General features: G+C 71.3%; 99 protein-coding genes, 1 tRNA gene and 2 pseudogenes (1 of these 102 running past the window's edge). 49 read left to right on the top strand and 53 right to left on the bottom strand.

Features of this window, described 5'->3' with window-relative positions:
• Positions 1-58, bottom strand: the 5' portion of a protein-coding gene (locus tag KV557_RS21015; protein WP_218202460.1) for a GNAT family N-acetyltransferase. It extends 419 nt beyond the left edge of the window; the window shows 58 of its 477 coding nt (coding positions 1-58); the start codon lies at positions 56-58; the stop codon falls past the left edge of the window.
• An 86-nt stretch (positions 59-144) separates the two neighbouring features.
• Between KV557_RS21015 and KV557_RS21010 the strand changes: the two genes are divergently transcribed.
• A complete protein-coding gene (locus KV557_RS21010) occupies positions 145-849 on the top strand; it encodes a hypothetical protein (RefSeq protein WP_218202459.1) in 705 nt (234 codons plus the stop codon).
• A gap of 145 nt (positions 850-994) precedes the next feature.
• On the opposite strand, the gene KV557_RS21000 is transcribed toward KV557_RS21010, so the two are convergent.
• From KV557_RS21000 to KV557_RS20980, 5 genes are all read right to left on the bottom strand, one after another.
• Positions 995-1,696: an exonuclease domain-containing protein gene (locus tag KV557_RS21000; RefSeq protein ID WP_218202457.1), complete on the bottom strand. Its 702-nt coding sequence runs from the start codon at positions 1,694-1,696 to the stop codon at positions 995-997.
• A 337-nt stretch (positions 1,697-2,033) separates the two neighbouring features.
• On the bottom strand, positions 2,034-3,986 hold the full coding sequence (locus tag KV557_RS20995; RefSeq protein WP_218202455.1) for an FtsX-like permease family protein: 1,953 nt from the start codon (positions 3,984-3,986) through the stop codon (positions 2,034-2,036).
• Positions 3,983-4,729 (bottom strand): ABC transporter ATP-binding protein, encoded by a 747-nt coding sequence (locus KV557_RS20990; protein WP_218202453.1) that lies wholly within the window; start codon positions 4,727-4,729, stop codon positions 3,983-3,985. Before KV557_RS20990 ends, KV557_RS20995 begins: the two co-directional genes overlap by 4 nt.
• 43 nt (positions 4,730-4,772) lie before the next feature.
• A complete protein-coding gene (locus KV557_RS20985; RefSeq protein ID WP_308129994.1) occupies positions 4,773-5,273 on the bottom strand; it encodes a GNAT family N-acetyltransferase in 501 nt (166 codons plus the stop codon).
• Positions 5,274-5,319: 46 nt separating this feature from the next.
• The gene (locus KV557_RS20980) at positions 5,320-6,597 is read right to left on the bottom strand and encodes an SAV2148 family HEPN domain-containing protein (protein WP_256177721.1); all 1,278 of its coding nucleotides are present in this window, start codon (positions 6,595-6,597) and stop codon (positions 5,320-5,322) included.
• 398 nt (positions 6,598-6,995) lie between these two features.
• On the opposite strand from KV557_RS20980, the gene glgX reads away from it, so the two are divergent.
• From glgX to treZ, 3 genes are all read left to right on the top strand, one after another.
• Positions 6,996-9,143 carry a glycogen debranching protein GlgX gene (gene glgX, locus KV557_RS20975; protein WP_218202451.1) on the top strand — a complete coding sequence of 716 codons (2,148 nt, stop codon included), beginning with the start codon at positions 6,996-6,998 and terminating at the stop codon, positions 9,141-9,143.
• A gap of 96 nt (positions 9,144-9,239) precedes the next feature.
• Complete coding sequence (gene treY / locus KV557_RS20970; RefSeq protein ID WP_218202449.1) at positions 9,240-11,708, top strand: malto-oligosyltrehalose synthase; 2,469 nt, start codon at positions 9,240-9,242, stop codon at positions 11,706-11,708.
• On the top strand, positions 11,705-13,435 hold the full coding sequence (treZ, locus tag KV557_RS20965) for a malto-oligosyltrehalose trehalohydrolase (protein WP_308129993.1): 1,731 nt from the start codon (positions 11,705-11,707) through the stop codon (positions 13,433-13,435). The genes treY and treZ overlap by 4 nt, the downstream gene beginning before the upstream one ends.
• Before the next feature lies 1 nt (position 13,436).
• Here treZ and KV557_RS20960 read toward each other — a convergent pair whose 3' ends face one another.
• Positions 13,437-14,330, bottom strand: coding sequence for a transketolase family protein (locus KV557_RS20960; RefSeq protein WP_218202447.1), 894 nt, complete (start codon positions 14,328-14,330; stop codon positions 13,437-13,439).
• An 87-nt stretch (positions 14,331-14,417) separates the two neighbouring features.
• Complete coding sequence (locus KV557_RS20955) at positions 14,418-15,131, bottom strand: transketolase (protein ID WP_218202445.1); 714 nt, start codon at positions 15,129-15,131, stop codon at positions 14,418-14,420.
• A gap of 57 nt (positions 15,132-15,188) precedes the next feature.
• Between KV557_RS20955 and soxR the strand changes: the two genes are divergently transcribed.
• Complete coding sequence (gene soxR, locus KV557_RS20950) at positions 15,189-15,716, top strand: redox-sensitive transcriptional activator SoxR (RefSeq protein ID WP_218202444.1); 528 nt, start codon at positions 15,189-15,191, stop codon at positions 15,714-15,716.
• Between the two features lie 27 nt (positions 15,717-15,743).
• Here the strand turns inward: soxR and KV557_RS20945 are convergent, their stop codons facing one another.
• Positions 15,744-16,277 (bottom strand): GNAT family N-acetyltransferase, encoded by a 534-nt coding sequence (locus tag KV557_RS20945; protein WP_218202442.1) that lies wholly within the window; start codon positions 16,275-16,277, stop codon positions 15,744-15,746.
• Here KV557_RS20945 and KV557_RS20940 point away from each other — a divergent pair.
• On the top strand, positions 16,269-16,517 hold the full coding sequence (locus KV557_RS20940) for a hypothetical protein (protein WP_218202440.1): 249 nt from the start codon (positions 16,269-16,271) through the stop codon (positions 16,515-16,517). The genes KV557_RS20945 and KV557_RS20940 overlap by 9 nt on opposite strands.
• Here the strand turns inward: KV557_RS20940 and KV557_RS20935 are convergent.
• Entirely contained in the window at positions 16,514-16,948 is a 435-nt protein-coding gene (locus tag KV557_RS20935) for a hypothetical protein (RefSeq protein WP_218202439.1), read from the bottom strand. The genes KV557_RS20940 and KV557_RS20935 overlap by 4 nt on opposite strands.
• Positions 16,949-17,271: 323 nt before the next feature.
• On the opposite strand from KV557_RS20935, the gene KV557_RS20930 reads away from it, so the two are divergent.
• Both KV557_RS20930 and KV557_RS20925 read left to right on the top strand, forming a co-directional pair.
• A complete protein-coding gene (locus tag KV557_RS20930; protein ID WP_218202438.1) occupies positions 17,272-18,117 on the top strand; it encodes a helix-turn-helix domain-containing protein in 846 nt (281 codons plus the stop codon).
• Positions 18,114-18,335 (top strand): DUF397 domain-containing protein, encoded by a 222-nt coding sequence (locus KV557_RS20925; RefSeq protein WP_218202435.1) that lies wholly within the window; start codon positions 18,114-18,116, stop codon positions 18,333-18,335. The genes KV557_RS20930 and KV557_RS20925 overlap by 4 nt, the downstream gene beginning before the upstream one ends.
• Positions 18,336-18,480: 145 nt before the next feature.
• Here KV557_RS20925 and KV557_RS20920 read toward each other — a convergent pair whose 3' ends face one another.
• Both KV557_RS20920 and KV557_RS20915 read right to left on the bottom strand, forming a co-directional pair.
• The gene (locus KV557_RS20920; RefSeq protein ID WP_218202433.1) at positions 18,481-18,921 is read right to left on the bottom strand and encodes a hypothetical protein; all 441 of its coding nucleotides are present in this window, start codon (positions 18,919-18,921) and stop codon (positions 18,481-18,483) included.
• Positions 18,922-19,118: 197 nt separating this feature from the next.
• A complete protein-coding gene (locus KV557_RS20915) occupies positions 19,119-21,827 on the bottom strand; it encodes a WD40/YVTN/BNR-like repeat-containing protein (protein ID WP_218202431.1) in 2,709 nt (902 codons plus the stop codon).
• A 415-nt stretch (positions 21,828-22,242) separates the two neighbouring features.
• Here KV557_RS20915 and KV557_RS20910 point away from each other — a divergent pair, with 415 nt between their 5' ends.
• The 3 genes from KV557_RS20910 (at position 22,243) to KV557_RS20900 (ending at position 25,654) form a co-directional block, all read left to right on the top strand.
• Positions 22,243-22,977: a class I SAM-dependent methyltransferase gene (locus KV557_RS20910; protein WP_218202430.1), complete on the top strand. Its 735-nt coding sequence runs from the start codon at positions 22,243-22,245 to the stop codon at positions 22,975-22,977.
• Positions 22,978-23,059: 82 nt separating this feature from the next.
• Positions 23,060-24,319 (top strand): alpha/beta hydrolase, encoded by a 1,260-nt coding sequence (locus KV557_RS20905; protein WP_218202428.1) that lies wholly within the window; start codon positions 23,060-23,062, stop codon positions 24,317-24,319.
• Between the two features lie 507 nt (positions 24,320-24,826).
• Entirely contained in the window at positions 24,827-25,654 is an 828-nt protein-coding gene (locus tag KV557_RS20900; RefSeq protein ID WP_218202426.1) for a hypothetical protein, read from the top strand.
• 146 nt (positions 25,655-25,800) lie between these two features.
• Here the strand turns inward: KV557_RS20900 and KV557_RS20895 are convergent, their stop codons facing one another.
• Together KV557_RS20895 and KV557_RS20890 are read right to left on the bottom strand one after the other, a co-directional pair.
• The gene (locus KV557_RS20895) at positions 25,801-26,400 is read right to left on the bottom strand and encodes a hypothetical protein (protein ID WP_256177720.1); all 600 of its coding nucleotides are present in this window, start codon (positions 26,398-26,400) and stop codon (positions 25,801-25,803) included.
• 84 nt (positions 26,401-26,484) lie between these two features.
• Positions 26,485-27,363: a LysR family transcriptional regulator gene (locus tag KV557_RS20890; RefSeq protein ID WP_308129992.1), complete on the bottom strand. Its 879-nt coding sequence runs from the start codon at positions 27,361-27,363 to the stop codon at positions 26,485-26,487.
• A 78-nt stretch (positions 27,364-27,441) separates the two neighbouring features.
• On the opposite strand from KV557_RS20890, the gene KV557_RS20885 reads away from it, so the two are divergent.
• A complete protein-coding gene (locus tag KV557_RS20885; RefSeq protein ID WP_218202422.1) occupies positions 27,442-28,158 on the top strand; it encodes a CTP synthase C-terminal region-related (seleno)protein in 717 nt (238 codons plus the stop codon).
• A gap of 30 nt (positions 28,159-28,188) precedes the next feature.
• Here the strand turns inward: KV557_RS20885 and KV557_RS20880 are convergent, their stop codons facing one another.
• Positions 28,189-28,752 (bottom strand): GNAT family N-acetyltransferase, encoded by a 564-nt coding sequence (locus KV557_RS20880; RefSeq protein WP_218202420.1) that lies wholly within the window; start codon positions 28,750-28,752, stop codon positions 28,189-28,191.
• Positions 28,753-28,837: 85 nt separating this feature from the next.
• Here KV557_RS20880 and KV557_RS44120 point away from each other — a divergent pair, with 85 nt between their 5' ends.
• Entirely contained in the window at positions 28,838-30,049 is a 1,212-nt protein-coding gene (locus tag KV557_RS44120; protein ID WP_218202418.1) for a sensor histidine kinase, read from the top strand.
• Here the strand turns inward: KV557_RS44120 and coaE are convergent.
• Together coaE and KV557_RS20865 are read right to left on the bottom strand one after the other, a co-directional pair.
• Entirely contained in the window at positions 30,046-30,639 is a 594-nt protein-coding gene (gene coaE, locus KV557_RS20870; RefSeq protein WP_218202417.1) for a dephospho-CoA kinase, read from the bottom strand. The genes KV557_RS44120 and coaE overlap by 4 nt on opposite strands.
• A gap of 32 nt (positions 30,640-30,671) precedes the next feature.
• Positions 30,672-31,313, bottom strand: coding sequence for an MBL fold metallo-hydrolase (locus tag KV557_RS20865; RefSeq protein ID WP_218202415.1), 642 nt, complete (start codon positions 31,311-31,313; stop codon positions 30,672-30,674).
• A 62-nt stretch (positions 31,314-31,375) separates the two neighbouring features.
• On the opposite strand from KV557_RS20865, the gene KV557_RS20860 reads away from it, so the two are divergent.
• Positions 31,376-31,807, top strand: coding sequence for a MarR family winged helix-turn-helix transcriptional regulator (locus tag KV557_RS20860; RefSeq protein ID WP_218202413.1), 432 nt, complete (start codon positions 31,376-31,378; stop codon positions 31,805-31,807).
• A gap of 6 nt (positions 31,808-31,813) precedes the next feature.
• On the opposite strand, the gene KV557_RS20855 is transcribed toward KV557_RS20860, so the two are convergent.
• Together KV557_RS20855 and rpsA are read right to left on the bottom strand one after the other, a co-directional pair.
• Complete coding sequence (locus KV557_RS20855) at positions 31,814-34,018, bottom strand: MMPL family transporter (protein WP_218202412.1); 2,205 nt, start codon at positions 34,016-34,018, stop codon at positions 31,814-31,816.
• A 229-nt stretch (positions 34,019-34,247) separates the two neighbouring features.
• Positions 34,248-35,738: a 30S ribosomal protein S1 gene (gene rpsA / locus KV557_RS20850; protein ID WP_218202410.1), complete on the bottom strand. Its 1,491-nt coding sequence runs from the start codon at positions 35,736-35,738 to the stop codon at positions 34,248-34,250.
• A gap of 414 nt (positions 35,739-36,152) precedes the next feature.
• Between rpsA and KV557_RS20845 the strand changes: the two genes are divergently transcribed.
• Both KV557_RS20845 and hrpB read left to right on the top strand, forming a co-directional pair.
• The gene (locus tag KV557_RS20845) at positions 36,153-37,007 is read left to right on the top strand and encodes a class I SAM-dependent methyltransferase (protein ID WP_218202408.1); all 855 of its coding nucleotides are present in this window, start codon (positions 36,153-36,155) and stop codon (positions 37,005-37,007) included.
• An 8-nt stretch (positions 37,008-37,015) separates the two neighbouring features.
• Positions 37,016-39,562: an ATP-dependent helicase HrpB gene (gene hrpB, locus KV557_RS20840; RefSeq protein ID WP_218202406.1), complete on the top strand. Its 2,547-nt coding sequence runs from the start codon at positions 37,016-37,018 to the stop codon at positions 39,560-39,562.
• Positions 39,563-39,570: 8 nt separating this feature from the next.
• Here hrpB and KV557_RS42815 read toward each other — a convergent pair whose 3' ends face one another.
• Positions 39,571-39,711 carry a DUF397 domain-containing protein gene (locus tag KV557_RS42815; RefSeq protein ID WP_308129996.1) on the bottom strand — a complete coding sequence of 47 codons (141 nt, stop codon included), beginning with the start codon at positions 39,709-39,711 and terminating at the stop codon, positions 39,571-39,573.
• Positions 39,668-40,615 carry a helix-turn-helix domain-containing protein gene (locus tag KV557_RS20835; protein WP_308129991.1) on the bottom strand — a complete coding sequence of 316 codons (948 nt, stop codon included), beginning with the start codon at positions 40,613-40,615 and terminating at the stop codon, positions 39,668-39,670. The genes KV557_RS42815 and KV557_RS20835 overlap by 44 nt, the downstream gene beginning before the upstream one ends.
• 161 nt (positions 40,616-40,776) lie before the next feature.
• Between KV557_RS20835 and KV557_RS20830 the strand changes: the two genes are divergently transcribed.
• The 3 genes from KV557_RS20830 (at position 40,777) to KV557_RS20820 (ending at position 42,551) form a co-directional block, all read left to right on the top strand.
• Entirely contained in the window at positions 40,777-41,205 is a 429-nt protein-coding gene (locus KV557_RS20830; protein WP_218202405.1) for an ATP-binding protein, read from the top strand.
• Positions 41,206-41,219: 14 nt separating this feature from the next.
• A complete protein-coding gene (locus tag KV557_RS20825; RefSeq protein WP_218202404.1) occupies positions 41,220-41,780 on the top strand; it encodes a hypothetical protein in 561 nt (186 codons plus the stop codon).
• A 267-nt stretch (positions 41,781-42,047) separates the two neighbouring features.
• On the top strand, positions 42,048-42,551 hold the full coding sequence (locus tag KV557_RS20820) for a DUF4328 domain-containing protein (RefSeq protein WP_218202402.1): 504 nt from the start codon (positions 42,048-42,050) through the stop codon (positions 42,549-42,551).
• Between the two features lie 382 nt (positions 42,552-42,933).
• Here KV557_RS20820 and KV557_RS20815 read toward each other — a convergent pair whose 3' ends face one another.
• Positions 42,934-46,575, bottom strand: coding sequence for a ricin-type beta-trefoil lectin domain protein (locus tag KV557_RS20815; protein ID WP_218202401.1), 3,642 nt, complete (start codon positions 46,573-46,575; stop codon positions 42,934-42,936).
• Positions 46,576-46,987: 412 nt separating this feature from the next.
• Here KV557_RS20815 and KV557_RS20810 point away from each other — a divergent pair, with 412 nt between their 5' ends.
• The gene (locus KV557_RS20810; protein ID WP_218202400.1) at positions 46,988-54,199 is read left to right on the top strand and encodes a polymorphic toxin-type HINT domain-containing protein; all 7,212 of its coding nucleotides are present in this window, start codon (positions 46,988-46,990) and stop codon (positions 54,197-54,199) included.
• On the top strand, positions 54,200-54,754 hold the full coding sequence (locus KV557_RS20805; protein ID WP_218202398.1) for a hypothetical protein: 555 nt from the start codon (positions 54,200-54,202) through the stop codon (positions 54,752-54,754).
• Positions 54,755-54,867: 113 nt separating this feature from the next.
• On the opposite strand, the pseudogene KV557_RS20800 reads toward KV557_RS20805, so the two are convergent.
• A pseudogene (locus KV557_RS20800) lies at positions 54,868-55,167 on the bottom strand (tyrosine-type recombinase/integrase); the annotation flags it as partial.
• 40 nt (positions 55,168-55,207) lie between these two features.
• Positions 55,208-56,403 (bottom strand): IS3 family transposase gene (locus KV557_RS20795; RefSeq protein WP_256177718.1). Its coding sequence is split into 2 segments (ribosomal slippage): positions 55,208-56,122 and positions 56,125-56,403, totalling 1,194 coding nucleotides; the frame shifts between segments, so codons are not numbered across the junction.
• Positions 56,404-56,558: 155 nt separating this feature from the next.
• Between KV557_RS20795 and KV557_RS20790 the strand changes: the two genes are divergently transcribed.
• Together KV557_RS20790 and KV557_RS20785 are read left to right on the top strand one after the other, a co-directional pair.
• A complete protein-coding gene (locus KV557_RS20790; protein ID WP_218202396.1) occupies positions 56,559-57,785 on the top strand; it encodes a helix-turn-helix domain-containing protein in 1,227 nt (408 codons plus the stop codon).
• 179 nt (positions 57,786-57,964) lie between these two features.
• Positions 57,965-58,303 carry a hypothetical protein gene (locus tag KV557_RS20785; RefSeq protein WP_218202394.1) on the top strand — a complete coding sequence of 113 codons (339 nt, stop codon included), beginning with the start codon at positions 57,965-57,967 and terminating at the stop codon, positions 58,301-58,303.
• Positions 58,304-59,250: 947 nt separating this feature from the next.
• Here KV557_RS20785 and KV557_RS44890 read toward each other — a convergent pair.
• Both KV557_RS44890 and KV557_RS20775 read right to left on the bottom strand, forming a co-directional pair.
• Positions 59,251-59,379 carry a hypothetical protein gene (locus tag KV557_RS44890; protein ID WP_374106656.1) on the bottom strand — a complete coding sequence of 43 codons (129 nt, stop codon included), beginning with the start codon at positions 59,377-59,379 and terminating at the stop codon, positions 59,251-59,253.
• Positions 59,380-59,469: 90 nt separating this feature from the next.
• The gene (locus tag KV557_RS20775) at positions 59,470-59,802 is read right to left on the bottom strand and encodes a hypothetical protein (protein ID WP_218202392.1); all 333 of its coding nucleotides are present in this window, start codon (positions 59,800-59,802) and stop codon (positions 59,470-59,472) included.
• Positions 59,803-60,006: 204 nt separating this feature from the next.
• On the opposite strand from KV557_RS20775, the gene KV557_RS20770 reads away from it, so the two are divergent.
• Positions 60,007-61,437, top strand: a complete 1,431-nt coding sequence (locus KV557_RS20770; RefSeq protein WP_218202390.1) for an RICIN domain-containing protein — start codon at positions 60,007-60,009, stop codon at positions 61,435-61,437.
• 406 nt (positions 61,438-61,843) lie between these two features.
• Here KV557_RS20770 and KV557_RS20765 read toward each other — a convergent pair whose 3' ends face one another.
• The gene (locus KV557_RS20765) at positions 61,844-61,984 is read right to left on the bottom strand and encodes a hypothetical protein (protein WP_218202388.1); all 141 of its coding nucleotides are present in this window, start codon (positions 61,982-61,984) and stop codon (positions 61,844-61,846) included.
• A 153-nt stretch (positions 61,985-62,137) separates the two neighbouring features.
• Between KV557_RS20765 and KV557_RS20760 the strand changes: the two genes are divergently transcribed.
• The 3 genes from KV557_RS20760 (at position 62,138) to KV557_RS20750 (ending at position 64,495) form a co-directional block, all read left to right on the top strand.
• The gene (locus KV557_RS20760) at positions 62,138-63,289 is read left to right on the top strand and encodes an ISAs1 family transposase (RefSeq protein ID WP_256177717.1); all 1,152 of its coding nucleotides are present in this window, start codon (positions 62,138-62,140) and stop codon (positions 63,287-63,289) included.
• A gap of 122 nt (positions 63,290-63,411) precedes the next feature.
• Complete coding sequence (locus tag KV557_RS20755; RefSeq protein ID WP_218202386.1) at positions 63,412-63,672, top strand: hypothetical protein; 261 nt, start codon at positions 63,412-63,414, stop codon at positions 63,670-63,672.
• 91 nt (positions 63,673-63,763) lie between these two features.
• On the top strand, positions 63,764-64,495 hold the full coding sequence (locus KV557_RS20750) for a hypothetical protein (protein WP_218202385.1): 732 nt from the start codon (positions 63,764-63,766) through the stop codon (positions 64,493-64,495).
• A 111-nt stretch (positions 64,496-64,606) separates the two neighbouring features.
• On the opposite strand, the gene KV557_RS20745 is transcribed toward KV557_RS20750, so the two are convergent.
• Positions 64,607-64,750 carry a hypothetical protein gene (locus KV557_RS20745; protein ID WP_218202383.1) on the bottom strand — a complete coding sequence of 48 codons (144 nt, stop codon included), beginning with the start codon at positions 64,748-64,750 and terminating at the stop codon, positions 64,607-64,609.
• Between the two features lie 464 nt (positions 64,751-65,214).
• Between KV557_RS20745 and KV557_RS20740 the strand changes: the two genes are divergently transcribed.
• Complete coding sequence (locus tag KV557_RS20740) at positions 65,215-65,580, top strand: hypothetical protein (protein WP_218202381.1); 366 nt, start codon at positions 65,215-65,217, stop codon at positions 65,578-65,580.
• Between the two features lie 116 nt (positions 65,581-65,696).
• A complete protein-coding gene (locus tag KV557_RS20735; RefSeq protein WP_218202379.1) occupies positions 65,697-66,098 on the top strand; it encodes a head decoration protein in 402 nt (133 codons plus the stop codon).
• A gap of 334 nt (positions 66,099-66,432) precedes the next feature.
• Here KV557_RS20735 and KV557_RS20730 read toward each other — a convergent pair whose 3' ends face one another.
• Entirely contained in the window at positions 66,433-67,014 is a 582-nt protein-coding gene (locus tag KV557_RS20730; protein ID WP_218202377.1) for a hypothetical protein, read from the bottom strand.
• A 155-nt stretch (positions 67,015-67,169) separates the two neighbouring features.
• Here KV557_RS20730 and KV557_RS42805 point away from each other — a divergent pair.
• Both KV557_RS42805 and KV557_RS20725 read left to right on the top strand, forming a co-directional pair.
• Positions 67,170-67,652 (top strand): annotated as a pseudogene (locus tag KV557_RS42805) (SDR family NAD(P)-dependent oxidoreductase); the annotation flags it as partial.
• Positions 67,653-67,752: 100 nt separating this feature from the next.
• A complete protein-coding gene (locus tag KV557_RS20725; protein WP_218202375.1) occupies positions 67,753-68,274 on the top strand; it encodes a GNAT family N-acetyltransferase in 522 nt (173 codons plus the stop codon).
• Positions 68,275-68,356: 82 nt separating this feature from the next.
• On the opposite strand, the gene polA is transcribed toward KV557_RS20725, so the two are convergent.
• A complete protein-coding gene (polA, locus tag KV557_RS20720) occupies positions 68,357-71,044 on the bottom strand; it encodes a DNA polymerase I (protein ID WP_218202497.1) in 2,688 nt (895 codons plus the stop codon).
• A gap of 299 nt (positions 71,045-71,343) precedes the next feature.
• Between polA and KV557_RS20715 the strand changes: the two genes are divergently transcribed.
• The 6 genes from KV557_RS20715 (at position 71,344) to KV557_RS20690 (ending at position 78,189) form a co-directional block, all read left to right on the top strand.
• Positions 71,344-71,808, top strand: coding sequence for a PaaI family thioesterase (locus tag KV557_RS20715; protein WP_218202373.1), 465 nt, complete (start codon positions 71,344-71,346; stop codon positions 71,806-71,808).
• A gap of 585 nt (positions 71,809-72,393) precedes the next feature.
• Positions 72,394-73,626 (top strand): branched-chain amino acid ABC transporter substrate-binding protein, encoded by a 1,233-nt coding sequence (locus KV557_RS20710; protein WP_218202372.1) that lies wholly within the window; start codon positions 72,394-72,396, stop codon positions 73,624-73,626.
• A gap of 153 nt (positions 73,627-73,779) precedes the next feature.
• Positions 73,780-74,709, top strand: a complete 930-nt coding sequence (locus tag KV557_RS20705; protein ID WP_218202369.1) for a branched-chain amino acid ABC transporter permease — start codon at positions 73,780-73,782, stop codon at positions 74,707-74,709.
• Positions 74,710-74,714: 5 nt separating this feature from the next.
• Positions 74,715-76,646: a branched-chain amino acid ABC transporter permease gene (locus KV557_RS20700; RefSeq protein ID WP_218202368.1), complete on the top strand. Its 1,932-nt coding sequence runs from the start codon at positions 74,715-74,717 to the stop codon at positions 76,644-76,646.
• 8 nt (positions 76,647-76,654) lie between these two features.
• Complete coding sequence (locus KV557_RS20695) at positions 76,655-77,476, top strand: ABC transporter ATP-binding protein (protein WP_218202365.1); 822 nt, start codon at positions 76,655-76,657, stop codon at positions 77,474-77,476.
• Positions 77,473-78,189 carry an ABC transporter ATP-binding protein gene (locus tag KV557_RS20690; RefSeq protein ID WP_218202363.1) on the top strand — a complete coding sequence of 239 codons (717 nt, stop codon included), beginning with the start codon at positions 77,473-77,475 and terminating at the stop codon, positions 78,187-78,189. Before KV557_RS20695 ends, KV557_RS20690 begins: the two co-directional genes overlap by 4 nt.
• A gap of 57 nt (positions 78,190-78,246) precedes the next feature.
• Here KV557_RS20690 and KV557_RS20685 read toward each other — a convergent pair whose 3' ends face one another.
• Positions 78,247-78,933 (bottom strand): ANTAR domain-containing response regulator, encoded by a 687-nt coding sequence (locus KV557_RS20685; protein WP_374106655.1) that lies wholly within the window; start codon positions 78,931-78,933, stop codon positions 78,247-78,249.
• Positions 78,934-78,999: 66 nt separating this feature from the next.
• Here KV557_RS20685 and KV557_RS20680 point away from each other — a divergent pair.
• Together KV557_RS20680 and KV557_RS20675 are read left to right on the top strand one after the other, a co-directional pair.
• Positions 79,000-79,074, top strand: a tRNA-Leu gene (locus tag KV557_RS20680).
• Positions 79,075-79,193: 119 nt separating this feature from the next.
• Positions 79,194-79,979 (top strand): helix-turn-helix domain-containing protein, encoded by a 786-nt coding sequence (locus KV557_RS20675; protein WP_218202362.1) that lies wholly within the window; start codon positions 79,194-79,196, stop codon positions 79,977-79,979.
• Positions 79,980-80,031: 52 nt separating this feature from the next.
• Here the strand turns inward: KV557_RS20675 and pyk are convergent, their stop codons facing one another.
• Positions 80,032-81,462, bottom strand: coding sequence for a pyruvate kinase (gene pyk / locus KV557_RS20670; protein ID WP_218202360.1), 1,431 nt, complete (start codon positions 81,460-81,462; stop codon positions 80,032-80,034).
• Between the two features lie 278 nt (positions 81,463-81,740).
• On the opposite strand from pyk, the gene KV557_RS20665 reads away from it, so the two are divergent.
• The 7 genes from KV557_RS20665 (at position 81,741) to KV557_RS20635 (ending at position 89,828) form a co-directional block, all read left to right on the top strand.
• Complete coding sequence (locus tag KV557_RS20665; RefSeq protein WP_218202358.1) at positions 81,741-82,838, top strand: substrate-binding domain-containing protein; 1,098 nt, start codon at positions 81,741-81,743, stop codon at positions 82,836-82,838.
• Between the two features lie 8 nt (positions 82,839-82,846).
• The gene (locus tag KV557_RS20660) at positions 82,847-84,505 is read left to right on the top strand and encodes an extracellular solute-binding protein (protein WP_218202355.1); all 1,659 of its coding nucleotides are present in this window, start codon (positions 82,847-82,849) and stop codon (positions 84,503-84,505) included.
• Positions 84,492-85,025: a hypothetical protein gene (locus tag KV557_RS20655; RefSeq protein ID WP_218202353.1), complete on the top strand. Its 534-nt coding sequence runs from the start codon at positions 84,492-84,494 to the stop codon at positions 85,023-85,025. Before KV557_RS20660 ends, KV557_RS20655 begins: the two co-directional genes overlap by 14 nt.
• A 284-nt stretch (positions 85,026-85,309) precedes the next feature.
• Positions 85,310-87,151, top strand: a complete 1,842-nt coding sequence (locus KV557_RS20650) for a bifunctional metallophosphatase/5'-nucleotidase (protein ID WP_218202351.1) — start codon at positions 85,310-85,312, stop codon at positions 87,149-87,151.
• Between the two features lie 76 nt (positions 87,152-87,227).
• Positions 87,228-87,782 carry a Uma2 family endonuclease gene (locus tag KV557_RS20645; RefSeq protein WP_256177716.1) on the top strand — a complete coding sequence of 185 codons (555 nt, stop codon included), beginning with the start codon at positions 87,228-87,230 and terminating at the stop codon, positions 87,780-87,782.
• A 149-nt stretch (positions 87,783-87,931) separates the two neighbouring features.
• Positions 87,932-88,858 carry an NADP-dependent oxidoreductase gene (locus KV557_RS20640; protein ID WP_218202347.1) on the top strand — a complete coding sequence of 309 codons (927 nt, stop codon included), beginning with the start codon at positions 87,932-87,934 and terminating at the stop codon, positions 88,856-88,858.
• A gap of 37 nt (positions 88,859-88,895) precedes the next feature.
• On the top strand, positions 88,896-89,828 hold the full coding sequence (locus KV557_RS20635; protein ID WP_218202345.1) for an AraC family transcriptional regulator: 933 nt from the start codon (positions 88,896-88,898) through the stop codon (positions 89,826-89,828).
• 13 nt (positions 89,829-89,841) lie between these two features.
• On the opposite strand, the gene KV557_RS20630 is transcribed toward KV557_RS20635, so the two are convergent.
• From KV557_RS20630 to KV557_RS20620, 3 genes are all read right to left on the bottom strand, one after another.
• A complete protein-coding gene (locus KV557_RS20630; RefSeq protein ID WP_218202344.1) occupies positions 89,842-91,299 on the bottom strand; it encodes an aldehyde dehydrogenase family protein in 1,458 nt (485 codons plus the stop codon).
• A 79-nt stretch (positions 91,300-91,378) separates the two neighbouring features.
• On the bottom strand, positions 91,379-92,245 hold the full coding sequence (locus tag KV557_RS20625) for a helix-turn-helix domain-containing protein (RefSeq protein ID WP_218202342.1): 867 nt from the start codon (positions 92,243-92,245) through the stop codon (positions 91,379-91,381).
• 78 nt (positions 92,246-92,323) lie between these two features.
• Positions 92,324-93,571: an MFS transporter gene (locus tag KV557_RS20620; protein ID WP_218202341.1), complete on the bottom strand. Its 1,248-nt coding sequence runs from the start codon at positions 93,569-93,571 to the stop codon at positions 92,324-92,326.
• A 67-nt stretch (positions 93,572-93,638) separates the two neighbouring features.
• Between KV557_RS20620 and KV557_RS20615 the strand changes: the two genes are divergently transcribed.
• Positions 93,639-94,616, top strand: a complete 978-nt coding sequence (locus KV557_RS20615) for a DUF5937 family protein (RefSeq protein WP_308129990.1) — start codon at positions 93,639-93,641, stop codon at positions 94,614-94,616.
• A gap of 221 nt (positions 94,617-94,837) precedes the next feature.
• Here the strand turns inward: KV557_RS20615 and KV557_RS20610 are convergent, their stop codons facing one another.
• From KV557_RS20610 to KV557_RS20525, 18 genes are all read right to left on the bottom strand, one after another.
• Positions 94,838-96,298 (bottom strand): glutamate synthase subunit beta, encoded by a 1,461-nt coding sequence (locus tag KV557_RS20610; RefSeq protein ID WP_218202339.1) that lies wholly within the window; start codon positions 96,296-96,298, stop codon positions 94,838-94,840.
• Entirely contained in the window at positions 96,291-100,919 is a 4,629-nt protein-coding gene (gltB, locus tag KV557_RS20605; protein WP_218202492.1) for a glutamate synthase large subunit, read from the bottom strand. The genes KV557_RS20610 and gltB overlap by 8 nt, the downstream gene beginning before the upstream one ends.
• A 445-nt stretch (positions 100,920-101,364) precedes the next feature.
• Entirely contained in the window at positions 101,365-102,102 is a 738-nt protein-coding gene (locus KV557_RS20600; protein ID WP_374106654.1) for a VIT1/CCC1 transporter family protein, read from the bottom strand.
• 147 nt (positions 102,103-102,249) lie between these two features.
• The gene (gene lgt, locus KV557_RS20595; RefSeq protein WP_218202336.1) at positions 102,250-103,269 is read right to left on the bottom strand and encodes a prolipoprotein diacylglyceryl transferase; all 1,020 of its coding nucleotides are present in this window, start codon (positions 103,267-103,269) and stop codon (positions 102,250-102,252) included.
• Between the two features lie 152 nt (positions 103,270-103,421).
• Complete coding sequence (locus tag KV557_RS20590) at positions 103,422-104,285, bottom strand: DsbA family protein (protein WP_218202333.1); 864 nt, start codon at positions 104,283-104,285, stop codon at positions 103,422-103,424.
• Positions 104,286-104,344: 59 nt separating this feature from the next.
• Entirely contained in the window at positions 104,345-104,905 is a 561-nt protein-coding gene (locus KV557_RS20585) for a MauE/DoxX family redox-associated membrane protein (RefSeq protein WP_218202331.1), read from the bottom strand.
• A gap of 314 nt (positions 104,906-105,219) precedes the next feature.
• On the bottom strand, positions 105,220-105,465 hold the full coding sequence (locus tag KV557_RS20580; protein ID WP_218202329.1) for a hypothetical protein: 246 nt from the start codon (positions 105,463-105,465) through the stop codon (positions 105,220-105,222).
• A 211-nt stretch (positions 105,466-105,676) separates the two neighbouring features.
• Positions 105,677-106,486, bottom strand: a complete 810-nt coding sequence (gene trpA / locus KV557_RS20575; RefSeq protein ID WP_218202327.1) for a tryptophan synthase subunit alpha — start codon at positions 106,484-106,486, stop codon at positions 105,677-105,679.
• Positions 106,487-106,488: 2 nt separating this feature from the next.
• Positions 106,489-107,745, bottom strand: a complete 1,257-nt coding sequence (gene trpB / locus KV557_RS20570) for a tryptophan synthase subunit beta (protein WP_218202326.1) — start codon at positions 107,743-107,745, stop codon at positions 106,489-106,491.
• A 49-nt stretch (positions 107,746-107,794) separates the two neighbouring features.
• Positions 107,795-108,052: a tryptophan biosynthesis modulator TrpM gene (trpM, locus tag KV557_RS20565; RefSeq protein WP_218202511.1), complete on the bottom strand. Its 258-nt coding sequence runs from the start codon at positions 108,050-108,052 to the stop codon at positions 107,795-107,797.
• A 10-nt stretch (positions 108,053-108,062) separates the two neighbouring features.
• Positions 108,063-108,869, bottom strand: coding sequence for an indole-3-glycerol phosphate synthase TrpC (gene trpC, locus KV557_RS20560; RefSeq protein WP_218202324.1), 807 nt, complete (start codon positions 108,867-108,869; stop codon positions 108,063-108,065).
• Positions 108,870-109,185: 316 nt separating this feature from the next.
• Complete coding sequence (locus KV557_RS20555; protein ID WP_218202322.1) at positions 109,186-109,626, bottom strand: DUF2752 domain-containing protein; 441 nt, start codon at positions 109,624-109,626, stop codon at positions 109,186-109,188.
• A gap of 105 nt (positions 109,627-109,731) precedes the next feature.
• Positions 109,732-109,995, bottom strand: a complete 264-nt coding sequence (locus KV557_RS20550) for an HGxxPAAW family protein (protein WP_218202319.1) — start codon at positions 109,993-109,995, stop codon at positions 109,732-109,734.
• 137 nt (positions 109,996-110,132) lie between these two features.
• Positions 110,133-110,738 carry a TIGR02234 family membrane protein gene (locus KV557_RS20545; RefSeq protein WP_308129989.1) on the bottom strand — a complete coding sequence of 202 codons (606 nt, stop codon included), beginning with the start codon at positions 110,736-110,738 and terminating at the stop codon, positions 110,133-110,135.
• 26 nt (positions 110,739-110,764) lie between these two features.
• Positions 110,765-111,241 carry a Uma2 family endonuclease gene (locus KV557_RS20540; protein WP_218202318.1) on the bottom strand — a complete coding sequence of 159 codons (477 nt, stop codon included), beginning with the start codon at positions 111,239-111,241 and terminating at the stop codon, positions 110,765-110,767.
• Between the two features lie 64 nt (positions 111,242-111,305).
• Positions 111,306-112,829 (bottom strand): anthranilate synthase component I, encoded by a 1,524-nt coding sequence (locus KV557_RS20535; protein WP_218202315.1) that lies wholly within the window; start codon positions 112,827-112,829, stop codon positions 111,306-111,308.
• A gap of 31 nt (positions 112,830-112,860) precedes the next feature.
• On the bottom strand, positions 112,861-113,232 hold the full coding sequence (hisI, locus tag KV557_RS20530; protein WP_153460342.1) for a phosphoribosyl-AMP cyclohydrolase: 372 nt from the start codon (positions 113,230-113,232) through the stop codon (positions 112,861-112,863).
• A 66-nt stretch (positions 113,233-113,298) separates the two neighbouring features.
• Positions 113,299-113,772, bottom strand: a complete 474-nt coding sequence (locus KV557_RS20525) for a hypothetical protein (RefSeq protein ID WP_218202313.1) — start codon at positions 113,770-113,772, stop codon at positions 113,299-113,301.
• A gap of 106 nt (positions 113,773-113,878) precedes the next feature.
• Here KV557_RS20525 and KV557_RS20520 point away from each other — a divergent pair, with 106 nt between their 5' ends.
• Together KV557_RS20520 and KV557_RS20515 are read left to right on the top strand one after the other, a co-directional pair.
• The gene (locus KV557_RS20520) at positions 113,879-114,454 is read left to right on the top strand and encodes a hypothetical protein (RefSeq protein WP_218202312.1); all 576 of its coding nucleotides are present in this window, start codon (positions 113,879-113,881) and stop codon (positions 114,452-114,454) included.
• 92 nt (positions 114,455-114,546) lie between these two features.
• Positions 114,547-115,185 carry a TIGR03085 family metal-binding protein gene (locus KV557_RS20515; protein ID WP_218202311.1) on the top strand — a complete coding sequence of 213 codons (639 nt, stop codon included), beginning with the start codon at positions 114,547-114,549 and terminating at the stop codon, positions 115,183-115,185.
• The last annotated feature ends 158 nt before the right edge of the window (positions 115,186-115,343 follow it).

Genomic DNA, 115,343 nt, shown 5'->3' with positions numbered 1-115,343 from the left:
GAGCGAGGAAGCCGGGCAGGTCGGCCGGTCGGGCGGGTCGGGCGGGTCGGGCGGTCATCCGGAAATCCTGGCAGAGCGGCGGCGGTGCCTGGTAGTGTCGCGATCTTCGCCGGTTCCCCCGGACGGAGTATCCGGCAGGTGGCCGTGACCGACCCTCAGGACCCTCAGGACCCTCAGCAGCAGCTCCGCGACGCGCTCGACGCCCTGGACTCCGCCGTCGCCCCGTACGCCGAGCAGCCGTTCACCAGCGGCGGCTGCACCTACTGCTACAGCGAGGCCGACCTCGTCGCCCTCGCCGGGCCCGCCCGGCTGGTGCCCGACGAACTGCTCGGCCTCGTCGCCACGGAAACCCCCGACCACTGGGACGACTTCCCCGGGCTGTACCGCCGGCTGACCCCTCGGATCGTCCGCGGTATGGTCGCCGACACCCTGCCCGTGAGCCACGCGTGGATCGCCTCCTGGCTGCTGCGCGCCCGCTGGCGGGAGTGGCCGGCCGCCGAGCGGGACGCCCTGGACGCCGTCTGGTCCGCCTGGTGGACGGCCGTCCTGGACGCCCACCCCGGGACGGTCGGCTCGGCTTCCTACGTCCTGGAGACCATCGCCGTCGTCACCGGCGGCCTGGCGCCCTGGCTCGACGAGTGGGCGCGGACCCGGACCGCGGCCGCCGACCGGCACCTCGACGACGCCGTCGACGACTGGCTCTTCGAGGGCCAGCTGACGGACCTGTGGTACGGCTTCCTCAACGACGTGCACGCCACGCCGGAACTGCTGCCCTGGCTGCTGTCGCTGGAGGACGGGCGGATCGGGGCCGCGTCGTTGGAGCTGATCGAGATCATCGCCTACGGCTGAGCCGGCTCCTGTTCGGTCATGATCACGCCCGTGCCCGGCGACGTAGGGCTCATGACCATCGCCGTCCTCCTCGCCCGGACGGTCGACGCGGCGGCCCGTCAGCTCGGTCCGGGCCGATCCATGGCGGAGGGCCGGGAGTCCGGCGCTACCGCAACGGCCAGCGCGGGTCGATCACGGCCTGCGGGTCCTTGCCCCGGCGCAGCCACTCCTGCAGGCCCTCCGCCCACTCCCGGTACCACCCGACCTGCCGCTCGTGCAGCACGGCCGGCGGGACGTCGCCCACCTCGGCCCGGTAGCGCTCGGCGAGGGCGACGGCGACGCGGACGGCGGCCAGGGCGTCGCTGCCGGCCTCGTGCGCGTCGGTCAGCTCGACCCCGTACACCTCGCAGACCCGCTGCAGCGTGCGGGAGCCCTTGCGGTACTTGTCCACGGCCCGGTCGATCACCAGCGCGTCCAGCACCGGCCCGACCGGGCCGCCCAGGCGCTCCGCGAGCGGCGCCAGCCCGTACCGGCGCAGCTCGGCGTCGAGCAGCGACAGGTCGAACGGCGCATTGAACGCGACCACCGGACGCCCGCCGGCGAGGCGCTCGCAGAGCGCCGCGGCTATCTCGTCCACCGCCTCCTCGGCCGGCCGCCCCTTGCGCCGGGCGACGTCGTCCCCGATGCCGTGGATCGCCTCCGCCTCGGCCGGGATCGGCACCCCGGGATCGAGCAGCCACCCGGTGGCACCCAGCCGGCGGGCCCCGACGGTGTCCACGAGCGCGGCCGTGACAATGCGGTCCACGGCCGGGTCGGTGCCCGTGGTCTCCAGGTCGAAGCCGACCAGTGGCTGCTGCCACCAGCTCATAAGGGTGTGTCCTTCCGTCCCGCCGATCGAAGCAGCCCCTATCATCACCCGCCCCACCGACAACCCGGCCAACGGGGCAGCCGAGGCCGTCCGGAGCCTGGAGTCCGGCCCCTCCGCTTCCCCCCTTCCCCGCGCCCCTGTTGGGGCGCGGGGAAGGGGGGAAGCGGTACGGTCGACTGGGTTCGGACGGCCGCGCCCGGTGTTCCCGAGAACGCTCCAACGGTGAACGCCAGTAGGCTGGTTGGGGCGCGGTCCGGGCGTCAGGGAGCCGTCGGGAAGGTGTGGGCGAGCCAGTCCGTTTCGTCGTGGACGCCTGGGAGGTCACCGTCCGTCCCGCCTACCGCCCTCCGCCCGCGCGCCCGAGGGCGAGGCGGCTGGGTAGCACGCTGGATGCCACGGCGAGCAGCAGGCAGACGGCGGCTGCGGTGCCGAGTGGCGCCCAGGGCAGGCGGAGGGCGACGGTGGTCTGGCCGGCGAGGATGCGGTGGTTCAGCAGCGCGGTGGTGCCGTACTGGGTGAGCGCCGTGACGGCGAGTGCGAGCACGGCCGCGGTGGCGACGACCAGGACAGCCTCCAGCGCGACCATCAGCAGCACCTGGCGGCGGACGGTGCCGGCCAGCCGGAGGGTGGCGAAGTCGCGCTTCCGGTCGGCGGCGGACATCACCATGGTGTTGACGATGGCGATGAGCGTGTAGAGCAGGGCGGGGCCGAGGATGGTGCTGGTGGCGATCCACGCGTAGTGGGCGCCGGGGTCGGGGCCGGGCTCGCGGGCGTCGGTGAGCGCGCCGCCGAGGGTGTCGGCGGGGGCGGCGGAGAGGTGGACGGCGCCGGGGCGGGCGCCGGCCAGGTGCGGGGCGACGGCGTCGCCGCTGAGCAGGACCTGGTCGAGGCCGAGCTGGGTGCGGTAGACGAGGGCGAGCCGCAGCGCGGTGACGGTGCCGTCGGCGAGCCGGAGGTTGACCTGGTCGCCGAGTTTCCAGCCGTGGCCGCGGGCCTGGTCGGTGGAGGCGGCGAGGGTGGCGCCGTGCAGGTCGGCGGCGCTGCCCTGGACGGCGGGCAGGGTCCAGGCGTTCGCGAGGTCGCCGTCGACGACGGTGGCGGCGGACGGTACGGAGGCGGCCGAGTCCTCGGTGTGGTCGGCGAAGGCGGCGGTGTCGGCGCCGAGGCCGGTGACCACGGTGGGGGTGGTGGCGGTGGCCCGCAGGTCGGGCCGGCCGGCGGTGAGCCGCCGGAGGGCGTCGGCGGGCAGCGGCTGCGCGCCGGGGCGCAGCACGTACCGGGCGGCGGTGGTGGCCCGGCCCTGGGCGGTCATGGCGTCGGCGAAGGCGGCGGTGGAGCCGATGGCCGTGCCGGTGAGGGCGATGGTGAGGAAGGCCGGGGTGGCGGTGGAGACGGTCCGGCGGACGGCGGTGAGCGCGTTCTGCCGGGCGAGCAGCGGGGCGGCGGCGACGGCCCGGCGCAGCGGCGCGCTGAAGGCCCGGACCAGGAGCGGGACGAGCACCGGCGCGAACAGGGCGACGGTGGTGATGGTCATCAGGTCGGCGGCCATCACCCACTGGGAGGCGAGCTGCGGGTCGCCGGGCTGGTCGGCGGCGGCGCCGGGGGTGGCGGGCAGGCTCGGCGCGGCCAGGTAGTAGCCGACGGCGGCGGCCAGCGCGGCGAGTTGGGCGAGCGCGCAGGCCCAGCGCAGCGGCGTCATGACCTTGCGGTCGACGGCGGCGTCGCCGAGCGCCTCGACGGCGCGGACCCGGCCGGCCCGCAGGGCGGCGGTGACGGCTCCGAGCAGCGCGACGAGCAGGCCGACGGCGGCCGCGACGAGCATCGGGGTGAGGGCGGGCCGCGCGGTGAAGCCGTCCGGCGCGGCGCCGCGGGCGACCAGCCAGGCGGCCAGCGCGGGCGCGGCCGGCAGGGCGAGCAGGCAGCCGGAGACGGCGGCGGCCAGGGCGACGGCGGCGGCCTCGCCGGTGATCAGCAGCACCACCTGGCGGGGCGTCGCGCCGACGGCGCGCAGCATCGCGATCTCCTGGCGGCGCTGGGCGACGGCGAAGGCGAAGGTGCCGGCGACGACGAAGACCGCGACGAAGGCGGCCATCCCGGCGGTGAAGGTGAGCACCTTGTGCAGGGAGGGCGCGCCGAGCGGGGAGTCGTCGCCCGCGGTGTTGTCGAGCAGGACGCCGGTGGTGGCGACGAGGGTGACGCCGAGGGTGAGGGCGACGTAGGAGCCGGCGAACGCGGCCTTGCGGCGGCGCAGGCCGGCGGTCGCCACCGGCAGCAGGGTGGCGATACTCATGCCACGGTCTCCAGGGCGGTCATCCGCTCGGCCACCTGCTGGGCGGTGGGCCGGGGCAGGTCGTCGGCGAGGCTGCCGTCGGCGAGGAAGAGCACGCGGTCGGCGTAGGAGGCGGCGACCGGGTCGTGGGTGACCATGACGGTGCTCTGGCCCTCGCGGTCGACGAGGTCGCGCAGCAGGGCGAGCACGTCGCGGCTGCTGGAGCTGTCCAGGGCGCCGGTCGGCTCGTCGGCGAAGAGCACCTGCGGCCGGGCGATCAGGGCGCGGGCGATCGCGACGCGCTGCTGCTGGCCGCCGGAGAGCTGGGACGGCAGGTGCCCGGTGCGCTGGCCGAGGCCGACCTGGGCGAGGGCGCGGTGCACCTCGTCGCGGTCGGGGCGGTGCCCGGCCAGGCGCAGCGGCAGGCCGACGTTCTGTTCGGCGGTGAGCGAGCCGACCAGGTTGAACGCCTGGAAGACGAAGCCGAGCTTCTCGCGCCGAAGGACCGTCAGCTGGGTCTCCGTCAGCCCGGCCAGGTCGACCCCGTCGAGGGTGACCCGGCCGCTGTCCGGGCGGTCGAGCCCGGCGCTGCACTGGAGCAGGGTGCTCTTGCCGGAGCCGGACGGGCCCATGACGGCGGTGAAGGTGCCGCGCGCGAACTCGACGTCCACTCCCCTGAGCGCGTGGACGGCCTCCGGGCCGGTTCCGTAGGTGCGGTGCAGTTGTTCGAGGCGCAGAACGGCCCCGTCATCCCCCGTGATCATCACGGGGGCTATGCCTACCACGCACGAGGGCGAACAGGCCAGCTCAAGGGGCGGAACGTTCCTGCTGGTCGACGGCCGGGACGGTGTCCGCGCCCGCCGCCGGACGGACGAGGTAGACGTCGATCGGGTCCTCGTGTTCCAGCACGAACCCGTGCCGCTCGTAGAGCCGCCGGGCGGCGCTGCCCTGGAGGACGTCGAGCCGGACCGGCACGCCCTCCGCGTCCGCCTCGGCGAGGATGTGCCGCAGCACGGCGGTGCCGAGGCCGCGGCCCTGGAGGCGGCGGTCGAGGTAGAAGTGCTCCAGCCAGCGCCCGCCCTGCTCGGCGGGGCGGACCGTCACGGAGCCGGCGAAGACGCCGTCGACCAGCACGATCGAGGTGTACCGGGTGGAGAAGCCGTCCCGCAGACGGCGGCGGACCCGCTCGTCGTCGTAGCGGCCGAGCCGCTCCAGATCGGCGCGCATCACGTCGGCCTTGAGATCGGCGATGATCTCGACGTCGGCGGCGGTGGCGGGGCGCAGGGTCCAGTCGGAAAGGCTGTTCACGGCCCGCAGTGTTCCAGCCGCGCCACCGCCCTGACCAGCGGATATCTCAGGATACGGGCCGGGAGTCCCCCCACACCCCCTCGAACTCCTCGCGGTAGACCTCCAGCAGCCCGGCGTCCGTCCCGCCCGGCTGCTGGCCGGCGCCGCCGCGCAGCACCAGGGCGGGGGACTCCATGCCCCGGGAGCGGCGCAGGTAGGGCTGGATGACGCCGAGGTCGCGGGTCTGGCGCCGGCCGCCGCCGGGCTGGCCGGCCGGGCGCGGGCCCTCGACCAGGTAGGCGGTGAAGCGCGGGGTCTCGTCGAAGACCCGGATCTCGAAGCCGCCCGGGTCCCGCAGCCGGGCCCGCACCCGGCGGACGTGCATGATGTTCATCTCGATCGAGCGGGACAACTCGCCGCGCCCGAGGCCGAGTTCGCGTTCGCGGCGGCGGACGGCGCTGCTCGCCGGGTTGAGGAAGAGCAGCCGCACCCGGCAGCCGTCCCCGGCGAGGCGGACCAGCCGCTTGCCGGTGTAGTTCTGGCAGAGCATGCCGAGGCCGATGCCGAGCGCGTCCAGCCGCCGGGCGCCGTCCAGCAGGTCCTCGACGGGCAGGTCGCGCTGGAGCCGGACCCGGTCGGCGTGCACCGCGACGACGTCCGCGTACCGGCCGGCCACCAGGGACTCGACGACGTCGGCGGGCACGCCGCCGGTGCCGCCGTCGAGCAGGGCGAGCAGGCGGGCGGCGGCGCGTTCGGTCTGGGCGAGGACGGTCTGGGTGAGCACCCGGTTGCGGGAGACCACGTGCCGGGCGACCTCCAGTTCGTCCAGGGCGAGTTCGATGTCGCGCCGGTCGGCGAGGTAGGGCTCGAAGCAGGGCCAGTGCTGGACCATGAGTTCGCGCAGCTGGGGCAGGGTGAGGAAGACCAGCGGGTCGTCGTCGGCGGGGTCGAGCAGGTAGCCCTTGCGCCGGCTGACCTCGCGGACGGCGCCGGCGCGGTGGGCCCATTCCTCGCCGGCCGGTCCGGCGGCGGCGGTGACCCAGTCCTCGCCGTGGGCGGGGGCGTAGATGGGGTGCAGGACCTCGTCGACGAGGGAGCGCAGCCGCTGTTCGACCAGGTTGAGCCAGACGTAGGCACGCCCGGAGAGGCGGACGCGCTGGTAGGCGTCCTCCCATTCGGCGCCGGACCAGGCGAGGGCGGGGATCTCCACCGGGCCGCCCTGGGCGGGCACCAGGGAGCGGCCGGACAGGGTGGGGCGCATGACGACCGTGGGGGCCTCGCTGCGGGCGCCGCCCCGGTCGGGGCCGTCGGGCCCGCCGCCACGGCCGCCGGCGGGGAACACCATGCGCCACCTCATCTGGTTGCTTCTGCGTACTGCCTGGGTCCTGCCGGGGTCTGCTGATGGATCGGTCTGCTGATGGATCGCCACGAACGCGGGGGCGGCCGGACGATCAAGGGTACTGCCCGCCGTGAGCCGTCCGCAGCCGGTTGACCGAGGGGCGCGACGACACCACCAGGCCCACTCATCACAGGAATACCCGCCGGACGCCCGTTCGGGCGAACCGGGGACACATGTCCCGGCCGCCGGGGGAAGGCTCGGGGAGTATCTCGGGGAGTATGCGGACTGTGCCGTGCGTCACGGCGCGCGACCGCCGCACATGCCCGGCCGCCCGGCCGGGAAGAGAGCCGCTGGTTCTGGGACTACACATCAGTTTCCGTTGGCGACAAGGAAGTTGAGGACTCATGCAGGTCTGGCCCGGCAAGCCCTACCCCCTCGGCGCCACCTACGACGGGGCCGGCACCAACTTCGCGGTGTTCTCGGAGAGCGCCGACCGGATCGAGCTCTGCCTGCTCGACGAGGACGGCTCGGAGACCGCCGTCGAACTGCGCGAGACGGACGCCTTCGTCCGGCACGCCTACCTCCCGGGCGTCCAGCCCGGCCAGCGCTACGGCTTCCGCGTCCACGGCCCGTACAACCCCGGCCTCGGCCAGCGGCACAACAGCGCCAAACTGCTGCTGGACCCCTACGCCAAGGCGATGAGCGGGCACATCGACTGGGACGAGTCCGTCTACGGCTACCACTTCGGCGCCCCCGAGCGCCGCAACGACCTCGACTCCGCCCCGCACACCATGCACTCGGTGGTCATCAACCCGTACTTCGACTGGGGCACCGACCACCCGCCGCGCACCGACTACCACCGCACCGTCATCTACGAGGCGCACGTCAAGGGCCTCACCCAGCTCCACCCCGGCATCCCCAAGGAGATCCGCGGCACGTACGCGGGCCTGGCGCACCCGGCGGTGATCGAGCACCTGGCCAAGCTCGGCGTCACCGCGATCGAGCTGATGCCGGTACACCAGTTCGTCCGCGACCACCGGCTGCGCGACCTCGGCCTCGCCAACTACTGGGGCTACAACACGGTCGGCTTCTTCGCCCCGCACTCCTCCTACTCCTCCAGCGGCGACCGCGGCCAGCAGGTGCAGGAGTTCAAGTCGATGGTCAAGGCGCTGCACGCGGCCGGGATCGAGGTGATCCTGGACGTCGTCTACAACCACACCGCCGAGGGCAACCACCTCGGGCCGACGCTCTCCCTGCGCGGCCTGGACAACGTCTCGTACTACCGGCTCGCCCAGGACCAGCGCTTCTACGAGGACACCACCGGCACCGGCAACAGCCTGCTGATGCGCAGCCCGCACGTGCTCCAGCTGATCATGGACTCGCTGCGCTACTGGGTCACCGAGATGCACGTCGACGGCTTCCGCTTCGACCTCGCCGCCACCCTGGCCCGGCAGTTCCACGAGGTCGACCGGCTCTCCTCCTTCTTCGACCTCGTCCAGCAGGACCCGGTGGTCTCCCAGGCCAAGCTGATCGCCGAGCCCTGGGACCTCGGCGAGGGCGGCTACCAGGTCGGCAACTTCCCGCCGCTGTGGACCGAGTGGAACGGCATGTACCGGGACACCGTCCGTGACCTGTGGCGCGGCGAGGCCGCCGCCCTCGCCGAGTTCGGCTCCCGGCTCACCGGCTCCTCCGACCTCTACCAGGACGACGGCCGCCGCCCGATCGCCTCCATCAACTTCGTGACCTGCCACGACGGTTTCACCCTGCGCGACCTCGTCTCCTACAACGAGAAGCACAACCAGGCCAACGGCGAGGACAACCGGGACGGCGAATCCTTCAACCGCTCCTGGAACTGCGGCGCCGAGGGGCCGAGCACCGATCCGGCGGTCGAGGAGCTGAGAGCGCGCCAGCAGCGCAACCTCGTCGCCACCCTGATGCTCTCCCAGGGCGTGCCGATGCTCTCCCACGGCGACGAACTCGGCCGCACCCAGCACGGCAACAACAACGCCTACTGCCAGGACAACGAACTCACCTGGGTGCACTGGCCGGAGGACGACGGGCCGCAGGCACGGCTGCTGGAGTTCACCCAGGGGATGATCTGGCTGCGCCGCGACCACCCGGTGTTCCGGCGCCGGCGGTTCTTCCACGGGCGTCCGGTGTCCGGGCGGTCCGGGTCGGGGGCGGCCGCCTCCGGCGGGTACGACGACCTGACGGACATCGCCTGGTTCACCCCGAGCGGGGAGGAGATGACCAAGCGCAACTGGGGCGCCAGCTACGCCAAGTCGCTCACCGTCTTCCTCAACGGCTACGCGATCTCCGAGCCGGACCGGCGCGGCGGGCGGATCGTCGACGATTCGTTCCTGCTGATGTTCAACCCGCATTTCGAGCCGCTGGAGTTCACCGTGCCCGCCGACCACGGGCAGGAGTGGCAGGTGGTCGTGGACACCGCGCAGCCCCGGCTGCCCGCCCCGGGCACGGGGGCCCGGGTCAAGGCGGGGGACACGCTGTGGCTGCCCGACCGGTCGCTGATGGTGCTGCAGCGGCCGGCATGAACGCCGAGGCACCCACCCGCCTCGCCACGCCCGCGGTCACCTGTTCGGGTCAGCAACGGGTCTTGGCGGCGGGCTCCCCCGGGTACTGATGGACCTATGACCTCCGCCGCCGAGCCCGCGCAGCCCCGCCCGGCCGCTGCCCCCACTCCCGGCACACCCCCTCCCGGCACACCCACCGCCAGCTACCGCCTCCAGCTCCAGCCCGGCTTCACCCTCCGCGACGCCACCGCCGCCGTCCCCTACCTGGCCGCCCTCGGCGTCTCCCACCTGCACCTCTCCCCCCTGCTGGAGGCCGCCCCCGGCTCCACCCACGGCTACGACACCGTGGACCACGGCCGGATCAGCGAGCAGCTCGGCGGCGAGGCCGCCCTGCGCGAGCTGGCCGCCGCCGCGCACCCGCACGGCCTGCGGCTGATCGCCGACGTCGTGCCCAACCACATGGCCGTGCCCGTCCCCGAGCAGCTCAACGCGCCGCTCTGGGAGGTCCTGCGGGACGGGCCCGACTCGCCGTACGCGCGCTGGTTCGACATCGACTGGGCCGCCCAGCCCGGCCCGGCGGACGCCCCCGGGCGCGGCCGGGTGCTGCTGCCGCTGCTCGGCGACCGGCTCGGGGCCGTCCTGGACCGGCTCGTGGTGGACGGCGACGTACTGCGCTACCACGACCACGCGCTGCCGCTGCGGCCCGGCACCGAGGGGCTGCCGCTCACCGAACTGCTCGCCCGGCAGTGGTACCGGCTCGCCTGGTGGCGCCTGGCCCGCACCGAGCTGAACTACCGGCGCTTCTTCACCGTCAACGAGCTGATCGCCGTCCGGGTCGAGGAACCCGAGGTGTTCGCCGCCACCCACGCCGTACTGCTGCGCCTGCACGCCGACGGCGTCCTGGACGGCTTCCGGATCGACCACCCCGACGGGCTCGCCGACCCGCGCGGCTACCTGCGCCGCCTCGCCGAGGCCACCGGCGGCGCGTACACCGTCGTCGAGAAGATCCTCACCGGGGACGAGCGCCTGCCCGCCGACTGGCCGTGCGCCGGCACCACCGGCTACGACGCGCTGCGCCGGATCGACGGCGTGCTCACCGACCACGCGGGCGCCTGCCGGCTGGCAGGGGCGTACGAGGCGTTCGTGAGCGGCGGTCCCGGGCACGAGCCCTGCCAGGACCCCCACCCGGCGGTGGCCACGGCCCGGCGCGGACGGGCCGAGATGACCGGGCCGCACGGCGAGCTGGCGGCCGAGGTCGAGCGGCTGGTCCGGCTCGCGGTGCGGATCGGGGCCGCCGAGCCCGCGTACGCCGACCACGCGCCCTGGCAGCTGCGACACTCGCTGCAGCGACTGCTCACCGGCTACCCGGCGTACCGGCCGTACGCGCGGCCCGGGGAGCCCGTACCGGAGGAATCCGCCGAGCAGCTGCGGGCGGCGCTGAACGGCTCGGCGGACCCGACGGACCGGCTGGTCGCCGCCCTGGCGCTCGGCGACCTGGGGCGCGGCCCGGAGAAGGACGAGTTCTGCGTCCGCTTCGCACAGACCGCCGCCGCCGTCGCCGCCAAGGGCGTCGAGGACACCGCGTTCTACCGGTGGAACGCCCTGCCCGGCCTCAACGAGGTCGGCGGCGATCCCGCCCGGCCCGGCCTGCACCCCGCCGGGTTCCACGACTGGTGCCGGTACCTGGAACGCGCCTGGCCGCACAGCATGACCGCGCTCTCCACCCACGACACCAAGCGCAGCGCCGACGCCCGCGCCCGGCTCGCCGTGCTCGCCGAACAGCCCGAGGCCTGGGCCGCCGAGGCCGCCGCCTGGTCCGCCGCGGCCGGGCCCGGCGGCGACCGGGACGGCGACTGGCTGCTCTGGCACACCCTCGTCGCCGCCTGGCCGATCGACCCGGACCGCCTGGTCGCCGCCCTGCTCAAGGCCGCCCGCGAGGCCAAGGTGCACACCTCGTGGACCGCCCCCGACGCCCGCTTCGAGCACGCGCTCGCCGACCGCGCCCGCGCCGTCTACGGCCACCCCGGACTGCTCCCCCGCATCGAGGGCCGGGTGCACGCCCTCGCCCCGTACGCCCGGTCCAACACGCTCTCCGCTGCGCTGCTGCACCTCACCATGCCCGGCGTGCCCGACCTCTACCAGGGCAGCGAGGAGCCGCTGTACACCCTCGTCGACCCGGACAACCGGGGCGTGGTCGACCTCGGCGCGTTCGCCGTCCGGCTCACCGACGCGGCCTTCCCGCGCCCCGGCGACCTCGCCCGGGAGAAACTGCACCTCACCGCGACGGCGCTGCACCTGCGGCGTTCCCGCCCGCTCGGCCCCTACCGGCCGCTGGCCGCCGTCGACCTCTCCTCCGACCACCTGCTCGCCTTCGCCCGCGGCGACGACGTGGTCACCGCCGTCACCCGCCTGCCGTACGGCCTGGAGCGGGCGGGCGGCTGGCGGGACACCGTCCTGGAGCTGCCGGCGGGCGGACCGTGGACGGACGAGCTGACCCTGCGGACGTACCCGGCGGGCGTCCTGCCCGTCGCCGAGCTGCTGGCGACGTACCCGGTGGCGCTGCTGACAAGGAAGGGCCGGGCGTGAACCGGTACGAGGTGTGGGCACCCCTGGCCGCCGACCGCGTGGAGGTCGAAGTCGACGGCGCCTCCTACGCGTTGGCCCGCTGCGCCGACCGCGACGGCTGGTGGTCGGGCGAGGCGCCGGAGGGCGACTACGCCTTCCGCCTGGACGGCGGCCCGCCGCTGCCCGACCCGCGCTCGCCCCGGCAGCCGCACGGCCCGGACGGGCCCAGCCGGCCCGTCGACCACGCCGCGTTCCGCTGGTCAAAGACCGGCTGGCGCGGCCGTCCGCTGCCCGGGGCGGTGGTCTACGAGCTGCACGTCGGCACCTTCACGGCCCGCGGCACCTTCGACGCAGCAGCCGAACACCTGGACCACATCGTTGAGTTGGGCGTCGACTTCGTCGAGCTGATGCCGGTCTGCCCGTTCCCCGGCAAGCACGGCTGGGGCTACGACGGCGTCTCGCTGTGGGCCGTCCACGAGCCGTACGGCGGGCCGGAGGGGCTGAAGCGGTTCGTCGACGCGGCGCACCGCAAGGGCCTCGGGGTGATCCTGGACGTCGTCCACAACCACCTCGGCCCGTCCGGCAACTACCTTCCCGCGTACGGCCCGTACTTCACCGACCGGCACCACACGCCGTGGGGGTCCGCCGTCAACCTGGATGCGCCCGGCTCCGACGAGGTGCGCCGCTATCTGATCGGCAGCGCCCTCGCCTGGCTGCGTGACTACCGGATCGACGGGCTACGGCTGGATGCCGTGCACGCCCTCGCGGACGACCGGGCGGTGCACTTCCTGGAGGAACTCTCCCGCGAGGTCGAGACGTTGGCGGTCGCCGGCAACCGCCCGCTGTTCCTGATCGCCGAATCCGACCTCAACACCCCGCGCACCACCGCCCCGCGCGAGGCCGGCGGCCATGGCCTCACCGCCCAGTGGAGCGACGACTTCCACCACGCCGTGCACACCGCCCTGACGGGCGAATCCCACGGCTACTACGGCGACTTCGCGCACGCCCCGCTCGCCGCCGTCGCGAAGACGCTCACCCGCGGGTTCTTCCACGACGGCACCTGGTCCACCTTCCGCGGGCGCAGCCACGGGCGGCCGTTCGCCCCGGCGGCCGGGCACCGGCTGCTCGGCTACCTGCAGACCCACGACCAGATCGGCAACCGGGCGCTCGGGGACCGGCTCTCCACCACGCTCTCCCCCGGGCGGCTCGCCTGCGGCGCCGCGCTGGTGCTCACCTCGCCGTTCACCCCGATGCTGTTCATGGGCGAGGAGTGGGGCGCCGCCACCCCCTGGCAGTACTTCACCGACCACACCGACCCCGGCCTCGCCGAGGCCGTCCGGCAGGGCCGGCGGCGGGAGTTCGCCGAGCACGGCTGGCACGCCGACGCTGTCCCGGACCCGCAGGAGCCGGCCACCGTGCTGCGTTCCGTCCTCGACTGGACCGAGCTGCGGCGCGCCCCGCACGCCGAACTCCTCGTCTGGTACCGGACGTTGGTCCGGCTGCGGCGGGCCAGGCCGGAGCTCTCCGGCCCGGACCTCGGCGCGGTGCGGGTGGCGTACGACGAGGCGGCGCGGTGGCTGGTGGTGCACCGGGGGCCGTACCGGGTGGCGGTCAACCTGGGGACCGCCGAGGCCGCGCTGCCGCTGGACGGTGCCGGGCGGGAGGTGGTCGCGGCCTTCGGGGCGGCCACGCTCGCCGGCTCTGCGGTGCGGCTGGGGGCGGACGCCGTGGCCGTGATCCTCACCTGAGTCACCAGAGGAAGGTGGCGATCCGCTCCCGCAGCGACGCCGCGTCCAGGCCGTAGGCGGCCAGGTGCTCGGGAATCGAGCCGTAGTGCCGGTGCTCCTCGCGCGGCACGCCCAGGGCCAGCACCCGGTGCGGGCGGTCGGCCAGCGCCTCGTGCGCCTCGTTGGCGGAGGTCCCGGCCAGGTACGGCTCGACCAGCACCACGTCCGGCCGGTCCCCCAGCGCCGCGCGCAGCCCGGCCGCGTCGAACGGGCGGACCGTCGCCGCGTACAGCACGGTGACGTCCAGGCCCTCGGTGGCCGCCAGCACCGCGTCCAGCATCGGTCCGACCGCGAGCACCACCCCGCCCGAGCCCCGGCGCACGGTGGTGAACCGGCCCGGCTCGACCGGCACGGCCTCCGCGTTCTGGTGCGCCGAGAGCCGGACGTAGACGTTGCGGTCGCCGTCGGCGGCGGCGTGCCGCAGCAGCGTCTCGGCCTCGTCCGGGTGGCCCGGCACGTGGACCGTCCAGCCCGGCAGGGTGTCCAGCAGCGCGACGTCGCCCGGCGACATGTGGGTCCGGCCGCCGGCCGGCCAGTCGTACGAGCCGGCCGCGCTCACCAGCACCGCGCCGACGCCCTGGTGGACCAGGTCCAACTTGACCTGCTCGAAGGGCCGTTCGACCAGGAAGCTGGCGAAGGTGTGCGCGATCGGGCGCAGCCCGGTCAGCGCCAGGCCGCCGGCCGCGCCGATCAGCAGCTGCTCGCGGATGCCGACGTTGATCACCCGGTCCGGGTGCCGCTCGGCCGCCGCGGCGAAGGAGGCCGCGCTGATGTCGGCGAGGACCAGGGCGACGCGCGGGTCCGCGTCCAGCAGGTCGGCGGTGACGTCGAAGAAGCGCTCGCGCATGGTTTCCATCGTTCAAGTCCCTTGTTTTGAGGTGTGATTGGGAGCGGTGTCGGGCGCGGGAGTGCTGTGGGGCGCAGGAGTTCTTGCGCCCGGCGCTCAGGAGTTCTTGGGCTCGACCCGGGCCACCACGACCCGCGGGCGGCCCGGGTGTGCGGCGGTGCAGGCGGCGTGGAGCGCCTCGTGGTCGCGGCCGTCCACCGTCTCCGCCGACCAGCCCTCGGCCGCGAACCGGGCCGCAATGCCGCCCTGCCAGCCGTGCGTGGCCGAGGAGTTGTCGATCACCACCACGTGCAGCCGCTCCAGCCCGTACGCGCCGGCGAAGGCCACCGCCTCGTGGTTGGAGCCCTCGTCGAACTCCGCGTCCCCGACCAGCACCCACACCGCCGGGTCGGTCAGCCCCTGGGCCCGCAGCCCCAGCGCCGTACCGACGCCCAGCGGCAGCCCGTGCCCGAGCGAGCCGGAGGCGATCTCGACGCCCGGGATCAGCGTGCGGTCCGGGTGGTGGCCGAGCGGCGAGTCGTACGCGCCGAAGCTCGGCAGCACCTCCGGGTCGATGAAGCCCTTGGCGGCCAGCACCGCGTAGTACGCCATCGGGCCGTGGCCCTTGGAGAGCAGGAAGCGGTCCCGGTCCTGCGCCTCGGCCGTGGCCGGGGTCACCCGCAGCACCCGGTCGTACAGCACCCAGAGCGCGTCCAGGGTGGAGGTGGCGGCGGGGCCGTGCTTCTCGTCGCCGGTCATCAGGCCCATCAGCCCCGGGAGGTCCTCGAAGCGGGGGGCGGCGGTGCTCGGGTTGATCGCGTTCGTCGTCATGACCACGATGCTGCAACTTAAAGCCAGCTTGAAGTCAAGCGACTACAGTGGGTTCCCATGACCGCGACACCCGACCACGGCCGCGCACCCGGACCGTCCCGGCACGACCTGCTCACCATCGGCCAGCTCGCCGAGCGCAGCGGCCTCGCCACGTCCGCCCTGCGCTACTACGAGAGCCTCGGCCTGATCCACGCCACCCGCACCGCCGGCGGCCAGCGCCGCTACACCCGCACCACGCTGCGCCGGGTCGCCTTCGTCCGGGCCGCCCAGCGGGTCGGCCTCTCCCTCGACGAGGCGCGCGTCGCGCTCGACCGGCTCCCCGAGCACCGCGTCCCCACCGGCGCCGAGTGGGACACCGTCGCCACCTCGTGGCAGAGCCGGATCGACGAGCAGATCGCCGAACTGGAGCGGCTGAAGGCCAAGCTCACCGGCTGCATCGGCTGCGGCTGCCTCTCCCTGTCCCGCTGCGCCCTCTACAACGCCGCCGACCGCGCGGGCGCGACCGGCCCCGGCGCCCGGTACCTGCTCACCCGCGACCCGGCGAGCGGCCCCGAACCCGGCCCCACCGGTCCGGACGTGGAATGACCCATTGCGGCAGGGCCGTTGGGGCACCTAGCGTCCGAACTCCGGCCTGACGTCCGTGCGCAGGAGGCTGTAGCGGACGACGTCGCGCCACTCGCCATCCCGGAAGGTCATGGCCCGCTGCACACCCTCACGCGTGAAGCCGCACTTCTCGAGCGCACGCTGCTCGGCGTGGTTGGTGTCCTCGGTGTCCGCCTCCAGTCGCATCACCGGGGTGTGCGCGAACAGGTACTCCACCAGCAGGCGTTGGGCCTCCGTGCCGATCCCCCGCCCCCGCGCCTCCGGGCGCAGCTGAATCCCGATGTTCCAATAGGGGGCGCTGGTCATGGCACGCGCCCGCCGCCAGGACACGAATCCCGCGAACTCGCCCCTACAGGCCACCGTGAGTACCGACTGCTCGTCCGCGAGCAGCCCGTTCTCCGCCCACCGCCGCCGGAACCGCCCCGGATCCCGCCACCCGAACCACTGGAACGCCCCCAAGGCCTCGGGGTCGGAGAGCAGCGCTTCGAACAGCGAAAGGTCGGCCTCGGTCATCGGCCGAAGGGTGACTGCGTCATGGCTCATGCGCCTCCCAACGCCCCACCCCCGACCCCGGTTCCCCACCCGGGCGGAAGATCGACCGCACACGCTCCCCGCAACTCCGCAGCTCTGCGGGTCACCCCGGTCACCGAACTCGACGCCGCCTTCGTCAAGTGGAACGCCACGTACGACGTCGAGCGCGAGCACCGCGAGGCCTCGTCCGCGCTCGTGCACGGGGTGTTCACGGCCGGCCTGGCCGCACTGCGCGAGCGCTTCGCCGGCTAGCAGAGCGTCACGTACACCCAGCAGATCACCGACAACGCCCCCACCGCCCAGCCGAGTGCGGCCGCCACCCGGCCGCACTCGGCGCCACGGGCCCGCTGGAAGGCGGCTATCAGCGCGGTGATCGCGGCGATCGGCAGGAACAGGCAGAGCAGGAACCAGGACCAGCAGCCGAGTGCCAGCACCGGCCATATGGCGATGAGCGCCAACGGCACCCACACGGCCGCGACGACGGCGCCGGCCGCCGCGCAGGCGACCCGGAACGGGTTCCGCTCACGATAGAAGACCGGCACGGCGCAGGCAGCGGGACAGACCAGCCCGACCAGGTCCTGGAAGTACGGCCAGGCGACACCGAACGTCCCCACCATAACCGCCAACGGCAGCAGAAAGACGGCGACCGCCACCCCGGCCAGCCACCTGGCACTCGCAGGCACCACGACCACGGTTCCCCCTGCATCCATGCATTTGAACGCGTTCAAATGCATGGATGCAGGGGGAACTGCGCTGTCGCACCTGCCGTTCGTCCGCAATCGCATCGAGCACGCGCCGGCGGACGGCGGCCGACGCATCGGGGAGCCACATCACCAACTCCACGTCGAGACGGCGGCGTTCAGCGCGCAACAACCGGGCGACAAGGGTGCGCGAGCAGTGCCGGAACCACCAGGCAAGGTATTCCCTCTGCGCTCCTGCTGATGGTGGCGAACCGTCACCACTCGCATGCACACTGGTTCCTGAACGCTCTGGAGGGGTTACACAGATGGCAGTCGCAGTGCCAGCCGTGCGGTACCGACGCATCGCCGCGGAGCTGAGGAGGCTTCGCGAGCTGAAGAACCTGTCAGCCGAAGAGGTGGTCGCCCAGGTCGAGGGCGTCAACCTGGTGAAGCTCAGCAGGTATGAGAACGCCCGCGTCCAGCTGAAGCCCGATGTCGTCCGCACCCTGCTCGACTTCTACGAATGCGACGAGGAGCTCAAGGAGGTCCTCGTCGAGATCCTTCGGGACAGGCGCCGGCCCGGCTGGATGGCGGGCTACGAGCAACTGAACCCGCTTTACACGGATCTGATCCGCCTCGAAGAGACTGCCGTGGGCAACAAGTCGTATCAGTCTGCCTACATCCCCGGTCTGCTTCAGACCCGCCAGTACGCCCACGCCATCATCTCCAGTGGCGTCATCAACAAGCCCAGCGTGGAAGAGCGTGTCGAAGTCCGGATCAACAGGCAATCCGTCCTGACTCGATCCGAGAATCCACTGAAGCTGTGGGCCGTGATTCACGAGTCTGCGCTGACCATGAGCGCCGCCCCAGGTGTGATGGCTGACCAGTTGGACAAGCTGCTGCAATTCAGCCAGCTCCCCAACATCAGGGTTCAGATCATGCCTGCCATGGCTCCGCCGCACCCGGGGATGACCGGCCCCTTCGCGCTCCTGGAGTTTCGACAACGAGATCTCGACCTCGTCCTGCTCAGCGGGATGCTCAGCAGTGACTGGGTTGAGGACCCGGAGCAAGTCGACATCTATCGAGCAGCGTTCGACGAAATCATGGCAACGGCCTTGTCCCTGGACCAGTCTCGTGACCTCATCGCACAGAAGAGAGACATGCTCAAGTGACCCACTTCCCTGTCGCCTCCACACTCCCCGTCCAGTGGAGGAAGGCCAGCGCCAGCAACCCGAACGACGACTGCATTGAGGTCGCCGACGGCATTGCCAGCATCATCCCGGTCCGCGACAGCAAGGACCCCCACGGCCCGGCACTCAACTTCAGTCCCGAGGCCTGGCAGGCATTCGTGGCCGGCGTCCAAGCGGGCGACTTCCCAGCCGCGCTCTAACCGGGTTTCTGTTGGGCGGCCCCGCGCGGCATGCGCGGGGCCGCGCGGAGCCAGGAGGTCGGCCCGACGCCCCGGCGTGAGCACGGCGACCCGCGATCCGGCAGGCACCGCCGGGTGATCCGCCGAGTCCTCTCCCGACGGCCGGCTACTGCCAGCTGCTCGCCGCGAAGGCGGTGGCCAGCGCCCAGCCGGCCACTGACGCCAGTGCCGTGAACCAGCCGAATGCGGCCGCCACGAGGCCGTACTCGCGGCCCCGGGCCCGGTGGAAGGCGGCCACCAGCGCGGGAATGGCGGCGGTCGGGTAGAGGAGGAGCAGGAACAGTGACCAGCCACCGAGGACCATCACGGTCCAGTGGCCGACGAAGAGCAGCGGCACCGTAGCGATCGCGGCCACCGCTCCGGCGGCCGCGCAGCCGACGCGGAACGCGTCCTGCTCCCGGCGGAAGAGCGGCACGGCACAGGCGGCGGCGCCGACGAGCGCGGCCACGTGCAGGAGTGGCCCGCGGAAGCCGAGCACCGGGACCACGATGGCCGGTGGTAGCAGGCAGACGGCGACCGCCAGCGCGGCCAGCCACCTCGCACTCACGGGTACCACGGCCACGATTCCCCCCGCCTGCACCCCACTCCCACTTGAACGTGTTCAAACTTAGCACGCGCTACTTCGGGAGGAGCGGCAGGAGCAGCAGGTACACCCACGTCCCCAGCGCGAGCACGTGGCCGCCCGGAGGCGGGAAGCCGGGCCGGGGGCGGCCCCACACCGCCCCCGGCCCGCTCACCCGCCGGTTACGGCATCGGGGTCTTCCAAATGCCGCGCCCGTGCGTGGCCACGTAGACCGACGCGCCGTCCGGGCTCGGGGACAGGTACACCGCCGCCGCCGTCGGCAGGTTGCCCGCCGCCGTGGGGTCGGTGAGGCCGAGGCGCTTCCAGTGGCCGAGGCCGTCCGTGCGGACGTCGTCCGTGAAGACGCCCAGGTCGGTGGCGACCAGCAGGGTGCCGTCCGGGGCGAACAGGACTCGGTTCACGGAGGCGTCGACCAACTGGTCGGCCGCGCCGTCGGCACCGCTCACGTCCTGCCAGGTCGCGCCGCCGTCGGTGGTGCGCCAGAGGTGGCCGTAGCCGGCGCCGGGGCCGACGTTCCAGTGCCGGGAGAAGCCGGACAACGCCGCGTAGGCGGTGGCGCCGGTCGGGTCGGACGGGTCGATGGCGATGTCCTGGATGTAGCGGACCGGGAAGTCCGCCGGGAGTGCCAGCTGGTGGAAGGTGCCGCCGTAGTTGGTCATGATGCCGCGGGCGAAGGACGCGCCCGGGTTGCAGGAGCCGCACCAGGCGGCCCAGATCACGTGGTTGCCGCTCGCGTCCCGCTGCGACTTGATCGCGGTGATCGAGTGGCCGGCCCCCGAGTCGGCGAGCTGCTGCCAGTCGGCGCCCGAAGTGCTCTGCCAGGTCTTGGTGTTGGCGTAGACGTACTCGCCACCCGCGACCCAGTAGCCCGGGTCCTTGGCGTCCGCGCCGAACGGGGCGATGAAGCGCGCGTTCGGGTCGTTCGGGCTGATCGAGGTGATGGCGGACGGCGTGCCGTCGTCGTTGGCCGTGTAGCCGCAGTTGTTGGTGACCGACATGGCGAGGTTGGTGTACTCGCCCACGGTCTGGCAGCCGTTGGCCGGGTTGACCAGCTGGTCGCCGCCGTCGCCGCCGAACGGCTGGGCCATCTCGCCGGGCACGTTGAGCTGTTCGGTCACCGGGGTGGTGGTGCCGGGGTAGGTGTACGTGTAGGTGGCGCCCTTCGGCACGGACACCGAGGCGCCGTTGTCCTGCAGACCGCCCCAGACCGCCTCGCCGCCGCCCGGGAGCGCGCCCGCGCCGACCGAGTAGTACTGGAGGGTACGCAGCGTGCCGCTCGCGTTGAGGTTGCGCCAGCCGGGCGCGGTCTGGGTGGTGGGGCGGGCGTAGACGCCGCCGTCGTTGCCGGCGTAGACCTCGGGGGCCTGGCCGGGCCAGCTGGAGAAGGCCAGCGTGTGCTGGTCGGAGTGCATCACGTTGCCGTCGCAGGTGTTCTGCGCGGCGACGTAGCTGAAACAGCCCAGGCCGGTGTTCCAGTATCGGCCGACGGTCGTCCAGTTGGAGCCGCCGTTGCGGGTCTCGTACAGCTCCTCAAGGCCGAGGTAGAGATGGTTGGGGTCGGCCGGGTCGACGGCGAGGGACTGGTCGTACCAGGACTGCACGCCGGGCTGGTAGCCGGGGCCCATGACGGTGAGCTTCATCGCCGAGCCGCTGTTGGCCAGCTTGCTGGAGTCCGCGATCTGGGTGAACGGGCCGTTGATGTCGCCGCTGTTGCTGACGTAGACGCCGCCGAGCATGGTGGACGGCGCCTTGGCACCGGGGTTCTTGTTGTACAGCGTCGGGGACTCGACCACCACGTACAGCTTGCTGCCGTCGGCCGAGTACGCGAAGGTCGCGTTGCCGATGTCGGCCGGGGAGATCCCGCCCTGCGGGTTGGCGGTGTGCCAGGTGGTGCCGGCGTCGTCGGAGTAGTAGAAGCCGTTGTAGGTCGCGCCGCCGCGCCAGGCGACGTCGGCCACCACCCGTTTGCCGCCCGAACCCGGCTGCACCACCAGGTCGTTGGCGAGGTCGGCGTAGTAGGTGCTGGTGCCGCACGTCACGCCGCTGATGCCGGTGCCCGCGCAGGGGGCGAGCACCTTCTGCCAGGGGTCGCCCTGCGCCGCGCCGAGGGGGCGCCGGTACACGCCGTGCGAGGTGGCGGCGAAGACGTACCCTGCGTCGGTGTCGAAGCGCAGCTGGTGGATCGAGGTGTTGTCGAGTTCGCCGCCGCCAAGCGCGTCGGACCGGCTGAACGCCGCCTGGCTCGGGTTGGCGAGCCGGTAGACGCCGGTGCCGAGGTAGTTGTCGAAGGCCGTGGTCGCCTCGCCGGTGCCGAGCCAGAGCGCGCCGTCGGGAGCGACGGCGAGCGAGCCGACGGACAGCGAGGGCAGGTGGTCGGCGATCGGGGTCCAGGTCGCGCCGTCGTCCGTGGAGCGGAACACGCCGCCGTCCGCGCCGCCCGCGTACACCACGCCGGGGTGGGTCGGGTCGGCGGCGAGGGCGGCTATCCGGCCGGTGTTGTAGCCGCCGCCACCGCCACTGTTGGAGACGTTGTGGTCGCGGTAGTGCAGCGCGTCGCCGTTGTACGGCTGGGTGGTGACCTCGGTGAAGGACGCCGGGCGGACGGGCATGCCGAGGGCGTGCTGCCAGGCGGCCCGGTAGGCGCCGGGGGTGACGGCTCCGCTGGGGGAGAGCCGCGGGTCGTTGAACGACTGGAGGGAGTCCATCAGTTCGGCCGAGTCCTGGCCGGCCTGGCGGTGATTCGGGCTGGTGCTCGCGGTCGTGGTGACCGTGTCGCCCCACGCGGTGGTGGTGGCCGCCGTCACGATCAGCGCGGCGGAAATGAGGGCGGCGCGGGTTCTGCCGCCTCGCTGTCTGGAGGGGGAGCCCATGGAGTCTCCGTGGTCCGTCGGGGGACCGTCTCCGCCGGTCGCGGAGACGGGAACTGGAGTTGGGGCGGGCGCACCTTATCGCAGCCGGGAATTCCGTCAACAGGGGTTGGGATCACCGGTTTTGGCCGCGGACTTTCCATCTTTCTGGTCTTCATAAACTGAATGGAGAAACGGCCGAGAATATCCCGGACGCTTTTAGTCGAACCTTTACTCCGACGCGCTTCCCGACACCTTCCGCCGCCGCATGGAAGTGGCCATTCCCGGTCCTCGGCGAGGGTTGTACCGGACGCACACCGGGGAGTCGACGGGGAGTGCCACCACGCCCGGGCGGACGGCCGCTGGCCCGGCGGACTCCCCTTCCTCCCATCGCAGTTGGGGCTGATCAAGCCCCTCCTCGCCACCTACGATCGACCTCATGAACCGCACCATCCGCACCACCGACGACGTCCTCGCCCTCCTCGACCGTCTCTTCCCCCCGGCCGCCGACCGCTGGACCTCCGACGCCTCCGCCTGGTGGGACGGCTTCTACGCCGACCGGGCCGCCGAGCGCCCGTTCTTCGTCCCGAAGCCGGACGAGAACCTGGTCTCGTACCTCGACCGCGGCCTCCTCACCCCCGGCCGCGCGCTCGACCTCGGCTGCGGCCCGGGACGCAACGCCCTGCACCTGGCCGCGCTCGGCTTCGACGTCGACGCCGTCGACCTCTCACCCGCCGCCATCGCCTGGGCCGAGGAGCGCGCCCGCGAGGCGGAGGGCGTGCACACCCCCCGCTTCCACTGCGCCGGTATCTTCGAGGCCGACCTCCCCCACGCCCGGTACGACCTCGTCTACGACTCCGGCTGCCTCCACCATCTGCCCCCGCACCGCCGGATCAGCTACCTCGCCCTCCTCGACCGCGTCCTCGCCCCCGGCGGCCACTTCGTCGTGAACGCCTTCGCCGCCGGCGCGATGGGCTCCGAGCTGCCCGACGAGGACCTCTACCGCCTCGGCGGCCTGGAGGGCGGCCTCGCCTACTCGCCCGACGAACTCCGCGCCCTCTTCGCGGACTTCACCGAGGTCGAGATCCGCCCGATGACCGCCCAGTCCCCCGACTCCCCGCTCTTCGGCGTGCCGTTCCTCCTGACCGCCCTCTTCCGACGGCCCGTCGTCTAGCTCACAGCCGACACCCAGCCTCCGGTCAGCCACCTGCCAGCCTTTAAGCCACCTCTCATGTCGCCCCCCTAGCCTCCGCCGCATGAACGTCTCGCTGCTCGGCGGCTGGTTCCCCTGGACCGTGCAGGCCGTCGCCGTCGCCCTGTTCGTGGCCGCCACCGGCTGGCGGGACCGGACGTGGCGCGTGAAGTGGGGCCCGATCGCCCTCGGGGCGGCGGTGGCCCTGACCGCCCTCGTCGCGGTCGGCGTGCTCACGCTGTCCGGGATCACCGACCCGATCCCGTTCGGCGTCTGGCTGTGGAGCGGGGTGGCGGTCGCGGCGTTCAGCGTGCTCGGCTTCGGCTGGCGCGGCGCCCGCTGGTGGCGGCGGGCGCTGGCGCCGCTCGCGGCCGTCCTCGCGCTGTTCTCGGCCGCGAACAGCGTGAACATCGCGACCGGCTACTACCCGACCCTCGACGACGCGATCGGCGAGCTGAGCGGCGACCCGCTGCCGGACCAGATCACGCTCGCCGAGCTCGGCAAGATCCACGGCCGGACGAAGACCGGCCGCATCGTCCAGGTGGACATCCCGGACACCGCGAGCGGCTTCGCCCACCGGCAGGAACTGGTCTACCTGCCGCCCGCATGGTTCCGCAGCCAGAACCGCCCAAAGCTGCCCGCGCTGGAGATGATCGGCGGCGAGTTCGCGGCGCCCGACAACTGGATCCGCTCCGGCGACGCGGTGAAGACGGCGGACGCCTTCGCCGCCAAGCACAACGGCTTCGCGCCGATCCTCGTCTTCGTGGACGCCACCGGCGGCTTCCGGGTGGACACCGAGTGCGTGGACGGGCCGCACGGCAACTCGGAGAGCCACCTGGTCAAGGACGTCCCTCCGTTCGTCCAGAAGACCTTCAACGCCGCCACCGACCCGCACAAGTGGGGCGTGGCCGGCTGGTCGATGGGCGGCACCTGCGCGATCGACCTCACCGTCGAACACCCCAACGTGTTCACGCACTTCGGCGACTTCTCGGGCGACAAGGGCCCGTACATCGGCGACAAGGACCACACGGTCCAGGAGCTGTACGGCGGCAACGCGGCCGCCTGGGACGCGCACGACCCGCTGACCGTCCTCGCCCACCACCCCAAGTACCAGGGCGTGTCGGGCTACTTCGGCCAGGGCGACGAGGAGCACGGCCAGATCGAGTCCGCCAAGCTGCTGAACGAGGCCGCCAGGAAGGACGGCATCCGCACGACGACCGCCGTCGGCTCCGGCAAGCACACCTGGCAGACCGGCGCCGCCACCTTCGCCCAGGCCCTCCCCTGGCTGGCCCAGCAACTCGGCGTCCCGGGCACCCACGCGTAGCACCCACACGTAGCGCCCGGCGGGGTCGCCTGCTCCTCACACGAACCTTGCCGGGGAAAGCCTTGGCATCGAAACCCCCGCCGACCGGGCCCGCGAGCGCCCGCAGCGCGCGGCCGCCAGGCGCGGGAAGGCACGGCCGGCCGGGACGCCCACCCGGACGGCGGCGCCCACCGCCAGGCGGCCATCGCTTCTTCCGCAAGCGCACACATGTTCGCCACCGGGCCCGTGCAACTGCCGGACGGGCCGCACCACCGGCGGGTATACCGCTTTGCGAGCGGCGCCCGAGTAGCACTAAATTTCGAGCGCCGTCGGCGCTGTCGACCTGAGCAACCTTCAGGGCCACGCCGTCCGGCAGGACGTACGGGGGAAGGAACAGCCATGCCCAGTGCCCGAAGCCAGGGGCCGACCGGGCGGCGAGAACGGATCGCCGGTGCCGCGCACGCGGTGCCCGAGGCCGCCGCGCGCCCGACCCCGAACCACGACACCGGACACTTGAGGAAACGTCAGTTGCGTACCATCCGACTGGTCACCGCCACCAGCGCCGCCGTCCTCTGCCTCGCCGCCCTCAACGCCTGCGGGCCCGACAACAGCGGTGACCAGAACGCCTCCAAGACCACCGCGCCGACGGCCGCCGCCACGACGCCCGCGACCGGCACCGCGACCGGCACCCCCACCGGCGCACCGGCCACCACCGGCGGCCAGGGCAAGCCCACCGGCGGCGCCACCGCCCCGGCCGGCGACGGCATCCCGGCCAAGGCCTGGATGGACACCAAGAACGTCCCGATGGACGCCACCCTCCACTGGGCCCCGCTCGCCGCCAACGCCAAGCCCGTCACCGGCCCGGTCACCTTCAAGGCGCAGGACCTGTGCCACGCCCCGATCGGCAAGGACGACGAGTCGACGTTCACCGGCCAGGCGGCGGGCAAGGCCCTCGTCGGCTTCGGCGCCGACCACTGGATGGCCCAGCAGACCCTGCTGTACCACGGCGACCCGACCCACAGCAGCGGCACCAAGCAGCTCACCGGCCTGACCCGCACGCACCTCACCGACGCGGTGAAGAACTGCGCCAAGACCGCACCGGGCGCCACCGTGAAGGTGTCCAGCCCGGACGACGCGCCGTACTTCGCCGCCACCGCGACGATCCCGCAGTCCGACGGCTCGACCGTCACCCTGCACGAGTACGTGCTGGACGCCGGCGGGACGGTCAGCGAGCTGTCCGTCTTCGCCACCACGAAGGCCGGCGCGCAGCCCAAGGAGGCCTGGACGGCCCCCGAGGACAAGTACGTCGCCACCGGCATGACGGCCCCGGCCTGCGAGGCCTTCCCCGGCTGCTGACCAGGGGGCGGGCCCCGAAAGGCGGCCCCGAGAAACGGCCCCGGGCGCGATACCGGGGCACGGCGGGTCGGCCCGTCCGGCACAGGGGACCGGACGGGCCGACCCGCCATTACGTGGGCCGACCCGCCGCTCCATGGGACGAGCCGTCAGAGGCCGAGGCGGCTCAGCGCGGTGGTCCAGTCGGTGGCGATGGCGCTGCGGGCCGCGTCGAGCCCGACTCTGCCGCTGCACACCGCCTTCTTGAGCTTGTTCTCGACGGAGTCCTTGCCGGCGGCCGGCTCGGCGCCGTAGCGCGGCTCGGGCCACAGGTTCCGCGGGTCGCGCGGGGCGCCGCCGAGCTCCAGCGGGACGAAGTGGTCCTCCTCGTAGTCGGCCGGGTTGGTGTCCGCGTAGCCGTACTGGGCGATCTGCTGCGCCTTGAGGGCGTTGGTGTAACTGGCCGGCGGGCGGACGGTGCTGGTCCAGCCGGAGACGCAGATCGTCTTGCCGATGGTCGCCTGGGTGACGGCCGGGTTGTACGCGCCCGGGGTGCAGGACGGGTCAGGCAGCGGCAGGTACGCGCGCGAACAACTGGCGCCGCGCGCAGGGGACTTGGCGGGGTGCGCGGTGGCGGCCTGCGCGGTGCCGGCGGCGAGCCCGGCGGCGGCGAGGACGGTGGCCGCCGCGGTGGCGGCCAGGCGCTGACGAAGCATCATGAAGGCGCTCTCCTGGGCCGGCCCGGCCTTCTGCCGGGCGACTGTGCCCATGACAGCACCGGTACCACAGTCACCGGGAGACCCGTGACGTGAACTACTGGTGACCACGCCTCCATATCCGGGCAAAAGGCAGGGCTATGCCAACTCCCTTGCCAGCACGGCCGCCGGACCCTCCGGCAGGCTGCCGTGGACCAGCTCGGTGCGGTGCACCAGCCGCGGCGCGGCGACCGGCACCGACGTGACCCCGGGGATTCCGTCCAGCGCGGACGGCGGCAGCAGCGTGAGCCCGTGCCCGGTGGCCACGAGCGCGAGCAGGCCGTGGACGTCGGTGCCCCGGTACCGGGTGGCGGGGCGGAAGCCGTCGACGCCGGTGGCGGCGCGCAGCCGGGCGGCGGTCGGGGTGAGGTCGGGGGCGTCCAGCCAGCGCGCGGCGGAGAGGTCGGCGAGCGCGACGCCGGGGCGGCCCGCGAGCGGGTGCCCGGCCGGGAGGGCGACGACGACCGGCTGCTCGGCGACGGCGACGGTGGTGAGCGGGCCGACGTCGGGCAGTGGCAGCGGGTCGCTGGGGGCGGCCAGGCCGTCGATCAGGGCGAGGTCGACCTCGCCGGTGGCGACCAGCGCGGGCAGGGCGTCCTGGGCGACCACCCGGACGAGCACCTCCGCCCGCGGGTACGCCCGGCGTACCTCGCCGAGCGCGCGCCCGACCGCCGCTCCGAGCGCCAGCGGGGTCGCGCCGAGCACCAGCCGGGCGCCCACGGCGCCGACCAGGCGGGCGACGTCGGCGCGCGCCGCCTCCAGCCGGACGAGCAACGGACCGGCGTGCTCCAGCAGCCGCACGCCCGCCTCGGTCGGGGCGACCGGGCGGCGGCCGAGCAGCGGCGCCCCGAGGTCGGCCTCCAGGGCGGCGATCTGCTGGGAGACCGCGGACTGGGTGTAGCCGAGTTCCCGGGCCGCCTCGGAGAAGGAGCCGAGGCGGACGACGGTGACGAAGGTGCGCAGCTGCTGCGGATCCACGGGCCCATCAACCGATCTGATCGAGAGGTAAGAAATCATCGTTGGCGCTGATCTCGGGTGCCGGGCCAGGATAGCCGCATGACCTACCTGACCCCGCGGATCGCCCTGGTCGGCGACCGCTCCCCGGCCGTCCGCTCGCACGCCCGCATCCCCGGCCTGCTCGATGCCCTCGCCACCCGCGACCAGCTCGTCCTGGACGCCTACTGGATCCCCACCGAGGACGCCGGCGCACCCGGCGCCCTGGACGGCTTCGACGCGATCTGGCTGCTCCCCGGCAGCCCGTACCGCAACGAGGACGGCGCCCTGGCCGCCGTCCGCACCGCCCGCGAGCGCGGCATCCCCTTCCTCGGCACCTGCGCCGGCTTCCAGCACGCCGTGCTGGAGTACGCCCGCAACGTCTGCGGCCTCGGCGACGCCGTCCACGGCGAGCAGCACCCGGACCGGGACGAGCAGGTCGTCGTGCCGCTCACCTGCTCACTCGTCGGCCACGAGGGCCCGGTCGCGATCACCCCCGGCACGCTCGCCGAACGCGTCCTCGGCACCACCCGCACCCTGGAGCGCTACCACTGCGCGTACGGCCTCAACGCCGACTACCTGGACCGCCTGCGCGCGCACGGCATGCGGTTCAGCGGGGCGGACGAGAGCGGCGAGGTGCGCATCCTGGAGCTGCCGGGCCACCCGTTCTTCCTCGCCTCCCTGTTCCAGCCGGAGCTGTCCGGCGACGGCACCCGGGCCCACGCCATGATCCGCGCCCTGGCGGCCGCCGCCGTCGCCCACGCGGGTGCCACGGTCTGACGGCAGCCCAGCCCCGACGGGCAGCCCGCGTCACATCGGCAGCGACCGCAGCCGCACCGCCCCCGCCGGCCACCCGGCGCCGTCCCGCAGCGGCGTCCACATCGTGCACAGCGGCATCACCGCGAGCCGCCCCTCGGGCTGCTCCACCGTCACCTCCCCGGCCACCTCCCGGAAGCCCAGCCGCCCGTAGAGGCCGACGAGCGGCGGGCGGCAGAACAGCAGCGCGTACGCCGGGCCGAGCGTGCGCGCGTGGTCGAGGGCGGCCCCGACGACGGCACGGGCGAGGCCGCCGCCGCGCCGGTCGGGGGCGACGGCGACGCCCCCGACGCCGACCGCGCGGACGTCGGCGTCGCCCACGGTGAGCGGCAGCGGCAGCAGGCCGGCGTGGGCGACGAGGCGGCCGTCGGCGGCCCGGATGCCGAAGTGGATCTCCTTGGGCAGGAAGACCAGCCCGGTGTGGGCGACGCCGTACGGGTCGTCGCCGGGGCCGAGGATCTCGTCCTGGTCGGCACGGGTGTACTCCGGCATCCGCACGACCTCCGGGGCGGGGCCGGACGGCGGCGCGGGAGAGACGGCAGAGAAACGATCATCCATCCCGCCATAATTCCTTCCCGGGAAGATGAAATCCAGGGCCTGGGGTCCAGGGCCCGCGAAAACCGCGGTGTGGAAGCATGCCCCCATGCGCCAGCCCACCGACCAGCAGCCCGACGCCCGGCCCTTCGCCGAGCACCCGGACTCGAACCTCGCCACCATGCTGCTGAGCCTGCCGGTCCGGCTGCCCGACCCGATCGTCGCCCTCGCGCCGACCGCCCTGGTGCTGCTGGTGCTCGCCACGAACGACGCCGACGTCGGGCCGACCCCCTCGCGGGCGGTCAACGCGGGCCTGATGACGGCCGGCGCGTTCGCCCTCGTCGTCCGGCGGCGCTCCCCGGTGACCGTCGCCGTCATGACCCTGCTGAGCGGGCAACTCCCGCTCGCCGTCGCCCTCTACGGGCTGGCCGCGCGGCGCGGCCCCACCCGGACGCTGGCCGTGCTCGCCGTGCTGGCCGAGATCCGCCTGACGATCCCGTTCGACCTCTCGGACCTCACCACGCTGTCCACCCTCGCCAACGTCATCGAGGACCCGCTGGTCTACGGCGCCGTCCCGCTCGCGCTCGGACTCGCCGCCCACCAGCGCGCCCGCGCCGTCACCGTGCTCGCCGAGCGCAACCGGCTGCTGGAGGAGGCCCGCCGGCACGCCGAGGAACGGGCCGTCGCCGCCGAACGCGCCCGGCTCGCCCGGGAGATGCACGACGTGGTCTCCAACCGGGTCTCGCTGATCACCCTGCACGCCGGCGCCTGCCGGCACGCGGCCGCCGACGACCCGCACGCCGTCCGGGAGACCCTCGGCCTGATCCGCGCCCTCGGCCTCCAGGCCCTCACCGAACTGCGCGGCCTGCTCGGCGTGCTCACCCCGGCCTCCGACCAGGGCCCGTCGCTGCGCGGCCTGCCCGCCCTGGTCGACGAGTCCCGGCAGGCCGGCCTCGTCGTCGGCCTCACCGTCACCGGCCCGGCCGACGGGCTGCCCGCGCCCGGCCCCGCCGTCCAGTACGCGGCCTACCGGATCGTCCAGGAGGCGCTGACCAACGCCCACAAGCACGCGCCCGAGGCCGAGGTGGCCGTCACCGTCGAGGTCCGCCGGGACGGGCTGCGCCTCGCCGTGGTCAACTCCCCCGGCGGCACCCGCGAGGAGCCCGAACTGCCCTCCGGCGGCCACGGCCTGGACGGCATGCGCACCCGCGCCGACGACCTCGGCGGCACCCTGGACGCCGGCCCGACCCCCGACGGCGGCTTCGCCGTCCGGGCCCGACTGCCGCTGGCCGCCCCGGAGGCCGCCCGCGCGGACTCCTAGGCCTGGGGCCGCAGCTCCGCCCACACCTCGGCGACCCGCGGCGCCAACGCCTCCAGCGGGCCGCTGTTGTCGATCACGATGTCCGCGATCGCCAGCCGCTCCGCCCGGGTGGCCTGTGCGGCCATCCGGGCCCGGGCCTCCTCCTCGGTCATGCCGCGCAGCTCCACCAGCCGGTCGACCCGGACCTCGTCCGTGGCGTCCACCACCACGACCAGGTCGTACAACGGCGCGAGCCCGTTCTCGGCGAGCAGCGGCACGTCGTGCACCACGACGGCGTCCGGCGCGGCGGAGGCCTCCAGCTCGGCGGAGCGGGCCCGCACCAGCGGGTGGACGATCGCGTTCAGCGCCCGCAGCCGGTCCGGGTCGGCGAAGACGATCGCGCCCAGCGCCGGCCGGTCCAGCGAACCGTCCGGCCGCAGCACCTGCGGGCCGAACTCGGCCGCCACGGCCGCCAGTCCGGCCGTCCCGGGCGCGACCACCTCGCGGGAGATCACGTCCGAGTCGACGATCACCGCGCCGTGGGCAGCGAACAGCCGGGACACCTCGCTCTTGCCCGCACCGATGCCACCCGTGAGTCCGATCTTCAGCATGGCGCCAGGCTACCGGCGCCGCCGGGCCGCGGTCAGCCGAGGTCCAGGGACTCGCCCTCGCCGAGCGTGCGCAGTTCGGCGCCCGTCCCCGGCCCGTCCGGGCCGACCAGCCGGGTGTGCACGGCCAGCCCGGCCGGGCTGAGCACCGCGTCGTGCACCGGCACCGCCTGCCGCGGGCCCGATTCCCGAACGTAGTCGACCAGTTCGGACACCTTGCTCCACGGCGCGGCGATCGGCAGCAGCAGCGTCTCGACGGCGTGCGGCGGCACGGTCAGCGCGTCGCCGGGGTGGAAGAGGCGGCCGTCGAAGAGGAAGCCGATGTTCTTCACCCGCGGGATGTCCGGGTGGATCACCGCGTGCCACTCGCCGTGCACCGACACGGCCAGCCCGCCCAGGTCGAAGGCGTCGCCCTCGCCGACGGCGGTGACGCGCCGCGCCACCCCGTCCAGCCGGGCCGCCACCGCGTCGTTGGTCCACACCCGCAGCGCCGGGTCGGCCTCCAGCGCGGCGCGCAGCCGGGCCTCCTCGAAGTGGTCCAGGTGCTCGTGGGTGATCAGCACGGCGTCGGCCCCGGCCAGGGCGGCGGGGTCGGTGAACATCCCGGGGTCGATGACGACGGTGGTGCCGCCGTGCTCCAGGCGTACGCAGGCATGTCCGAACTTGGTGATTCGCATGACTCGAACACTACAGCAAGACTGCACAGTTTTGCTGTACAGCTTCGCGATAGGCTGGTCCCATGACCGACTCCACCCCACACCCGGACACCCTGGACCTCGCCGCCGAGCTGCGCGCCGCCATCGGCGAACTCGTCCGCGCGCTGCGCCCCGACGACACCCTGCCGCAGAACCAGGCCGGCGTCCTCGGCCTGCTGGTCCGCGACGAACGCGCCTACACCGTCGCCGAACTCGCCGCCCGCCAGCGCGTCCGCCACCAGTCGATGGCCCGCACCGTCGCCCTCCTCACCGAGACCGGCCTGGTCACCCAGCAGCCGCACGCCACCGACGGCCGCAAGCTGCTGATCACCGCCACCGAGGCCGGCCGCGCCGCCCTCCTCGAACAGCGCGCCCGCCGCGAGGCCCGCATCGCCGCCGCCATCGAGGCCCGCCTCACCCCCGAGGAACAGGCCCAGCTGCGCGCAAGCGTCGACCTCCTGCGCCGCCTGAACTGAGAGTGACTACGGCGTCCCGACCAGGTCCTGCTCCACCGGCCGCGGGGCCGGTATCACCGGCGGCTCGATCGGCGGGAGTTCGACGTGCTCGCTCAGGCCGAAGCGGCGGTGGAGGCGTCGCAGCGGGGCCGGCGCCCACCAGTTGAACTCGCCGAAGAGGGTCATCGCGGCCGGCACGAGCAGGCAGCGCACCAGGGTGGCGTCCACGGCGACGGCCACGGCCAGCGCGATACCCATCTGCTTCACCATGAGCATGTCCCCGAGGGCGAAGCCGGCGAAGACGATCACCATGAGCAGCGCCGCCGAGGTGATGATCCGCCCGCTGCGCTGGACGCCCAGCTCCACCGCCTTCGTACAGCTGTACCCGCGCGAATGCAGTTCCTTGATCCGGGCGAGCAGGAACACCTCGTAGTCCATGGACAACCCGAAGGCGAACGCGAAGACCAGCACCGGGATGAAGGTCTCCAGCCCGCCCGTCGGGCTGAATCCGAGCAGCCCGCTGAAATATCCGTCCTGGAACACCAGGGTGAGCGCGCCGAGCGAGGCGCCCAGCGAGAGCAGGTTCATCAGCAGGGCCTTGACCGGCATGACCACCGAGCCGGTCATCAGGAAGAGCAGCACCAGCGTCCCGGCCGCGACCAGGCCGAGCGCCCAGGGGCCGCGCGAGGTCAGCTCGTCCGTGAAGTCGACCACCGAGGCCGCGCCGCCGGTGACGTAGGTCTTCAGCCCGCCGCGGTCGGCCCGCAGCTCGTCGACGACCTGCTTGGCCTGCCCGCCCTGCGGGTCGCCGTGGACGAGGACGTCGATGGTGGAGACGGAGTCGCTCACCGGCGTCACCGCCCGCACCCCGCTCACGCCGGGCAGCTTGGCGACGACCTCGTCCGCGTACGCCTGGGCGACGCGCGCGCCGCCCTCGACGACGACCGTGATCGGCGCCTGGGCGACCTGCGGGAAGCGCTGGTCGATGGTGTCGGCGACCTGCCGCCCGGCCGAGGAGGCGGGCAGCACGGCGGCACCGGAGTTGCGCATGTCGGCGTGCAGGAAGGGCGCGCCGGCGGCCATCAGCAGCGCGGTGCAGGCGAGCGCGACGGGCACCGCCCGCTTGCGGACCCGGCGGACGGTGCGACTGAAGAAGCCCTCGTCGGGCACGGGCGCGGCGGGCGCCTTGATCCGCCCGCCCGCGAAGCCGAGCAGCGCGGGGATCAGAGTGAGGGCGGCGGCGACGGCGATGACGACGACGCTCACCCCGGCGGCGGCGACGGCGCCGAGCACCGGGCTGGTGAAGACGAAGAGGCCGGACAGCGCGACGGCGACGGTCAGCCCGGAGAAGGCGACGGTACGCCCGGCGGTCGCGGCGGTGCGCTCGACGGCGGCGGCGATGCCCGCGCCGTGCCCGCGTTCCTCACGGAAACGATTCACCATGAGCAACGCGTAGTCGATCGACAGCCCGAGCCCCAGCACGGTGGCGATCGGCAGCACGCTGGTGTCGATGTCCATGATCCGGCTGAAGCCGAACATGGCCAGCAGCGCCCCGCCCACCGAGGCGACCGCGCCGATCACCGGGAGGCTGGCCGCCGCGAGGCCGCCGAAGACCAGCACCATGACAACCAGGGTGAGCGGCAGGGTGACGATCTCGCCGAAGCGGGTGTCCTGCTCGGTCTGCTTCTTGACCTCCTGCTGGAGCACGAGGTCCCCGCCGACCGTGGCGTGCGCGCCGCCCGCGCCGTTCAGCGCGGCGAGCCGCTGGGTGACGGCGTCGGCCTGGACACCGGTGCTCGTGTCGGCCATCCGTACGGTCACGAGGCTCGCGTGGCCGTCGGCGGAGCGCAGCGCGGCGGCGTCCGGTCCCCGCCCGTAGGCGTCCTGCGCGGAGGAGACGCCGGGCAGTGCGGCGATCTCGGCGGTGGCCTTGGTGACGGCCGCCCGTACCGCGGGATCGTTCACCGGCTTGCCGTCCACGACGGCGGTGACGACACCCCTGGCCGGGTCGGCCGCGGTGACGACGGCGCCGCCCCGGTCGGCCTCGGAGCCGGCCGAGGAGGCGCCGGCCACCGAGCCCTCGAAGACCCGGCCCCCGATCAGCACGCCGACGACCAGGACGACGGCCCAGAAGCCGAGCACCCAGCGCCGGTGCCGGAAGCAGAACCGGCCGAGGGCGGCGAGCCGCCCGCGGACCCGGGGGTCGACGGCAGCGGAGGAGGGTTTGCGCATGAAGGAGCCTTTCGGGCAGCTCCACTCAATGTAGGTGTAACCCGGTCTTCGACCTATAGACGGGCAATGAGCCGCATCTCACAATTTCCTTCACATAAGGAACACATAAGAGATGGGTGCATTAAGAAGGGGGCGCATGAGAAAAAGCGGGACCCCCGCTCGGTGATCCGAGCGGGGGTCCCGCCTAGCGCACTGTCCTCAGGGCCGAAGGCTCAGCCCCGGGCCGCGATCAGCTCTGGCCGCCGGCCAGCTTCTCGCGCAGGGCGGCCAGGGCCTCGTCCGAAGCGAGAGCGCCGGAGCCCTCGTCGCTGCTGGAGGAGTACGAGCCACCGGCGGCGGCGGCAACCGCGTCGCCACCCTCGGCAGCGGCCTCGGCGTCGGCCTCGCGGCTCTTGATGACCTGGGCCTGGTGCTGCTCGAAGCGGGCCTGCGCCTCGGCGTACTGGCGCTCCCACTCCTCACGCTGCTTCTCGAAGCCGGGCAGCCAGTCGTTCGCCTCGGGGTCGAAGCCCTCCGGGTAGATGTAGTTGCCCTGGTCGTCGTAGGAGGCGGCCATGCCGTACAGGGTCGGGTCGAACTCGACCTCGGCCGGGTTGGCACCCAGGGCCTCGTTGGCCTGCTTCAGCGAGAGGCTGATGCGGCGACGCTCGAGGTCGATGTCGATGACCTTGACGAAGATCTCGTCGCCGACCTGGACGACCTGCTCCGGGATCTCCACGTGGCGCTCGGCCAGCTCGGAGATGTGGACCAGACCCTCGATGCCCTCGTCCACGCGGACGAACGCACCGAACGGAACCAGCTTGGTGACCTTGCCCGGGACGACCTGGCCGATCTGGTGGGTCCGGGCGAACTGCTGCCACGGGTCCTCCTGGGTCGCCTTCAGCGACAGGGAGACGCGCTCGCGGTCCATGTCCACGTCGAGAACCTCGACGGTGACCTCCTGGCCGACCTCGACAACCTCGGACGGGTGGTCGATGTGCTTCCAGGACAGCTCGGAGACGTGCACCAGGCCGTCGACGCCACCCAGGTCCACGAAGGCACCGAAGTTGACGATCGAGGAGACGACGCCGGAGCGCACCTGGCCCTTCTGCAGGGTGGTGAGGAAGGTCTGGCGGACCTCGCTCTGGGTCTGCTCCAGCCAGGCACGGCGGGACAGGACCACGTTGTTGCGGTTCTTGTCCAGCTCGATGATCTTGGCCTCGAGCTCCTTGCCCACGTAGGGCTGGAGGTCGCGGACGCGGCGCATCTCGACGAGCGAGGCCGGGAGGAAGCCACGGAGGCCGATGTCGAGGATGAGACCACCCTTGACGACCTCGATGACGGTACCGGTGACGATGCCGTCCTCTTCCTTGATCTTCTCGATCGTGCCCCAGGCACGCTCGTACTGAGCGCGCTTCTTGGACAGGATGAGACGACCCTCCTTGTCCTCCTTCTGGAGAACCAGGGCCTCGATGTTGTCACCGACGGCGACGACCTCGTGCGGGTCAACGTCGTGCTTGATCGAGAGCTCACGGGAGGGGATGACGCCCTCGGTCTTGTAACCGATGTCGAGGAGAACCTCGTCACGGTCGACCTTCACGATGACGCCCTCGACGATGTCGCCATCGTTGAAGTACTTGATGGTCTCGTCGATCGCGGCGAGGAACGCCTCAGCGTCGCCGATGTCGTTGACCGCGACCTGCGGGGTGGTGCTGAGGGAGGAGTCGGTGGGGCTCGTCATTAGGAAAAGGGCTCCGGTGCGGACATGAAAGTCGTAGGTAATGCCACGCGGAGGGCCCGTATCGCTCCCACCGAAAGCCGGACAGCCAAGAACACGGCGCACCGGATTTTCCCGCACAGCGAGAATTCGGCGTCCGTCTTGCGACCGTGGGGTCTTCGACAGATGCGAGCGCGACCTGCTCCGTCCGAGGCGCGCAGGCCCGCAGCGCAACTTGTAGCATACGGGGACGGCCAGGCACGGTCAACGCCAAGAGCGGCAAGATGGTGGAGCCTGGTACGGATCAGGCCATATCCTCCGATTGCGCACCTCACGGCGGCGCCCGCAGGGAGCCCTTCCCCGGATGCCACCGCCAGGATCCGAGCCCTTCCGGGCCGGTTCGCGGCAGCGGCGCTTCCGCAGTCCACACCCTACGCGATGGGCATTATCACCGTGGCCACCACCCCCCAGTCCGAGCTCCATGATCTTGACGACGACGGCGACGACGCGGTAAGGCGCGTGGCCGGGACCGGCGAGAGCAGCCGGGCCAGCCGGCACTGGTGGGACCGCAACGCGGACGAGTACCAGGACGAACACGGCGCGTTCCTCGGCGACGACCGCTTCACCTGGTGCCCGGAGGGCCTGGACGAGGCCGACGCCGGGCTGCTCGGCGAGGTGGCCGGCAGGGACGTGCTGGAGATCGGCGCCGGCGCCGCCCAGTGCTCGCGCTGGCTGGCCGCCCGCGGCGCCCGGCCGGTGGCCCTGGACATCTCCTACCGCCAGCTCCAGCACTCCCGCCGGATCGACCTCGCCCGCGGCACCGCGCCCGTCCCGGTCGTCCAGGCGGACGCCGCCGTCCTGCCGTTCGCCGACGGCTCCTTCGACCTGGCCTGCTCCGCCTACGGCGCCGTGCCGTTCAGCGCCGACACCGCCGCCCTGATGCGCGAGGTGCACCGGGTGCTGCGGCCCGGCGGGCGCTGGGTGTTCTCGGTGACGCACCCGATCCGCTGGGCGTTCCCGGACGAACCCGGCGTCGAGGGGCTGACCGCCGCCGCCTCCTACTTCGACCGCACCCCGTACGTCGAGCAGGACGAGCACGGCCGCGCCAGCTACGTCGAGCACCACCGCACCCTCGGCGACCGGGTGCGCGAACTCGTCGGCGCCGGCTTCCGGTTGATCGACCTGGTCGAGCCCGAGTGGCCGGCCGGCCTGGAGCAGGAGTGGGGCGGCTGGTCCCCGCTGCGCGGGCGGCTGATCCCCGGCACGGCGATCTTCGTCTCCGAGCGGGGCTGAGCCTGCCGATGCCGCCTGACCGGTTCGAAGGGGCCGCTTGGCGCGAACTGCCCGTCCGCACCGCCCTGCCCGCCCTGCACCGCGCGCTGGACGAGCACGGCACCGCCGTCCTCGCCGCCCCGCCCGGCACCGGCAAGACGACGCTGGTGCCGCTCGCCCTGGCCGGGCTGCTCCCCGGCTCCGGGCCAGTGCGCCGGGTGCTGGTCGCCGAGCCGCGCCGCCTCGCCGTCCGGGCCGCCGCCCGGCGGATGGCCTGGCTGCTCGGCACCGCCGTCGGCGGCCAGGTCGGCTACACGGTGCGCGGCGAGCGCAGGGCGGGTCCGGACACCGTGGTCGAGGTGGTCACCACCGGCGTGCTGCTGCAGCGGCTCCAGCGCGACCAGGAACTGCCCGGGGTGGACGTCGTCGTCCTGGACGAGTGCCACGAGCGGCACCTGGACGCCGACACCGCGCTCGCCTTCCTGCTGGACGTCCGGGCGGCGCTGCGTCCCGAACTGGGGCTGGTCTGCGCCTCGGCCACCTCCGACACCGCGGCCTGGGCCGAACTGCTCGGCGGCGCCCCGGTGGTGGAGGCGCACGGGGTCTCCCACCCGGTGGAGGTGGTCTGGGCGCCGCCGCCGCGCGCCGTCCGGCCCGCGCACGGCACCCGGGTGGACCGGGCGCTGCTCGACCACGTCGCGGCCGTCGTACGGCGGGCCTTGGACGAGCGCGACGGGGACGTGCTCTGCTTCCTGCCCGGCGTCGGCGAGATCGCCCGCGTCGCCGGCCAGCTCAACAGCACTGTGCCCGACGGGGTGGGCGCCGAGGTGCTGCAACTCCACGGCCGCGCCCCGCAGGCCGTCCAGGACGCCGCCCTCACCCCGTCGTCGCAGCGGCGCGTCGTGCTGGCCACCGCCGTCGCCGAGTCCTCGCTCACCGTGCCCGGCGTACGGATCGTGGTCGACGCCGGACTCGCCCGCGAGCCGCGCACCGACCACGCCCGCGGCCTGGCCGGCCTGGTCACCGTCCGCGCCTCGCTCGCCGCCGCCCGGCAGCGGGCCGGCCGCGCCGGACGCGAGGCCCCCGGCACCGTCTACCGCTGCTGGGCCGAGGCCGAGGACGCCCGTGCCGCCCGCTACCCCACCCCCGAGATCGCCCTCGCCGACCTCACCCCCTTCGCCCTCCAGGCCGCCTGCTGGGGCGACCCGGACGCCACCGGCCTCGCCCTGCCCGACCGGCCCCCGGCAGGGGCGATGGCCGCCGCCCGGCAGACCCTGCACGCTCTCGGCGCGGTCGACGACGACGGCCGGGCCACCCCGCGCGGCGTCCGCCTCGCCCGCACCGGCCTGCACCCCCGGCTCGCCCGCGCCCTCGTCGACGGCGCCCCCGCGGTCGGCGCCCGGCGGGCCGCCGAGGTGGTCGCCCTGCTGTCCGAGGAACCCCCGCGCGCCCTCGGCGACGACCTCGGCGCGGTGTGGCGCACCGTCCGCGCCTCCGGTGACCCCTACGCGGGCCGCTGGCGCGACGAGGTCCGTCGCCTGCTCCGCGCCACCTCCGACAAACCCGCCACGGCACTACCCGACACGACCGCCGCCGGCCTCGTCGTCGCCCTCGCCTTCCCCGAGCGGATCGCCCGTGCCCGGGTAGAGCGGCCCGCCCCCGGCGAGCGCAGCCCGTACCTGATGGCCTCCGGCACCGCCGCCGAACTCGCCCCCGGCACCACCCTCGGCGCCCTGCCGTGGCTCGCCGTCGCCGTGGCCGACCGCCCGGCCGGCTCCCCCTCCGCCCGCATCCTGCACGCCGCCGCGCTGGACGAGGACACCGCCCGACTCGCGGGCGCCCCGCTGCTCACCGCCCGCGAGGAGGTCCACTGGAACACCCGGCACGGCGAGGTCGTCTCCCGCCAGGTCGAATCCCTCGGCGCAGTCGAACTCGCGGAAAAGCCACTCAACCGCCCCGACCCGACCTTGGTCCGCGCCGCCCTCCTCGAAGGCCTCACCCGCGAAGGCGTGAGCACCCTCCTGACCTGGCCCTCCCCAGGCCTGCGCGAACGCCTCGCCTTCCTGCACACCGCCATCGGTGCCCCCTGGCCCGACGTCAGCGACGCCGCCCTGCTGGAACGCGCCGACGAGTGGCTGGAGCCCGAGCTCTCCCGCGCCCGCCGCCGCGCCGACCTCGCCCGGATCGATACGACGGCCGCCCTCCAACGCCTACTCCCCTGGGCCACCGGCGAGGCCGGCCGCCTGGACGAGCTCGCCCCCGAACGCATCACCGTCCCGTCCGGCTCGAAGATACGAGTCGACTACAGCGACGAACGCCCGGTGCTGGCCGTCAAGTTGCAAGAACTCTTCGGCTGGACGGCGGCCCCCGCCCTGGCCGGCGGCCGCATACCACTCACGATCCACCTGCTCTCCCCCGCAGGCCGCCCCGCCGCCGTCACCGGAGACCTGGCGTCCTTCTGGCAAAACGGCTACCACGCCGTCCGCGCAGACCTGAGGGGCCGCTACCCCCGCCACCCCTGGCCCGAAGACCCGACCACGGCGGAACCCACCCGCCGCACCAACACAAGGAAGTAGCGAAGGACTTACCGCTCCGCGAAGTCACCAACCCGGAGCCCGGAGAGGAAAGACACCCAGGCAGAGGCCGGGAAGACAAGGACCGGCCCCTGCGGGTCCTTGGAGTCACGCACGGGGACGAGGCCGGGGAACCCGGGGGCCGCCTCGATGCAGTCGCCCCCGTTGCCTCCGCTGTAGCTGCTCTTGCGCCAGACAGTCGCGTCGAGCTCGATCCTCGTCATCCTTGAACCCTTTCAGCGCATCAGCGATCAGCGCGAGCGAGTCGGCTACTGACAGTGCCGCCCCGTGAGCCAGATCATAGCTGCGGCGATGCGCTGCCACGATCGCCGGATCATCACTGCTATGCCCGCGATCGAGGCTTTCGGAGTACACACAGGTCCGACCGTCAGGCATCTCCAACATCACCATGGACTTGTCGATGATGGCCTGTCGACACTCGAATGGCGCGACCTGAATGACCACGTTGGGCAGTCGCGCAACAGCCAGCAGGTGTTGCATCTGACGCTTCATAACCCATGGCCCACCGAATACTGTCCGGATGGCGCTCTCATCCAGGATCACCTGCAGAAGTGGCCCTTCCGGATGCAGGAACCGCTTCTGCCTCGCCAGTCGAGCCGCCGTTCGCTCTTCGATCACCTTGGGCTTTCCTGCCGCGTCGCTGACCGCAAACACAGCCTCCGCGTACGCGCGGCACTGCAACAGTCCATGCACCACAGCCAGCTGAAAGATCCTCGCTGCTACCGCCTCAGACTCCATGTCGACATGGGTCTGAAACCAATCCGGGTGCTCAACGCCCGCATTCCAGTCCACCCTCCCCCAGAGCCGCCTCAGTGCACCGCCCGTATTGAGCAGTTCATCGGCTACCTCCACCAGTTCCGGCGGCATGCGGCGCTGACCCGTCTCATACCGGGTGATGTTCGTCCGGCTGCAGTGCAGCAGCTTGCCCAGCTCCTGCTGCGTGAAGCCGGCCAGCTCCCGGTAGAACCGCACCTCCTCGCCGAACAACTCCGCCGAACTGGCCGTCAACTCACGCTTGAACCGCCGATGTGCCACAACCGGCCCCCTCACGCACCACGTGCCTCTGGTACCTGATTTCGGCCATCACCGTACCTCCGCATCCCGGACCATTGAGGCCGGAACGCAATCATCTGCATGCATAGCGTGATTGCGCACTACCCTCGCGCTCCCTCATCCGCCCCCCGAGGAACTTCGCCATGCTCGTCTCCCACCGCCCCCGCACATTCGCCGCCCGCCTGGACTCCCGGGCCGAATCCACGCCCGTCGCCCGACAGTTGCTGCGCGCGTACCTCTCCGCCCTCCCCTTCGGCGAGCGCTACTCCGACATCGCCGAACTGCTCCTCGGCGAGCTGTTCGCGAACGCCGTCCAGCACTCCGACGCGCCCGCCGACCGCCTCATCGAGATCCGCTTCGCCCTCGTCCACCACCGCCTCCGGCTCGAAGTTCACGACGCCGGCACCGGCCGCCCTGCCCTCCGCTCCCCCACACCCGACGAGGAACACGGACGCGGGGTGCTACTCGTCAACGAACTCGCCGAACGCTGGGGCTGCTGCCCCCGAGCCGGCGGAGTCGGCAAGTTCGTCTGGGCACTGATCGCCCCCTCCGCCACCTTCCTCACCGTCTGAAACGGGCGCCCACCATGCGACTCTCCCTCACGGCCCGGCACCTGTTCGACACCGGTTCGACTCCGGCCGAGGTCTACGCCGCCCTGGCCCGCCGCACCCGCGACCCGCTCCGAGCCGCCCGCGCAGTCTGCGGCGCCCTGGGCATCCCAGCCGCCGACACCCAACTCCGGCTCGACGACTGCTTCGACGCCCTGCTCGCCGACCCCCGCCCGAACTCCGAAGCCGACACCGGCGAACTCCTCGAAGCACTCGGAGTCTTCGACATCCCCAAGCCCCTCAACGCCCGCGACCTGGCCGTCATCGACCTCTTCCTCACAGCGATCGACGCCCTCGGCGGCATCCGAGCGGGCCACCAACACGGCCTGGCCCGCTGGTTCACCACCGGCAACCTGACAGCCGCCTACCTCTCCCTCGCCGCCACCCACCCCCGCCCCACCACCGGCGACCCCACCCACTACTGGACCACCCTCGTCACCGCCGGCGAACTCCTCACCACCACCCCCACCCCCGACCGCCGCATCAAACCCGCCCTCACCCACTGCCGCACCCAAGCCACCCGAGCCACCACCCCCTAACCACAAGAAGTCGCCCCCACCGACTTCCTGCGCGACACAAGGCAGCCAGCTCTCAAAGCACGCCAAGGACGCCACCCGTAAGCAACTGGGGAATGCCATGGACGCTCGTTCGCAGTCCCCTCTATCCTCCACTCGATCTCTGCGGTGAAAGCCATCGCAGGCATGCGCGATGGGAGTTCGTTCGTGGAATCAGCACCCGCTGACAGCAGATTTAATCCAGATCCCCGAGCTGCCCTCCACCGAGGGCTGGTGGCTGATCCTCGACCGTTGGCACTGACCACGCAGGCGCTGCTTGCACTGTTTGCCGTTGCGCAGGTCATGTCGAACCTGAACACCGGGACAGGTTCAAGAATCTTTCCCACGGCCATCTTGTTCGAGATGCCGCTGTTCCTGGGCACAATCGTGGCATTTCTCTGCTGGCTCAGACGATGCCGGCTCAATGCCGAGACCTTCGCTCCGAACACGCACAAGTACTCGGTTGGCGGAGCCGTCGGAGTGTGGCTGGTCCCGGTTCTCAACTGCTGGGCCCCGCGCCGTGTCATGCTCGACCTCTGGCGAGCGAACGGATCGGCCGGCGCCACCTGGGTGATCAACGGGTGGTGGGTGACGTGGATCGCGAAGATGGTCGGGATCTCGGCCTACGTGGTGGCCGTCCCGCACGGCAACCTCAACAACCCTGTCGTCGTGTTCATCAACGTCGCTGCCGCAGTCCTCACCATCGTCATGGTTGAACAGGTCACCGCCGTGCAACGCGCCAAGATCAAGGAATAGTTACCGAGGCCCGGCAACCGCGCAGGCCGGGCCACGCTGCCCCGCTGGAAAAACCACGGTGGCTCCATCGGACTCGGTCCGATGGAGCCACTGCATTCAATCGACTCAATTCCTCAGGGGAACAGGGATGTCGAGGTCCCCTGCCTGAATGTCCGGTCTCCGCGAAGGCGGGCCAGTCTCGCTGAACCCGGGCCGTCTGTCCTCGGCGGCCCGGGTTGGCTGAGACGCCGCGGCTCACGAGGGCCTGGCCGACGTGCTGGCGGACGGAGTTGGGCCCGGCCGAGCGAGACCGCGAGACGGTGCGTGTCCCGCTGCACCTGGACCACCGCAGGTCAGGTCCCCGCGGTGGTCCACCTTCACCGGGACCGGACACTGAACGGCCTCAGCTGGTTCGTGGGAGCAGGTTCCACTTCTGGGCGGCGGTGCCGTTGCAATCCCACAGTTGGAGTCTGGCTCCGTTGGTTGTTGAGGCGCCGGGGTCGTCAACGCATCGGCCGGAGGTGGGGTTGTAGATGCTGCCGTCGGCCCTGGGGAGGAAGATCTGGTTCGGCCAGACGTTGCCGCAGGTCCAGACTTCCAATGGGGTCCCGTTGGCGGTACCGCCTCCGGTGGCGTCGAGGCAGCCGCCGAGGAAGCGCAGGGTGCCGTCGGGCTTGAAGGTCCACTGCGCATTGCTGGGGTTGCAGTCCCACAGCTGGACGGCGGTGCCGGGTGTAAAGCTGGCACCGCTGGCGTCGATGCACTTGCCCGTCTGGGCGGAGTTCGCGATGGGGCTGTTCTCGGCGTAGGCGCTGAGGACGCCCGTCGGGCCCGTGTCCCAGGCGTAGTAGGGGTCGGTGGTGGTGGGGTGGCCAGTGAAGATCTGGATGATTCCGTTGGGCGTCTTGCGCCAGAGGGTGGGGTTACCGGTGCCGGTGAGGTCGCCGTCGGACCCGATGAGGGGCCAGTCGGTGCTGGGGATTCCCCAGCCGATCTTGGTGTCGGTGGCGACGCCGGTGAGGGTGGGGTAGCTGCCGCTCTTACCGAAGGGAAGGGCGACAGTGATAGTGCCGGTGGTGAAGGTGTAGCCGCGCAGGTCACCTGTGCTCTGGTTGCGCGCCCACAGGCCGGGGTGGCCTTGGCCGGCCCAGTCGCCGGGGGAGATGAGGTCCCAGCCCTTCAGGTCGATCTTTGCGAACCTGGTGGGTGAGCCGAGGACGGCGTCGCCGATGGCGGGGTAGAACCAGAGGGCTCCGGTGCCGTCCGGGCTGCTCTCGACGGTGAACAGGCCGGTGCGGTTGAGGAACTTCTTGCTGGTGTCGAGCTGGGTGGTGCTGGGGTCGCCGCTGGCGGCGATCTGAAGCGTGGTGGACCAGTCGGCGGCGTTGTACCCGGTGCAGTCCGTCAGCTTCGGGTCGCATGCCGGCTTACCCAGTGTGATGCTGCCGTCGAAGACGCCGGTGACGCCGGTGTTGCCGGGGTTCTTGTAGTAGTAGAGGCTTTTGCCGTTGTCCTTGTGGACGAAGAGGTCATCGACGTTCCCGCCGCCGCGCAGGCTACCGCGGTGGGTGACGTGGTAAAGAGCCCAGGAGTCGCCGTCGGGGGACTTGGCCATCAGTGAGGCGAGCGGCGCCTTGGGCGCGGTGGCGGGGATGCTGTAGGCACGCAGGTCGCCGTTCGGGTCGGCGGCGACGATGTCGGGCAGCGCGTCGCCGGTGACGTCACCGAAGGTCGGCGCGGGGCTGTTCGGGTTCCACGGGACGTAGAAGGCGTACTGCGCGACCGGGGAGAGGTTGCCGGCGTTGTCCTCGGCCTGGATGTAGAGGACGTTGGTGCCCCAGCGTCCGGCGGTCACCGGGATCTGACCGGTGGGCATGGAGCTGCCGCACTGCCAGGTGGCGTCGACGAGTTGCGGGTCGAAGCTCCAGCGCAGGCACACGACGCCGGAGGCGTAGGCGCCGCTGGGGTTGGGGTCGGTGGCGGTGAAGGGGACGCCGCCGCTCTGGCCTGCGTAGATCTGGGGTGTCTGGCCGTTGCCGCTGGGCGGGAACTGCTTGGTCGTGTCGGCGACGGTGGTGGGGAAGGTGAGGGTCGGCGGGGTGAGGTCGACCTTGAAGTAGCAGTTCGGTGTGGGGGCGGACCAGGGCACGCCGTCCAGGCCGTCGGTGGCTTGCATGTCGTAGCCGTAGGCGTGGCCGTCCTGGATCAGGCCTGCCGGAAGCTGGAAGCTGGTGGTGCCACCACTGCTGACGTAGGGCGTAGTGCCGCTGGCTCCGTTGGAGGATTGGTAGTCCCAGATGTGGTCCCAGGTCGCGACCTGGGCCTGGGCGTTGCTGGTGACGGTGGCGTTGAGCCAGACGGCGTTGTTCTGGGCGGAGCCGGCGCCGAGCCAGGCCCAGTCGTTGGCGTTGCTGTCACCGCAGGACTGGTTGGTCCCGCCGGGGACAACGGTCGTCGGGGCGGGCCACACCGCCGGGTTCGTCGGGGTGTTGGGAATGCGGTCGTACATCACGGACAGCGTCGGCTGGTAGGTGAACCGCTTGAACGCGAGCTGGTTGTTCTCGTCGCCGTAGAGGCCGAACGTCAACTGACCATAGTTGACGTACTGCTGCATCGCGCCGGTGATGTCGAAGCTGAACGGAACGTTGTCGTGGCACGGGTCCTTGCCCGAACCGCCGACCCAGGCGGTCGTGCCGAGCGGGCCGCTCACCTGCCCGGGTTGGTTGGACCACGTCGTGCCGCTTCCGATTGGCCCGGTAACGTAGAGGTTGAGCGGGTACGTTGTGGTGCATGACCAGTCGGCCGAGACGTACTCCTGCAGGCTCATCGTCGCGGAGTTGATGACCACTCCGTTGAGCGCGCTGATGTCGAACTGGTAGAAGCTGCGCTCGATGTCGGCGGGGATGCAGCTGCCGCCGTTGGGGTAGGTGCCGCACTTTCCGACGCCTGGGTGGTCGGAGTCCTTGGGGCCCTGCCCGAGCCAGTTACCGCTGTCGTGGGCCGACTGGACCCAGGTCCAGGCGTTGGCCGACGTGCTCCAGGGCAGGAAGGCGGGATCGATGTAGTAGGGCGCCGTGCCGTGGGCCAGGAGGTCCTGGTTGGGCGTCAGGTCGATGCCGGTGGCGCCGGCCTTGACCGGCATCTCGGAGACCTTGGAGCCCGCACCGGGCCCGGCATCGGTGCCGGTCGGAGCGGCCTTGGCCGGGCCCGCCTGGATATCGGCGGGTGCCGGGGTATCGGCGGCGGGGGCCGCCATGAGCATCGTGGAGGCCTTGACGGCGGGAGCAGCGGGCGCCGCTGTTGCGGTGGCGCTGTCCCACATCTGCGGGGTGCGCGCGGTCCAGCGGGGCTTGCCGTCTGCGGCGGTGGCGGTGATGTTGCCCTTGGCGTCGCTGGTGACGGTGACGCCGTCGGCGGTGGTGTCGAAGTGCAGGTTCTTCAGAGCCGGGTTGGCGGCGGCTGCCTGGGTCTTGACGACCAGCACGGTCGAAAGGCCGCCGAACTTGGTGGCGGTGACCTTGAGGTCGATGTCGGGGGCGACGGACGGGTACACCACGCTGTCGCCGCTGACCACGGGTGCGGTGAGGGCGAACGGGGCGGCGAGGGCCAGCTTCTTGCCGTCCGCGCTGGTCATGGTGGCCAGCGGTCCGTTTCCGCCCTTGGACAGCACGAGCTGCCCTGCTGCGGACTTGGGGGAGAATGTGCCGTCCTGATTGGCCGCAAGGGTGGCGTCCAGCCCCTGCCAAACGCCGCCTCGGCGCACGCGCTGTTGGTCCGGGTGGCTGGTGAGTGCCAGATGTCCCTGGGGGGTGGCGACGGTCTCGCTGAACTCGGTGGTGAGCGAGTCGATCGGGACGTTCTTGCCGGTCGCCTTGGCCTGGGCGATCGCCGTCTCGGTCGCGTTGGCAGGGGGCCGCTCCTGCATCATCTTCGCGGTCGCGGCATCGATCGCTGTCTGCGACGGCACCTGCGGGGTGTCGGCCACGGCCGAGGCCTGCGGCCCTGCAAGGGCGGCCGTGAGCGCCAGGACCGCTGTTGCGGCCAATGCGCTGGACGACGCACCCCCGTGGTATCGGCGCTTTCTGTTCAAAACGGGAATCTCCCCCAAAAGACAACAGTGGACCTGCATGGACGCAATCGAGGGGCACCGTAGGGGAGGCCCTGACATCAACCCAACTCGATTCGGCGGCGAAATGCTGACTTGCCGCGAAATGGCCGATACGTCGACCTGCGTGAGAAGTATCACCTAAGGCGAAGTCTTGACTGCACGTCATCAAGGTCCGCTAGCATCCGCCGGTTCGGATACAGGACATGCCTCCCGTATTCGGGGGCCAATGCTTGGGGGATGTAAAAGAGTGTCATTTATACAACGGTCTGGCCTCAAGAAGACAAAGGGTGGGAGGGGGAGACTGCGCGGACGGCTTGCGGCCGTCACGACGGTCGCAGTCCTCGGGTCGATGCTCGCGCCCCTGCCGATCGCGGCTGCGGCGGGCGGGCCGGACTACTCGCGCAAGTGGTCGCCGCCGAACACTGCCCTGCCGAAGACGGCCTCGATCGCCGGCCAGAACGTCAACCCGATTCCGGCCCCTAAGCCGGAGCACCCGGTGCCGCCGACCTGGACCCCGCCGAAGAACCCGCAGGCGATCCCGGGCGGCCACGCCTCGGTGACCCTCGGTTCCGCCCCTGATCCGCATCCCCTGGCTGAGGGCGAGAAGCCGCAGGCCGGTGCCGAGGCCAAGGTCTCAGGGCTTCCGGTCACGGTTGCACCGTTGGCCGGCTCGTCCGCTGCGGGTCAGACGATCCAGGTCGAGGTAGCCGACAGCAAGGCCTCGGTGACCGCCGGAATACCCGGTGTCGCGGTGACTCTCACCCGCCCCGGCTCGGGGGATGCCGCGGCAGTGCGTCTGGGCGTAGACGCGTCGAGTTTGGACAGCGCCTTCGGCGCGAACTGGGCGGCACGGGCGCACCTGGTGGTTCTGCCCGGTTGCACGACGACAACGCCGCAGGCCCAGGACTGCCGCAAGCAGACGCCGCTGGAGTCGCACTACGACCCGTCGACGAAGAAGCTCGTCGCTGACGTCCCGCTGACCGGGACGGGGGCCGCCGCGACCGCGACCACCCCGGTCACCAGGACCGCCACCGACGCCGTCACGGGGGCGGCCCGGGCGGTGTACGCGGACTCCACCACCACCTCGACCACGATCGGCGTGGTGTCGGGGGCGTCCAGCGGGGCCGGAACCTACTCGGCAACCCCGCTCGGAGCCTCCCAGTCCTGGACCGCCGGCGGCTCGTCGGGCGCGTTCACCTACGGGTACCCGGTGCAGGTGCCACCGGCGCTGGCCGGCTCGGCCCCGAAGGTGTCGCTGTCCTACGACTCTGCCTCAGTGGACGGGCGCACCTCGTCGAGCAACTCGCAGGCCTCCTGGATCGGCGACGGCTGGGACTACGGTGCCGGCTTCGTCGAGCGGTCGTTCAAGCCCTGTTCGCTGGACGGGATCACCGGCTCTGGTGACCAGTGCTGGGGCGGCGCGAACCTCACCCTGTCACTCGCGGGTCACTCCGGTCAGCTGGTTCCGGACGACGCCTCCTGCCAGTCCGGTGCGCCGGCGGCGATGGAGCAGGCGGCCTGCACCTGGCGGCTGAAGGACGACGACGGCACCAAGATCCAGTTCCTGACCGGCGCGACCAACGGCACCTGGAACGGCTCCTACCTCAAGGTCACCGACACCAGCGGCACCGTCTACTACTTCGGCCTGAACCACGTCCCTGACGCGAACGGCAACCCGACCGCCCTCGGCGCGGACAGCGGCTCGGCGTGGACCCTCCCGGTCTACTCGCCCAACAACGGCGACCCGTGCTACGACCCGGCCAAGGGCAAGGGCTCGTGGTGCCAGACCGCGTGGCGCTGGAACCTCGACTTCGTCGCGGACCCGCACGGCAACCTCACCACCTACACCTACGTCCCCGAGACGAACTACTACTCCCGCGGTGGGGCCCAGAACAACGGCAACGGCACCAGCACCGCCTACACCCGCGCGGGCACGCTCTCCTCGATCGGCTACGGCCAGCTCCTCTCGGACCAGCTGAACAACAGCGGCGCCTACAACCCCGCCGCGAAGATCGTCTTCAACACCTCCGAGCGGTGCGTCACCTCCACCGCGGCCTGCGACCCGTCCCAGCGCACCGCGGCCAACGCGGCGAACTGGCCCGACGTCCCGCTGGACCAGCAGTGCGACGCGAGCAGCACGTGCGCCGTCTACGGTCCCACGTTCTGGACCACCAAGTGGCTCGCGTCCATCGCCACCCAGATCCGGGTCAGCGGTGCCTACCAGACGGTGGACTCCTACGCGCTCAACCACACGTTCATCAACGTACAGAACGCCACCGAGAACACCCAGGTCCCCTGGCTCGCCTCGGTGCAGCGCACCGGCCAGGACCCCCAGGCGAACGGCGGCTCCATCACGCTGCCGCCGGTGTCCTTCACTTCCCAGCTGCTTCCCAACCGTGTGGACGGCACCAACCTGGTGCCCGCACCGCCGGCCTACAACCGGCCGCGCATCCAGCTGATCACCACCGAGACCGGCGGCACCATCGGCGTCAACTACGCGTCTGCCGGCTGCTCCCGGGTGAACAACGTCATGCCGGCCTCCGCCGACAGCGACACGCTCTCCTGCTACAACGTCAAGTGGAATCCGCCCGGCTCGATCATCGGTGCGGCGCCCGTGGACGACTGGTTCCTGAAGTACCCGGTCGCCAGCGTCACCACGAACCCGGCGACCCCCGGTTCAATCCCGATGGTGACCAACTACACCTACGGCAAGGCCGCCTGGCACCGCAACGACTCGTCGGCGACTCAGGACAAGAACCGCACCTGGGACCAGTTCCGCGGCTACGCGAGCGTCACCGCCGTCTCCGGAAGCGGCAACGACGGCCCGCAGTCGCAGAGCTCGACGACGTACTACCAGGGCATGGATGGTGACATCCTCGCCAACGGCACAGGGCGCAGTGTCCAGATCGCCGGCCCGATGAGCGGCCAGGTCACCGGCACCGCCACGGTCACCGACTCCGACTGGATCTCCGGCCAGGTCCTGGAGTCCGACACCTACACCCAGGCGGGCGGCAGCATCGCCGGCTACACCGTCAGCACCGCGGGCGGCCCGGTCACCACCGCCACGCACAGCCAGGGTGCCAACCTGCCTGCCCTCACCGCTCGCTACGCCACCACCAGCGCGACCACCACATCACGGTCGCTGAAGGCGGACGGCACGTGGCGGACGTCGGCGAAGAGCACCACAACCGACAAGGCCAACGGCAACCGCGTCCTCACCTCGATCGACACGGCCGACGACCTGCCGGACATCTGCACCCGCACCAACTACGCGGCGGGCTCGGACCCGCAGGTCCTGGCACTGCCGTCCGAGGTGATCGCGGTCTCCGGTGCGAACGCCTGCACCGCCACTCCGACTGCCGCCAACACCGTCTCCTGGAGCAGGTCGGTGTACGACGGCCGGCCAGTCGGCCAGGTCGGCACCGCGCACGACGTGACGAGCAGCCTGACGCTCGACCACTACGACGCCGGCGGAACGCCGCAGTTCACCGCGGTGAACAATGCTTACGACGGTTACGGGCGGCTCGTCGGGACGACCGACCCGAACGCAACAGACAGCGCCCACCCGGGCGGCGCCACCACGACGACGGCCTACACCGCGTCGACGGCCGGTGAGCTCCCGAACAGCCTCACCGTCACGGCCCCGGCCCCGGCCGGAGCTGCCGACGCCGCGTCCGGGCGAGTCAGCACGACCACGATGGATCCGGCACGCTCCCTTCCGATCAAGGTCACCGACCCCAACGGCCGTAGCACCAGCCGGTCCTACGACGCGCTCGGCCGGATCACCGGCGTGTGGCTGCCGGGACAGGACACCACAGCCAGCGCCAACGCCACGTTCGCGTACTCGACCCCGGGTGTCGTCAACGGCGCCGCCGTGCCGCCGACCGTGACCAGCTCCAAGCTACTGGCCGACGGGAAGTACGCCGTCAGCATCCAGATCATGGACGGCGCAGGCCGGGTCGTGCAGACCCAGTCCACCCCGGCCCTGTCCGCCTACAAGGCCGGACGGCTGATCACCGACACGGTCTACGACTCTCAGGGCCGGGTCACCCGGGCGAACAGTCCTTGGTACAACGACAAGGCCACGCCCAGCACCACGCCGTACGTGACCACGACGAAGGAGGTCCCGGCCCAGGCCTACAGCCTCTACGACGGCCTCGGCCGCCCCGTCACGCAGCAGTTCGTCGCCTACGGCGTCGCCCAGACCACCACCACGACCGCCTACCCCGGCATCGACCGGACCGACACCACGCCGCCTGCCGGCGCCACGCCCACGTCCACCGTCACCGACGCCCGCGGTCACACCGCCCAGCTGTGGCAGTACAAGACCGCCACCGCCACCGGCAACCCGGCCGACGCGGACGTGACCTCCTACACCTACACGGCCGACGGGCACCTCGCCACGCACAAGGACGCGGCGGGCAACACCTGGAGCCGCGGCTACGACCTGCGGGGACGTGAGGTCACCGCCACCGACCCGGACACCGGGACGAGTACCAAGGCCTACGACGCCGACGGTCGGCTTGGCTCGAGCACCGATGCGCGCGGGCAGACCATCGCCTACACCTACGACCTGCTCGGACGCACCACAGGCTCGTACGCCGGCTCGGTCGCACCAGCCAACCAGCTGACCGGCTTCACCTACGACACGGTCCTCCCGGGCCAGCCCGCCACGTCGACCCGCTACGTCGGTGGGGCCTCCGGCAGCGCCTACACCACCGCTGTCCTGTCCTACGACACCGCCTACCACCCGACCAACATCACCACCACCATCCCCGGCACCGAAATCGGGCAGGGCACCACCCCGTTCACCTACACCTACCAGGCGATGTTCGACCCGGTCACCGGCGCGCTGACCGACGACGACCGTTCGGCCGTCGGCGACATCGCCGACGAGTCGATCCACTACTCGTACGACAACAACGGCCCGCTGATCACCTACGGTGCCTACGGCGGGGCCACCTACGACCTGTCCTCGGACTGGGACGCCTTCGGACGCAACATCCGCTCCACCATGAACCCGTGGGGCACCCAGATTGTCGTCACCAACACCTACGACACCTCCACCGGCCGGCCGCTGCAGCAGTTCGTCGACAAGCAGACCGCCGCCACCGGCGCCGTCCAGCAGCTCACCTACGCCTACAACGCGGCCGGGCAGATCACAGCCGTACGGAACATCCCGGACAACACCCCGTCGTCCACCGATCTCCAGTGCTTCGGCTACGACTACCTCGGCCGACTCACCAACGCCTGGACAGACACCGGCACACTCACCCAGGCCCCGCAGCCCACGGTGGGCGGCGTCGGCTCCTGCACCAACGCCACCCCCACCAGCGGCGCCCAGGCCCCGCTGAGGACCACCGTCGGGGGACCCGCCGCGTACTGGCAGAGCTACGGCTACGACCTCACCGGCAACCGCACCCAGCTCGTCCAGCACGACCCCTTCGGTGACACCACCAAGGACACCACCACCAACCAGGCCTTCCCGGCAACCGGCACTGTCAACACCCCGACCACCGCGCCCAACACCGGTGGCGGAACCGGCGGCCCGCACGCCCTGACCGGCTCCACCACCACGGCAGCGGCCGGCACCACGGGCAGCAGCACCCAGTACGACGCGGCCGGCAACACCACCGCCGTCACCGACACCTCCGGCACCGCCACCCTGACGTGGAACGGCGAGGACAAGCTCGCCTCCTACGCCAAGACCGGCACCCCCGGACCGACCACCTACCTCTACGACGCTGCCGGCAACCAGCTCATCCGCCGCGACCCCGGCAAGACCACCATCAACCTCGGCGGCGACGAACTCGTCTACACCGGCGGCACCGTCACCGGCATCCGCTCCTACCAGATCCCCGGAGGCATCACCCTGGTCCGCCAAGGCGGCACCAGCACCTACCAGATCGCCGACCCGCACGGCACCGGCACCCTCGCTCTCGACGGCTCCACGCTGGCGGAGTCCCGGCGGCTGTCCGACCCGTTCGGCAACCCCCGCGGCACCCAGCCCACCACCTGGGGCGGCGACCACGGCTTCGTCGGCGGCACAAAGGACGATGCCACCGGTCTCACCAACCTGGGCGCCCGCGAGTACCAGCCCACCACCGGCCGCTTCCTCAACCCCGACCCGCTCATCGGCCCGGACAACCCACAGCAGTGGAATGCCTACGCCTACAGCAACAACGACCCCGTCAACTCCAGTGACCCGAGCGGCCTCTACACCTGCCGCAACGGCCACGAAGGCTGCAACGAACACGGCAACGCCTGCGGCAGCGACTGTTCCGCCGAAGCCACCATGGCCGGCGACTGCGTCACCAGCGAGTGCAGCCACAGCACGGTCAACCAGAACCCTGACCACACCATCGCGGAGCAGAAGGAAGCCCGCGTCAAGAAGATCATCGACGACGCTTATCGGGCATACACGAAGAAGACCTGTTACGACACGTCGCGACTCGGGAAACGCTGCACCAGCCAGCAGCAACGGGACCAGGACCTGGATCATGTCAAGGCCATGGACAAAATGCTGTCCGATATGTCGGTCGTCATCCCTTGGTACAAGTGTGCCAAGGGTGGCGGAGCAAACGGTTCGGACCCGGAAGCCTGCGACGCACTTGGCGCGGCTATTTCCAGCTTTGACCTGGGCCCGGCAGCGCGAGGTATCAACTCGATGCTGGCAACCGGTGAAAAGTCAGCCCTAAAGGACCTTATGAGAGCCCTCGCACGACTCTGCGAGGACAACAGCTTCCCCGCAGAAACCGCCGTGCTCCTCGCTGACGGCAACACAAAGCCGATCGGAGAAATCCACGTCGGCGAAACCGTACAGGCAACGGACCCGTCAACAGGTCAGACTCATGCCCAGAAGGTCACCGATGTCATCAAGACCCTCACTGACGTCGACTTCACCGACCTAACAATCCACACAGCAAACGGCGACCAGACGCTAACCTCAACCCAGCACCACCCATTCTGGGACGCGACCACCGAAAAGTGGGTCAACGCCGCAGACCTGCGAGTGGGAGACAAACTCCGCCAGGCGGACGGCACTGCAGCGGCCGTCACGGCACTCCGCAGCTACACGAAGCCCATCATCACCTACAACCTGACAGTTGGCGAGTTCCACACGTACTATGTACTCGCCGGAACTACGCCGGTGCTCGTGCATAACTCATGCGGACCGAGCGGGGGAGGGACAGTATTCTCCCACTTCACGGACGCGGGCGGCGTGCAAGGTATTGCAGGCGTAGATGTGAGTGGAATGTCCGTTGGTCAGACAATCACGGTGAGGAGTCTGCAGTTCGGGAAGGGCTCGAACGGATTCATGGCCACCGGCTCGGGTGACATGTTTGCCACGGACTTGGAGCGCGATGCAACTTCAGGCCAGCTTGGCAGGATCGGCGTATTCGGTGACAGGCAGAACTATGTGATCCAATTCAGTCAAGAGGCTGCCTTCGATCACGGCGTGAGGCCGCAAATGAATCCTGGAAATAGTTCGATCTACACTTTCCCGGGTGGAACTACGCTCGGCGGGGGCTACACATACACAGTCACGAGGGTTCGATAAATGGAATTGTCGACTAGGGTTAAGCATGCGCTGGATTCCCTTGAATCGCCGGACCTTGAGTCCCGTGTCCGGGCTGTGGAGGACCTCGCGGCCTGCTCTTCAGTCATCGTCGAGCGTGTAGTTGCCTCGTTCGAGACGGACGAGGAGGCTCGGTTCCTGATCTTCGAGCGGCTGGGACGGTTCGGGTCGCTCGCGGTCGATCCTATGGAACGCGTGTATCGGGAGACGGACGACGAAAGCGTGAGACTGATGTCGGCGTCAGCCCTGATTTACATGGGGAGTGCCGTAGGAGTTCCGTCACTCCTGGGGGTGATCGCGGCTGGGAATCCAAATTTGTGTATGGCCGCCACCTCTCTCTCCTCGGCTGGAGTAGCGGAAGCTGCCGAGCCGATCGAAAATGCTCTTCTCGAATGTGATATCTCGGATGCCAAAACCTTGGAGTGTCTCGTCTCCTCACTCCGGCGATTGAAGCATTCGATGCCCGAAAGCGTTCGTCTTCGCTTGTCTGAGATTGAGCCGAAATGGCTGCGCGATTCGCTCCTCGACTGGGTGTAAGCCCGATATTTAGACGTGGCGGTTGGTAGTATTCGGCTGTCATGCAGAAGCCCCACCGGAGGTATTCCCGGTGGGGCTTCTGAACGTCTTGACGGCAGTAGTTGACGGCAACGTCAGCGGACGAGTGCTGCACAATGCGGCGGATCGTCGCCGTCGTCGGGCTCGGTAGCGCCAGTTGCGGGGTGGCGGAGGACGTTGCTGAGGGTGTCGATGGCCTGCCGCTGGAGGCGGAGTCGGACGTGGGCGTACACCGTAGCGGTGACGCCAATGTGGGCATGTCCGAGCAATTCCTTGATCACGACGAGTTCGACGCCCTGTTCCAGGAGGAGGGTCGCCGCCGAGTGCCGGAGGTCGTGGAAGCGGATGCGGCGGAGCCTGGCTCGGCGGAGCAGGGCGGTGAAGTGTCGGGTGAGGGTGGCTCGGGCTTTGCCCTATTTTGTAGACACTCGCCTGCTATGCGACCAGGTCCAGGCTATCGACGCTAGTAGCGTGCTGTCGTTCGTAGTCGACGGGGCTGCGGTAGCCGAGGGCGGAGTGTCGCCGCTTGCGGTTGTACCAGGCCATCCAGGCGAAGACCGCCATGCGGGCCTGCGGCCTGGTCAACCAGCGTGAACCGTAGAGCAGTTCACGCTTCAACGTGGCGAAGAAGGACTCCGCGAGGGCGTTGTCATAGCTGGAGCCGACCCGCCCCATCGAACGCCGTATCCCGTACGCCCGGCAGACCTCGGCGAACGCCGCCGACGTATATTGCGCTCCGCGGTCGGAGTGAAAGACCACCCCGCGCACGTCGTCGCCCCGGGCGCCGACCGCGGACCGGACGGCGTCGATGACCAGGCCGGCGCGCATGTGCTCCGCGAGCGACCAGCCCACGACCCGCCGCGAGTGCATGTCGATCACCGTCGCCAGATACATCCACGAGCCGCCGACCGGCAGGTACGTGATGTCGCCGCACCACCGGACGTCCGGCGCCGGAGCGGTGAACACCCGCCCCACCAGGTCTGGCGCCGGTGGCACGCTCCGGTCCGCGACCGTCGTGCGGACCGTGCGCCGCAGGTGCCGGCCGGCGATCCCACGCTCGCGCATCAGCCGGGCGACGCGCTTGTGGTTGACCACACCGTGCCGCTCCCGCAGTTCGCGGGTGATCCGTGGAACGCCGTAGGCGCCGTTCGACTCGCTGTGGATCTCCTCGATCCGAGCGCCCAGGTCCTCGTCGGCGGACCTGCGCGCGGCCCGGGTGGCCGCCGCGGCGATCCACCGGTAGAAGCCGGACGCGGAGACGCTCAGCACCCGGCACAGCCGCTGTACTCCGTACAGGTCACGATGGTCGGAGATGAACCGCCAGCGGCCGGTCATCGACCCATCTCCTTGGCAAAGTATTGGGCTGCCTTCCGCAGGATCTCCTTCTCCAGCTCCAGCTCACGGACCTGCTTGCGCAGCCTGCGCAGTTCCTCGCGCTCGGTCGGGGTCAACGGGCCCTCACCGCCCGCACCCGACGCGGCCGCCTCCGCCCGTGACCGCGCGACCCACTGGCGCAGCGATTCCGGGTTGACACCCAGCTCGCGCGCCACCGACGGGATGCGCCGCCCGCTGGACTCCACCAGCGCGACCGCGTCCCGCTTGAACTCCCCCGAGTACCTCGCAGTACCCATGAGGACATCCTCTCCACGGACCCCAAGATCCGCTTCTCAGAAGTGTCCACAAACCGGGGTAAAGCCCACGATTACGGTCGCCCGCTGTTCACACCGGGGTCTTGGAGGGCGGCGTACCGTTGGCGAGGAACGAAGACGCAGGTTCAGGGGTGGCCATGGCGGAGAGCATCGGTGACCGGATCGGGCGGTTGCGCCGACGCCGGGGCATGACGCAGGAGCAGTTCGCGGAGGCGTCCGGGGTGTCGGTGGCGACCATCCGGAAGCTGGAGCGCAACGACCGCGAAAGCGCCCGTATGGGCACCTTGCGCCAGCTCGCCCAGGCGTTGGGCGTGAAGACGACGGACCTGATGCAGACCGGTCCGATCGAAGCCCCGGTCGCCCCGGAGGTCGATCCGGCCGGGATTCTGGCGATCCGTCGGGTGATCACACCCGCCAGGGGCTTGGGCCGGGTGGCCCATGCTGATGACGTTCACGACGCCCCGACCATCACCGGCGTCCGCGCGTCGGTGCGTGAAGGCAACCGCCTCTACCAGGGGGACGACTACGCGGCCACACTCGGAGCACTGCCCAGTGTGCTGACCGAGGCAGCTCAGGTCGCCGAACTGGCACAAGGGGAAGCCCAGTTGGCGGCGCTGGAGGTGCAGGCGCAGGCGTACCAGCTGGCCGGGTCCACGCTTATCCACCTGCGGCATGACGATCTCGCGTACCAGGCCCTGAACCGGGCCATCGACCTGGCCGAACGGAGCGGGAACCAGGTTCTCGGGGCATCCGCGGCGGTCTCGCTGTGCTGGCTGCTCCTGCGACAGCGCCGCTTCGACGAGGCCGAAGACGTGGCCGTCGCCACGGCGGACGCCATCGAGCCGTCCTTCCGGCACTCCACCGCCAGCCACCTCGGCACATGGGGCTGGCTGCTGCTGCGAGGATCAGCGGCGGCCGTGCGCAACAACCGCACCCCGGAGGCGGACGAGATGATCCGGCAGGCCAAGGCCGCCGCCGTCCTGGTCGGCCGGGACGTGATCGACTACCACGAGTACTGGACGACCTTCGGCCCCAACACGGTGGCCATGAAGGAGGTCGAGAACGCCATGGTCCTGCGCGAGTACGGCAAGGCACTCCAGCTCTCCGGACAGGTCACCACACCCGCCCGCTCCACCTCCAACAACCGCAACCGCCACCTGCTCGACCTCGCCGCCGCCCACACCGAACAACGCGACTACGCGCCGGCCACCGACATCCTGCTCGGCATCAAGCAGGCCGCCCCCGAATGGCTGCGCTACCAGCGATACGCCCGCGACATCGCTACCACCCTCGTCACCCGCCGCAAGCGCGGCCTGTCCCCACAACTCGTCGAACTCGCCGACTTCCTCGCCGTCGAGCTCTGACCAGCACGGCAGAGACACTACGTACCAGATCCACTCCGGAGGATGGGCGAACTGACCCGGCACGTTCCTGGGCGACCCGACCTCGACGCCCGACGATCTCAGTAACCGCACGAACGGCACGGACCGACACAGCATCACCAACGGTCCCGAGCCGAGCCGAACTGAGATGGGACGAAGAGATGACCAAGCCCGCGCAGCCCACCGCCGTCGTCTACCTGTGCACGGCCAAGGACGAGCCCGTCGTCACCCGGCAGGCGATGTGCGAGCGGATCGCCCGCGAGTCGGGCCTGCACCTCGCGGGTGTGATCCACGACGACGAGGGCGCCACCGAACCCGACCAGCGCCGAGGACTCACCTACGCCCTGCAGATGCTCCTCGACGGCGACGCCGACACCATCATCGTCCCCACCGGCGAGATGCTCTCCGTCCTGCCCGACGAGAAGGCCCGCGTCAGCCGCTCCGTGCGGAAGGCCGGCGGCCGGATCATCGTGGCCAGCGAAGTGAGCGCCCGTAGCTGATCCCGGCTTCGTCTTCGCACAAGGCTGCCGCCTCGGGATGCGGGGAGTGGGTCTCTCGGCCGTCGGCTGTGCCGCAGTCCAGTACGGACATGGCCGGTCCAGTGAACAGCGGTGGCGGGCAGGCGGGTTCAGCAGTTCAGCAGGACGCGGCCCTGGTGGTGGAGTGCGTCGAAACTTTCCTTACGGGTTCAAGGCGGCCCGCTTGCGCGGGCCGCGCGCCCGCAGGCCGAGCCGCCCCGCGCTTCCTGTCTACGCCCCACCGCGCGACGGCCCGGCCACCTGCGCGCGCAAAAGCAGAGTGTGCCTGGCAGGGCCCGATGATCGCCTGGCAGCAGGCCAACAACGGGGCCAGCCAGGGAAGCCGGGACCGGCCAGCATCCAAGCCGCGTCTCCGGGTTGGCGCTGACCGAGAAGGCCAGCGGCTCGCACCAGGCAGGGTGGCCCAGCGCCAACGCTCCATGGCGAGGCTCGGTGCTCAGGCGCGGGCCGGGCGGCGAAGCGTGCTCTACCCACCTACCCGAGTCGGGGCCCTCGTCGGGCAAGACCAGGGGGCCACGGGACAGAACGGCGGGCAGGCAGGGACCTGCCCCGTCGCCGGGCAGCGTACGGCCCCCTGGCCATGCCCGACCCCAACCCGGGCAGGACACCGGCCAAAGCCCGCTCCACCGCCCTCACTGCCACCCACCCCAAATACCCCCAGTGGTGTAGACCTCTGACGGCAACGCTGACGGCAACAGGGCAGGACAGCAACGCACTTCCACGGACCTTGACGGACCGGTAGATTGCCGCTCACCTGCGAAAACGCGGTCAGGAAGGGGGCGCCTATCACACTTACTATGTACTGGCTGGAAACGCTCCAGTACTGGTGCACAACGTGGGAAATTGTCCCGTGGATGGGGTTCCGCCAGGGGTGTTTCAAAGTCCCGGTGATCATGTGGACCGGCTGGTCAGGTAATGCCCAGGAGGTCCAGCGGCCGGTTGAAGGGGTCGTAGGAGACGTGGCGGAGGCCGGCGGCGATGTTGCGGTGTCCGTGCTTCCGTAGCGTGTTGATTGCCAGGTTTCGCAGGGTCGCCATGTTCTCGGGGCCGTGGCCGGTGCGGATCCTGGAGTTGTCCTCGCCGAAGGTGGTGTCGCGGACGAAGTGGAGCCGGTTCTCGATGGTCCACTACAACCTGGCGATTTGGCCAAGCCGCTGTGGTGAGGCTTGTTGGGAGGTCAGGTCGGTGATCGCGTAGACGGTCTGGCGGCTGACGGTGCCGGTCCTGAGGTCGGTGCGGTGGCGCAGGATGCGGACGGCCTGGACGGCGTGGGGGAAGCCGAGGTCGAGGTCGGTGATAGTGAGTGCCCTGGTCACGCGGGTCTCCTTGCGACCGTGGCTGATCTCGCGGTCGAAGCGCCGTGCGGTGACGTCCTTCCAGGGCAGCGACCGGAGCCTGCGCTGTAGTTCGGGCTGGTTGGCCTTGACGACCAGCAGATAGTGGGCGTTCTTCTCCTCCACGATGACCTGCGGGTCAGCGAGCGGTCAGTGAGGCGCTGGCGGCACGGCTGGTTCTGGCAGGCCCCGGCCGTCCGGCATACCAGGGCACGGCTTCGCGCAAGCCGCCGCCGCTGCTGCTTGTCGGTGCGTTGACGGATAATTCGTGGCGCTGCCGGGACCGTCCCGGTCCGGTGCCCCGCGGCACCGCAGCCCCAAGGGGGACACATGCGTTTTACCGGCCGGGTCTCCGGCGTCCTGTCAACCGCCCTACTGGCCGCGGGACTCGTGGCCGCCCCGCCGGCCGACGCGGCGCCCGCCGCGCCATGCTCGGGCGGCCGGGTGCTGAACGTGGTCGCCCACCACGACGACGACCTGCTCTTCCTGACCCCGGACCTGATCAACGACCTGGCGAACCCAGACGTCTGCGTGCGGACCCTGTTCCTGGTCGGCTCGTACTACAGCCGGGACGGTGTCGCGCCGCATCCGACGGACGCCGACAAGTACGCGTACATGGAAAGCCGCGAGGTCGGCGACCGCCAGGCCTACCAGGCGGCCGCCGGCATCCCTGGCGACTGGCAGCACGCGCCCTACTCGGCGGCGGGCGTGCAGGCGACGACGTGGTCGCTCGGTGACCGGGTCTCCACGGTCGAGCTGCGCGTGCCGGACGCCGCCGCGTCCAACGACGCCGGCACGATGTACAAGGGCCAGCTGTGGGCGCTGTACGCGGACAACCAGGAGGCGTGGCCCATCCCGGGGGCGGACGCGCCGGTGCAGCAGCGGCTGAACCGCGAGCAGGTCCTCGCCTTCGTCCAGGGCGTCATCGACGACTACCAGCCGACCGTGATCAACACCGAAGATCCGTCGGCGGACCACCAGAAGAGCTCCATGGACGGGAACTTCCACGCCGACCACGTCGCAGCGACCAGGCTCCTGGTCGGTGCCCTGAACCGGCGCGGCGGGGCGTGGCCGCGCGTCACGTACTACCGGGACTATCTGGCCCGGGAGTCGGCCCCCAACCTGGACGGGGCAACGCAGGCCCGCAAGCAGCAGATCTTCGAGGCCTACTGCCCGTACGACGACGAGATCTACCGCAGCGGCTCCTGCCAACCGGACTACGTCGACTGGTACCAGCGCCAGTACTACGCCGACTCACCGTGGCGTGGCTACTACCTGTGGCCGATGTCCTACGGCTTCGAGGACCCGAAGCTCGACCAGCGCTACCGCGTCGTGAACCGCGCCACCGGCCTCTACCTCGACGTCTCCGGCTCCTCGACCGCTGACCAGGCGCCCCTGGTCGGCTTCACCCCCACCGGCAACCCGAACCAGGCCTTCACCTTCAAGGCCGCCCTGGGCGGCTGGAATCTGCGCCCGGTGCACAGCAACCAGTGCCTGGACGTGACCGGGTCGAGCACCACTGCCGGCACCCCCCTGATCCAGTTCCACTGCACCGCCGTCACCATCAACCCCGTCGACGTGGCGCAGATGTTCAGCCCCAACCAGGCCTTCCGCATCCGCGGCGACCACACCAACGGCTACACCATCACGAACGCCAATTCCGGACTCGCCCTCACCTCTCCCGCCCAGACGGGGGGAGCGGTCACCCAGGCACCTACCGCCGGCACCCCCGACCAGCTATGGGATCTCGTCCCGGCCTGATCCGCGCCACCACCCGGCCCCGTCGCTGCTGTAGGCCGGTGGCAGACAGCGGTCGGTGACCGGTGATCTCCGGCGCAGGCCCCGTCCGTCCTTCAGGGCCTCGGAGTTCCCACTCTCTGACTCCACGGAGCAAGTAGCCGGCGGGCAGCTTACGAGCGCTGCTCCGCGAGCTTGCTGACGTGCCGGAAGATCGCCGGTCGGGTGGCTCCGAACTCCTCGGCGATCTGCTGGACGGGGCCCGTCGCTCTCCCCCGTCAACGTGCCACGCGACGCGGTAAGCGATGGCCAGACGGTTCGCCAGCCGCTGGTTCGTGTAGGCCTTGTCCGATGCGTCCGTCGACAGGTAGAGGCTGATACTGGCGACGATCACAGCGGCGGCCCTCCGCAGGCCGCCACCGGCCCGCTGCTATCGCGTGAGCTCCTGGCGGACCGTCGCGACGACCTCGGGGTCCAGGTTCCCCACGCCCTCGTCGAGGAGCCACCGTTCCAGGGCTCGCCCAGGGTCCCGCAGGCGGCGCAGCGACCCGTCCGGGTTGCGCATGGTCACCAGCCCGCCCAGGGGCGTTTCAAAGTCCCGGTGATCGTGTGAGTCCGCAGGTCGCGGTGGAACGAGGAGTTCGGGCCAGGCCGTCACGAACGCAACGAAGCTCCGGTTGAGCGGGGTGACCTTCCCAAGTCGCCTCGTACCACCGGAACTTCGATGTGTCGTCAGTCTGCCACCGTCTGCCTGTTCAAGTCGCCCGCTCTGGAGGGTGTGGCGGGATTGTCGCTGGTGGAGCGGTTGCGGCTGTTGCCCGATCCACGTCGGCGTCGAGGGGTGCGTCACCCGTTCGTGGCGGTGCTGCTGGTTGCCGCCTCGGCGGTGGTCGCCGGCGCACGCTCGTATGCGGCCATCGGCCAGTGGTCCGCGAACGCGCCGCAGCATGCCCTGGCCCGGCTGGGTGCCCGGGTCGTGGGGGCGTTGAGCGTGCGCGTCGCACCGAGTGCCGCCACGATTCGGCGGGTGGTCGGCCTGGTCTGCCCCGGCGGCCTGGCCGATCTGACCGGCGCTGATCCTGCCGGCTCGGACTCGGTGGCGATCGATGGCAAGGCCGCCCGCGGCTCCCGGCACGGCCAGACGCCCGCCGCCCACCTGCTGGCCGCGATGACCAGCGACGGCCGAACCGTCACCCAGCTTCGGGTCCCCGACAAAACCAATGAGATCACCTGTTTCACCGCGCTACTTGTGCCCTTCGACTTGAGGGGGGTCACGGTCACGGCCGACGCCCTGCACACCCAGCGCGCCCACGCGCGGTTCCTGGTGGAGGAGAAGAAGGCGCACTACCTGTTGGTGGTCAAGGCCAACCAGCCCGAACTGCACCGCCGGCTGCGATCGCTGCCGTGGAAGGACGTCACCGCGCGCCGCTACGACCGCGAGATCGGCCATGGCCGCCGGGAAACCCGGGTGACCAGAGCCCTCACCGTGACCGACCTCGGCCTGGACTTCCCCCACGCCGCCCAGGCCGTACGCATCCTGCGCCACCGCACCGACCTCACGACCGGCACCGTTACCCGCCAGACCGTCTACGCGATCACGGACCTGACCTCACATCAGGCATCGCCCCAGCGGCTCGGCCGGCTGGCCAGGTCGCAGTGGACCATCGAGAACCGGCTGCACTTCGTCCGCGACACCACCTTCGCCGAGGACGCCTCGAAGATCCACACCGGCCACGGCCCCGAAAACATGTCGACCCTGCGCAACCTGGCGATCAACGCGCTCCGCGCCGCCGGACACCGCAACATCGCGGCCGGCATCCGGCACGCCTCCTACGAGCCCTTCACCCGCCCGCTCGACCTACTGGGCATCGCCTGACCAGTGCGACTACAAGATCACAGGACTTTGCAACGGCCCTGGGGGTTCCGCACGGCGCAATCGGGGAGGCGGCAACGCTCGATCGGCTCCAACGGGGCGGATATACGGATATCACTCCGCAGGTGCGATTCATCAACAGCAATGGTGATGTCTTCATCGCAGACTTCATCGCGCGAGACACCAACGGCAACTGGGTTGCCGTTGAATCCAAGGCGGGCGGGGCGACGGTGACCGATAACCAAGCAGTCGGATATCCGGAGCTTGCCCGTAGTGGGGCGGTTCTCGATACGAGCAAACTTGAGCAGTATGGTATTAAGCAGGGCACTACGATGAAAATGCCCGTCTCGATCGACCATTGGCAGTGCGGCGTATGTAATCCATGATGCATAATGTGCCCGGGGCGGTTCGGCGCTCCGGGCACATTATCTACGGCTCTCCTGTGCGAGTCCTGGCGGGTGCGGCACAATGAGGGTCATGGCTACCAATGAGCAGGGGCGTTCGGCGGCACGGATCGCCGAACGGCTGATCGGGCTGGAAGGCCCCAAGGAAGTCTTTCTGGCCGCCGGCGAGTGGATGGGCTATCGGTTGGAGTCAGACGGCTTCCGCTGGCTCAACGGTCGAACTAGCTTGGAGCGTCGCCTTGATGGTCGACTTGAGCGCATGCGACTAGAAGCCAGTCGCTGGAACAGGGCTGGCAGTCTGATCGAGTTCAGCATCGTAGGCTTGGAGGTCTTCGATGAAGAACTCCAAGCATGGAGAGGGTCGAACGCGGACCGCACGGTCGAACGTCCAGGGTCCATGGCGGGAATTGTCTGCGCCACCAGCTTCCTTGATATCTCTCGGGAGCCCAAGGCGATCATCACGCTTCCTGCCGGCAGGCTCGTGGCCGTCGATAGGCTGTATGAGCATGCAAAAGAGGTCGCGTTGCCATGGTTCAGATCCTCTGAGATTCCTGAGGGTCTGGCCTCAGCCGTGCCGGACGCGCTCCTTCGCCCCACCGGCTTCGCGCAGGATCTGCTGGAGCTCCTCGTCAGCCGAGGTCTCGCAGAGGAAGCGCGGGCGCTGATTCGGCGAGTCCTTGAGCTCGGAGAACCACATCGCGAATCATTCTCTGAAGGTCGCAATCTCGCTAACAAGGGCGAGCGTCCTCTCTGGCATTCGCCGCAGGCCCTGGGGTGGAGTAGCGAGATACTGGGGCTGATTTGAGCTCAGGCGACTTATATAGAATGAAATATGCATAGGGGCGCTCCAGAGGTCCCACCGGAGCTATTCCGGTGGGACCTCTGGAGCGTCTGACGGCAGTAGTTGACCGCAACGTCAGCGGACGAGTGCGGCACGAGGTGGTGGGTCGTTGCCGTTGTCGGGCTTGATCGTGGTCTCGGTGAGATTGCTGAGAGCGTGTCCGAGCAGGTCGATGGCGTCGCGTTGGAGGCGGAGCCGGACGTGGGCGTACACCGTCACGGTGGCGCCGATGCGAGCGCGGCCGAGGAGTTCCTTGACGTCCTTTTCGAGAGCAGGGTCGCGGTGGTACGCCGAAGATCCCGGAACCGGATTGCAGTGGGCTGGTCCTGCGGAGGAGCAGGGTCCTGGTCCACCACGGCACGGATGTGGCCCTGGTCGAAAGCCGGACGGACACTACCCGCGGCTACACTGATCATCGGCGCGGGGGCGCTGCTCCGGAGGTTCCGTACCGTGACCGCCCGCGGCCGACCCGGCGGGCCAGCCGCCCGCCTCGCCCACGCCGGACTCCGGCAGTACCCTCATCACCCAGGACAGCCTGAGTCGTCTCCTCGCCCGAGAGAAGTCCCAGGGGGAGCGTGCCGCCGTCAAGTGGCCCGTCGCCGACCTGGGCTTCGCCGACGCCTCCGCCCTGTCCACGTGGGTCGAGGTGCAGCGCACCGCTGAGCAGGCCTCGCTGTCAGAGGTTGAGCGCCGCCGAGCAGCGCGAGCGAGCAGCGGCACAGCGTGAGGCGGAGGCGTTCGCGCGCCTGCGTGCTGCCGTCCGGCAGACCGCACTCGCCCGGCTGGGGGCCAACGGCGACGACCTCGCCGATGCCGAACGGCTCCTCGACCTTCCCGACGACGCCGACGAGCAGGCCGTCGACGCCGCGGCCGCCGTCCTCAAGGAGCGCCGCCCCGAGCTGTTCGGCCTGGCCGCGCCCAGTACGCCGCCGCCCGCGCCGGGCGGATCGCCCGCCGGCGGGCCGCCGCCGCGCGGCCAGGCCCCCGTCACGCCCGGCTCCGCAGGCCTGGACATGGCCCGCCACCGCGGGTTCCTGCCCGCCGGCTGACCCGGCAGCAGCCCGGGACCCCCGGGGGACCACGCCCCCTCTTGCGCGTGGACAGCACCACCGTGCGGTGAGTGCCCGAAGCCCACCGCCCACCCGACCCCCGAGGAGGGACCGCCTTGACCGTTCAGCCGATCTCCCCGTCGGCGTCGTACACCGCCGACCGCAGCCGGCTCGGCTCCCTGCACGGCATCGACTCCACCGAGACCATCACCCTCGACATCACCAAGTTCACCGCCGGCACTCACTACCAGGCGTCCACCGACCCCATCCAGCCGTACAGCCGCGTCCTGTCCGGCGTCCCCGTCGCCCGGATCACCGCGTCCGACTTGGCCGCGACGGACGGCCGCCAGCGGCTGGCCGGCCTGGTCTTCGCCGACGCCGTGTTCTCGCCCGGCCAGACCAAGGTCGCCGCCGCGATGCTGTGGCTCGGCGTCGTGCGCGCCGCGACGGCGCCCGGCGGCATCGACCCCGCCAAGGTCACGCCGACCAGCGCTGGCCCGCTGATCCGCTGCATCTGAACGGCGGCTGAGCTGTGACCATCCAGGACCTGCCGACCACCGTCAGCGCCAACGACCTGACCACGTTCGCCCGTTCACTCCCGCCCCCAACTACTTCCTGCTCACGCAGAGCCTCTTTCCTACGGTCGGTCGTCGCCCCCGAGGTGGAGTAACACATCTGGCAGAACCCGCTACGTCAACGTCGTCATGTACCGCGCCTACGACGCCAGGGTGCCACTCGTCGAGCGCCAGGCCTGGCATAGCCCAGATCCCCATCCACCACATACCTCGCCCTTCCGGTATCCCGTGGCCGCCCGGACGCGAACCGCTGCCCGGGCCACGCCGGGTTCCTGCCTCAGTGCACGGAGCCCGGCGTGAACGCCGGGGCCGGGGGGCGCAGGATCGGGATGCCGGTTTGGGTGGGGCTGCACGTGATGACCCGGCCGGCCGGGTCATGGGCGCAGGTTCGGTACGGGTCGGGTTGCTGCGGCTGCGTGCAGTCGGTGCAGGGCACGGGCGGGATGGTGTGGGGGTCCTGCGCGGCCGGGGGCTTCGGGTCCTGGGCCTTCGGCTTCGGGGTGGGGGTGTCGGCCGTCCTGGGGTGTGCCGGGGTGCTCGTCGGCTTCTTGGCGGCGGGGGCCGGGGCGCTGCTCGTGGGCTCGGCCGTCGGCGTGGCCGTCTCCGTCGCGGACGGCTGAGGCGACGGCGGCACCTCGGTCGGACTCGGCGTCGGCGTGGCCATCGCAGTCGCAGTCGCAGTCGGGACAGCGGCCGGGCTCGCACTCGCGGTCGCCACGGCCGTCGGCGGCACGCCGTCCGCACCGGACAGCGCCCACACCGACCCGCCGACGAGCAGCAGCGCCACCGCAGCGGCAGCCGGAATCACCAACCGGGGCCGCCGGAACCACTGCCCCGCGCCCTCGTCCACCTCGGCCAACGCCCGCTCCCCCGCCCGGCGCCGCGCCCTTCGCGCAGCGAACCGGGCCGATCGTAGCGGCGGGCGGAGGCCGTCATCGACACCCCGGAACTCCCGCACCCGCGCGCAGGAAGCCGACCCGTCCGACTTCCTGCGCAGCAGACCCCGCCTCGGAGGTGAGATTCGACGACCACCGGGTGGTCATCACCGCTACCGGCCGCGATTTCGGGCGCACCTTGGCCATTCGTCTCGCGGACCACATCGACGTGTTGATCAACAACGGCTCCCGCTACTCGAAGGCCCGGAGCTCGGTTCCGCCTCCGATGCCGACATCGTCGACACAATCGCCTCCGGTGCCACCGGCACCGTCCTGACCGTGAAGAACTTCCTCCCCGCCTGCTCAACTCGGACAAGCCGGACGTAGTGACCATGGTCTCCGCCTGCGGAACCGCGGGGCACCACCGGTCGGACGCGCACGACGCCTTCTACGCGGCCAAGAACGCCCAGGCAGGGTCGTCGACATCCTCTCCAAGCGCCTGCGGCCCCAGGGGGTTCGGGTGATCTCCCTCTACCCTCCCGACTTCGACGACCCCGACCCCCTCGCCAAGGAGTGGGAGACCACACCACGCGAGGCCGAGGACGCCCTCACCGCACAGTCATCAAGGCGTTCCATTTCGAACAGGTCTGAAGCGGGATCTCCCCCCGACGATGCACCGTGAACCTGCGAAAGTCGGACCCATGCACTACTTCATACGTCGGATGACGAGCACGGAGTACCGGGAACTCCGGGCGATCAGGCTGGAGGCGCTGCGCGATTCGCCCACAGCGTTCAGTTCCTCCTACGAGGACACCGCCGCCCTCCCCGACGACGTCTGGCAGCAGCAGGCCGCCGTCGAGGCCTCCTCCGAGGAGTCCGCCACCTTCATCGCCGCCGACGAAGCCGGGAACTGGGTCGGGATCGCCGGCGTCGGTCCCCTCCCGGACGTCCCGGATCACGTCCACGTCCACTCGGTCTACGTGTCCCCCGAGCACCGCGGGCCCGCCGGCCCCGCCGCCGACCTGATGATGGCCGGCATCCGCCACGCCCAAGTCAGTACCGACGTACGGTGGTTGACCCTGGGCGTGCACGAGCGCAACGGGCGGGGGCTGGCGTTCTACCGGCGGCTCGGCTTCGAGCCCACCGGCAAGGTGGTCCCCTACGGCCTCAACCCGTCCGAGAAGCTCCTCATCCTGGGCTACCCGGACTTCCGGGGCCGCTCCCGCTCCTCGGCCCAGCCGTAGGCAGGAGGCCGTTCAACGCCGCCGGGTTCAGCGCGTGCGGTGGGCCCGGACACTGCACGTGCCCGGGCCCACCGAAAGCGCGTCAGTGCGCCGCCGCCTCCCAGTTGGCGCCGATGCCGACGGAGACGTCGAGCGGGGCGCGCAGCGGGTAGGCGCCGGCCATCTGCTCGCGGACGATCGCCTCGACCCGCTCGCACTCGCCCGGGGCCAGCTCCAGCACGATTTCGTCGTGCACCTGGAGCAGCATCCGGGAGGTGAGGCCGGCCGCGCGCAGCGCCTCGTCCACCCGGAGCATGGCGATCTTGACGATGTCGGCAGCCGAGCCCTGGATCGGGGCGTTGAGGGCCATCCGCTCGGCCATCTCGCGGCGCTGGCGGTTGTCGCTGTTGAGGTCCGGCAGGTAGCGGCGGCGGCCGAGCAGGGTCTCGGTGTAGCCGGTGGCGCGGGCCTCGTCGACGACCCGGCGCAGGTAGTCGCGCACGCCGCCGAAGCGCTCGAAGTAGGTGTCCATCAGGCCCTGCGCCTCGGCCGGCTTGATGCCGAGCTGCTGTGCGAGCCCGTACGCGGACAGGCCGTAGGCGAGGCCGTAGGACATGGCCTTGATCTTGCGGCGCATCTCGGCGTCCACCGCGGTGCCCGGGACCTCGAAGACCTGGGAGGCGACGGTGGTGTGCAGGTCCTCGCCGGAGGCGAAGGCCTCGATCAGCGCCTCGTCCTCGGAGAGGTGCGCCATGATGCGCAGTTCGATCTGCGAGTAGTCGGCGGTGAGCAGCGACTCGTAGCCCTCGCCGACCACGAAGGCGCGGCGGATGGCGCGGCCCTCCTCGGTGCGGACGGGGATGTTCTGCAGGTTCGGGTCCTGCGAGGAGAGCCGGCCGGTGGCGGCCACCATCTGGTTGAAGGTGGTGTGGATGCGGCCCTTGGGCGAGACGGTCTTGAGCAGGCCCTCGACGGTGGTGCGCAGCTTGGCCTGGTCGCGGTGGCGCAGCAGGATGACCGGCAGTTCGTTGTCGGTCTGGGTGGCGAGCCAGGTGAGCGCGTCGGCGTCGGTGGTGTAGCCGGTCTTGATCTTCTTGGTCTTGGGGAGGGCGAGCTCGCCGAAGAGGATCTCCTGGAGCTGCTTGGGCGAGCCGAGGTTGAACTCGTGCCCGGCGGCGGCGTGCGCCTCCTCGACCACGCGCTGGATCTCGGCGGCGAACTGGTTCTCCAGGCTGGTGAGCCAGGGGCGGTCGGCGGCGATGCCGTAGCGCTCCATGCGGGCGAGCAGCGCGGCGATCGGCAGCTCCATGTCGCGCATCAGCTCGGTGGCGCCGACCTCGGCGAGGCGGGTGTCGAAGAGCGCGGCGAGGTCGAGGACGGCGCGGGCCTGGAGCATGAGCGCCTGGGCGCCGGCGGCCGGGTCTTCCTCGGGGGCGTCGAAGGCGAGCTGGCCGCTCTCGGTGGCGGGGGCCGGGGTGAGCGAGCGGGCCAGGTACTCCTCGGCGAGCACCTCCAGGGTGAAGGTGCGGCGGCCGGGCTTCTCCAGGTAGGCGGCGAGGGCGGTGTCGGCGACGACGCCCTCGATGGTCCAGCCGCGCTCGGCGAAGGCGCGCATGACCTGCTTGGCGATGTGCAGGGCCTTGGGGGCGGCGGGGTCGGCGAGCCAGGCGGCGAAGGCGCGCTCGTCCTCCTCGGCGAGCTGCGCCGGGTCGAACCAGGCGGCCGACTCTCCGGCGGCCAGCGCCACTTCGGTGACCTCGCCGGCGCCGAGGGCCCACTGGTAGACGGCGGCGAGGGCGACGGTGGTCTTGCCGTCGGAGGCGTGCTCGCGCAGCCAGGCGGCGAGGGTGCCCGGGTCGGTGAGCAGTTCGCCGTCCACGTCGACGCCGGGGGCGAGTTCGGCCTCGGCGGCCTCCTCGCCGGCGGCCGGGTCGATGCCGAAGACGCGGTCGCGGAAGTTGGCGTTGCGGAACTCCAGCGACTCCATCAGGGTGCCGACGGCCTCCTTGTCGAACGGCGCGCGGGCCAGGTCGGCCACGCCGAGCGGGAGTTCGACGTCGCGGACGAGCTCGGTGAGGACGCGGTTGCGCTTGACGGAGTCGAGGTGCTCGCGCAGCTTCTCGCCGATCTTGCCCTTCACCTCGTCGGCGCGGGCGACGAGTTCGTCGAAGGAGCCGAACTGGTTGACCCACTTGGCGGCGGTCTTCTCGCCGACGCCGGGGATGCCGGGCAGGTTGTCCGACGGGTCGCCGCGCAGGGCGGCGAGGTCCGGGTACTGGCGCGGGGTGACGCCGTACTTCTCGGCGACCTTCTCCGGGGTGTAGCGGGTGAGTTCGGAGACGCCCTTGGTCGGGTAGAGGACGGTGACGTGCTCGGTGACCAGTTGGAGCGAGTCCCGGTCGCCGGTGACGATGTCGACGTCGAAGCCGGCCGCCTCGGCGGCGGTGGCCAGGGTGGCGATGATGTCGTCGGCCTCGAAGCCCTCGACGGTCAGCCGCGGGACGTTCATCGCGTCGAGCAGTTCACCGATCAGGCCGATCTGGCTGCGGAACTCGTCCGGCGACTTGGCCCGGTTGGCCTTGTAGTCGGGGAACTCGACGGAGCGGAAGGTCTGGCGGGAGAGGTCGAAGGCGACCGCGATGTGGGTGGGCTGCTCGTCCCGGACGGTGTTGGCGAGCATCGAGGCGAAGCCGTACACCGCGTTGGTCGACTGGCCGGTGGAGGTGTTGAAGTTCTCCACGGGCAGGGCGTAGAAGGCCCGGTAGGCCATCGAGTGCCCGTCGAGGAGCATCAGCCGGGGCCGCGGGCCGGCCCTGCCGCCACCCGTCGCGTCCTTGTCCGTACTCTGCGTAGCCACGTCAACGTCCGTTCCTGCCGATTCCACTACCGGCCACCGATCCTATGGCCCGGCACCGACAAAAGGGGCGGCGGCGAAGGGGGGCCGCGCGGGCAGGGCGCGGGCGCGAGGGGCGGGGGCGCGCCGCCGGGCCGCCACGCCAGCCCCCCGAACGCGATCACTACCGCGGAGTAGGACGGTCGTACGATCACAGGCAGCACGATATGTGACCCCCGAGCGGCAGGAGTTCCCCCATGACCGACGCGGCCCCCGACGCGGCCCCCGTCCTGAAGGTCCCGCAGGACGTGCTGGACCACTTCGCCAAGCTCGGCGTCAGCCCGGAGACCTTCTCCGGCGGCCACCTCGGCGAGAAGCTCGGCATCCGGATCGTCGAGGCCTCCGGCGACCGGGTGGTCGGTACCATGCCGGTCGATGGCAACCAGCAGCCGTACGGCCTGCTGCACGGCGGCGCGTCAGCGGCCCTGGCCGAGACGCTGGGCTCGATCGGCGCGATGCTGCACGCCGGCCCCGGCCGGTACGCGGTCGGCGTGGACCTCAACGCCACCCACCACCGCTCGGCCACCTCCGGACTCGTCACCGGCGTCGCGACCGCCGTGTTCAAGGGGCGCACCGCCGCCACGTACGAGATCGCGATCACCGACGACACCGGCAAGCGGGTGACCAGCTGCCGGCTGACCTGCATGCTGCGCGACCTCTGACTAACGGCCCGTCGGCCGCCGCCGGTTGCGGTCAATACAACATCAAGTCCCCTTGCCGCCCCCCTGTTTGACCTTCCGCCGCCCTGGGCAGGCGTTGGTCCGGACAAGGGGGCGGCGGCATGTCCGGACGCGGGTGGGAGCCCTCCCCCGCTTGTAACGCTGTGTAACAACTAGGAAATCCAAGCATGTCGACAGCTCCGGAGCCCGCAGGCACCCCGGGGCCCTTTCGCAAGCGTCCGCTGTCCGGAATTCGGACGAGTACGCCCGTTCCCTGCACACCGGACGCGAGAGTCCGATTATCGGCGAGTCCAGCAGCAACCCACATTTCTGGCCCTTACATCGCCCTACCAGCGAGTAGACACCCGGCAGCGCCGGATCGGTCGAGCCGAAACGACCACATGCTGAGACAACTGCTACGTGTGCTCATAACAAGAGAATCACAGCCTCGCCACACCACTGCCCGAGCCGCCCCACGGCATCTAGAGTCACGGCCAGTCACCGCGCCACCGGATTGGGCCAGGCCCACCGCGCACCCCGGCTCCCGCCACTCAGGCGCGGCGCCTTCCTGAACCGAAGGGGACCCTCGTGCGTCATCGTTCTGCAATTGTCGTGAGCATTGCCGTGATCGGCGCCCTCAGCCTCAGCGCCTGCGGCTCCCGCGGAGGGAAGTCCAGCGACGGGGGCAACGGCGGCGGCTCCGCCACCACCGTCACCATCGGTATCGACGCCCCGCTCACCGGCGACCTCTCCGCCATCGGCATCGGCATCCGCAACTCCGTCGAGCTCGCGGTCAAGAAGGCCAACGAAGCGAACGAGGTCCCCGGCGTCAAGTTCCAGATCAAGGCCCTCGACGACACCGCCAAGCCCGGCCCCGGCCAGCAGAACGCCACCCAGCTGGTCGCCGACAACAGCGTCCTCGGCGTCGTCGGCCCCCTCAACTCCAGCGTCGCCCAGTCGATGCAGCAGATCTTCAACGACGCCAACCTCGTCGAGATCTCCCCCGCCAACACCGGCGTCGCCCTCAGCCAGGGCGAGAAGTGGGTCACCGGCGAGAAGAAGCGCCCCTTCAAGACCTACTTCCGCACCGCCACCACCGACGCCGTCCAGGGCCCCTTCGCCGCCCAGTACCTCGCCAAGGACGCCAAGAAGTCCAAGGTCTTCCTCATCGACGACCAGAAGACCTACGGCGCCGGCCTCGCCGCCACCTTCAAGGCCGAGTTCACCAAGCAGGGCGGCACCATCGTCGGCGAGGAGCACGTCAACCCCGACGACCGCGACTTCTCCGCCATCGTCACCAAGGTCAAGAGCTCCGGCGCCGAAGCCGTCTACTACGGCGGCGAGTACCCCGCCGCAGGCCCGCTCTCCCTCCAGCTCAAGGAAGCCGGCGCCAACATCCCCCTCATGGGCGGCGACGGCATGCAGAGCGCCGACTTCATCAAGCTCAACCCCAAGAGCGCCGGCGACCTCGCCACCGCCGTCGGCGGCCCCGTCGAACAGCTCCCCACCGCCGCCAAGTTCATCGCCGACTACAAGGCCGCCGGCTACAAGGACCCCTACGAGACCTACGGCGGCTACTCCTACGACAGCGGCTGGGCCATCATCGAGGCCGTCAAGAGCGTCGTCACCGCCAACAACGGCAAGCTCCCCTCCAACGCCCGCGCCGCCGTCGTCGACGCCGTCCAGAAGATCTCCTTCGACGGCGTGACCGGCAAGGTCTCCTTCGACGAGTTCGGCGACACCACCAACAAGCAGCTCACCGTCTACACCGTCAAGGACGGCAAGTGGGCCGTGGACAAGACCGGCACCTTCAGCGGCTGAGCCGCTTCAACGGCTGAGTCACTCAACGGCTGAGCCGCCGGCACCACCACCTCCTCTCCAGCAGCACAGCGCGCGGGGGCGCCACGAGTGCCCCCGCGCGCGCCCACATCCACCCCACGCGGACACCCCCGAACGCACAACGGAGGCCCAGCGGTGCACGACCTACCGCAGCAGCTGGCCAACGGCCTGATCCTCGGCGCCCTCTACGGGCTCGTCGCGATCGGCTACACGATGGTCTACGGCATCGTCCAGCTCATCAACTTCGCCCACGGCGAGATCGTCATGGTCGGCGGCTTCGGCGCCCTGACCGCCTACCTCGCCCTCCCCGGCGGCACCACCCTGTGGCTGGCCCTGCCGCTGATGCTGATCGCCGGCATCCTGGTCTCCACCCTCACCGCCGTCGCCGCCGAGCGCTTCGCCTACCGGCCCCTGCGCAACGCCCCCCGACTCGCCCCCCTCATCACCGCGATCGGGCTCTCCATCCTCCTCCAGCAACTCGTCTTCTCCTTCTACCCCGACGCCAAGAAGGCCCGCGTCTTCCCCAAGATCCCCGGCGACCCCTTCAGCCTCGGCTCCGTCACCATCCAGCGCAGCGACATCTTCCTGATCATCGCCGCCCCCCTCTGCATGCTCGCCCTCGGCTGGTTCGTCACCCGCACCCGCTCCGGCCGCGCCATGCAGGCCACCAGCCAGGACCCCGACACCGCCAAGCTCATGGGCATCGACACCGACCGCATCATCGTCATGGCCTTCGCCATCGGCGCCGCGTTCGCCGCCGTCGCCGCCGTCGCCTACGGCCTGCGCAGCGGCCAGGTCGACTTCCGGATGGGCTTCCTCCTCGGCCTCAAGGCCTTCACCGCCGCCGTCCTCGGCGGCATCGGCAACATCTACGGCGCCATGCTCGGCGGCGTCGCCCTCGGCCTCGCCGAAAGCCTCGCCACCGGCTACATCCAGCACCTCCCCGGCATGTCCCTCTTCGGAGGCGGCGCCTGGAAGGACGTCTGGGCCTTCGTACTCCTCATCCTCGTGCTCCTCGTCCGGCCCCAAGGCCTGCTCGGCGAGCGCGTCGCGGACAGGGCGTGACCACCATGACCACCACCAGCACCGAAACCACCCCGGTCATCCCCCTGCCGGCCCGCGCCGCCGCAGCCCTCACCGGCCTCGGCGCCCTCGCCACCGCCGCCTCCGCCGGCCTCTCCTGGACCTGGACCTCCGACTTCCCCGGCGACCTCACCTACACCGGCTCCCCCGCCGGCCTCCAATGGCTCGCCCTCACCGCAGGACTCCTCACCCTCGTCCTGCTCCTCGCCGCCCACGGCACCCCCGGCCTACACTGGGCCGCCCCCACCCGCAGCCACAACGCCGTCCTCCTCGCCGCCACCGGCGCCCTCGCCGTCAGCCTCTACTCCGTCACCGCCATCTCCGCCGAACTCGGCGGCCTCGCCAACCTCGAACCCGGCGGCTGGATCCTCGGCGCCGGCGGCATCCTCACCGTCCTCGGCGCCCTCGGCCTCCCCCTCGACCGACGCACCCACGTCCCCCTCCGCATCCTCGACCGGCGCCTCTTCCTCCTCGTCCCCGCCGCCCCCATCGGCTGGTTCGCCGCCCACGCCATCCCCGGCGACAAGCCCGTCGCCCCCGTCATGACCGCCCTCGCCGGCGCCCTCGCCATCGCCGCCGGCGCTGTCCTGCTCATCCAGCTCGGCCACCTCGCCAACACCTGGCTGCGCCTCGGCACCGTCGAACGGCCCCTCCCCGCGCCGCGCCAACTCCCCTCCTGGGTCGAGGTGCTGCTCATCGTCGCCGCCTTCGGCCTCGGCCTCTTCGCGATCACCTTCGGCATCGACACCGAGTACGGCGAACTCTTCACCGGCTACCTGCTGCTCGCCGCCCCCGTCGTCGCCGCCCTCGCCAAGTCCGGCCTCATCGCCCGGCTGCGCGCACTCACCGTCAAGTACCGCCCGGTCACCACCGGCGCCGCCTTCGCCGCCGCCGCCAGCTTCCCGTTCACCCAGACCAGCGACCAGTACACCTCGGTCGCCACCAACATCCTGATCTTCGCCACCGTCGCCCTCGGCCTCAACATCGTCGTCGGCCTCGCCGGCCTGCTCGACCTCGGGTACGTCGCCTTCCTCGGCGTCGGCGCCTACGCCGCCGCCCTGGTCTCCGGCTCCCCCGCCTCGCCCATCCACGTCCAGTTCCCGTTCTGGGCCGCGATGCTCACCGGCGCCGCCGTCTCCATGGTCTTCGGCGTCCTCATCGGCGCCCCCACCCTGCGGCTGCGCGGCGACTACCTCGCCATCGTCACCCTCGGGTTCGGCGAGATCTTCCGCATCACCATGCTCAACCTCAACGGCACCACCGGCCCCAAGATCACCAACGGCTCCAACGGCATCCCGCGGATCCCCGACCTGCAGATCTTCGGCTTCGACCTCGGCAAGCCCCACACCGTCGCCGGCATCGAACTCGGCCGCTTCTCCAACTACTACCTGCTGATGCTCCTCGTCACCGCCCTGGTCGTCCTCGTCTTCGCCCGGGTCGGCAACTCCCGCATCGGCCGCGCCTGGGTCGCCATCCGCGAGGACGAGACCGCCGCCGAGGCCATGGGCATCAACGGCTTCCGCCTCAAGCTCCTCGCCTTCGCCCTCGGCGCCTGCCTCGCCGGCCTCGCCGGCACCGTCCAGGCCCACGTCAGCTACACCGTCACCCCCGACCAGTACACCTTCGCCGAGGCCCTGCCGCCCAACTCCGCCTTCCTGCTCGCCGCCGTCATCCTCGGCGGCATGGGCACCATCAGTGGGCCCCTCGCCGGCGCCACCCTCCTCTTCCTCATCCCCAAGAAGCTCGAATTCCTCTCCGACTACCAGCTCCTCGCCTTCGGCGCCGCCCTCATCGTCCTCATGCGCGTCCGCCCCGAAGGCCTCATCCCCAACCGGCGGCAGCAACTGGAATTCCACGAAGCCGCCATCCCGGCCCAGCCCACCGGCGAGCCGACCGCACTCACCAAGGCAGGGGCGTGACCGACCCAATGAGCACTGCTGCAACGCCCCTGCTCGACGTCACCGGCGTCACCATGCGCTTCGGCGGCCTCACCGCCGTCAACGACGTCTCCCTCACCGTCGGCGAAGGCGAGATCATCGGCCTCATCGGCCCCAACGGCGCCGGCAAGACCACCTTCTTCAACTGCCTCACCGGCCTCTACGTCCCCACCGAGGGCCAGGTCCGCTACCGCGGCACCGTCCTGCCGCCCAAACCCCACCTCGTCACCCAGGCCGGCATCGCCCGCACCTTCCAGAACATCCGGCTCTTCGCCAACATGACCGTCCTGGAGAACGTCCTCGTCGGCCGCCACACCCGCACCAAGGAAGGCATCTTCTCCGCCATCCTCCGCGGCCCCGGCTACCACCGCGCCGAAGCCGAGAGCCGCGAACGCGCCATGGAACTCCTCGCCTTCACCGGCCTCGCCGGGAAGGCCGACCACCTCGCCCGCAACCTCCCCTACGGCGAACAGCGCAAGCTCGAAATCGCCCGCGCCCTCGCCTCCGACCCCGGGCTGCTGCTCCTCGACGAACCCACCGCCGGCATGAACCCCCAGGAGACCCGGGCCGCCGAGGAACTCGTCTTCGCCATCCGCGACAAGGGCATCTCCATCCTCGTCATCGAGCACGACATGCGGTTCATCTTCAACCTCTGCGACCGCACCGCCGTCCTCGTCCAGGGCCAGAAGATCGTCGAAGGCGACCGCGAGACCGTCCAGAACGACGAACGCGTCATCACCGCCTACCTCGGCGCCCCGCTCGAAGGCACCACCCCCGCAGTCGCGGAGACCGTTACGGAGACCGACCAGTGACCGCACTCCTCGAGGTCGAGGACCTCCGCGTCGCCTACGGCAAGATCGAAGCCGTCAAGGGCATCAGCTTCACCGTCAACCAGGGCGAGGTCACCACCCTCATCGGCACCAACGGCGCCGGCAAGACCACCACCCTGCGCACCCTGTCGGGCCTGTTGAAGCCCACCGCCGGGCGGATCACCTTCGACGGCCAGGACCTCTCCACCGTCCCCGCCCACAAGATCGTCTCCCTCGGCCTCGCCCACTCCCCCGAAGGCCGCCACATCTTCCCGCGCATGACCATCGAGGAGAACCTCCTGCTGGGGGCCTTCCTCCGGTCGGATGCCGCAGGCATCGCAGCGGACGTGGAACGGGCGTACGGGCTCTTCCCGATCCTTGGCGAGCGCAGGAAGCAGGCGGCCGGCACCCTCTCCGGCGGCGAACAACAGATGCTGGCCATGGGCCGGGCGCTGATGTCCCAGCCCAAGCTGCTCATGCTCGACGAGCCGTCCATGGGCCTGTCGCCGCTGATGATGCAGAAGATCATGGCGACGATCGTCGAGCTGAAGGCCGGCGGCACGACGATCCTGCTCGTCGAACAGAACGCCCAGGCGGCGCTGTCCCTGTCCGACCAGGGCTACGTGATGGAGACCGGCCGCATCGTGCTGACCGGCACGGGCGCGGACCTGCTGCACGACGAGTCCGTGCGGAAGGCCTACCTCGGCGAGGACTGAGCCCGAGCAGCACTGAGGGCCCCGTCCGGGGGGACGGGGCCCTCAGCCTTGCCTGCCCTACTCCCCCTTGGCCTCTTCCGCCTTCTTGCGGTCCTGGGCCTCGCCCTCCTCGATGACCGCCTCGGCCACGGCGGCCATCGTCATCCGACGGTCCATCGACGTCTTCTGGATCCACCGGAAAGCGGCAGGCTCGTTCAGCCCGAACTTCGTCTGCAGCACACTCTTCGCCCGGTCCACCAGCTTCCGGGTCTCCAGTCGCTGGGAGAGATCCGCGATCTCCTCCTCCAGCGTGCGCATCTCGGTGTACCGCGACACCGCCATCTCGATGGCGGGAACGAGGTCCGACTTGCTGAACGGCTTCACGATGTACGCCATCGCACCCGCGTCCCGGGCCCGGTCCACCAGCTCCCGCTGCGAGAACGCGGTGAGCATCAGAACGGGCGCCAGGTGCTTCTCGTGGATCTGCTCGGCCGCCGACAACCCGTCCAGCACCGGCATCTTCACATCGAGGATCGCCAGGTCAGGCCGAAGGTCCTCGACCAGCCGCACCGCCGTCTCCCCGTCCCCGGCCTCGCCGACGACCGTGTAACCCTCCTCTTCGAGCATCTCCTTGAGATCGAGACGGATCAGCGCCTCGTCCTCGGCGATCACAATCCGCGTGATCTGGGGCATATCGGTCTCAAGCGGCTGTGCCTGCTCGTCGGCGGTGCTCACGGGGCTCCTCGTTCCGGCGGGGTACTGCATGCACGAGGGTACCTAGACACGGTATGTTTGATGCACGGCACGGAGGCGGCAACCTTCGAATCGTAGGCCCCGATAGCCCAATTGGCAGTAGGCAATGGTCTCAAACACCATACAGTGTGGGTTCGAATCCCACTCGGGGCACTTTTCCTTCGAATCGGAGGAATCCAACGGCCAGGCGGCCATTGTCGATCTTCGCCCACCCGAGTGAAGATCCGAGCATTCGCCAGACCCGCCCGGAAACTTCGCACACGCTCGGTCACATGTACGACCGATCTGTGCGTGAGCAAGCTGTCTTCCTCCTCCGCAGCGGTGTCGGCACTGCCGAGACTGCCCGCCGACTGGCCATCCCCCGTGACACGGTCTCCTGGTGGAAGCATCAGGATCTCGCCAAGCGCGGCGAACTTCCCGGCCGCAAGCGCTCCCCGTGCATGCATTGCTACGGCGACGACCTGAACCGCCCCGCGTACTCATACCTGCTCGGGCTCCACCTCGGCGATGGCCACATCAGCCATCCCAAGCAGCACCGAACCTCCAGCCTGTTCATAACCTGTGACGACAAGTGGCCCGGAATCATGGATGCCGTTGAGGCGGCCATCCGGCAGGTCCTGCCCACTCTCACACCCTGCCGCGTGCGGCGGCCCGGCGCCCATAACGTGAAGGTGTATTCAAGTCACCTGGCCTGCTACTTCCCCCAGCACGGCCCGGGGAAGAAGCACGAGCGCACCATCGCCCTGGCGCCTTGGCAGCAGGAGATCGTCGACGCCCACCCCTGGGAGTTCCTGCGCGGCCTGATCCACTCCGACGGCTGCCGCATCACCAACTGGACGACTCGCACGGTCAGCGGCGTCAAGAAGCGCTACGAGTACCCGCGTTACTTCTTCACCAATACGTCTACCGACATCATCGGCCTCTTCACCGCGACTCTCGACGCCGTCGGCGTCGCGTGGAAGGCCTCGATCCCCCGCCCCACCGGCCAGGTCAACATCTCCATCGCCCGCAACGACTCAGTCGCCCTCATGGACGCCCACATCGGCCCCAAGTACTGACGGTGGCGCAGCCCCTCCCCGGAGGGGCTGCGCCACCCGAAACCCAACCAGGTCAGTTGTCCAGCGTCCCCACGTGGTGGACGCGGACGAGGTTGGTGGAGCCGGCGAGGCCGGGTGGGGAGCCGGCGGTGATGACGACGATGTCGCCCTTCTTGCAGCGGCCGAGGGACAGGAGCGCGGCGTCGACCTGTTCGACCATCTCGTCGGTCGTCGGGGCGAACGGGCCGAGGAAGGTCTCCACGCCCCAGGTGAGGGCGAGTTGGCTGCGGACGGCTGGTTCGTAGGTGAAGGCGAGGACGGGGATGGGTGAGCGGTAGCGGGTGAGGCGGCGGGCGGTGTCGCCGGACTGGGTGAAGGCGACGAGGTATTTGGCGTGGAGGAAATCGCCGATCTCGGCGGCCGCGCGGGCGACGGCGCCGCCCTGGGTTCGCGGCTTGCTCCCTGCCGTCAGTGGGGGCAGCCCGGCGGCGAGGATGTCGGTCTCGGCGGCCTCGATGATGCGGCCCATCGTCTTGACCGTCTCGACGGGGTACTTACCGACCGACGTCTCCCCGGAGAGCATCACCGCGTCCGTCCCGTCGAGGACGGCGTTGGCGACGTCGGACGCCTCCGCGCGCGTCGGCCGCGACGCGTTGATCATCGAGTCGAGCATCTGCGTCGCGACGATGACGGGCTTGGCGTTGCGCTTGGCGAGCTTGATGGCGCGCTTCTGGACGAGCGGGACCTGTTCGAGGGGCATCTCCACGCCCAGGTCTCCGCGGGCCACCATGATGCCGTCGAAGGCGTCGACGATGGCGTCCAGGTTGTCGACCGCCTGCGGCTTCTCGATCTTGGCGATGACCGGGACGAACCGTCCCTCCTCGGCCATGATCCGGTGGACGTCCTCGATGTCGCGTCCGCTGCGGACGAAGGAGAGCGCGACGAGGTCCGCGCCGGTCCGCAGGGCCCACCGCAGGTCGGCCACGTCCTTGTTGCTGAGGGCGGGGACGGAGACGGCGACGCCGGGGAGGTTGAGGCCCTTGTGGTCGGAGACGAGTCCGCCCTCGATGACGATGCAGCGCACGCGCGGCCCGTCGACCTCGACGACCTCCAGGGTGACCCGGCCGTCGTCGACGAGGATGCGTTCGCCGCGGGAGGCGTCGCCGGCGAGGCCCTTGTAGGTGGTGCCACAGATGTCCTTGTCCCCCACGACGCCGTTGTCGGTGGAGATCGTGAACTCGTCGCCGCGTTCGAGGAGTACGGGCCCGTGGGCGAAGGTGTCGAGCCGGATCTTCGGGCCTTGAAGGTCGGCGAGGATGCCGACGCTGCGGCCGGTCTCGTCGGCGGCCTTGCGGACGCGGCGGTAGCGCTCCTCGTGTTCGATGTGGGAGCCGTGGCTGAGGTTGAAGCGGGCGATGTCCATTCCGGCGTCGACCAGGGCTTTGATCTGGTCGTACGAGTCGGTGGCGGGCCCGAGGGTACAGACGATTTTTGCTCGGCGCATACTGCTGAGGGTAGGCATTACCGGCGCGTAACCGCGACGCGGCCCAGGACCACGGGATGACCGTTGCCGTAAGGCGAGTTGAACAATCTGACACATCCTCGGACCGGTGTGCGACCACCCTGGTCGCAGCACCCGCCACCCCGCCCGCCGATGCGATTCCGTGAAGGGGTGTTCACCTCCGGTTCACCGCCGCTTCGTCCGCCGCTCCCGGCCCGGCGGGACGCTCGTCACCCGGGGACCACCCGGTTGACGTAGCGGACGAGGGGGAAGCGTTCGGCATGAGACGCGCGTTGGGGGTGCTGGCAGCCCTGGTGCTGCTCGGCGGGGTGACGTACGCGCTGATCCCGGATTCCGGTCCGGGGCCCACGAAGCTTGTCACGGTCACCGGCCTGATCGGCTCGGAGAAACGTGCCTTCTTCGAGAACCAGCAGGTCAAGGATGAGTTAGCGAAGCAGGGGCTGGAGGTCCGCGCCGATTCCACCGGTTCCTGGACGATGAGCGACAAGGCGAAGCAGCAGACCGACCTGGACTTCGCCTTCCCCGCCAGTGCCGCGCCGGTCAAGGAGATCCAGCACATCTGGGGCCTCCAGGACTCGCCGCTGGTGCCCTTCTACTCACCCCTGGTGATCGTGACGCACGCCCCGGTGGCGCGGGTGCTGCAGGAGAACAACCTGGCCACCCTGGACGATTCCGACCACGGCGTCTGGACGTTCAAGATGGACGCGTACCTCGCCGCGCTGAAGTCCGGCCGCAAGTGGCAGGATCTCGTGGGCGCGGCCGCCCATCCGGAGCTGTCCGGCACGATCTTCGTGACCACCACCGATCCGCAGAGCTCGTCCTCGGGGGCGATGTACATCGCGCTGCTGTCGTACATCCTGAACAACCGCCAGGTCGTGTCGGACCAGGCGGGCATTGACGCCACCAAGGACGTGCTGCACACCGCGACCGCGCTGCAGGGCGGCCAGAAGAGCAGCAGCGACGAGCCGTTCAAGGACTTCGGTGCGGGGGTCGGCAATCCGCTGGTGTTCGCCTACGAGTCGCAGGTCGCCCAGCTGGCGCTGAGCGGCACGTCGACCGGGGACATGGTGGTGATGTACCCGGACACCACGATCTATTCGGACCACACCGTCGTCGCCAGGAGCGCCAACGGCCAGAAGCTCGCGAGTCTGCTCCAGGACGACGAGGAACTCCGAAGGCTGGAGGCGAGGTTCGGGTTCCGCCCGCAGGCCGATCCGAGCGCCTTCGCCAAGGCGGTGCAGGGCAAGAAGCCGGACTTCGCACCCGATCTCACGGCGGCGAAGGTGAAGCAGCCGCAGGTGCCGGCGCAGGACTACCTGCTCAAACTGGTCGCGGCAGCCAAGGGGAATGCTCAGTGAAGAGCCCGATGAATCCTACGAAGCACAGGAGTTGGCGCCTGGCCGCCACCGCCCTGGCCCTGCTCGTGGCGACCGCCTGCACCTCCGCCTCCCACAGCGACGTGCCCCCGACCGCGAAGCCGACGGACGCGCCCGCGCCGACCGCCCAGCCGGGTGTGCTCCGGGTCCTGGCCGGCAGTGAACTGCAGGACATGGCACCGGTGTTGGAGGAGGCGCAGAAGGCCACCGGGGTGACCGTCCAGTTCGCCTGGACGGGTTCGCTGGACGGCGCGGACGCCGTGTCCTCGGGCCGGGCGGACGGCAAGTACGACGCGGTCTGGTTCCCGTCGAACCAGTACCTGCGGCTGGACGACGCCGGGAAGGCGAAGCTGCTGTCCGAGACGCCGGTGATGGTGTCCCCGGTGGCGGTGGGCGTGCGCTCGTCCGTCCTCAACGACCTCGGCTGGGCCGACGGCTCGAAGGTCACCTGGGCGCAGATCGGGGACGCGGCCTCGGCCGGGAAGCTGTCGTACGGCATGGCGGACCCGTCCCGCTCGAACTCGGGCTTCTCCACCCTGGTGGCCGTCGCCTCGGCGTTCTCGGGCGCGGGTGCGGCGCTGACCGAGGCGGACGTGCAGAAGGCCTCGCCGTCGCTGAAGAAGTTCTTCACCGGCCAGAAGCTGACCTCGGGTTCGTCGGGCTGGCTGGCGCAGGCGTACACCCGGGCCGAGTCGGGCAAGGTGGGGGCGCTGGTGAACTACGAGTCGGTGCTGCTGTCGCTGAACAAGTCGCTGGCCCCGGACCAGCAGCTGACGGTGGTCCGCCCGGTGGACGGCGTGGTGTCGGCGGACTATCCGCTGTCGCTGCTGACGTCGGCCTCGCAGCGCGAGCGGGAGTCGTTCCAGCGGCTCACCGCGTATCTGCTCAAGGAGGACGTGCAGAAACGGATCTCCGAGCTGACGCTGCGCCGGCCGGTGACCCCGGGTGCCACGGCGGCGCCGACGCTGCCGTCCGACCGTCGCCGGGAGCTGCCGTTCCCGGGCAGCCGGGCGGTCGCGGACGGGCTGCTGGCCTCGTACCAGAACGAGCTGCGCCGCCCGTCCCGGACGGTGTACGTGCTGGACACCTCCGGCTCGATGGAGGGTGCCCGGCTGAACTCGCTGAAGGCGGCACTGGGCCGGCTGACCGGGACGGACGACACCCGCGGGGTGAGCCGTTTCCGGGACCGCGAGGAGGTGACGCTGATCTCCTTCGCGTCCAAGGTGAAGTGGGCGAAGACGCACGCGGTGCCCGCCTCGGGCGGTCAGCCGGGGCCGGCGGCGGAGCTGGCGTCGATCAACGCGGACGTGCAGTCGTTGGCGGCGGAGGGCGGTACGGCGCTGTACGACTCGCTGGAGGAGGCGTACCGGGTGATCGACCGGCAGCAGAAGGCGGCCGGGGACGACCGGTTCACCTCGATCGTGCTGATGACCGACGGGGAGAGCAACGAGGGCGCCACGGACGGGGACTTCAAGAAGTTCCACGACGGGCTGCCGGCCGGGCCGAAGTCGATCCCGGTGTTCCCGATCAAGTTCGGTGAGGCGGCGGTGAGCCAGCTGCAGGGCATCGCGGACCTGACCGGCGGCAAGCTGTTCGACGGGACGGCGTCGCTGGACGGCGTGTTCGAGGAGATCCGTGGCTACCAGTGAGGGGCCTGGCCGGCGGGTGCTGGGGTACCTGGAGTCGGCCCGGAACCTGGTCGGCTGCGCGGGCGGCGCCATCGGGCTGGGGCTGCACTTCGCCGGGCTGGGCGGCGCGTGGTGGCCGGCGGTGGTGGCGGGGCTGTACGCGGCGGGCGCGCTGCTCACGCCCGGGCCGACGGCGGGGTCGGCGCAGCCGGGCGAAGTCGTCGAGCCCGTCCGGCCCGGCCCCCCGGTGCCGCCCGCCCCGCCGCCTGGCCCGCTGCCCAACCCCGAACTGGACGCCCTGGCCGCGTACCTGCGCACGGTGCCGCTGCCGCCCTCGGCCAAGGTGGACGACCTGCTGGACGCGCTGCGGGCCGCCGGTCCGGGGCCGGCGGCGGAGCGGATCGTCCGGCACCGGCTGCCGGTCGCGGTGGCCGGGTACCTGCGGGCCTGCACGTGGCAGCCGTGGACGGGCCCGGGCGGGCCCGGCCCGGAGGCCGAACTCGGGCGCGAGGTGGGCGTGCTGGCCGCCGAGCTCACCTGAGTCCGAGCCTGGCCGAGCTGAGTCCGAGCCTGGGTCCGAGCCTGCTCCGGGACCCCTACCACTCGCAGCCCTCGCCCACCCACGTCACGAACGAGTCGCCAAGATCTCACCTGTTGGAAACGTCGGAGGGCTATCAATCCGCCCGGCCGCGCGGCACACTTCTACGCGCGTCCTTCTACGCGCGTCAATGCGGTCACGCACCTCGCACACACGTCACATGCACGGTGCAAGCGGGCCAGTTGACGGTCCATTCGCCAGTCAGTCCCCACCCCGGAGAGTCGTCCATGTCCCTGAACCGCCGTGACTTCGTCACCCGGTCCGCCGCCACCGCCGCCGGCGCCGCCCTGGTCGGCGGCACCGCCTTCGCCGCCGCCACCGCCGCCGCGGCCGCCGAGCCGGACAAGGCGCGGGCCAAGGGCAACAAGCACGACGGCGAGAGCCGCAAGCAGGCCTTCACCGTCATGGGCACCACCGACCTGCACGGCCGGGTGCTCAACTGGGACTACTTCACCGACGCCGTCTACGCCGACAAGGCGCACAACGACGTCGGCCTCGCCAAGATCTCCACGCTGGCCAACCAGGTCCGTGAGGAGAAGGGCTGGGACCGCTGCCTGCTGATCGACTCCGGCGACATCATCCAGGGCACCCAGCTGACCTACTACTACGCCCGCGTCGAGCCGATCGCCACCGACGGCAACAACGTGCCCGATCACCCGATGGCCGTCGCCATGAACCTCATGGGCTACGACGCCGCCGCACTCGGCAACCACGAGTTCAACTACGGCATCCCCACCGTGAAGGCCTTCGAGGACCAGCTGGAGTTCCCGCTGCTCGGCGCCAACGCCCTGCACGCGAAGAACGAGAAGCCCGCCTTCAAGCCGTACGTGATCAAGGAGGTGTGGCTGGACGAGGACACCCCGCTGAAGGTCGGCATCCTCGGCCTCACCAACCCGGGCATCGCGATCTGGGACAAGGCCAACGTCACCGGCCAGATGGTCTTCCCCGGCATCGTCGAGACCGCGGCGAAGTACGTGCCGCGGATGAAGGCCGCGGGCGCGGACGTCATCGTGGTCTCGGCCCACTCCGGCATCGACGAGCCGACCACCTACGGCGACCAGCTCCCCTGGCCCGAGGACGCCTCCGGCGAGATGGCGGAGAAGGTCCCGGACATCGACGCGGTGCTGGTGGGCCACACCCACAAGGAGGTTGCGCAGCGCCTCATCGTCAACAAGAAGACCGGCAGGACCGTCGTCCTCTCCGAGCCGCTGTGCTGGGGCCAGCGTCTGAGCTGCTTCGACTTCGAGGTCGAGTTCGTCGACGGCGCGTGGAAGGTCCTCTCGGTCTCCTCGCGGGTGCTGAACGCCAACACCGTGCCGGAGAACCCGGAGATCGCGAACGCGATCGCCGACCAGCACAAGAAGGTCGTGGCGTACGTCAACCAGCAGATCGGCACCTGCAAGGTCGAGCTGTCGATCGCCGAGTCGCGGTTCCGGGCGACCCCGATCATCGACCTCATCGGCCGGATCCAGGCCGACGCGGTGAAGGCGGCGCTGGCGGGCGGGCAGTACGCCAACCTGCCGGTGGTGGCCCAGGCCGCCCCGTTCAACCGCACGGCGCTGATCCCGGCCGGCCAGGTCAAGCTGCGCGACGCGGCCGGCCTGTACATCTACGAGAACACCCTGGAGGCCCGCATCCTGACGGGCGCCCAGCTGAAGGACTACCTGGAGTTCTCGGCGAAGTACTACTACCAGCTCGCCCCGGGCGCCCCGGTCGACAAGGACGCCATGACCGGCGCCGAGACCACCCCGGACTACAACTACGACTCGATCTACGGCCTGAGCTACGACATCGACATCGCCCAGCCGAAGGGCCAGCGGATCGTCAACCTGTCCTACAACGGCAAGCCGATCGACCCGGCCGCCCAGTTCGTCTTCGCGGTCAACAACTACCGCGCCAACGGCGGCGGTAACTTCCCGCACGTCGCGACCGCCAAGGCGGTCTGGTCGAACTCCGACGAGATCCGCAACACGATGATCGCCTGGGTCAAGGCCAAGGGCGTCATCGACCCCGCCGACTTCTTCACCAACTCCTGGCGCCTCGTCCGCGCCGGCCAGCCGGTCTTCTGACCCGCACTCCACCGAGGCGCCGACGGTTCAGCCGTCGGCGCCTCGCCGTACCCGGAACGGTGGGAGCATGGCGCACATGGCCGAGTCGACTCACAGGCGCCTCGCTTACGCGCGCACCCTCACCCCACCACCGGGCTGGAAAGTTGAAGTGTCCGGCGACGCGGTCCTCGTGACGGCCCCGCCCTCGCCGATCCACCAGCGCAACCTCCTGCTCCTCCGCAGGCAGTTCGACGCGCACTGCCCCGCCGAGCTGATGCCCAGCGAGAACACCGACCTCGCGTCGCCGAACGTCGGCAAGCTGCGCAATCCCGACCTCACGTACATCCCGCTCTCAGTCGTCGAACTCGGCGGCAACGAGGTGCCCGCCGAACAGGCGGCGATCGCGGTCGAGATCGTCTCGCCGTCGAACCCGGAGAACGACCTCGTCGGAAAGGTCCGCGACTACCCGCTGATGGCGATCCCGCTCTACCTGCTGATCGACCCGCGCGAAGGCGATCTCGTGCTGTACTCCGAGCCGTCCGGCAGCGGTTACCACCGCCAGTGGACCGGCAAGTTCGGCGACCCCGTCCCGATCCCGGCGCCGTTCGGCTTCGACCTCGCCACCGACGCCCTGCTCCGCTACTCGGCCTGACCGACCGGGGCAACGGCACGGCGAGACGATGGGACATCTTTCGAAGACAGAAGGATATTCATCCGCTCACTCGATCTCCCTATCGTTGAGGCATCGCGAACGGCCCAAGAGGGGCCGGGGTGGTGCGTCAGGACAGGGAGAGTTCAGACATGCGCGCAGTGATCCAGAAGTCGTTCGGCGGGCCGGAGGTCCTGGAGGTCGCCGAGGTGGAGCGGCCGACGCCGCTCAGCGGAGAGGTGCTGGTGCGGGTGCGGGCCAGCGGCGTCAACCCGGTGGACGTGGCGGTGCGGTCGGGGGCGTTCCCGCTGATCGGGGAGCCGCCGTTCGGGGTCGGGTGGGACATCTCGGGGGTGGTCGAGGAGGCCGCGCCGGGTGCCCGGTACCGGGTGGGCGAGGAGGTGTACGGAATGCCGTTCTTCCCACGGGCCGCGACCGGCTACGCCGAGTACGTCGCGGTGCCGTCCCGACAGCTGGCCCGCAAGCCCGCGACGATCGACCACGTGCAGGCGGCTGCTCTGCCGTTGGCCGCGCTGACGGCCTGGCAGGGCCTGGTGGACCTCGCGGACGTCGGCGAGGGTCAGCGGGTGCTGGTCCACCGCGCGGCGGGCGGCGTCGGCCACTTCGCGGTGCAGATCGCCAAGGCCCGCGGCGCGTACGTGATCGCGCTGGCGAGCGAGCCCAAGCACGCGTTCCTCGAGGAGCTGGGCGCGGACGAGGTGATCGACTACCGCACCACCGACTACACCGAGGCGGTGCAGGACGTCGACGTCGTCTTCGACTCCTCCTCCGAGGGCACCCGCGCGCTCAAGGTGCTGAAGCCGGGCGGTGTGCTGGTCAGCATCATGGAGCACTGGAACCAGGAGCTCGCCGCCGGGATCGAGGCCGCCGGCCGCCGCTTCGCGGGCGTCTCGGTGGAGCCCGACTACGCCTCGCTGGAGGCGATCGCCGCGCTCGTCGACGAGGGCCGGATCCGCCCGCACGTCGCCGCGAGCTTCCCGCTGGCCGAGGCGGGCAAGGCCCACGAGCTGGTCGAGTCCGGTACCGTCCAGGGCAAGGTCGTACTGACCGTCGACTGAGGCGACTGACCACCAAACCGGCGAGAGGGGCGGGTCGTTGGACATCCTGACCGAGGCACTGAGCTCGATGCGGACGGCGCACCCCGCCTCCGTCCGCACCGAGGGCCGCGCCCCCTGGGCCCTGCAGCTGCCCCCGGTGGTCGGGGCCGGGTTCCACGTGGTGCTGTACGGGACGTGCTGGCTGGTCCCGCTGGACCGCGAGGCCGGCGAGCCGGTGGCGCTGAGCCCGGGGGACGTGGTGTTCCTGCGGGACGGGCGCGGGCACGTCCTCGCCGACCACCCGGACACCCCGCCGGTCCTGGCGGAGGCCTGCCGGGTGGACGGGAGCCTGCCGATCGGCACGGTGTCCCTGGGCGGCGACGGCGCCCGCACCAGCCTGCTGTGCGGCAACTACCACCTGGACCAGGGCCGCCCGCACCCGCTGGTGCGCCAGCTGCCGGCGCTGATCCACCTGGAGACCCGGCACGGCCGCCATCCCGAACTGGCCGCCGCCGTCCAGCTGTTGGGGGCGGAGCTGGAGAACCCGCGGATAGGGTCGGCGGGGATCGTCCCGGCCCTGATCGACTCGCTGCTGCTCTACATCCTGCGGGCCTGGTTCGAGGCGCAGCCGCCCGCGACGGCCGCCGGGTGGGCGGCGGCGCTCGGTGACTCGGCGGTCGCCCCGGCGCTGACGGCGATCCACGAGGCCCCGGCGACGGCGTGGACGGTGGAGTCACTGGCGGACCGTTCGGGGCTGTCCCGGGCGGCGTTCGCCCGCCGCTTCGCCACGATGGTGGGCGAGCCGCCGATGGCGTACCTGACCCGCTGGCGGATGACCACCGCGGCGCGGCTGCTGCGCGAGTCGGAGGCGCCGCTGACGGCGGTGGCGGCGCAGACCGGGTACGGCTCGGAGTACGCGTTCGCGAAGGCGTTCAAGCGCGAGTACGGGCAGGCCCCCGGCGGCTTCCGCCGGGAGGCCCGCGCCGCATGAGCGCCTGCACCCGTCAGAACGGGAAGCGGCTGCGCCCGTGCTGGATCGAGATCCACTTCACCGTGGTGAACGCGTCCACCGTGTAGTCGCCGTTGAGCCGCCCGACGCCGGAGTTCTTCTCGCCGCCGAAGGGCACGATCGGCTCGTCGGCGATGGTCCCGTCGTTGATGTGGATCATGCCGGTCTCGATCCGGTGCGCCACCCGCACACCGCGCTCGACGTCGCCGGTGTGCACGGCGCCGCTGAGGCCGAAGGGGGTGTCGTTGGCGATCCGGACGGCCTCGTCCTCGCCGTCGAAGGGCACCACGAGCACGACCGGGCCGAAGAGTTCGCGCTGCAGGATGGGCGCGTCCAGCGGCAGACCGGTGAGGACGACCGGGTCCATCAGGCTGCCGTTGGTCTCGCCGCGCAGCAGGACGGTGGCGCCGGCGGCGACGGCCTGGTCGACCTGCGCGGTGATGGTGTCTGCCTGGACGGGGTTGATCAGCGGGCCGATCTGGGTGGCTGGGTCCCTGGGGTCGCCAACCTTGAGCGTGGCGATCTTGGCGACGAACTTCTCGGTGAACTCGGCCTCGACGCTGCGGTCGACGAGGACCCGGTTGGCGGCCATGCAGACCTGGCCCTGGTGGGCGAAGCGGCTGAACACGGCCGCGTCGACGGCGTAGTCGAGGTCGGCGTCGTCCAGCACGATGAGCGCGCTGTTGCCGCCGAGTTCGAGCACGGTCCGCTTGAAGTGCGAGGCGGCGACGGTGGCGACGTGCCGGCCGACCCGGTCCGAGCCGGTGAAGGAGATCACCTTGGGCACCGGGTGCTCGATGAAGGCGTCGCCGATCTCGGCGATGTCGGTGACGACGACGTTGAGCAGGCCGGCCGGCAGGCCCGCGTCCGCGAAGATCCGGGCGATCAGGGTGCCGCCGATGACCGGGGTCTCCTGGTGCGGCTTGAGCACGACGCCGTTGCCGAGCGCGAGCGCGGGCGCGACGGCCTTGAGCGAGAGGAACAGCGGGAAGTTGAACGGGCTGATCACGCCGACGACGCCGACCGGCAGCCGGTAGAGGCGGTTCTCCTTGCCGTCCACCGGCGAGGGCAGCAGCCGGCCCTCGGCGAGCAGGGACAGCTGCATGGCCTCGCGCAGCATGTCCTTGGTGAGGGCGAGTTCGAACCCGGCCTTGAGGGCGGTGCCGCCGAGTTCGGCCATGATGGCCCGGGTGATCTCCTGCTCGCGCTCCTCGATGATGCGCAGCGCGCGCTCGAAGACCAGCCGCCGGGTGTACGGGTTGGTGGCGGCCCATTCCTTCTGGGCGCGGGCGGCGGCCCGGTAGGCCTGGTCGACCTGTTCGACGGTGGCGACGGTGATGGTGGCGAGTTTGTCGCCGGTGTAGGGGTCGACGTCGACGATGTCCCAGGAGCCGTCGCCGGTGCGCCATTCGCCGTCGATGTACTGCGCCGCCAACTCGGAGAAGTAGGACATCCGATCCCTCTCGTGCCGTTTAAAGGTGCAACTGGAACGCCGTTGATCAGATCTGATCGGTGCTCATCGTACTGACGGCCTACAGCTCTTGGCGTACGAAGCGGAGAAGTTCCCGCGTCCGTTCGGTGCTGAGGCTGTCGGCGAGCAGGCCGTCCATCGCCCCGGTGTACTCGGCGACCTCGGCGGGCTTGTCGAGGTAGAGCGCGGTGGTGAACTGCTCCAGGTAGACGACGTCCGGCAGTTCGGGTTCGGCGAAGCCGAGGACGGTGAACGCGCCGCCCTCGGCGCGCAGGCCGCCGAAGCCGAGCGGCATCACCCGCAGGTGCACGTTGGGCAGGTCGGTGAGCTCCAGCAGCCGGTCGATCTGGGCGCGCATCAGCTCGGGGCCTCCCCAGGGCCGGCGCAGCGCGGCCTCGTCGAGGACGGCGAGCAGGCGGGGCGGGCGCTCGGCGGTGAGCACCTCCTGCCGTTTCAGCCGGACCTCGACGCGGCGCTCGATCTCGGCGGGCTCGGTGACGTGGCCGCCGGCGGAGATGACGGCGCGGGCGTAGTCGGCGGTCTGGAGCAGCCCGTGGACGAACTGGACCTCGTAGCTGCGGATCTCGGTGGCGGCCTCCTCCAGGCCGACGTAGTTCTGGAACCAGGGCGGCAGCACGTCGCCGTAGCCGTGCCACCAGGAGGTGGCGTTGGCGTCCCGGACGAGGCCGAGGACGCCGGCGCGCTCCTGTTCGGCCTCGACGCCGTAGAGGGTGAGGAGGTCGGCGACGTCGCGTTCCTTGAAGCCGACGCGGCCGAGCTCCATCCGGCTGATCTTGGACTCGGAGGCGCGGATCGAGTACCCGGCCTCCTCGCGGCTGACGCCCCTGGCCTCACGGAGTTTGCGCAGGTGGGTTCCGAGCAGCAGGCGCCGCACCGTCGCGCCTCCGCCTGCCTGAGTCGTGCTCATCGCGTCAACCTCCGCACTCGCGCAGCCCCCCGGCCGTCGGCGGCAGTCTGCCATCTGGCACCGACGAACAACAGTCCGTCAGACGGTGCGTTCCAGCCGTAGCAGGGCGGGCACCGCGGCCGCGCTCAGGACCAGCAGGAACAGCCAGGGCAGGACGGCGGCCCGGGCGAGCAGCAGGGTGAGCAGTCCGGGGGCGACGGCCTGGCCTGTGTTCCAGGAGAGTTGGTAGAGGGCGAGGTAGCGTCCGCGCCGCCCGGGGTCGGCGAGGGAGACGCTGAGGTCCTCGCGGAAGGGGGTGGCGACGGTCTCGGCGAGGTTGTAGACGGCCATGGCGGCGAACAGCCCGGCGAGGACGGCCCAGCCAGGGGCGGCGGCGACGAGGGCGAACAGGGCGAAGGCGAGCGCGTTGAGCAGGGCGCCGGCGGCGACGACCCGGGTGGGGCGGAAGCGTTCGAGCCGGCGGGCGACGGCGCTCTGGGTGAGCACCACCTGGACGCCGTTGAGGACGAGGAGGGTGCCGGCCGTCCAGGCGCCGCGGTGCAGGCCCTCGGTGAGGTAGACGGCGAGCAGCATGCTCAGGATCATCGAGGCGAAGACGAAGGTCAGGTTGACCGCGATCAGCAGCAGGTACCGCCGGTCGCGCAGCACGGCGCGGTAGCCGCCGGGGCTTTCCGTACGGGCCCCCGCCTCGGCTCCTGCCCCACCCTCCGCCGGGCCCGCCCCCGCGGGCCGCCAGGTGCCCAGCAGGGCCGCCGCGAGGGCGTAGCTGGCCGCGTTGAGCACGACCAGCAGCCGCAGCGCCCCGGCGCCGCCGCCGGCCGCCAGGACGGCGCCGAGCGCCCCGCCGAGGCCGAGGCCGGCGTTGCGCAGTGTCTGCACGAGCGCGAACCAGCGCGGCCGCTCCCCCTCGTCGGCGGCGAGGACGACCAGGCCGGTGCTGGAGGTCCAGTAGGCGACGTGGCCGATCTGGGCGAGCAGGCAGACCAGCACGATCTGCCAGGCCTGGTGGGCGAGCAGGAAGCCGCCGTAGGCGAGCGCGGAGAGCGCGTTGCCGGCGGTGGCGACGGGCCGGGCGCCGTACCGGTCGAGCAGCGGGCCGACGGCGACGGCGGTGGGCAGGGCGAGCAGGCGCGCGGTGGAGACGGCGGCGCCGACGGCGGCGACGGACAGGCCGGTGGTGCCCGCGAAGTAGACGAGGGTGAAGGCGAGGATCAGCCCGGTGCCGAGGCTGTCGACGAGGTGGGCGCCGATCAGGCGGGCGCGGCCGGCGGTGGTGGGCAGGCCGAGGCGCTCACGCAGCGGGGTGGTCGGGGTGGCGGTGGTCATGGACCGAGGCTCCCTGGCATGATCGCCGCCGCCCACTGATTCCACCAGGATCGAATGCTCACCGGAGGTGCCCGTGCTGACCTGGGAGTTCTCGGCGCAGGACCTGGCCCGCACCCGCTTCGCCCGGTCCCCGCTGAGCGAGGTCGTGACGAGCGTCGAGGTGCTCAAGGACCCGGGCCGGCAGGCCGCGCACCTGCCGTGGGTGCGGCAGGCTCGGCAGCGGCTGGCGGGTGTGCGCTGGGAGCTGCTGTCGGCGCTGATCCGGCTGCCGACGGTGTACGTGGCGGACTTCCTGACCCCGGTGCCGCCGGGCCCGGACGAGACGATCGAGCGGCAGACGGCCGCGCTGGCCGCCGCCGACCCGGCCGCCGTACGTCGCGACCTCGCCCGGATCGACAGCGAACTCCACCCGCTGGTGGCCGAGTTGGCGCGCGACCCGGAGCCGGGCCTGGCACGGCTGGCGGCCGAGGTGCGGGCGTACTGGGACGCCGCGATCGCCCCGCACTGGCCGCGGATGCAGCGGCTGACCGAGGGTGAGATCCTGCGCCGCGCCCGGCAGATGTCGGCGGGCGGCCCGGCGGCGCTCTTCGCCGACCTGCACCCGCTGGTCTCCTGGGAGCGCGACACCCTGCGGATCGGGCACTCCCGGATCGATGTGCACCGGCGGCTGGACGGCGCGCGCGGGCTGGTCCTGGTGCCGACGGTCTTCGCCTGGCCGGGCGTGTTCTCGCAGCAGAACCCGCCGTGGCAGCCCGGCCTGGTCTATCCGCCGCGCGGCGTCGCCACCCTGTGGGAGGCGACCGGCACCCCGGTGCCGGAGGGCCTGGCCCGGGTGCTGGGCCGCACCCGGGCCCTGCTGCTGGCCGAGCTGGACTCCCCCGCGTCCACCACCGAACTGGCCGCCCGCACCGGCCTGTCCGCCCCGAACGTCTCCCACCACCTGAGCGCCCTCCACGACGCGGGACTCCTGGCCCGCCACCGCACCGGCCGCACGGTCCTGTACCTGCGCACCGAGGCGGCGGAGCTGCTCATGCACCCGCAATAACCGGAACACGCCCCCACGAATGGCTGAAATCCACCAACTCCCCTGCCCCACACAGAAGTTCACACCAGAAACGCGAGACGGCACCTGCCCTCCACTGGTCGGGGAGAGGGCAGGCGCCGTAGGGACCGCGTTGGCCCGGCGACGCTGGCGGGGGCAGCGGGTGGAGCTCCCGGCAATGCGGCGCCGGGCGTTCGGGAAACCGGCTGGGAACCGGTCGGCCGTCAGACCACCAGCGGGCGGTCCGTGGGCCGGATCGGGGCCGGCAGCGGGGTCTTGCCGCCGAGGTACGAGTCCACCGCGGCGGCGGCCGAGCGGCCTTCCGCGATGGCCCAGACGATCAGCGACTGGCCGCGTCCTGCGTCACCGCAGACGTACACGCCATCGACACTGGTGGCGAACCGGCCGTCCCGGGCAATGTTACCGCGCGCGTCGAGGTCGACCCCCAGCTGCTCCACGAGCCCGTTGCGGACGTCCGTCCCGGTGAAGCCCATGGCCAGGGTGACCAGCTGCGCCGGGATGGCCCGCTCGGTGCCGGGCACCGGCTCGAACCGCCCGTCCTTGAACTCCACCTCGACGAGGTGCAGTTCCTGCACGTTGCCGTTCTCATCGCCGGTGAAGTGGGTGGTGTTCACGGAGTAGATCCGCTCGCCGCCCTCCTCGTGCGCGGAGGTGACCTTGTAGGTCATCGGCATGGTCGGCCACGGCTGGTGCCCGGGGCGCTCCTCGCTCGGCCGCGGCATGATCTCCAGCTGGGTGACCGAGGCCGCGCCCTGGCGGTGGGCGGTACCGACGCAGTCGGCGCCGGTGTCGCCGCCGCCGATGACGACGACGTGCTTGCCCTTGGCGCTGATCGGCGACTCGACGAAGTCGCCCTCCTGCACCTTGTTGGCCAGCGGTAGGTACTCCATGGCCTGGTGGATGCCCTTGAGCTCGCGCCCCGGCACCGGCAGGTCACGAGCGGTGGTCGCGCCGGCCGCGACCACCACCGCGTCGAAGCGCTCGCGCAGCTGCTGCCCGGTGATGTCCTCGCCGACGTGCACGCCGGTGCGGAACCGGGTGCCCTCCGCCCGCATCTGCTCGATGCGGCGGTTGATGTGGCGCTTCTCCATCTTGAACTCGGGGATGCCGTAGCGCAGCAGCCCGCCGATGCGGTCGGCGCGCTCGTACACCACCACGGTGTGCCCGGCCCGGGTGAGCTGCTGGGCGACGGCCAGGCCGGCCGGGCCGGAGCCGACGACGGCGACGGTCTTGCCGGAGAGCCGCTCCGGGACCTGCGCCGTGACGCCGCCCCGGTCCCAGGCCTTGTCGATGATGGTGACCTCGACGTTCTTGATGGTCACCGCGTCCTGGTTGATGCCGAGGACACACGCGGACTCACACGGAGCCGGGCACAGCCGCCCGGTGAACTCCGGGAAGTTGTTGGTCGCGTGCAGCCGCTCGATCGCGCCGGACCAGTCGTCGCGGTAGGCGAGGTCGTTCCACTCGGGAATGAGGTTCCCGAGCGGGCAGCCGTTGTGGCAGAACGGGATGCCGCAGTCCATGCAGCGGCCGGCCTGCTTGGTGATGATCGGCAGGAGGCTGCGCTCGACGTAGACCTCGTTCCAGTCCCGCAGACGGACGTCCACGGGACGGCGCTCGGCCAGCTGCTTGGGCGTGGTCAGGAAGCCCTTGGGGTCAGCCATGTGCCGCCTCCATCATCTTGCGAGTGGTCTCGGCCTCGGAGAGGCCATCGCGCTCAGCGGCGTCCTTGGCGGCGAGCACTGCCTTGTAGTCGGTCGGCATGATCTTGGAGAAGCGGGAGACCCCGCTGCCCCAGTCGGCCAGGAGTTCGGCGGCGACGGTGGAGCCGGTCTCCTCGTAGTGCTGCTGCACGGTCTCGCGCAGCCATTCGCGGTCGTCGGCGGTGGGGGCCTCGATGCCCACCATGCCGTCGTTGACGTTCGCGGGGCGCAGGTCCAGGACGTAGGCGATGCCGCCGGACATGCCGGCCGCCAGATTGCGCCCGGTCTCGCCGAGGACGACGACCCGGCCGCCGGTCATGTACTCCAGGCCGTGGTCACCCACGCCCTCGACGACCAGGGTGGCGCCGGAGTTGCGGACGGCGAAGCGCTCACCGGCCTTGCCGCGCAGGTGGATCCGGCCGGAGGTGGCGCCGTAGCCGATGGTGTTGCCGGCGATGACGTGGTTCTGGGCGTCGTTGCCGATGGCCGCGGCGTCGCGGGCCGGGCGGACGATCACGACGCCGCCGGAGAGGCCCTTGCCGACGTAGTCGTTGGCGTCGCCCTCCAGCCGCAGGGTCACGCCGCGCGGCACGAAGGCGCCGAAGGACTGCCCGGCGGAGCCGGTGAAGGTGACGTCGATGGTGCCCTCGGGCAGGCCCTCGCCGCGGTACCGCTTGGTCACCTCGTGGCCGAGCATGGTGCCGACCGTGCGGTTGACGTTGCGGATCGGCAGCTGGATGCGGACGGCGTCGCCGCGCTCCAGGGCGTCCTCGGCCAGCGCGATCAGCTGGTTGTCCAGGGCCTTGTCGAGCGCGTGGTCCTGGGTGGTGGTGCAGTGCCGGGCGGCGCCCTCGGGCAGCGCGGGGACGTGGAGGAGCGGGGCCAGGTCGAGCCCGGCGGCCTTCCAGTGGTCGATCGCGGCCTGGGCGTTGATGTGCTCGGCGTGGCCGATGGCCTCCTCGATCGAGCGGAAGCCCAGCGAGGCCAGGATCTCCCGGACCTCCTCGGCGATGAACTCGAAGAAGTTGACCACGAATTCGGGCTTGCCGGAGAAGCGCTCGCGCAGCACCGGGTTCTGCGTGGCGACGCCGACCGGGCAGGTGTCCAGGTGGCAGACGCGCATCATGATGCAGCCGGAGACGACCAGCGGGGCCGTGGCGAAGCCGAACTCCTCGGCGCCGAGCAGCGCGGCGATGACGACGTCGCGGCCGGTCTTCAGCTGGCCGTCGGTCTGGACGACGATGCGGTCGCGCAGGCCGTTGAGCAGCAGGGTCTGCTGGGTCTCGGCGAGGCCGAGCTCCCAGGGACCGCCGGCGTGCTTCAGCGAGGTCAGCGGCGAGGCGCCGGTGCCGCCGTCGTGGCCGGAGACGAGCACCACGTCCGCGTGCGCCTTCGACACACCGGCCGCGACCGTCCCGACGCCGACCTCGGACACCAGCTTCACGTGGATGCGGGCGGCCGGGTTGGCGTTCTTGAGGTCGTGGATCAGCTGCGCCAGGTCCTCGATCGAGTAGATGTCGTGGTGCGGCGGCGGCGAGATCAGGCCGACACCCGGGGTGGAGTGCCGGGTCTTGGCGACCCACGGGTACACCTTGTGGCCGGGCAGCTGGCCGCCCTCGCCGGGCTTGGCACCCTGGGCCATCTTGATCTGGATGTCGTCCGCGTTGACCAGGTACTCGGAGGTGACGCCGAACCGGCCGGAGGCGACCTGCTTGATCGCCGAGCGGCGCTCCGGGTCGTACAGGCGGTCCGGGTCCTCGCCGCCCTCACCGGTGTTGGACTTGCCGCCGAGGCGGTTCATCGCGATGGCGAGGGTCTCGTGCGCCTCGCGGGAGATCGAGCCGTACGACATGGCGCCGGTGGAGAAGCGCTTGACGATCTCGGAGACCGGCTCGACCTCCTCGACGGGGATAGGGGTGCGGCCGGCCGCGTCCAGCTCGAACAGGCCGCGCAGCGTCATCAGGCGGGCGGACTGCTCGTTCACCCGGTCCGTGTACTGCTTGAAGATGTCGTACCGGCGGTTGCGGGTGGAGTGCTGCAGCCGGAAGACGGTGTCCGGGTCGAACAGGTGCGGCTCGCCCTCGCGGCGCCACTGGTACTCGCCGCCGATCTCCAGCGCGCGGTGCGCGGCGGGGATGCCGGAGGCCGGGTAGGCCTTGGCGTGCCGGGCCGCGGTCTCCTTGGCGATCTCGTCCAGGCCGATGCCGCCGAGCTTGGTGGTGGTGCCGGCGAAGTAGCCGTCGACCAGCTCCTGGGAGAGGCCGATGGCCTCGAAGACCTGGGCGCCGCGGTAGGAGGCGACGGTGGAGATGCCCATCTTGGACATGACCTTGAGCACGCCCTTGCCGAGCGCCTTGATCAGGTTCTTGATGGCCTTCTCGGGCTCGACGCCCTGGATGAAGACGCCCTGCGCGACGAGGTCCTCGACGGACTCCATGGCCAGGTACGGGTTGACCGCGCCGGCGCCGTAGCCGATCAGCAGCGCGACGTGGTGCACCTCGCGGACGTCACCGGCCTCGACCAGCAGCGACACCTGGGTGCGCTGCTTGGTGCGGATGAGGTGGTGGTGGATGGCGGAGGTGAGCAGCAGCGACGGGATCGGGGCGTGCTCGGCATCCGAGTGGCGGTCGGAGAGCACGATGATCCGGGCGCCGTCGGCGATCGCGGCGTCGGCCTCGGCGGCGATCCCGGCCAGCCGGGCCGCCAGGCCCTCGCCACCGGCGGCGACCTTGTAGAGGCCGGACAGCGTGACGGCCTTGAGGCCGGGCTGGTCGCCGTCGGCGTTGATGTGGACGAGCTTGGCCAGCTCGTCGTTGTCGATCACCGGGAAGGTGATGCCGACCGAGCGGCAGGCGGCGGCCTCGGCGGCCAGCAGGTTGCCCTCGGGGCCGAGGTTGCTGAGCAGCGAGGTGACGAGCTCCTCGCGGATGGCGTCCAGCGGCGGGTTGGTGACCTGCGCGAAGAGCTGCACAAAGTAGTCGAACAGCAGGCGCGGCTTCTCGCTCAGCGCGGCGATCGGCGAGTCGGTGCCCATCGAGCCGAGCGCCTCGCCGCCGGTCTTGGCCATCGGCGAGAGGATGACCCGCAGCTCCTCCTCGGTGTAGCCGAAGGTCTGCTGGCGGCGGGTGACCGAGGCGTGGGTGTGCCAGATGTGCTCGCGCTCGGGGAGCTTGGCGAGCTGGATCTGGCCGCCCGCGACCCACTCCTCGTAGGGGTGCTCGGCGGCGAGGGCGGACTTGATCTCCTCGTCCTCGACGATGCGCCCCTCGACGGTGTCGACGAGGAACATCTTGCCGGGCTGGAGGCGGCCCTTCCTGGCGACCTTCTCCTGCTCGATGTCGAGCACGCCGACCTCGGAGGAGAGGACGACCAGGCCGTCCTCGGTGATCCAGTACCGGGCCGGGCGCAGGCCGTTGCGGTCGAGCACGGCGCCGATCTGGGTGCCGTCGGTGAAGGTGACGCAGGCCGGGCCGTCCCAGGGCTCCATGAGGTTGGAGTGGTACTGGTAGAACGCGCGGCGGGCCGGGTCCATGGTGGCGTGGTTCTCCCACGCCTCCGGGATCATCATCAGCACCGAGTGCGGCAGCGACCGGCCGCCGAGGTGCAGCAGCTCCAGGACCTCGTCGAAGGAGGCGGAGTCGGAGTGGTCCGGGGTGCAGACGGGGAAGATCCGGCTGAGACCCTGCCCGTTCTTGTTGGCCGGGATGAGGTCGGTGGCGAGCTGGGACTCGCGGGCGCTCATCCAGTTGCGGTTGCCCTTGACCGTGTTGATCTCGCCGTTGTGCGCGACGAAGCGGTACGGGTGGGCGAGCGGCCAGCTCGGGAAGGTGTTGGTGGAGAAGCGCGAGTGCACCAGGCCGACGGCGGAGGCGTAGGAGCGGTCCGACAGGTCGGGGAAGAAGGGCTCCAGCTGGCCGGTGGTCAGCATGCCCTTGTAGACGATGGTGCGCGCGGACAGCGACGGGAAGTAGGCCCCGGCCTCGCGCTCGGCGCGCTTGCGGACGACGAAGGCGATCCGGTCCAGCTCGATGCCGGCCAGGCCGTCCTTGCTCAGGCTCTGTCCAACGCTCGCTGACGCGAGAAAAAGCTGACGGAAGCGGGGCATCACGCTGCGGGCGGTGGCGCCGAGCAGGTCCGGGGTGACCGGGACGTCGCGCCAGCCGAGGACGGTCAGGCTCTCCTCGGCGGCGATGGCCTCGATCTGCGCGACGGCCGCGGCGTCGGCCGCGTCCTCGTCGGGCAGGAAGGCGATGCCGACCGCGTAGGAGCCGGCCGCCGGGAGCTCGAAGTCGACCTTGCCGCGCAGGAAGGCGTCCGGGATCTGGGTGAGGATGCCCGCGCCGTCACCGGAGTCGGGCTCGGCGCCGGTGGCGCCGCGGTGCTCCAGGTTGCGCAGGACGGTCAGCGCCTGCTCGACGATGGTGTGGTCGGCGATGCCGGTCAGCGTGGCGACGAAACCGACGCCACAGGCGTCGTGCTCGTTTCGCGGGTCGTACAGGCCCTGAGCAGCAGGTCGCGCATCCGGAACGAGCGCGTACGGCGGGCGGGCTGCGCCGGCCTGGGGCTCGTTGGCGGAGTGCATGGATGCAGACAGCATCGGCTCTCCCGTCGTCGTCTTTCGGCAAGGTGCGGTGCAGTAGGGACGACGCTGGCCCTGATGCGATTTCGTGCAAGTTACATGATGCCCAAGATCCCGGGAAGCGGAATATCTCGTCCACATGGCGGGACGGTTCCGCAGGTCAAGGGGTAAATGAGAGGACGTGCCACAGTGCACGTCCCGACGATTGTGCCCGGCGGTCGGCCGCCCGAAACAGAGGCGAAACCCGTTGGCCACAGAAGCCGATCAAGGTCGCCTGCGAATCCATTCCAGGATCCGTTCCGCAGATACGAATCCCCGGCGGCCGGGCTCGGATGATGAGACTAGGCCAGGTGATGCGCGACGCCCATGTGCGGAACGTCACGCGTTCACCGGCATAGTCATGCAGTCCCCTGTGTGATCACACAGGGTTCCGTACGGCACCCGGGCGTCAGCCGACGTGCCCGCCGATCAGCCAGCCCAGCAGGTACGTCACACCGGCCGCCGCGCCACCCAGCACCAGCTGCCGCACCCCGCTGAACCACCAGCTGCGGGCCGTCACCCGGGCCACCACCGCACCGCAGGCGAAGAGGCCGAGCGCGGCGAGCAGCATCGCGGGCAGCAGCGTGGTCGCGCCCAGCAGGTACGGCAGGAGCGGCAGCAGCGCGCCGAGCGCGAAGCAGAGGAAGGAGGAGGTGGCGGCGACCAGCGGCGAGGGCAGGTCGTTGGGGTCGATGCCCAGCTCCTCCCGGGCGTGGATCTCCAGTGTCTGGTCCGGGTCGGCGGACAGCTGCCGGGCCACCTCGTGGGCGAGGTCCGGGTCCACCCCGCGGGACACGTACAGCTGGGCCAGCTCGGCCAGCTCGCCGTGCGGGTTGCGGCTCAGCTCCAGCCGCTCGGCCTCGATCTCGGCCTGCACGAGCTCCCGCTGCGAGGCCACCGAGGTGTACTCCCCCGCCGCCATCGAGCAGGCGCCGGCGGCCAGTCCGGCGAGCCCGGTGAGGATCACCGTGCCGTTCGACGCCGCCCCGCCGACCACGCCGGTCATCAGCGCGAAGTTGGACACCAGACCGTCGACCGCGCCGAACACCGCCGGTCGCAGCCAGCCGCCGTTGACGTCCCGGTGGTGCCCGGCGGCGGGTATCCGGGGGTGGTGCCCGGCCTCGGGTTCAACAATGGTCGCGCTCACGGTTCAGCCCCTCCGTTTTCGTTCGTCTGCCTCGAACGTAGCCCGCCCGATCCGGGCATTTCCAGCAAAGTAAGGCTGTCCGAACAGCACGTCGGCCGCCCTCCGCGAGCGTCGCGGGGGCGGCCGAAGGGGCGGTATCGTCCCAGGTCAGGTCAGGTTCTTGGCGTCCTTGCCGGTCTTCTCGGCGGTCGCGGCGGTGGCCGGCGCGTCCACCTTTTTGTCCGCCGGCTGAGACAGCTCGGCGGTCTCACCGGCCCCGGCAACCTTCTCGGACGGGGCAGCCTTCTCGGCCGAGGTGGCCTTCTCGGCTGGGCTCTCCGCTGCGGCCTCCTCGTGCGCGGCCGGGTCGATGCTCGCCGGGTCCTCCCGGCCGGGCCGCTTCTTCCCGACGATCACCAGGTACGCCACCGCGGCCAGGAACACCGCGATCGACACCCAGTCGTTCAGCCGCAGGCCGAAGAAGACGTGCGCGTCGTCGATCCGCAGCCACTCGGTCCAGAACCGGCCCACCGTGTACGCGGCCACGTACAGCGCGAAGGCCCGGCCGTGGCCCAGCTTCCAGCGCCGGTCCGCCCAGATCACCAGCAGCGCGACGCCGACGCACCAGAGCGACTCGTACAGGAAGGTCGGGTGGTAGACGCCCCTGACGACCTCGCCGTTCGGCAGCGTCTTGTCGATCTCCAGGCCCCACGGCAGCGTGGTCGGCCGGCCGTACAGCTCCTGGTTGAAGTAGTTGCCCCAGCGGCCCATCGCCTGCGCGAGGGCGATGCCCGGCGCGATGGCGTCGGCGTAGGCGGGCAGCGGCACACCCCGGCGGCGGGCGCCGATCCAGGCGCCGACCGCGCCCAGCGCGATCGCGCCCCAGATCCCGAGGCCGCCCTCCCAGATCTTGAGGGCGTTCCAGGGGTTCTTCCCCTCACCGAAGTACAGCCGGCCGCCATCGGTGATCACGTGGTACAGCCGGCCGCCGACCAGGCCGAACGGCACGGCCCAGACGGCGATGTCGCCGACCGTGTGCTTGGCACCGCCCCGGGCGACCCAGCGCTTGCTGCCGAGCCAGACGGCGACGACGACACCGAGGATGATGCAGAAGGCATAGGCGCGCAGCGGGATCGGTCCGAGGTACAGGACGCCCCGCGACGGGCTGGGAATGTAGGCGATATCCATGGCAGCTCCGACGCTACAGGGTCGGCGGCCCCCGCCGGGCACCCCAGGGGGTCACAGAAACCGAACAACGGGCAGTCGCGGCCGCCCGGAACGGGTGCCGCCGGCCCCTTCCGGACGGGGAGGGGGCGGCGGCACCGGGCCGCGTACGGGGCTCAACCGGCGTTCGGCGACGGGTTGTTGGTCTCCGAGGCAGTGCTGGTGGGCGCCGGGGTCTGCCCGTTGGAGCCCGGGGTGCCGAGCTGCTTGCCCTGGTTGGCGGCGTCCACCCACTTCACCAGGTTCGCCGGGGTGATCTCCTCGGTGCCGTTCTTCGGGTAGATCGGCTGGCCGTTGAGCAGCACCGTCGGGGTCGACTTGTAGCTGGACTTGTCGAAGTCCTGCTGCACCGAGGACACCCACCCGCCGTACTTGTTGTCGTTGACGCAGGACTCGAAGGTGGGCATGTCCAGGCCGTTGACCTGCTTGGCCAGGTTGATCAGGACGGCCTTGTTGCCGAAGGCGTCGCTGGTCTCGTCCGGCTGGTTGCGGTAGAGCACGTCGTGGAAGTCCCGGAAGTGCCCGGCGTCCTGGGCGCAGGCCAGCGCGTTGGCGCCGGTCTTGGAGCCCTTGCCGGGCACGGCGCGGTCGATGAACGACACGATGTGGTAGTTCGTGAAGATCTTGCCCGCGTCTTCGAGCTGGTCGACGGTCGGCGAGAACTCGCGCTCGAAGAGGCCGCAGGCGGGGCAGCGCGGGTCCTCGTAGACGGTGAGGACGGCCGGGGAGTTGGCGGCGCCGGCCGGGATGACCAGGTTCTTGTCTCCGACGGTCCCGGCGGGGGCGGCGGCCGGCGTCTCCGGCTTGGAGCGCTCGTTCTGCACCACCACGCCGGTGGCCACGGCGGCGGCGATCACCGCGAGCACCGAACCGCCCACGATCAGCTTCTTCCTGCGCCTGGAGGCGGCCTCGTCGGCCTCCCGCTGCGCCAGCATCCGCTCGCGGGCGGTGCGCTTGCCTTCTCGGTTCTTCTCGCTCATTGCCTTGACATCCATCGGGAGGACCTCGGTCGGGGGTGGGGGTGCGGTGGACCGGCCGGTCAGCTCGCCAGCCAGCCGTCCACCGAGAACTTGGTGCGGGGCCGCCACAGCAGCCACCCGGCCAGCAGCAGGAACCCGGTGTCGCGGAGGATCTCCTGCAGGTACTCGGTCTGCGAGGCGTCCACGTGCCCGCCGCCGCCGAAGCAGCCGCAGTCGATCGAGATGCCGCGCGCCCAGGCGGAGGCGATCCCGGCGATGAAGGTGAGCAGCAGCAGCGTGGAGACACCGGCGACGAGCCGGACGCCGAGGCCGATCACCAGCAGCAGGGCGAGCGCCAGCTCCAGGAAGGGCAGCGCGTAGCCGACCGGCTTGACCAGCCCCTCGGGCAGGATCTCGTAGGCGCGGACGGCCTGGGCGGCCTCCGCCGGGTCGGCGATCTTGGCCAGTCCGGCCCAGCCCCAGACCACCGCGAGCCCGAGCCGGACGGCGGTGCCGAGCCATGCCGTCCACGCCGGCACGGCGCGCCGCGCGGCCGACGCGGGACCTGCGGGCACTGCGGGCGTGGAGTCTTCGGGCACTGCGGGCGCGGGGTCGCCGGGCTGCGCTGCCGGGCCGGCCATCAGGGAACCCCCCTCGGGAAACTCGTTCACATCCTGATGAACCGTAAGGGATGAAGCCCGGTTCCTCCATATTCAGGAATTAAGCCGTATGGGTGACACCTGATGACGGTCTGTCCGAATCGACCCGAACGTGCGCTCGGCCAGGGCCCGTCTTCAAACTCCCGTCGTCCGCCCGGAGGGCGGGCGTGGCGGCGTCTGGGTGCGTGCATCGCAAGGCGGAGGAGGGAGTCCATGCGGAGCATCGGCGACCGACGACAACGCGGCGAGGTGCGTGCCCAGGCGTCGGCGCGCAGGCGGGAGTTTGAAGACGGGCCCTAATGACACTGCGGCGGACGGCCGGGGTCGACGAGATCGGCCCGGCCTTCGTGGTGCGAGCGGCCGGCCCGCACGGCGGCGTCCCAGCGGGCCGCCTCGGCACACGCGGACGCGTCCCGGCCTGCCCGCTCGGCACCCGCCCTGGCCAGCGCCTGCCCGACCTCGGCGTGCGCCCCGACGGCGGCGCCGAGGGCCAGCGCGGCTGCCGCCGCCCGCAGCAGGACGGCTCGATGGAGACCCCGCACCGGCTCACCCCTTCGCTCGCCCGGCAACCCCCGTGGCACGTCGTTCGTGCACTCGTCCCACCACTCAACGCCGGTCAACCCCGGCTGATGCGTGTGCCCGCCAGTGTTCACCCGTTCGGGTTCCCGGCAAGGCCGGACGGACCGTCACCCTCTCCCAAAACCGACGGCCCGCCGCTCCACACGGAGCGACGGGCCGTCAGTCAGCCACGGGTCAGCGGCGGCGCACGCCCTCCGCCAGCTCGCCGGCCACGGCACGGACGGCGGCCAGCGCGGCCGGCTCGTCACCGTCGGCGTCCAGGATGCGCTTCACGAACGCGGATCCGACGATCACGCCGTCCGCGAAGCCCGCCACCTCGGCCGCCTGCTCGGCGTTGGAGACGCCGAGCCCGACGCAGACCGGCAGGTCGGTGGTGGCCCGGGTACGGGCGACCAGGTCCTCGGCGAGCGAGCCGACCTGGGTGCGGGTGCCGGTGACGCCCATCACCGCGGCGGCGTACACGAAGCCGCTGCCGGCCGCAGTGACCTCGGCCAGGCGCTTGTCCTTGCTGCTGGGGGCGACCACGAACACGGTGTCCAGCCCGTGCGCGTCCGCCGCCTTGCGCCACTCCTCCGACTCCTCCACCGGCAGGTCCGGCAGGATGCAGCCGGTCCCGCCCGCGGCGGCCAGGTCGGCGGCGAAGCGCGCGGTGCCGTAGCGCTCGACCGGGTTCCAGTACGTCATCACCAGCACCGCCGCCTCGGGGTGCGCGGTGGCGACCTCCTGGACGGTGCGCAGCACGTCCTTGATCCGCACGCCGCCCCGCAGCGCGATGTCGTCGGCGGTCTGGATGACGGCGCCGTCCAGGACCGGGTCGGAGTGCGGCAGGCCGACCTCGACGACGTCGCAGCCGCCCTCGATCAGCGCGTTGATCGCCCGGATGCCGCCGTCGACGGTCGGGAAGCCGGCCGGCAGGTAGCCGATCAGTGCGGCCCGGTTCTCCGCCTTGGCGGCGGCCAGGATTCCGCTGAGCTTCGATGCCATGGTCACTTACCCCCGTTGCCCGCGTCGTCGGCGGCGGGCTGCTCGTCGTACAGGCCGAAGTACTGGGCCGCGGTGTGCATGTCCTTGTCGCCGCGCCCGGAGAGCGAGACCAGGATGGTGGCCTCGGGCCCGAGCTCGCGGCCCAGCTCCAGGGCGCCGGCCAGCGCGTGGGCGCTCTCGATGGCCGGGATGATGCCCTCGGTGCGGGACAGCAGGCGCAGCGCCTGCATCGCGGCGTCGTCGGTGACCGGGCGGTACTCGGCCCGTCCGGTGTCCTTGAGCCAGGCGTGCTCGGGGCCGACGCCGGGGTAGTCGAGGCCGGCCGAGATGGAGTGCGACTCGATGGTCTGGCCGTCCTCGTCCTGGAGGACGTAGGTGCGCGAGCCGTGCAGCACGCCGGGGTCGCCCTTGGTGAGGGTGGCGGCGTGCCGGGGGGTGTCGGCGCCCTCGCCGGCCGCCTCGCAGCCGATCAGGCGCACGTCGGCGTCCGGGATGAACTCGTGGAAGATGCCCATCGCGTTGGAGCCGCCGCCGACGCAGGCAACGACGGCGTCGGGCAGCCGCCCGGTGCGGTCGAGCACCTGCTGGCGGGCCTCGACGCCGATGATCCGGTGGAAGTCGCGGACCATCATCGGGAACGGGTGCGGGCCGGCCACCGTGCCGAACAGGTAGTGGGTGGAGTCGACGTTGGCGACCCAGTCGCGGAACGCCTCGTTGATGGCGTCCTTGAGGGTGCGGCTGCCGGACTTGACGGCCACCACCTCGGCGCCGAGCATCCGCATCCGGGCGACGTTCAGCGCCTGGCGCTGGGTGTCGACCTCGCCCATGTAGATGGTGCAGTCGAAGCCGAACAGCGCGCAGGCGGTGGCGGTGGCCACGCCGTGCTGGCCGGCGCCGGTCTCGGCGATGATCCGGGTCTTGCCCATCCGCCTGGTGAGCAGGGCCTGGCCCAGCACGTTGTTGATCTTGTGCGAGCCGGTGTGGTTGAGGTCCTCGCGCTTGAGCAGGATGCGCGCGCCGCCCGCCTCGGCGGAGAAGCGGTGCACGTCGGTCAGCGGGCTCGGGCGGCCCGTGTAGTCCTTGAGCAGGCCGTCGAGTTCGGCCGCGAAGGCCGGGTCGGCCTTGGCCTTCTCGTACTCCTCGGCGACCTGCTCGACGGCGGCGACCAGCGCCTCCGGGATGAAGCGGCCCCCGTAGGCGCCGAAGTAGCCGCGGGCGTCCGGCACCTGGGCGCCGGGCAGGTAGTCCTTTTCGGACATGGTGAAGTCCTTCGGGAAGATGACGACAGTGACGTCTCGTGGCTGAGGATCAGCCGAGCGTCCCGCGCCATCGCCGCCCCTGCACCTGCCCGGGCTCGCAGCCGATGACGTACCGCACCCGCCGCCCCAGCACCCGGCGTGCGGGCGCGCGGCAGCCGCGCGGGCGGCAGCCGTTCCGGAGGGCGGCGCCGAGACGCAGCGGAGGGTGGGGGTCGCGTCCGAGGTACGAGGACGCGGCACCCGCCCACCGCGCAGTCGAGGCAGAGCCCGACCATCCGGAGGGTTCGAGGCGGCTGGCGATCTTCATGGCGGCGGGGTCAGTCCTTGTGCCGGACGGCGGGGTGGGCCCCGGCGGCGACCAGGTCGGCGACCGCGGCGCGCGGGTCCTTGCCGGTCACCAGGGACTCGCCGACCAGCACCGCGTCGGCGCCCAGGTTGGCGTAGGAGATCACGTCCAGCGGGCCGCGCACGCCGGACTCGGCGACCTTGACGATGCCGTCCGGGATGGCGTGGACGACGTTGCCGAAGGTGTTGCGGTCCACCTCAAGGGTCTTGAGGTTGCGGGCGTTGACGCCGATGATCCGCGCGCCGGCGTCCACCGCGCGCCGGATCTCCTCCTCGTCGTGCACCTCGACCAGCGGCGTGAGGCCGATCGACTCGGCGCGCTCGATCAGCGACACCAGGGCCGACTGGTCGAGGGCCGCGACGATCAGCAGCGCGAGGTCGGCGCCGTGCGCGCGGGCCTCCCACAGCTGGTACGCGGTGACGATGAAGTCCTTGCGCAGCAGCGGGGTGTCCACCGCGGCGCGGACGGCGTCCAGGTCGGCCAGCGATCCGCCGAAGCGGCGCTGCTCGGTCAGCACGCTGATCGCGGCGGCACCCCCGGCCGCGTAGTCGATCGCCAGGGCGGCCGGATCGGCGATCGCGGCCAGTGCGCCCTTGGACGGGCTGGAGCGCTTCACCTCGCAGATCACCCGGACCCCGTCGCCCTTGAGGGCGGCGACGCCGTCCTTGGCCTCCGGCGCCTTGGCGGCGAGCTCCTTGAGCTCGTCCAGGGAGACCCGGGCCTGCCGCTCGGCGAGGTCCTCGCGGACCCCTTCGATGATCGTGTCGAGCACACTCATGCGCCCACCTCGCTTCGCTCAGCAGGCGCTGCGCGCAACACGCACCTGTCGATTGTTCGCTCTCCCCCAGCCTTCGGCCGGGGGTGCCCCCATCGCTCACTCACGTGCAGTGCCCCCATCATGTCTGCCAGTTCGCCGGCGAGGAGCCGTCTGGGCAAAGGCCCGTCGGCTCTTCGATGGTATCGGCACCCGGGGGCGCGGGGCGCATCAGCCCGGCGTGCGTCTCGCGGACCGGACGCCCCTCGGGGCGGCTCCCAACTGGGACTTCACCGCTTCTCCACCCACGCCCTGGCAGGTGCGCCGGCCAGGGGCCGGCTCAGACCAGCGGCGGTGCCAGCCCCGCCCCGATCGGCAGGTTCCGCACCACCGTGAACACGACCACCAGCAGCGCGATCAATGCCCAGCGCCGCGACCCGACCGAGACCCTCGGCCCCGGGCCGCCGGTCAGCGCGGCCCAGGCCCAGCGCAGCCAGAGCACCGCGAGCACCGCGAACAGCAGCACCGCCACCGCATTGTCGTGCAGCGCGCCGGTGAGGTCCCCGTGGCTGAGCGCGTGGACGCAGCGCAGGCCCCCGCAGCCGGGGCACCACCAGCCGGTCGCGGCCAGGAACGGGCAGTTCGGGTAGTGCCCGGGCGCGTTCGGGTCGACCACGGAGACGTACACGGCGGGGATGGCCACCGCGGCCAGCGCGGCCAGCGGCGGGCCCAGCCGCCGCAGCACGGGCGGCGGGGCGGAGGCGGTGGGGGCGGCGTTCACGCCCCCGATTCTGCCCGGCGCGGGCCCGGAGCGAACGAAAACGGCGGGCGTGGCGCGCCCGCCGTTCAGTCGTGCGACTGTTCCGTTTTCCGAGGGGCTGTGTCCTCAGGCGGCGACGGCAGCGCGCGCGGCGCGGGCCTCGGTCTGCTCCTCGACGGACTTGTACACGTGGGGGCTCGGCTGCTTGCCCATGCCGGCCATCGCCATGGCCTTGCCGATCACACCGGCGACGAGGACGACGGCCAGGCCGGCCACGACCAGCAGCGGCGACGGAAGGATCATCGCGACACCCGCGATGCCGAAACCGATGAAGGAGATGATCACGCCGGTCCAGGCGGCGGGGTTGTGGCCGTGTGCTGCTGCTGCCATCGATGGTGCTCCTTGGCTCTCGGGGCCCGGCCGGGCCTGCGGGGCCGCCGGCGGGTTGACGGGATCCATTGTGCCGGGCCACACACCGGCACCCCAAAGCGGGTGGCGGGTCTATCGCGTCACACGCCGGCCGGGGGTCAGACTGCTGTGGGGTCCTCGCCGCGGTCGAGGGCCTTCCACAGGTCGGCCGGGGTGTCCGTCGTCGCGGGGGCCGTGCGGGTGGGCGCCTCGTAGCGGCTGCCCATGGCCGGCCAGCCGCGGCCGAACCGGACGGTCAGCAGCCCGGCGAGGGCGAGCAGCACCCCGCCGGCCACCGCCGCCCAGGGCCAGCCGGTGTGGCCGACCTCGGTGGCCGTCGAGCCGGCGAGCGCGAGCTTGCGGGCCGCCTCGCCGTCCAGCGCGGTGGTGTCGCCCGCGCCGGCCACGGCGGTGGCGGCCACGCCGAGCCCGGCCAGCAGGGTCAGCACGCCGACCGCGATCCGGCCGACGCCGCGCACCGCGAACACCGCGACGGCCGCGGCCAGCCCCACCAGGGCCAGCCCGCCGGGCAGTTCGGAGATCTTGCCGCCGGTGACGGACACCTCCAGGGTGCCGGCCCGGCCCTGGGCCCAGTCCCGGCCGGCCGCGGTCAGCACCAGGACGGCGCCGAGCACGGTCAGCAGCAGCATCACGCCGAGCGTCCGCCGGCTCGACCGGGCGGCCGGGGTCGGCGCGGGTACGGGGGTCTGGTCAGGAGCGCTCACCCGTCCACTATCCCCCGGCCGGTGTCTCACGCCTTACCCGGGGTGGGCCGCTCGATCGGGAACTCGTCGGTCTGCAACACCAGCGTCCGATCGCCGAGCGGCAGAAACAGGTCATTGCCGAACGGCACCCGTTCGGCCTCCCGGTACACCCCGCCCGGGGCGGGGGCGGTGTGCACCGTGCAGACGCCGGCCGCCGGGTCGATCACCACGAACAGCGGGATCCCGCACTCGGCGTAGACGCGCGCCGGCGTCCCGTGCTCACCGCCCGGCCCCGCCACCTCCAGCACCGCCTCGACGTCCGTCCCCTCGAAGCGCCCACGGGCATTCCGTCCGGCACCCGGGGCGATCACCGCCAGGCCGGGGGCGAGGCCACCGGGAGCGGCCGGGAAGTCGATCGGCACGCGGGACAGAACCCGGCCGTGGCCGGCCAGTTCGTCCCTGATCTGCACGGCGGCGCTGAGCACGATCTCCCACCACCGCTCGTCGTGCGGCATCTCGGACATCCCGGCCGCCTTCCTCCCGAACGTGCGAACAGACGCGGCCCACAAACGCGGGCCTACCGCGGACCTATGAAAGCTCCGGCGTCCGCAGCGTATTGGCGGTGGCGACGGCCCGCAGCACGGCCGCCGCCTTGTTGCGGCACTCGGTGTCCTCGCCGTGCGGGTCGGAGTCGGCCACCACGCCCGCGCCGGCCTGCACGTACGCGGTGCCGTCGCGCAGTACCGCGGTGCGGATCGCGATCGCGGTGTCGGAGTCCCCGGCGAAGTCCAGATAGCCGACACAGCCGCCGTACAGGCCGCGGCGGGTGGGCTCCAGCTCCTCGATGATCCGCATCGCGCGGGGCTTGGGCGCGCCGGACAGGGTGCCGGCCGGGAAGCAGGCGGTCAGCACGTCGAAGGCGGTCCGTCCGGGCGCGACCCGGCCGGTGACGGTGGAGACGATGTGCATGACGTGGCTGTAGCGCTCGATCTGCATGAAGTCGACCACCTCGACGCTGCCCGGCTCGCAGACCCGGCCGAGGTCGTTGCGGCCGAGGTCGACCAGCATCAGGTGTTCGGCCCGCTCCTTGGGGTCGGCGAGCAGTTCGGCGGCCAGCGCCGCGTCCTCGTGCGGGGTGGCGCCGCGGTGCCGGGTGCCGGCGATCGGGTGCAGCATCGCCTCGCCGTCGGTGACCTTGACCAGCGCCTCCGGGCTGGAGCCGACCACGTCGAAGCCGCCCTCCGCCGTGCCGTCGGGGCCGGGGAAGCGGAACAGGTACATGTACGGGCTGGGGTTGGTGGTGCGCAGCACCCGGTAGACGTCCAGCGCGGAGGCCGGGCAGGGCGCCTCGAAGCGCTGTGAGGGGACTACCTGGAAGGCCTCGCCGGCCCGGATCCGCTCCTTGATCTCGTCCACCGCGGCCCGGTACGGCGCGCCGCCGAAGGGCGAGCGGGCCTCGCCGGGGCCGGCCGGGGTGAAGGTGGCCAGGCCCGGGTCGACCGGCTTGAGCAGGTCGGCCTCCATCGCGTCCAGCCGGGCCACCGCGTCCGCGTAGGCCTCGTCGACGCCGCTGGCCAGGTCGTTGTGGTTGACGGCGTTGGCGATCAGCAGCACCGTGCCGTCGGCGTGGTCGAGCACGGCGAGGTCGGTGGCGAGCAGCATGGTCAGCTCGGGGAGCTTCAGGTCGTCCGGGTTGAGGTCGGGCAGCTTCTCCAGCCGGCGGACGATGTCGTAGCCGAGGTAGCCGACCAGGCCGCCGGTGAGCGGCGGGAGGCCGTCGTCGGTGTGCCGGGGGGTGTGCAGCGCGTCCAGGGCGGCGCGCAGCACCTGCAGCGGATCGCCGGTGGTGGGGATGCCGACCGGCGGGGTGCCGAGCCAGCGGGCGGTGCCGTCCGGGTCCGCGGTGAGCGTGGCGGCGCTGCGGACGCCGACGAAGGAGTACCGCGACCAGCTGCGGCCCTGCTCGGCGGACTCCAGCAGGAAGGTGCCGGGCCGCTCGTCGGCGAGGCTGCGGTAGAGGCCGATCGGGGTGAGGCCGTCCGCGAGGAGCCTGCGGGTGACCGGGATGACCCGGGTGTCGACGGCGAGCTTGCGGAAGGCTTCGAGATCCATGGCGGGCGGCACCTTCGGGGTCGTAGGGGGATCAGGCGAGCGGGAGCACGTCGGCGTCGAAGCAGGTGCGGTCGCCGGTGTGGCAGGCCGCGCCGGTCTGGTCGACCTTCACCAACAGGGTGTCGCCGTCGCAGTCCAGCGCCACCGACTTGACCGCCTGGACGTGGCCGGAGGTGTCGCCCTTCACCCAGTACTCGCGGCGGCTGCGGCTCCAGTAGGTGCAGCGACCGGTGGTGAGTGTGCGGTGCAGCGCCTCGTCGTCCATCCAGCCGAGCATCAGCACCTCGCCGGTGTCGTACTGCTGCGCGATGGCCGGGAGCAGTCCGTCCTCGGTCCGCTTGAGGCGGGCGGCGATCTCGGGGGCCAGGGCGGTGGTGCCGGGGGCGGCGGGTGTGGTGGACATGGGGCCATTGTGTCAGCCCTGCCTTTACCGCCGGTCCGCCGTCCGGATCTCGGCCACCGAACTGTCCTAACCCTCCCGCTCGCAGCCGGCCGGCCAGATGCGGTGGACGAACAGCCCGGCCTCCTGCGCCAGGGCGGCGACCCGGGCCGGCTCGCTGCCGGGCTCGCCGTCCCAGACCGCGATCAGCTCGTCGATCATGCCGACCAGGGCGCGCCCGGTGTCGTCGCCGAGGCCGCCGCGCTCGGCGGCGGCGAGCCAGTGGACGGCGTTCGCCTCGTTCATCAGCGCGAGCCGGGTGGGCCGGTGGCGGTCGTCGGCGCTGCCGACCACCGACGCGCTCGCGGGGACGATGATCTCCAGCTTGCCGCCGTGGTCCAGGACGGACCGGGCGAACCAGCTGTCCGGCCCCTCGTCGGCGCAGGTGACGCCGACCAGCTCGTACGGGCCGAAGGTGGTGACCAGCTTCCAGAGGTCCCCGCGGACCAGCATCTCGGTGATGCCGCCCGACAGGCCCTGGTGGCCGGTGATTCCGACGCGCATTCCCAACTCCCGGGATCGTGTCGTGCCGCCGGGAGCCTATCCGGTACGGGGACGAGTTCGGCCAACCGCCTGCCGGGAGGCCCCGGGTTGGGCCATTCTCGTGGCCATGACCTCCGAGCAGCCGCCGCCCGCAGCCGCCGACTCCCGCCCGTCCCGCGGCCTGGTCCTCACCGTCGGGGCCGTCCTCGTCTCGCTGCTCGCGGTGGTGGCCACCGTGCTGCTGTGGCCGGAGGACAAGAAGCCGGCCGCCGCGCCGCCCCCGCCCACCCCCACGGCCAGCCCGACCCCGACGCCCACGCCGACCCCCACCCCGACGCCGACCCGGACCCCGCCGTACCCCTTCTTCCCGGTCGGCACCTGCTTCGACCACCCCCAACTCAGCCCGGTGCTCACCAAGTCGGAGGAGCGGCCCTGCGAGGGCGCGCACGACGGTGAAGTGATCGCCGACCTCAAGCTGCCGGAGGGCCTCACCGGCGACCTCAAGATCAACCTGGCCGTGCTGGACGGCTGCAAGGAGGCCGAGACCGCTGCCAAGGCCCGCCAGGGCGACGGCCGCACCTACTACGGCCGCCCCCTCGGCCCGACGATGGCCAACTACCAGCAGGGCTGGCGCGACTACACCTGCGCCCTGACCGTCAGCAACCACCAGGGCGGCCCCAAGCTCACCGGCCACCTGCGCTGAGCCGCCGACGGTCCGGGGCCTGTCGCCGAACTCCCGTCGTCCGCCCGTCGCCCGGCAGGCCGGAGTCCGCCGCCAAGCCCTAGGGTGGCGCCATGTCGAACCACGCCCTCGCCGAGCGTCACCGCCTCGCCGAACTCCTCGCCGCCGCCGGGCCGGACGCGCCCACCCTCTGCGCCGGATGGACCACCCGGGACCTCGCCGCCCACCTGGTGATCCGGGAACGCCGGACGGACGCGGCGGCCGGCATCCGCGTCGGCGCCCTCGCGGGCTGGACCCACCGGGTGCAGTCGGCGTACGCCGAGCGCCCGTACGAGGAACTGCTGAAGCTGTTCCGCTCCGGCCCGCCGCTGCTCTCCCTCTTCGCCCTGCCCGGCGCGGACGAGGCGGCGAACACCGTCGAGTACTTCGTGCACGCCGAGGACGTCCTGCGCGCCGAGGACGACTGGACGCCGCAGCCGGTGCCGCCCGGCCGCGCCGAGGCCCTGTGGCGCCGCCTCCCCCTGCTGGCCCGCCTGGAGGCCGGCCGCCGCTCCCCCGTCCGACTGGAGCTGCGCCACCCCGACGGCCGCTCCCTCACCGTCGGCCCGGCCGGCTCCCCCACCGTCCGCATCACCGGCGACCCGGGCGAGCTGATCCTCTTCGTCTACGGCCGCGGCGCCCGCACCACCCTCACCGTCGACGGCCCCACCGACGCCATCGAGGCCCTGCGGCACGCGCTGCCGCTGCCGTAGCCCGCGTCGCCCCGCCTCGGACAAGGAGGGGCGACGCATCATGAACAAAGCCAGGGAGATAGTAATTCGGGTGTCGCCCCACGGCATGCCGAGGGGCGAAGATCGGAAGAGCACACCGCTGAACTCCCGTCCCCCACTCTCAACTCGTATGCCCTCTT

The sequence above is a fragment of the Kitasatospora aureofaciens genome (genome assembly GCF_019192735.1).
GTDB lineage: Bacteria > Actinomycetota > Actinomycetes > Streptomycetales > Streptomycetaceae > Kitasatospora > Kitasatospora aureofaciens_A.
This window is presented reverse-complemented; position numbering and strand designations above follow the sequence as displayed.

Excerpts from the sequence above, each read along its gene's own strand:
- trpB (WP_218202326.1), bottom strand. The coding sequence starts at position 107,745 with ATGTCCGAAAAGGACTACCTGCCCGGCGCCCAGGTGCCGGACGCCCGC.
- KV557_RS20610 (WP_218202339.1), bottom strand. The coding sequence starts at position 96,298 with ATGGCTGACCCCAAGGGCTTCCTGACCACGCCCAAGCAGCTGGCCGAG.
- KV557_RS44890 (WP_374106656.1), bottom strand. The coding sequence starts at position 59,379 with ATGGCGACCCTGCGAAACCTGGCAATCAACACGCTACGGAAGCACGGA.
- polA (WP_218202497.1), bottom strand. The coding sequence starts at position 71,044 with ATGCTCCTCGACGGGCACTCGATGGCCTACCGGGCCTTCTACGCCCTG.
- KV557_RS20830 (WP_218202405.1), top strand. The coding sequence starts at position 40,777 with ATGCTCGTCTCCCACCGCCCCCGCACATTCGCCGCCCGCCTGGACTCC.
- KV557_RS20525 (WP_218202313.1), bottom strand. The coding sequence starts at position 113,772 with ATGCGCGTCGGAATCACCGGCCACCAGGGCCTGTCGGGCGGCATCACC.
- trpC (WP_218202324.1), bottom strand. The coding sequence starts at position 108,869 with ATGAGTGTGCTCGACACGATCATCGAAGGGGTCCGCGAGGACCTCGCC.
- glgX (WP_218202451.1), top strand. The coding sequence starts at position 6,996 with ATGCAGGTCTGGCCCGGCAAGCCCTACCCCCTCGGCGCCACCTACGAC.
- KV557_RS20515 (WP_218202311.1), top strand. The coding sequence starts at position 114,547 with ATGTCGAACCACGCCCTCGCCGAGCGTCACCGCCTCGCCGAACTCCTC.
- soxR (WP_218202444.1), top strand. The coding sequence starts at position 15,189 with ATGACCGCGACACCCGACCACGGCCGCGCACCCGGACCGTCCCGGCAC.
- KV557_RS20980 (WP_256177721.1), bottom strand. The coding sequence starts at position 6,597 with ATGGTGTTCCCCGCCGGCGGCCGTGGCGGCGGGCCCGACGGCCCCGAC.
- KV557_RS20785 (WP_218202394.1), top strand. The coding sequence starts at position 57,965 with ATGACCAAGCCCGCGCAGCCCACCGCCGTCGTCTACCTGTGCACGGCC.
- KV557_RS20905 (WP_218202428.1), top strand. The coding sequence starts at position 23,060 with ATGAACGTCTCGCTGCTCGGCGGCTGGTTCCCCTGGACCGTGCAGGCC.
- KV557_RS20805 (WP_218202398.1), top strand. The coding sequence starts at position 54,200 with ATGGAATTGTCGACTAGGGTTAAGCATGCGCTGGATTCCCTTGAATCG.
- KV557_RS20620 (WP_218202341.1), bottom strand. The coding sequence starts at position 93,571 with ATGACCACCGCCACCCCGACCACCCCGCTGCGTGAGCGCCTCGGCCTG.
- KV557_RS20995 (WP_218202455.1), bottom strand. The coding sequence starts at position 3,986 with ATGAGTATCGCCACCCTGCTGCCGGTGGCGACCGCCGGCCTGCGCCGC.
- KV557_RS20645 (WP_256177716.1), top strand. The coding sequence starts at position 87,228 with ATGGCCGAGTCGACTCACAGGCGCCTCGCTTACGCGCGCACCCTCACC.
- trpA (WP_218202327.1), bottom strand. The coding sequence starts at position 106,486 with ATGGCATCGAAGCTCAGCGGAATCCTGGCCGCCGCCAAGGCGGAGAAC.
- gltB (WP_218202492.1), bottom strand. The coding sequence starts at position 100,919 with ATGCACTCCGCCAACGAGCCCCAGGCCGGCGCAGCCCGCCCGCCGTAC.
- hisI (WP_153460342.1), bottom strand. The coding sequence starts at position 113,232 with ATGTCCACCACACCCGCCGCCCCCGGCACCACCGCCCTGGCCCCCGAG.
- KV557_RS20895 (WP_256177720.1), bottom strand. The coding sequence starts at position 26,400 with ATGGGCACAGTCGCCCGGCAGAAGGCCGGGCCGGCCCAGGAGAGCGCC.
- KV557_RS20790 (WP_218202396.1), top strand. The coding sequence starts at position 56,559 with ATGGCGGAGAGCATCGGTGACCGGATCGGGCGGTTGCGCCGACGCCGG.
- KV557_RS20625 (WP_218202342.1), bottom strand. The coding sequence starts at position 92,245 with ATGAGCACGACTCAGGCAGGCGGAGGCGCGACGGTGCGGCGCCTGCTG.
- KV557_RS20695 (WP_218202365.1), top strand. The coding sequence starts at position 76,655 with ATGAGCACTGCTGCAACGCCCCTGCTCGACGTCACCGGCGTCACCATG.
- KV557_RS20760 (WP_256177717.1), top strand. The coding sequence starts at position 62,138 with ATGTGTCGTCAGTCTGCCACCGTCTGCCTGTTCAAGTCGCCCGCTCTG.
- KV557_RS20845 (WP_218202408.1), top strand. The coding sequence starts at position 36,153 with ATGGGCATTATCACCGTGGCCACCACCCCCCAGTCCGAGCTCCATGAT.
- pyk (WP_218202360.1), bottom strand. The coding sequence starts at position 81,462 with ATGCGCCGAGCAAAAATCGTCTGTACCCTCGGGCCCGCCACCGACTCG.
- KV557_RS20930 (WP_218202438.1), top strand. The coding sequence starts at position 17,272 with ATGGCAGTCGCAGTGCCAGCCGTGCGGTACCGACGCATCGCCGCGGAG.
- KV557_RS20675 (WP_218202362.1), top strand. The coding sequence starts at position 79,194 with ATGTACGACCGATCTGTGCGTGAGCAAGCTGTCTTCCTCCTCCGCAGC.
- KV557_RS20715 (WP_218202373.1), top strand. The coding sequence starts at position 71,344 with ATGACCGACGCGGCCCCCGACGCGGCCCCCGTCCTGAAGGTCCCGCAG.
- KV557_RS20660 (WP_218202355.1), top strand. The coding sequence starts at position 82,847 with ATGAATCCTACGAAGCACAGGAGTTGGCGCCTGGCCGCCACCGCCCTG.
- KV557_RS20665 (WP_218202358.1), top strand. The coding sequence starts at position 81,741 with ATGAGACGCGCGTTGGGGGTGCTGGCAGCCCTGGTGCTGCTCGGCGGG.
- KV557_RS20630 (WP_218202344.1), bottom strand. The coding sequence starts at position 91,299 with ATGTCCTACTTCTCCGAGTTGGCGGCGCAGTACATCGACGGCGAATGG.
- KV557_RS20990 (WP_218202453.1), bottom strand. The coding sequence starts at position 4,729 with ATGATCACGGGGGATGACGGGGCCGTTCTGCGCCTCGAACAACTGCAC.
- lgt (WP_218202336.1), bottom strand. The coding sequence starts at position 103,269 with ATGGATATCGCCTACATTCCCAGCCCGTCGCGGGGCGTCCTGTACCTC.
- rpsA (WP_218202410.1), bottom strand. The coding sequence starts at position 35,738 with ATGACGAGCCCCACCGACTCCTCCCTCAGCACCACCCCGCAGGTCGCG.
- KV557_RS20825 (WP_218202404.1), top strand. The coding sequence starts at position 41,220 with ATGCGACTCTCCCTCACGGCCCGGCACCTGTTCGACACCGGTTCGACT.
- KV557_RS20860 (WP_218202413.1), top strand. The coding sequence starts at position 31,376 with ATGACCGACTCCACCCCACACCCGGACACCCTGGACCTCGCCGCCGAG.
- hrpB (WP_218202406.1), top strand. The coding sequence starts at position 37,016 with ATGCCGCCTGACCGGTTCGAAGGGGCCGCTTGGCGCGAACTGCCCGTC.
- KV557_RS20915 (WP_218202431.1), bottom strand. The coding sequence starts at position 21,827 with ATGGGCTCCCCCTCCAGACAGCGAGGCGGCAGAACCCGCGCCGCCCTC.
- KV557_RS20650 (WP_218202351.1), top strand. The coding sequence starts at position 85,310 with ATGTCCCTGAACCGCCGTGACTTCGTCACCCGGTCCGCCGCCACCGCC.
- KV557_RS20535 (WP_218202315.1), bottom strand. The coding sequence starts at position 112,829 with ATGGATCTCGAAGCCTTCCGCAAGCTCGCCGTCGACACCCGGGTCATC.
- KV557_RS20585 (WP_218202331.1), bottom strand. The coding sequence starts at position 104,905 with ATGGCCGGCCCGGCAGCGCAGCCCGGCGACCCCGCGCCCGCAGTGCCC.
- KV557_RS20640 (WP_218202347.1), top strand. The coding sequence starts at position 87,932 with ATGCGCGCAGTGATCCAGAAGTCGTTCGGCGGGCCGGAGGTCCTGGAG.
- KV557_RS20540 (WP_218202318.1), bottom strand. The coding sequence starts at position 111,241 with ATGTCCGAGATGCCGCACGACGAGCGGTGGTGGGAGATCGTGCTCAGC.
- KV557_RS20940 (WP_218202440.1), top strand. The coding sequence starts at position 16,269 with ATGGCTCATGCGCCTCCCAACGCCCCACCCCCGACCCCGGTTCCCCAC.
- KV557_RS20880 (WP_218202420.1), bottom strand. The coding sequence starts at position 28,752 with ATGGATGATCGTTTCTCTGCCGTCTCTCCCGCGCCGCCGTCCGGCCCC.
- KV557_RS20685 (WP_374106655.1), bottom strand. The coding sequence starts at position 78,933 with ATGCAGTACCCCGCCGGAACGAGGAGCCCCGTGAGCACCGCCGACGAG.
- KV557_RS20855 (WP_218202412.1), bottom strand. The coding sequence starts at position 34,018 with ATGCGCAAACCCTCCTCCGCTGCCGTCGACCCCCGGGTCCGCGGGCGG.
- trpM (WP_218202511.1), bottom strand. The coding sequence starts at position 108,052 with ATGAAGATCGCCAGCCGCCTCGAACCCTCCGGATGGTCGGGCTCTGCC.
- KV557_RS20945 (WP_218202442.1), bottom strand. The coding sequence starts at position 16,277 with ATGAGCCATGACGCAGTCACCCTTCGGCCGATGACCGAGGCCGACCTT.
- KV557_RS20725 (WP_218202375.1), top strand. The coding sequence starts at position 67,753 with ATGACGAGCACGGAGTACCGGGAACTCCGGGCGATCAGGCTGGAGGCG.
- KV557_RS20910 (WP_218202430.1), top strand. The coding sequence starts at position 22,243 with ATGAACCGCACCATCCGCACCACCGACGACGTCCTCGCCCTCCTCGAC.
- KV557_RS20810 (WP_218202400.1), top strand. The coding sequence starts at position 46,988 with ATGCTCGCGCCCCTGCCGATCGCGGCTGCGGCGGGCGGGCCGGACTAC.
- KV557_RS44120 (WP_218202418.1), top strand. The coding sequence starts at position 28,838 with ATGCGCCAGCCCACCGACCAGCAGCCCGACGCCCGGCCCTTCGCCGAG.
- KV557_RS20550 (WP_218202319.1), bottom strand. The coding sequence starts at position 109,995 with ATGGCAGCAGCAGCACACGGCCACAACCCCGCCGCCTGGACCGGCGTG.
- treY (WP_218202449.1), top strand. The coding sequence starts at position 9,240 with ATGACCTCCGCCGCCGAGCCCGCGCAGCCCCGCCCGGCCGCTGCCCCC.
- KV557_RS20885 (WP_218202422.1), top strand. The coding sequence starts at position 27,442 with ATGACCTACCTGACCCCGCGGATCGCCCTGGTCGGCGACCGCTCCCCG.
- KV557_RS20750 (WP_218202385.1), top strand. The coding sequence starts at position 63,764 with ATGGCTACCAATGAGCAGGGGCGTTCGGCGGCACGGATCGCCGAACGG.
- KV557_RS20865 (WP_218202415.1), bottom strand. The coding sequence starts at position 31,313 with ATGCGAATCACCAAGTTCGGACATGCCTGCGTACGCCTGGAGCACGGC.
- KV557_RS20960 (WP_218202447.1), bottom strand. The coding sequence starts at position 14,330 with ATGGAAACCATGCGCGAGCGCTTCTTCGACGTCACCGCCGACCTGCTG.
- KV557_RS20700 (WP_218202368.1), top strand. The coding sequence starts at position 74,715 with ATGACCACCACCAGCACCGAAACCACCCCGGTCATCCCCCTGCCGGCC.
- KV557_RS21000 (WP_218202457.1), bottom strand. The coding sequence starts at position 1,696 with ATGAGCTGGTGGCAGCAGCCACTGGTCGGCTTCGACCTGGAGACCACG.
- coaE (WP_218202417.1), bottom strand. The coding sequence starts at position 30,639 with ATGCTGAAGATCGGACTCACGGGTGGCATCGGTGCGGGCAAGAGCGAG.
- KV557_RS20955 (WP_218202445.1), bottom strand. The coding sequence starts at position 15,131 with ATGACGACGAACGCGATCAACCCGAGCACCGCCGCCCCCCGCTTCGAG.
- KV557_RS20590 (WP_218202333.1), bottom strand. The coding sequence starts at position 104,285 with ATGAGCGAGAAGAACCGAGAAGGCAAGCGCACCGCCCGCGAGCGGATG.
- KV557_RS20770 (WP_218202390.1), top strand. The coding sequence starts at position 60,007 with ATGCGTTTTACCGGCCGGGTCTCCGGCGTCCTGTCAACCGCCCTACTG.
- KV557_RS20520 (WP_218202312.1), top strand. The coding sequence starts at position 113,879 with ATGACCTCCGAGCAGCCGCCGCCCGCAGCCGCCGACTCCCGCCCGTCC.